This window comes from Streptomyces avidinii, from assembly GCF_014650695.1.
GTDB classification, from domain to species: Bacteria; Actinomycetota; Actinomycetes; order Streptomycetales; family Streptomycetaceae; genus Streptomyces; species Streptomyces avidinii.
Map to the genome: position 1 here is coordinate 57,672 of NZ_BMVL01000017.1, position 87,205 is coordinate 144,876.

Consider the following 87,205-nt stretch of genomic DNA (forward strand, 5'->3'; position numbering starts at 1 on the left):
CTGGACGGACCCCGAGGAGGCCGCCGCGGCCCGCGACGAGGCCCTCGGGTCGCGCCCGCGCCGGCGATTCACCCTGACGGTGAACTACCGCAACCCGGCCGAGGTCGCCGAGGTCGCCTCCCGGGTGCTGCGCCTGGCGATGCCCGGTATGGAGCCGCCGTCCGCGGTGCGCTCCACGGGGCTGGAGCCGCGCTTCACGGCCGCCCGGGGCGATCTGGGCACCGCGGTGCGGGAGGAGACCCGGCGGCTGCTGGAGCAGGTGGACGGCACGGTCGGTGTGGTCGTGGCCATGGACCGGCGTGCGGAGGCCGCGGGCTGGCTCGCGGACCTCGGCGAACGGGCGGTGGCGTTGGGCAGCCTGGAGGCCAAGGGCCTGGAGTACGACGCCACGGTGGTCGTCTCCCCGGCGGAGATCGCGGACGAGTCCCCGGCGGGCCTGCGGGTGCTGTACGTGGCGCTGACGCGCGCGACGCAGCAGCTCACGGTGGTCTCGGCCGACCGGGACAAGCCCGGCGCGGACGGGGTGCCGGAGCTGCTGCTGCCGTAGGCGGGCGTGGCCCGCGGCCCGGCGGTGGGGGTTCACCGCCGGGGTCCCGGCCCGCTCGGGGCCCTGTACGGCCGGATGGTCCGCGGCCAGGAGCGTGGTGCTCGGATACGGGCACGAGCAGGGGGATCACTTTCGGCGATCCTTTGTTAGCCTGGGTACGGCACCGACTCGATCCAAGCCCCCGGGCCCAACCTTCGTCGCTCAGAGCGACCACTTGCCGCGAGGCGAGCATGGCGGGTCGGTGTCATAGACATACGAATCACCAGGTCCGCGTCCCCCACCTGTGGGGGGCGCGGACCTGTTTTGTATGACCCCACCATTCCGAACCCCCCTGGAATCTCGTATGGTGGAAGAGTCTTTCCGAATTTTGTAGCTGGTTACCTTGTACTGGCTGGTAGGTGGGACGATCGGACAACAGGTCCTGCCGCACCGGCTGTGCAGCGGGGCTCTGTGTGTTACAGCGAACCAGGGACAGAAGAGGAACACGGCCATGGCAACGGCGCCCAGCGTCTCGTATTCGATGACGGTCCGTCTGGAAGTGCCCGCGAGCGGAACCGCGGTCTCCCAGCTCACCACGGCCGTGGAGTCCTCCGGCGGATCGGTCACCGGCCTCGACGTGACCGCATCCGGCCACGAGAAGCTCCGGATCGACGTCACCATCGCCGCGACCTCCACCGCGCACGCTGACGAGATCGTCGAGAAGCTGCGCGGCATCGAGGGCGTCAGCCTCGGCAAGGTCTCCGACCGCACCTTTCTGATGCACCTCGGCGGCAAGATCGAGATGTCGTCCAAGCACCCCATCCGCAACCGTGACGACCTCTCGATGATCTACACCCCGGGCGTCGCCCGCGTGTGCATGGCGATCGCCGAGAACCCCGAGGACGCGCGCCGCCTCACCATCAAGCGCAACTCCGTCGCAGTCGTGACCGACGGCTCCGCCGTGCTGGGTCTCGGCAACATCGGCCCGATGGCCGCGCTGCCCGTCATGGAGGGCAAGGCGGCCCTCTTCAAGCGCTTCGCCGGCATCGACGCCTGGCCGATCTGCCTCGACACCCAGGACGCCGACGAGATCGTCGCGATCGTCAAGGCCATCGCCCCGGGCTTCGCCGGCATCAACCTGGAGGACATCTCCGCGCCGCGCTGCTTCGAGATCGAGGCCCGGCTGCGCGAGGCCCTCGACATCCCCGTCTTCCACGACGACCAGCACGGCACCGCGATCGTCGTGCTCGCGGCCCTCACCAACGCACTGCGCGTGGTGGGCAAGGCAGTTGGCGACGTCAAGGTCGTCATGTCGGGCGCCGGTGCGGCCGGTACCGCCATCCTCAAGCTGCTCCTCGCGGCGGGCGTCAAGAACGCGGTGAGCGCCGACATCCACGGTGTCGTGCACGCGGACCGCCCCGACCTCGTCGACGCCGCGGCGGACTCCCCGCTGCGCTGGATCGCCGACAACACCAACCCCGAGGGCTACACGGGCACGCTGAAGGAAGCCGTGGTCGGCGCCGACGTGTTCATCGGCGTCTCGGCCCCGAACGTACTGTCCGGCGAGGACGTCGCCGCGATGGCGGAGGGTGCGATCGTGTTCGCGCTCGCGAACCCGGACCCCGAGGTGGACCCGGCCGTCGCCCGTCAGACCGCCGCAGTCGTCGCCACCGGCCGCTCCGACTTCCCGAACCAGATCAACAACGTGCTGGTCTTCCCGGGTGTCTTCCGCGGTCTGCTGGACGCTCAGTCCCGCACCGTGAACACGGAGATGATGCTGGCTGCCGCGAGCGCGCTGGCGGACGTCGTCGGCGAGGACGAGCTGAACGCGAACTACATCATCCCGTCGGTGTTCAACGACAAGGTGGCCGGTGCGGTCGCGGGCGCCGTCCGCAAGGCCGCCTCGGGGGCGTGAGCCCCGCTGTGACGGCCCTCACGGCGCTCTGATCCCGGCGCGTCGCGAGATGCAGGCCCGACGGGCCGCCTCTAGGGTTGCGGGGATGCCCGCGAGGTCCGCGGTCCGCAGCGGCGTGTGAGCGAGGGCGTGGACGGAGCGTCACCGCGGCGTGACTGTGGCGCTTTTCGCGTGACCCCGACGGGTGCCGGATTGGCTTTCCCGCCGCTGGTGGGGGCAGGATGCGTAACCGGGCGAGAGGGTCTGACGTTCAGACCCGGGTCCGGGGACTGTCCTAGGGCCCTGGCAGCATCGGCTTCGATCTCACGCCTCTAAGGCAAGTTGAACACGGGAGTACAACATGAACCGCAGTGAGCTGGTGGCCGCTCTGTCCGAGCGCGCCGAGGTGACCCGCAAGGACGCCGACGCCGTTCTGGCCGCGCTCGCCGAGACCGTCGGCGAGATTGTCGCCAAGGGCGACGAGAAGGTCACCATCCCCGGCTTCCTGACCTTCGAGCGCACCCACCGTGCCGCTCGCACCGCGCGCAACCCGCAGACCGGCGACCCCATCCAGATCCCGGCCGGCTACAGCGTGAAGGTCTCCGCGGGCTCCAAGCTCAAGGAAGCCGCCAAGGGCAAGTAAGTCCTGCCCCGGCGCCGAGGGCCGCACAGGCCTTTGGAACGGCAGTAGTACGCAGAACGACGATGGGCGGTCACCCCCGGGCGGGGTGGCCGCCCTTCGGCCTGTCCGGGGCCGGGCGGACCGCAGGACGGACCGGACTGACGGGCCGGCCGGACGGGGACGGAACCGGACGGACGCGGACGCGGACGCGGGCGCGGGCGCGGACGCGGGCGGGGACGGAACCGGACGGACGCGGGCGGACGGGACGCGGGCCGGGGGAGCCGCGCCGGCCGGGGTCCGGCCCAGGTGCCCGGGCCCGCCCGGCAGGCCCTGTGAGGCCCCGTCAGGGCCCTTGGTGGGGCCCCGGTATGCCGGTGGAATGCCCCACCCGGCCGCCGGAGGCCACGAGAAAGCCCCCCGGGCCCTGTGCGGGGCCCGGGGGGCTGCTGCGTACGCGACCCGCGCGGTGCGGCTCGTACGTCGTCTCGGTACGGCTCAGACGAGGTTGCCGCCCGGGAGCTCGACCTTCGCGCCGAGTTCCACGAGCTTCTCCATGAAGTTCTCGTAGCCGCGGTTGATCAGGTCGATGCCGTGGACGCGCGAGGTGCCCTCGGCGGCCAGCGCCGCGATCAGGTACGAGAACCCGCCGCGCAGGTCGGGGATGACCAGGTCGGCGCCCTGCAGCTTGGTGGGGCCGGAGACGACCGCCGAGTGCAGGAAGTTGCGCTGGCCGAAGCGGCAGGCCGAGCCGCCCAGGCACTCGCGGTACAGCTGGATGTGAGCACCCATCTGGTTGAGCGCCGAGGTGAAGCCGAGCCGGGACTCGTAGACCGTCTCGTGGACGATCGACAGGCCGGAGGCCTGCGTCAGGGCCACGACCAGCGGCTGCTGCCAGTCGGTCTGGAAGCCGGGGTGGACGTCCGTCTCCAGCGCGATGGCCTTGAGCGGGCCGCCCGGGTGCCAGAAGCGGATGCCGTCGTCGTCGATCTCGAACGCCCCGCCGACGCGGCGGAAGGTGTTCAGGAAGGTCATCATTGAGCGCTGCTGGGCGCCGCGCACGTAGATGTTGCCGCCGGTGGCGAGGGCCGCGGACGCCCAGGAGGCGGCCTCCAGGCGGTCCGGGAGGGCCTTGTGGTTGTAGCCGCCGAGGCGGTCGACACCGGTGATCCGGATGGTCCGGTCGGTGTCGACGGAGATGATCGCGCCCATCTTCTGCAGGACGCAGATGAGGTCCTCGATCTCCGGCTCCACCGCGGCGTTGCTGAGCTCGGTGACGCCCTCGGCCAGGACGGCCGTCAGCAGCACCTGCTCGGTCGAGCCGACCGACGGGTAGGGGAGGCGGATCTTGCAGCCGCGCAGGCGCTGCGGGGCTTCCAGGTACTGGCCGCCCTCGCGCTTCTCGATGGTCGCGCCGAACTGGCGGAGCACGTCGAAGTGGAAGTCGATCGGCCGGCCGCCGATGTCGCAGCCGCCCAGACCCGGGATGAAGGCGTGGCCGAGCCGGTGCAGCAGGGGCCCGCAGAAAAGGATCGGGATCCGCGAGGAGCCCGCGTGGGCGTCGATGTCGGCGACGTTCGCGCTCTCGACGTGGGTGGGGTCGAGGACGAGTTCGCCCGGCTCCTCGCCGGGACGGACCGTCACCCCGTGCAGCTGGAGCAGCCCGCGGACGACGCGCACGTCACGGATGTCGGGAACGTTGCGCAGCCGGCTGGGTCCACTGCCGAGCAGAGCGGCGACCATGGCCTTGGGCACGAGGTTCTTCGCACCACGGACACGGATCTCGCCCTCGAGCGGGGTACCGCCGTGGACAAGCAGTACATCGTCACTGATGCCGGTCATGAATCTCGCGTTCCGGAGAGGGGTGGGCAGGGGGCCAGGGAAAAGGGTAAGGGTCACCACCCCCTTGTTCGTAAGGCCGACGTGGCCGTAGGACTGTCATGAATTCGGCACAACACCCTCCGTATCCACCGCATGGCGGAGTGTTGCGTTCCGCCTACTCCGTCCGTGCGCGCTCCTCGCTGCTGCCGTGCGCCCTGAGCTGCGGGCGATCCGATCTCCGCGCCCGCTCCCCGTAATCGGCCGATGTGCGGGATCATGGCGGCATGACCGAGGTGTCCTCCCTCACAGGGCGGTTGCTCGTGGCCACCCCAGCCCTCGCGGACCCGAATTTCGACCGCGCGGTGGTGCTGCTGCTCGACCACGACGAGCAGGGCTCCCTCGGCGTGGTCCTCAACCGGCCGACGCCCGTGGGCGTCGGCGACGTCCTGTTGCCCTGGGCGCCCCTGGCGGGTGACCCCGGTGTGGTCTTCCAGGGCGGGCCCGTGGCGCTGGACTCGGCCCTGGGCCTGGCGGTCATCCCCGGCGAGGAGGGTCCGCTGGGCTGGCGCCGGGTGTACGGGGCGATCGGCCTGGTCGACCTGGAGGCGCCGCCGGAGCTGCTGGCCGCGGCACTGGGGGCCTTGCGGATCTTCGCGGGCTACTCCGGCTGGGGCCCGGGACAGCTGGAGGCGGAGGTCGGCGAGGGCGCCTGGTACGTGGTCGAGTCGGAGCCCGGGGACGTGTCCTTCCCCGACCCGGAGCGGCTCTGGCGGGCGGTGCTGCGCCGCCAGCGCAGCGACCTCGCGATGGTCGCCACCTATCCGGACGACCCGTCGCTCAACTGACGGGCGCGGGGTTAAGTACCCTGGGTTCCATGAGCACTCTTGAGCCCGAGCGCGGGACTGGCACGGGGACCCTCGTAGAGCCGACGCCGCAGGTGTCGCACGGTGACGGCGACCACGAGCGCTTCGCCCACTACGTCCAGAAGGACAAGATCATGGCGAGCGCCCTCGACGGGACCCCCGTCGTCGCGCTCTGCGGCAAGGTCTGGGTACCGGGCCGGGACCCCAAGAAGTACCCGGTCTGCCCCATGTGCAAGGAGATCTACGAGTCCATGGGCCCCGGTGGGGACAAGGACAAGGGCGGCAAGGACAAGTAGTCCGACCCCCGGCCTCCCTGTTCCGCAGGTTTCCGCAGGACCGAGACCCCCGCACGCGCCACAGCGCGTCCGGGGGTCTTTGCCGTGCCCGCACGCCGCGTTAGGGTCGGCGCCACGAGCGCCCTGCGGAACGAGCGTTGCGCAGGACGCAACACGTGGTCGTGAAGGGCTGACGCATGGATCTGATCCCCGCACCCCGGGCCGTACTCCTCGACGAGGACGGGCGCCGCTTCGTGTTCGGGCCCGAGCCGGTCCTCGATGCCGGGCCGGGCACCGGTTCCGTCGCCCGCTGGCTGCGGCGGGAGCTGGGGGCGGCCACCGGCTGGGAACTGCCCGGGGTCGGTGCAGGTACCGGTGCCGGGGCCGGCGCGGTCGCGCAGCTGCGGCTGCGCGTCGACCCGGACCTCGCGGACGGCCGGGGGCCGGAGTCGTACCGCATCGACATCGGCCCGGACGGGGCGGAGCTGGCGGGCGCGACGGCCGCCGGGCTGTTCTGGGGCGCCCAGACGCTGCGTCAGCTGCTGGGGCCCGACGCGTACCGCAGGGCGCCGCTGCCCGGCCGCACGTGGAGCCTGCCGTACGCCTCCGTCGTGGACGGCCCGCGGTTCGGCTGGCGCGGGATGATGCTGGACGTGGCCCGGCACTTCATGCCCAAGGACGGGGTGCTGCGCTACATCGACCTGCTCGCCGCCCACAAGCTGAACGTCCTGCACCTGCACCTGACCGACGACCAGGGCTGGCGGATCGAGATCGAGCGGTACCCGCGGCTGACCGAGGTCGGCGGCTGGCGGCCGCGCAGCCGCTGGGGCCACCGGGCCTCGCCGCTGTGGAACGAGACCCCGCACGGCGGCTTCTACACCCAGGACGACATCCGCGAGATCGTGGCGTACGCCGCCGAGCGGCACGTCCGGGTGGTCCCGGAGATCGACGTACCGGGGCATTCGCAGGCCGCGATCGCCGCGTACCCGGAGCTGGGGAACACCGACGTGGTCGACACCGCCGCGCTGGGGGTGTGGGACGACTGGGGGATCACCGAGAACGTGCTCGCGCCGACCGAGGCCGTGCTGCGGTTCTACGAAGGCGTCTTCGAGGAGGTGCTGGAGCTCTTCCCCGTCGAGGTCTCGCCCTTCGTCCACGTGGGTGGGGACGAATGCCCCAAAGTGCAGTGGAAGGCCTCCGCGGTCGCCCAGGAACGGATCCGCGAACTGGGCGTGGACGGGGAGGAGGGCCTGCAGGCCTGGTTCGTCCGGCACTTCGACGGCTGGCTCGCCGCACGCGGGCGGCGGCTGATCGGGTGGGACGAGATCCTGGAGGGCGGGCTCGCGGACGGCGCCGCGGTCTCCTCGTGGCGCGGCTGCGCGGGCGGGATCGCCGCCGCCGAGGCCGGGCACGACGTGGTCATGTGTCCCGAGCAGCAGGTGTACCTGGATCACCGGCAGGCGGACGGCGTGGACGAGCCGATGCCCATCGGGTACGTGCGCACGCTGGAGGACGTCTACCGCTTCGAGCCGGTGCCGCCGAAGCTGTCCACGGAGGCCGCCGCCCACGTGCTGGGTGCGCAGGCCAACGTCTGGACCGAGGTGATGGAGAACCGGGACCGCGTCGACTACCAGGTGTTTCCGCGGCTGGTGGCCTTCGCCGAGGTGGTGTGGTCGTGGCAGCCAGCGCCCGAGGAGCGCGACTTCGCGTGGTTCGAGGGGCGGATGGCCGCGCACTACGCGCGGTTGGCCGCTCAGGGGGTCGATTATCGGCCGCCTGGCGGGCCGTTGCCGCGGCAGCGGCGGCCCGGAGTGGCGGGGCGCCCGATCGAGGGCACGCCCCCGAACGTGTGACAAGGGGGTGACGGCGCGCACCGGAACCGAAAGGGAACGGGAGCGGAACTCTGCCCCAATTTCCGGCTATACAGGGAAAATCGGGCAATCGGGGAGGAGGGCTGTCGAAGGCCGTGCGACGGGGCCCTGCACCCCGTACGGGGCACCGCGCCCGGCGGCGGGTGCGGTGGGCGGACCCTCGCGCCGGGCGGCCCGGAACATGTGCCAGAGTTGCCACGTCCCGGCGGTGAGCACGTACCGTACGGCGGACAGGCGTGAGCGCCGGGACCGGGACATCGGGAAGGGGCAGCTGGGTTGACCACGCACGCACCGCACGCACTGGATTCACCTCAGGGGCCGCAGGGCCCGCAGGCGGGGCAGTCCGTGACGCTGCCGGCCTCGCTCGACGAGGCCGTGGCGGCGCTCACCGCCATGCCCGCCGCCGTGCCGGTCGCGGGCGGCACCGACCTGATGGCCGCCGTCAACGCAGGGCTGCTGCGGCCCGCCGCCCTGGTGGGCCTGGGCCGGATCAACGAGATCCGCGGCTGGCAGTACCAGGACGGCCACGCGCTGCTCGGCGCGGGACTCACGCACGCGCGGATGGGGCGGCCGGATTTCGCCGCTCTGATCCCCGCGCTCGCGGCCGCGGCCCGCGCCGCCGGCCCCCCGCAGATCCGCAACGCCGGCACCCTCGGCGGCAACATCGCCACCGCCGCGCCCACGGGTGACGCACTGCCCGTGCTGGCCGCGCTGGAGGCCGTACTCGTCATCGTCGGCCCGGGCGGGCAGCGGGAGATCCCGGTGTCGTACCTGCTGGCCGGGCGGGAGATGCTGCGGCCCGGTGAGCTGATCGGCTTCGTGCGGGTGCCGCTGCTGCACGCGCCGCAGGTGTTCCTGAAGGCCACGGGCCGTACCGGGCCGGGGCGTGCGGTGGCTTCCGTGGGGCTCGTCCTGGACCCCGCGCGCCGGGGCGTGCGCTGCGCGATCGGCGCCGTCGCCCCGATGCCGCTGCGGCCGCTGGAGGCCGAGCAGTGGGTGGCCTCACTGATCGACTGGGACGGCGGGCGGAGCCTGGCCCCCGAGGCGCTGGAGGCCTTCGGCGAGTACGTCGCGGCCGCCTGCGTGCCCGACCAGGGCGAACCGGTGGCTCCCGGAGTACTGCATCTGCGGCGGACGGTGGCCGTGCTGGCACGCAGGGCCCTCGGGAGGGCGCTGACCTCATGAGCGAGAACGAGAACGAGAACGTGACCCAGGGGAACGGCACGACGGGCTGGGGCTGGGAACCGGTCCCGCAGGGCGGCGAGTACGACTCGGACGCCACGGCCTTCGTGAAACTGCCGCAGGACATGCTGGACGCGCTCGGCACCGGGGAGCCGCTCGCGGCGCCCGGGCACGGCTACGTGCCGCCGCCGATGATCGTGCCGCTCGGCTCGGGCAGTACGGATCCGGCGGCCACGGGCACGTGGACGATTCCGGTGCAGTGGCCGGAGGCGGGCGGCTCGGGGCAGGCGGATGCGGGGCGCGCGTCCGGTCCGGGCCAGGATCCCGGTGCGGGCCACGGTTCCGGTGCGGGCCACGGCCAGGGGACGGGGTCCGGGTCGGTGGGCGGGCCGATCCCGGCGTCGGTCCCGATCCCGGCGTCGGTCGCGGCGGCCTTCGCCGAGGCGGAGCCGGAGCAGCCGGTGTCCGATCCCAGTGCGACGGCCGAGTGGCGGTTCCCGGAGGCGGCGCACGACCCCGAGGCGGCCGCTTCGACGACCGGCCAATGGGCCGTGCCCGAGTACAACGAATATCCCGAACCGCAGAACGACTTCCGGCCGGGCGCGCTGGACGCCGACTGGAGCCAGGCCCCGGCGACGCTGCCGGGCGGCGCCCCGGCGCCGTGGGCCTACCTGACGCAGCAGCCCGCCGGGGACCCGCACGCGGGCGCCGGTGCGGGCACGGCGGCCGGTGCGGGCGCCGGTGTGCTGCCCGGCACGGACGAGGCCGCCGCCGCTTCGGCCGCCGCAGCCGCGACCGCGCACGCCGCCGGGCGGCTGCTCGGCGGGCCCGGAGTGGGCGCCGCCGGGCGCGGGCCGCGGGTGCTGGGCGGACCGGGGGTGGGTACCCCGCTGCCCGAGGGCGAGCCGGTGCACCAGGCCCCGCACGACATCGAGGCCGCGCACGGCCCGGCGGGGGAGCCGGCCGAGGACGCCAGGGCCGCCGACCACGCGGAGCACGCGGACCACGCGGGGCACGTGGACCACGCAGACCACGCGGGGCAGGGCGAGTACGCCGGCTACACGGAGGCGGCCGGTTACGCCGAGCAGGCCGCCGCGGCCGTCGCGGCCGTCGCCGCCACCGAGCAGAAGCCGGTGGCCTCAGGCGGCCTGGACATCTTCGGCGGAGTGCGCGCGCAGGAGCAGGCGCCGGCTGCCGAGTCCGCGCAGCCCGACGGCACCGGGAGCACCGACGGCACCGGGAGCACCGACGGGCGCGGCTTCAGCGCCTTCGGCCACGTGCCGGAGCCCGGGCCCACGGAGGCGCACCGGGTCGCCCACGAGGTCGCGCACGAGGCTGCCTACGCGGGGGAGTCCGCCGCTGCGGAGTCCGACCCCGACCCCGGGACCGGGGACGGGGCGGCCGAGCAGGAGCCCCCGGCCGACCGCATGCCGAGCGCGGGCACCGCCGACAGCGAGGACGGACTCCCGGACGAGGGCACCGCCGAAGGTGTCCCGGCCGAGGTGGCGACGTACGAAGAAGAAGCGACCGCCGGGGCCGTCGCCCATCACGAGCACCCGTCGGCCTCCTACGTCCTGCGCGTCAACGGCGCCGACCGGCCCGTCACCGGCGCCTGGATCGGCGAGTCCCTGCTGTACGTGCTGCGCGAGCGCCTCGGCCTCGCCGGCGCCAAGGACGGCTGCTCGCAGGGCGAGTGCGGCGCCTGCGCCGTGCAGGTCGACGGCCGGCTCGTCGCCTCCTGCCTGGTGCCCGCGGCGACGGCCGCCGGCAGTGAGGTCCGTACCGTCGAAGGTCTCGCCACGAACGGGGAACTCTCGGACGTCCAGCAGGCGTTGTGCAGGTCGGGCGCGGTGCAGTGCGGGTTCTGCGTGCCCGGCATGGCCATGACGATCCACGACCTGCTGGAGGGCAACCACGCCCCCAGCGAGCTGGAGACCCGGCAGGCCCTGTGCGGCAACCTCTGCCGCTGCTCCGGCTACGCGGGGGTCGTCGACGCCGTGCGCGAGGTCGTGGCCGAGCGCGAGGCGGCGGCCGCGGAGCCCGGGGCCCCGGCTTCGGGCGCGGGCCCGGGCGCCGGCCCGGGTGCACCGGAGCCGCGCATCCCGCACCAGGCAGCGCCCGGCGAGGGCGGCATCCACCACGGAGGCACGGCGTGAGCGGGCAGGACGCGGCGACCGCGACGACGGCGCTGAACACGACGGTGACGGCAATGGCCGCCACCGATCCCGAGGCCTCCGAGCAGCAGGAGCCTCGCGGAATCGGCGCCTCGGTCCCGGCCGCGGACACCCGCGCCAAGACCGAGGGCACCTTCCCCTACGCCGCCGACCTGTGGGCCGAGGGCCTCCTGTGGGCCGCCGTGCTGCGCTCCCCGCACGCCCACGCCCGGATCCTGTCCATCGACACCACGGCCGCCGCCGCGATGCCCGGCGTCCGCGCCGTCGTCACCCACGCCGACGTGCCCGGCGCCACCACGCACGGGCGCCGCATCGCAGACCGGCCGGTGTTCGCGCACGACGTCGTACGCCACCACGGCGAGCCCATCGCCGCCGTCGCCGCCGACCACCCGGACACGGCGAGGCTCGCCGCGGCCGCGATCGCCGTCGAGTACGAACTCCTCGACCCGGTCACCGACCCCGAGCAGTCCTTCGGCGCCCCCGCCCTGCACCCCGACGGCAACCTGATCCGGCACATCCCGCTCCGCTACGGCGACCCGGAGGTCACCGGCGAGGTGGTCGTCGAGGGCCTGTACCGGATCGGCCGCCAGGACCCCGCCCCCATCGGCGCCGAGGCCGGACTGGCCGTGCCGCGCCCCGACGGCGGCGTGGAGCTCTACACCGCCTCCACCGACCCGCACAGCGACCGCGACCTGGCCGCCGCCTGCTTCGGACTGGATCCGGACCGCGTGCGCGTCGTCGTCACCGGCGTGCCGGGTGCAACGGCGGACCGCGAGGACGCCGCCTTCCAGCTCCCGCTCGGCCTGCTCGCCCTGCGCACCGGCTGCCCGGTCAAGCTGGTCGCCACCCGCGAGGAGTCCTTCCTCGGCCACACCCACCGGCACCCGACCCTGCTGCGCTACCGCCACCACGCGGACGCCGAGGGCCGACTGGTCAAGGTCGAGGCGCAGATCCTGATGGACGCGGGCGCGTACGCCGACGCCTCCGCGGAATCCCTGGCCGCGGCGGTGGCCTTCGCCTGCGGCCCGTACGTCGTCCCGCACGCCTTCGTGGAAGGCTGGGTGGTCCGCACCAACAACCCGCCGTCGGGCCACGTCCGCGGTGAGGGCGCCATGCAGGTGTGCGCCGCGTACGAGGGCCAGATGGACAAGCTCGCGGCCGCCCTCGGCCTCGACGGCGCGGAACTGCGCCTGCGCAACGTCCTGGCCACGGGCGATCTCCTGCCGACCGGCCAGACGGTGACCTGCCCGGCTCCGGTGGCGGAACTGCTGCGCGCCGTCCGGGACTTCGAACTGCCCGCCCTGCCGAAGGACGCCCCCGAGGACGAGTGGCTGCTGCCGGGCGGCCCGGAGGGCGCGGGCGAGCCCGGCGCGGTGCGCCGCGGGGTCGGCTACGGCGTCGGCATGGTCCACATGCTCGGCGCGGAGGGCACGGACGAGGTCTCCACGGCCACGGTGAAGGTGGTCAACGGCTCGGCCACGGTCATCTGCGCGGCCGTCGACACCGGCCAGGGCTTCGCCACGCTGGCCCGCCAGATCGTCCAGGAGGTCCTGGGCGTCGACGAGGTCATCACGGCCCCGGTCGACACCGACCAGCCGCCGGCCGGTCCGTCGGCGCACGGCCGCCACACCTGGGTGTCCGGGGGTGCGGTGGAGCGCGCGGCCAAGATGGTCCGCACCCAGCTCCTCCAGCCGATGGCCCACAAGCTGGGCATGTCCACGGAACTCCTGCAGATCCAGGACGGCCGGATCACCTCGTACGACGGAGCCTTCTCCACCACGGTCGCCGAGGCCATGGCGGGCAAGGAGCTCTGGGCGACGGCCCAGTGCCGCCCCCACCCGACGGAACCCCTGGACGCGGACGGCCAGGGCGACGCCTTCGTGGGCCTCGCCTTCTGCGCGATCCGCGCGGTGGTGGACGTGGACGTCGAGCTGGGCTCGGTACGGGTCGTGGAACTCGCCGTCGCCCAGGACGTGGGCCGCGTCCTGAACCCCCGTCAGCTGGAGGCCCGGATCGAGGCGGGCGTCACCCAGGGCGTGGGAGCGGCCCTGACGGAGAACCTCCGCACGGTCGCCGGCCTGGTCCGCCACCCGGACCTGACGGGCTACGCCCTGCCGACGGCGCTGGACGCCCCGGCGGTCCGCATCGTCAAACTGGTCGAGGAGCGCGACGTGGTGGCTCCCTTCGGCGCGAAGGCGGCGAGCGCGGTCCCCGTGGTGACAACCCCGGCTGCGGTGGCCTCCGCGGTCCGCGCGGCCACGGGTCGCCCGGTGAACCGCCTGCCGATCAGGCCCTCCGCGGCGGTGGGTGCGCCCAACTCGTGACCGTGTGACCCACATTGCACGTGCAACCCCGGACTTGGGGCTGTCCGTGCCGGTCGCTAGAGTGATCGGTACGGGTGCGCGTGTACGTGTGCACGCGGGTGCGAACGGGGACGGGGAGCGGCGCGAGCGCTGCGACCCCGGGGATGACGGGGAGGCCAACGTGGCAGAGGACGACGGGGCAGGCCTGGCGGGAGCGAGCCTCGCGCTGGGGCTGGCGGGTCCGATGGGCGCGCTCGCGGGCGCGGCCGTAAGCGCGGCTGCGGCGGCGCTGCGGATCCAGTACGACGATCTGAAGGACTACAAGAACCTGGTGGACGGCCTCCTGACGAAGCTTCAGGAATCCCCGGCGCACCACGGGAAGCTGGCCGACGGCACGATACCGGCGGGAGTCCTGGGCACGGGCTTCCCCGCGGCCGACAAACTCAACTCGGCGTACAACACGGTCCACTCGGAGCTGCAGAAGCTGTCGAAGGGCCTGGCGGTGCAGATCGAGGCTCTGGGCATCGCCGTCCAGTCCGCGGGCAAGGGCTACAGCGGGGTGGACGAGGAGACGAAGCGGCGCATGGCCGCTCTGGCCAAGCAGGCTCACGATCAGTACGTGGAGAAGCGTGACCCGTACGCGGTGAAGGCGGCTGGGGGCTCACAGCCCGAGCCTCAGGGGAAGAAGGGGGCCTCCTACGGATGAGTGATTTCGAGAGCTACACGCATGCACAGCTCTACGCGATGATTGCCGCGCTCGACGACGAGGTGGTCAGCGCCCGGGGCACGCAGCTCACCGAGGCTGCCAAGGTGATCGAGGAGATCGGCAACAAGCTCAAGGACCACAAGGTCAAGGGCTGGGAGGGCGAGGCGGCGACGGCCTTCCAGAACTGGGTGAACCAGGCGGGAAGCGCCACGCTGGTCCTGGCCGAGTACAGCGCCGCGGGCGGCAAGTACATGACGCAGACGGCCCAGGTCATGCGCGAGGTCAAGCCGAAGAGCGGTACGGGCGACATGCCCAAGTACAGCGCGTCGGCGGAGGCGACCCTCAAGGAGAACCTCGCGACGTCCCGCGAGTACCACAACGACCCGGATGCGGTGCAGCTCGGGCAGGAGGCGTGGTCGAAGCTGAGCGGCGACCACGCGCGGGCCGTGGACGCGATGAACAAGCTGTCCGGGTCGTACGAGCAGTCGTCCGCGGAAATGGGCAAGGCGACGATCCCGACGTTCCCGCCGCCGCCGGCAGTGTTCGTGCCGCTTGACCACGGTGGCAGTGAAGACATGGCCCGCCCCAGTGGAAGCTCTGCGCAGGAGAGCTACTCGGGGGGCTCTGCGTACGGATCGTCCGGCTCACTGGGTGGCAACGGATCGTCGAACGAGACGGGTTCGGTGATCGGGCCCCAGACGAAGCCGGACAGTACGCTGCCGCCGACGTCCATGCCGGTGGTCCCGGACCGCGAGGTGAATGTGGACCTGGACAGCGTCGCGACGCTTCCGGACCGCACCGCGCCCCCGGTGACGACCACGCCCGGTGGTCAGCTCCCCACGGGTCCCGTTGGGCCCACCCCTGGACCCATTGCTCCGCCGGTGGCTTTCCCGCCGGTTGGCGGATTGAAGGGGCCCGGCCTTGTCGGTACCGGTTCCGGTATCGGCCCGTACCCGGGTCTGACCGGTCCTGGTGTTGCCCCAGGTGGCAAGGTAGGCGGTACGCCCGGCCTGCTTCCGCGTGACAGCGGAATCACGGGCGGCCGTCCCGTGACCTCCACCGGACCCAGCTCGGGCATCCCGCGCGGCACCGTCATCGGCGAGGGCGCTCAGACCGGCCGTCCCATGGGCGGCGGCGGGATGGGACACGGTGCCGGCGGCGGTCACGGCAGCAGCCAGGGAGGCTTCCAGGCTGGCCGGCGACTGGCGACAGAGCCGGGTGGCGTGCTCGGAGGGCGTCAGACCGGTGCGGTCGGTCGCCCGATCGCCGGCGGTCAGCCGTTCACCCAGGGCGGCTCGGGCCTCGTGCGGAACGGCGCGGGCCCCATGGGCCACGCCGGCGCAGGCACGCAGACTCCAGGCAAGCGGCGGAACGACCAGGGTGGCGAACGCCCCGACTACCTGACCGAGGACGAAGAGACCTGGCAGGGCAACCGTCGTGTTGCCCCGCCTGTGATCGACTGAGCAGAACGGACATTGCACGGGATGCGCATGCGTAAGGCGACCTCGGCCCTGGTGGGCCTCCTGCTGGCCGGGGTTGCCGCGACCCCGGCCCACGCAGAGACCATCCGAGCGCAGCAATGGCATCTCGACGCCATGAAGGCCGACGAGATTTGGAAGATCGCCAACGGCAAGGGGATCACCGTCGCGGTGATCGATACGGGTGTCAACCAGATCCCGGAGCTTGAAAGTCAAGTCCTTCCCGGCAAGGCCTTCCCAGTTGCTGACGCGGAGGTTGGACGAGACAACGACTACCTGGGCCACGGCACCAGCATGGCCGCAATGATCGGCGCTACTGGAAAGCACCCAAGCGGTGACGGTTCGTACGGTCTTGCTCCCGGCGTCAAGATCCTCCCGATCAGAGTGCCCGACCAGTTCGAGGACGCGTCGACCCCTAATCTGGTCGCGGCGATCAGGTTCGCTGCAGACTCTGAAGCCAAGGTCATCAATATTTCCCAAGGAATCGCTGCGAAGCCGGAGGAGGATCGAGCGCGCGCCGAGGCGGTGAAGTACGCCATTTCAAAGGGCAAGCTGATCTTTGCAGCTGCTGGCAACACTGGGGATTCGACCAACCTCATTGAATACCCGGCCGCGACGCCCGGAGTAGTCGGTGTAGCCGCAGTCGATGCCCAAGGCGAGCCGACCAAGGAGTCGCAGCACGGACCACAGATCGATCTGGCGGCACCGGGCATCGACATCGTTTCGGCCTGCAAGGGCAAGTCGGGGCTGTGCAAGACCCACGGCACCAGTGATGCGACTGCCCTCACCTCCGCCTCCGCCGCCCTCCTCTGGTCTGCCCACCCCGACTGGACCAACAACCAGGTCCTCCGGGTCCTTCTGAACACCGCCGGCAAGCCCGCCGACGGCTCCGGGCGCAACGACTACGTCGGCCACGGAATTGTCCGGCCCCGCGCTGCGCTGCAGACGCCCGGGGACCCCGGGCCGGCCGATGTCTACCCGCTGCCCGACCTCGCGGCCGCAGCCGGCGGCAAGACTCCCTCCGGCTCTCCGGACGGCAAGGCGCCCGACTCTGCGGCGTCCAAGCCGGCCGCCCAGGCCGAGGAGAAGAAGAGCGGCAGCTCGCTTCCCTGGATCGCGCTCGGGCTCGGGGCCTGCGTGCTGATCGGTGGAGCCGTGACCGTGGTCGTCGTACGCCGCAATCGTTGACCCACTGAAAATCCGGGGGTTCACGCGATGTCGTTCGACGAGGAACGGTCGGCGGCTCGCGCCCCGGCCGCCGCCAGCGTCACCGTGCGGCTCGATCAGGCCCCCGCCGACCCCGGAGCGGACTGCTCGCCACGGCGACAGGCCAGCCGGTCGGGCGGGGATTCCACCGGCCGGCGTTGGACAAGGTGAGTACCGAGCCCATTGATGCCGTGAAGAACGGCAAGGTGGGGAACAAGGGTGCCGCCGCCGGGCCGACCTGTGAGAGGACCTCAGGCTCCTTCGAGCTGGACCCGGAAAAGGCGAAGGCCGCTCAGGGGTGCGCCTTCCCCTGAGCGGCCCGCCGCGAAGCCGTGACCGGAATCGAACCGGCGTAACTCGCTTTGCAGGCGAGTCCCTCAACCACTCGGGCACACGGCTGTGAGGTGGTGATGTGCACGACCGTACGGGGGGCCGTGGGGGCGGGAAAGGGTTTGCCGGGGCGTGCAATGCGACTGCCATGCCGCGTTCACAGTCGGGCGGACCTAGGTCTCGCGGCCGAGGGCGGGATCCGTCGAATTGACAGGGTCACTCTGGGGCTACGCACCTTACTCTGGGGCGATGAGCGCCCTTGAACCCCGTGTGCCCCAGCGAACCGCACCGCCCCCGCCCCTGCCCGGGGGCGGGGTTCTGGGGCCCGCGTACCGGACGCTCAGCATCGGGATCATCTCCGTCGTCTTCCTCATCGCCTTCGAGGCCACCGCGGTCGGTACGGCCATGCCCGTCGCCGCCCGCGAGCTGGACGGGGTCGGGCTCTACGCCTTCGCCTTCTCCGCCTACTTCACCACCAGCCTCTTCGGCATGGTCCTGGCCGGCCAGTGGGCCGACCGGCAGGGGCCGCTGCGGCCCCTGACCGTCGGGATCGCCGCCTTCGCCTCCGGGCTCGTGGTCTCCGGGACCGCCGGCGTCATGTGGGTGTTCGTGCTCGGCCGGGCCGTGCAGGGCTTCGGGGGCGGGCTGGTCATCGTCGCGCTGTACGTCGTCGTCAGCCGGGCCTACGAGGAGCGGCTGCGGCCCGCGATCATGGCCGCTTTCGCCGCGAGCTGGGTGGTCCCCTCCATCGTCGGGCCGCTGGCTTCGGGGACGGTCACCGAGCACCTCGGGTGGCGGTGGGTGTTCCTCGGGATACCGGCGCTGGTCGTGGTCCCGCTCGTGGTGGCGCTGCCCGCGATACGGCGGACCGCGTCCGGGCCCGTCGACCCCGACGCCCCGCCCGTGGCCTTCGACCGGCGGCGGATCCGGCTGGCCCTCGGCATCTCGGTGGGGGCGGGGCTGCTCCAGTACGCCGCCCAGGACCTGCGGTGGCTCTCGCTCGTGCCGGGCATCGCCGGCGCGGCCCTGCTGGTGCCCGCCGTGCTGGGGCTGCTGCCGCGCGGGACCTACCGGGCGCGGCGCGGGCTGCCGTCCGTGGTGCTGCTGCGCGGGGTGGCCGCCGGGTCGTTCATCGCGGCGGAGAGCTTCGTGCCGCTGATGCTGGTCACCCAGCGGGGGCTGAGCCCGACACTGGCCGGGTTCTCGCTCGCGCTGGGCGGGCTCACCTGGGCGGGCGGCTCGTGGGTGCAGTCCAAGGGGCGGATGGCGCCGTACCGGGAACGGCTGATGGTGGGCGGGATGGTGATGGTGGCGCTGGCCATCGCCGCGGCGCCCGCCGTGCTGATCGAGTCGGTGCCGGTGTGGACGCTGGCGGTGGCCTGGGCGGTGGGCTGCCTGGGCATGGGCCTGGTGATCGGTTCCACGAGCGTGCTGCTGCTCCAGCTGTCGGCGCCGGAGGAGGCGGGGTCCAACTCGGCCGCGCTGCAGATCTCCGACGCGCTGGCGAACGTGGTGCTGCTGGCCGGCGGGGGCGCCGCCTTCGCCGCGCTGGGCGGCGGCGCCGTCGGGGCCTCCCACGCCCTGACGGACGGGGCGTCGGCCTCGCACCCGGCCGCGTTCGCCGTGGTGTTCCTGCCGATGGCCTGCGTGGCGCTGGTGGGCGCCTGGGTCGCGACCCGGCTGGAGCCCGCCGACGCGTGAGTGCCGGCGTGTGAGCGGCGGGGCGGACGCGGGAGCGCCGGGGCGTTCGGCCGCCGCGGAAAAGGGCTGCGTCACCGCCGACCGCGTCGCTACCGTTCCCGTCATGAACGAGCTGATCATCCGGCTGTCCGACGCCGAGCGCGCGGAATGCGCCGACCTGGCCGACGCCACCGGCCGAACGCCCGAGGAGCTGGCGCTGGACGCCGTACGGGCGCGGCTGCGGGCCGAGCGGGACCGGGTCGGGGCCGAGGCGCTGCGGCTCGCGCTGCGGCACGCGCCCCTGCTGAAGCGGCTCGGCGAATGAGCGCCGCCGCCCCGGTGCGGCACCTCACGCTCGCCGAGGTCCTCGACCTGGCCCGGCACGCCTGCCTGGCCCAGGACCAGCCCGTCGAACTGCGCGCCCCCGGGCTGCTGGAGTCGGCGGTGCACCGGCCCCGCGCCCGCATGTTCGGGACTCCGGCCTACGAGGACCCGTACGAGCAGGCCGCCGCGTTGCTGCACGGCATCGCGACGAACCACCCGCTGGTCGACGGGAACAAGCGCACCGCCTGGCTCGCCGCGGCGACTTTCCTCGCCGTGAACGGGACCGACCTGGGCGACGCGGACCAGGAGGCCGCGTACGCGCTGGTCATCGATGTGGCCGCCGGGCACGAGCCGGACGTCGCGCGGATCGCCCGCCGACTGCGGGCGTTGTTCGAAGCGGTGTGACGCTCGCCGCACCCGCCGAGGTCACGGGCCTGTCCCTCCGCGAGGGGCGGGCCCGGGCCGGTAGGGTGGCCCGGTTGTCCTACGTACGACTGCCTGCCACCCGTACCAGATACGCCGAGAGCACGAACCGGAGACCGTGACTACTACCGCCTCCCACCATCTCTCACCCGCCTTCCCCGGCCGTGCCCCCTGGGGTACCGCCAACAAGCTGCGTGCCTGGCAGCAGGGGGCGCTCGACCGCTACATCCAGAACCAGCCGCGGGACTTCCTCGCGGTCGCCACGCCCGGCGCCGGCAAGACCACCTTCGCGCTCACCCTCGCCTCCTGGCTGCTGCACCACCACATCGTGCAGCAGGTGACCGTCGTCGCGCCGACCGAGCACCTGAAGAAGCAGTGGGCCGAAGCCGCGGCGCGGATAGGTATCCGGCTCGACCCGGAGTACTCCGCCGGACCGCTCAGCAAGGACTACCACGGGGTCGCCGTCACCTACGCCGGTGTCGGCGTACGGCCGATGCTGCACCGCAACCGCTGCGAGCAGCGCAAGACCCTCGTGATCCTCGACGAGATCCACCACGCCGGTGACTCGAAGTCCTGGGGCGAGGCCTGCCTGGAAGCCTTCGACCCGGCCACCCGGCGCCTGGCCCTGACCGGTACGCCCTTCCGGTCCGACACCAATCCCATTCCCTTCGTGACCTATGAAGAGGGCAACGACGGGATCCGGCGGTCTTCCGCCGACTACACCTACGGCTACGGGAACGCGCTCGGCGACGGCGTCGTCCGGCCGGTCATCTTCCTCTCCTACAGCGGCAACATGCGCTGGCGGACCAAGGCCGGCGACGAGATCGCCGCCCGGCTCGGCGAGCCGATGACCAAGGACGCCATCTCCCAGGCCTGGCGCACCGCGCTGGACCCGCGCGGCGACTGGATGCCGAACGTGCTGCGCGCCGCCGACCAGCGGCTGACGGAGGTCCGCAAGGGCATCCCGGACGCCGGTGGCCTCGTCATCGCCTCCGACCAGGACTCGGCGCGCGCCTACGCCAAGCTGCTCCGGGAGATCACGGGCAGCAAGGCGACCGTGGTGCTGTCCGACGACACCGGTGCGTCGAAGCGGATCGACGAGTTCAGCGAGGACGGCAGCCGCTGGATGGTCGCGGTCCGCATGGTGTCCGAGGGCGTCGACGTACCGCGCCTCGCGGTGGGCGTCTACGCCACCACCATCTCGACGCCCCTGTTCTTCGCGCAGGCCGTCGGGCGTTTCGTGCGCTCGCGCAGGCGCGGCGAGACCGCGTCCGTGTTCCTTCCGACCATTCCCTACCTCCTCGGCTTCGCGAACGAGATGGAGGTCGAGCGCGACCACGTCCTCGACAAGCCGAAGAAGCAGGGCGAGGAGGACCCGTACGCCGAGTCCGAGAAGGAGATGGACGAGGCGAACAAGCAGGAGGACGCGGACACGGGCGAGGACGAGCAGATGTCCTTCGAGGCGCTGGAGTCCGACGCGGTCTTCGACCGGGTCCTCTACGACGGTGCCGAGTTCGGCATGCAGGCGCACCCGGGCAGCGAGGAGGAGCAGGACTACCTCGGCATCCCCGGGCTGCTGGAGCCGGACCAGGTGCAGATGCTGCTGCAGAAGCGGCAGTCCCGCCAGATCGCGCACAGCCGGCGCAAGCCGGACGCGGAGGCGGACCTGCTGGAGCTGCCGGCGGACCGGCGGCCCGTGGTCTCGCACAAGGAGCTGCTGGAACTGCGGAAGTCGCTGAACACGATGGTGGGCGCGTACGTCCACCAGAGCGGCAAGCCGCACGGGGTGATCCACACGGAGCTGCGCCGGGTGTGCGGCGGTCCGCCGAGCGCCGAGGCGACGGCGGGGCAGCTGCGCGAGCGGATCAAGAAGGTGCAGGAGTGGGCCACCCGTATGCGGTGAGTCCGTCCGGCGGAACGGAAGAAGGGGACGGGGTCCGTGCGGAGGTTCGCACGGACCCCGTCCTTCGTCCGAAGTTCGAGGTCCGGGACTTCGTCCTTTTCGACATCGACGTCGACACCGGCGGGGCCGAAGGAAGCACACCTCCTCGGGAGGCGGACCGGGCGGGGCGCCCACCCGGGGGCAATGAGGCGGTGAAGGACTCCTGTGGCAATCGAGGTCACGAAACGACACCGAGGTCGATCAGGAAACGGCATAAACAGGTAGCACGCGCCCGGATTCTGGACGAGCCCTTCCGCTGAGCGAACCTGCTCGCTACTGTCCCCGCATCAAACGCACCGTGGCAGCGCCGCCGCGGGAGCGCAGCCGGTGCATTGGCCGCTACCGGCGGCCTCTCCGTGCGTCGCCGCGGGACCGGCGACGTGCCGCCCCGAGAGTCACCGCCGCTCACCGAAAGAGGGAGAGGCGTCGTGACCGCGGAAACCTCCCAGACTCTCGACAGAGGGCTCAGAGTCCTCAAACTGCTCGCCGACACCGACCACGGTCTGACCGTCACCGAGCTCTCCAACCGCCTCGGTGTGAACCGCACCGTGGTCTACCGGCTCCTCGCGACCCTCGAACAGCACGCCCTGGTCCGCCGTGACCTCGGCGGCCGGGCCCGCGTCGGCCTCGGCGTGCTGCGGCTGGGCCGGCAGGTCCATCCGCTCGTACGCGAGGCCGCCCTGCCCGCGCTGCGGTCCCTCGCCGAGGACATAGGTGCCACCGCGCACCTGACCCTCGTCGACGGCACCGAGGCGCTCGCCGTCGCCGTCGTGGAGCCGACCTGGACGGACTACCACGTGGCCTACCGGGCAGGCTTCCGCCACCCGCTGGACCGCGGGGCCGCCGGGCGGGCCATCCTGGCAGCCCGTCAGGGCTCCCTCATCGAGCCGGGGTACACGCTGACCCACGGGGAGCTGGAAGCGGGCGCCAGTGGCGCTGCCGCGCCGCTCGTGGGCGTCACCGGGCTGGAGGGCAGCGTCGGCGTCGTCATGCTGGCGGATGCGGTGCCGGAGCGGGTGGGGCCGCGGGTGGTCGATGCGGCGCGCGAGGTCGCCGACGCCCTTCGCTAGGCCGCGGGCCGTGCGCCGAGCCGCGGGCCCGACGGTCGGTCCGATGCCGGGTGCGGCGCCGTTGCCGGGGGCGCTGCCCCCGGACCCCCGCGCCTCAAACGCCGGCGGGGCTGGGTGGGTGCGCCTCAAACGCCGGCGGGGCTGGGTGGGTGCGCCTCAAACGCCGGCGGGGCTGGGTGGGTGCGCCTCAAACGCCGGCGGGGCTGGGTGGGTGCGCCTCTAACGCCGGCGGGGCTGGATCGGCCCGCGGGGCTGGAGGGGTCGGCGGGGTTGGCCGAGGTGGGCGGATAGATTGGGCCAGTGCTCTCACGCCTCACACGTCTGCCGCGTCCCGTCGCCCTGGCCGTCTGCGCCGTGCCCGTGCTCGGGCTGTTCGTCGCCGCGGCCTTCGCGCCGCTGCCCTTCGTGGTCGCCATTCCCGGGCTGACGGCCGATGTTCTGGGCTCCGACCAGGGCAAGCCCGTCATCAGCGTCACCGGGGCCCCGGTCCGGGACACCAAGGGCGAACTGCGGATGACCACCATCCGGGCCACCGGTCCGTCCTCGTCCATGAAGCTGCACGAGCTCGTCGGGCACTGGTTCAAGACGGATCAGGCGGTCATGCCCAGGGAGGCCGTCTACTCCTCGGGCGGAAGCGACGAGGAGATCGAGAAGCACAACCTGGAGGAAATGGCCAAGTCGCAGTCGGCCGCCGCCGACGCGGCCCTCGGCTTTCTCCACAAGGACCCCAAGGACGTGAAGGTCGATCTCAACCTCGCCGACGTCGGCGGCCCGAGTGCCGGGCTGCTCTTCTCCCTCGGCATCGTCGACAAGCTCGACGGCGACGGCAGCGGCGGCGATCTCACCGGCGGTCGCAGCATCGCCGGTACGGGCACCATCACCGCCGACGGCCAGGTCGGCGCGGTCGGCGGGGTGGCCCTGAAGACCCAGGCCGCGCGGCGCGACGGGGCGAGCGTGTTCCTCGTACCGAAGGCCGAGTGCGCGGACGCGCAGTCGGAGCTTCCGGAGGGGCTGCGGCTCGTCCCCGTCACTTCGTTGACGGATGCGGTGAACTCCCTTCGCGCACTGAACCGGGAAGAGCCTGTCCCGAGCTGCTGACGGCCGGCTCCGGATCCGGGGCCGCGTCCAGTCCGCGCCAGGCGGGGAAGACCATCGGGGCGAGCGTGGTCAGCAGGTACGTGCCGCCGAACAGCAGCAGCGCCGTGGCGACCCCGAACCCGTCGACCAGCAGACCCGCCGCGAGCCCGCCCAACGGCATGGTCAGCTCGCAGCCCGCCGTGGCCACCCCCGAGACGCGACTGCGCAGCGCCTCCGGCACCTGCTCGTACATGACCGTGGTCAGGATCGGGTTGAGCATGCCCGCGCCCAGGCCGGCCATCGCCATCGTGACCGCGAGCGGCAGCGTCGTGTCGGTGACGGCGGCCACCACGTACCGGGTCGCGCCGGAGAGCAGGAAGGCCGCCGTGAAGACCGCCCGGCGCGGGAAGCGTTCGCCCCACATGCCGTAGAGCAGGGCGCCGAGCAGTGCGAAGCCGCCGAAGAGGGAGATCATCAGGCCGATCGCGGTGGCGCCGCCGAGGGTCTCCCGGCCGTGCACCGGCAGGAGGACCGAGGACCAGCCCTGGTCCAGGCCGTTGGTCATCATCACCATCACCGTGACGCCCAGCAGCAGCCGGGTGCGGACCATGAAGGCCCAGCCCTCGGCGAGTTCGGCGCGGTACGCCCTGACGGACACCTTCCCGGCGGTGCGCTGCGGTTCGGCGGCCGGGACCCCGCGCAGGAACGCGGTGACCAGCAGCGCCGACGCCCCGAAGGTCGCGGCGTCCAGCAACAGGACGGTCTCGGCGCCGAACACGGCGATGAGCAGGCCGGCCACCGCGGCCCCGGTCATCCGGGCGCCGCGCGAGACCGCGTCGTAGAGGCCGGCGGCCCGGGTGATGGTGGTGCCGGCGTGCTCGGCGAGATTCGGCAGGAGCACGGCCCGGGCGGTCAGGCCCGGGGTGTGCACGAGGCCGCCGAGGGCCATCAGCGCGCACAGCATCCAGAACTCCAGCACGCCCGCGTAGTGCAGCAGCGGGATCGCGCCGACCGACACTCCACTGATCAGGTCGGAGGCGACGGAGACCCGGCGGCGGCCTATCCGGTCGATGACCGGTCCGCCGACCAGGGCGGCCACGATGACGGGCAGGGTGGCGCAGAAGGCGACCACCCCGGCCCGGCCGGCGCTGCCCGTGGTCTGGAGCACGAACCACGGGACGCCGATGAGGGTGAGTGAACTCCCGGCGATGGAGACGGTGTTGGCGGCCAGTACGCCGACCAGTGGGCGCTTGTCCGTACGGCGCTCCGCGCGCGGCGGCCCATCCGGTGTTAAGGCGTGCACAGCAGGACTCCTCGGATCGATGGGGGAGGGGCAGGCGGGTGCGGCGGGGCCGCTACTCGGCCGACTCGCGCGGGAAGGCGTGGGTGTGGAGGCGGACCGCCCGCGTGCCCTCCGAGGCCGGCAGGTCGCGATAGCTGTTGATCAGGTCGTGCATCTTGCGGATCAGTTCGAGGCTCTGCTCGGCGGTCAGGCGCAGGGTGAAGTCGCTCATGTCCGCGCCGCGCCGCCACTCCCGGGGCCAGTTGTGGGCGTTGCCGAGCCAGGTGCTCAGCTCCTGCGTGTGGATCGTCGCGATCTCGTGCAGGAAGAGGTCCGCCGCACCGCGCACGGCCGGGTCCTCGTCGAGCGTCAGCGTCTCGTCGAACGCCGTGCCGTCGTACACGGCCCGCCACCAGCGCTCGCGGCCCTTGCCGTGCTCCGGGGCGTCCTCGACGAACCCGTGCGCCGCGAGCTGGCGCAGGTGGTAGCTGGTGGCGCCGCTCGATTCCCCGAGCCGATCGGCCAGCCGAGAGGCGGTCGCGGGGCCGTCGTGGCGCAGGGCGGCCAGCAGGCGGATGCGCAGGGGGTGGGCGAGGCCGCGCAGGGAACGCGCGTCGAGCGTGCGGACGTTGGGCTCTGCGGGCTCTGCGGGCTCTGCGGGCTCTGCGGGCTCTGCGGGCTCTGCGGGCTTCTCGGGCATGGCTCGACGATAGAGTTGCAAAGATTTCTATGCAAGGGTTTCTTTGCAACGTCTTCTTTGGATGTCAGGCCCGACTGTCGTCCTCCGCCGCCTGCTCCACCAGCGGGATGATCCGCAGTGGTACCGGGTTCTCCATGACGATGGCGGTGGACGCCCGCACGATCCCCTCGAAGCCGACGACGCGGTCGATCACCCGCTGGAGGTCGGCGTTGGACCGGGCCACCAGTCGGCACAGCATGTCCCCGTGCCCGGTCGTGGTGTGCAGCTCCAGCACCTCCGGCACCCCGTTCAGGTGCGCCCGTACGTCCGCCCCCTGTCCCTGCTTGATCTCCAGCGTCGCGAAGGCGGTCACCGGATAGCCGAGGGCCGTCGGGTCGACCTGCGGGCCGAACCCGCGGATCACCCCGCTCGACTGCAGCCGGTCCAGGCGTGCCTGCACCGTCCCGCGGGCCACGCCGAGCCTGCGCGAGGCCTCCAGGACCCCGATCCGCGGCTCGCGGGCGAGCAGGACGATGAGTCGGCCGTCGAGTTCGTCGATGCCCATGGACGCCTCCGAGTGCCCACGCGTGCTCGTGGGTGGTCATAGTGCACAGATGTTTCAGCCAGCCTGCGGTCATCCTGGGCAGTTTGTACAGCCAAACAGGAAACTATTGCGCAGCTTGTGGATCGGCGGGACTCTGCGCTCATGACTGAGTCTCTGGCGAACCTCGAAACCACCCCGCTCACCGCGCGTGAGGCAGACCCCTTTCCGGTGAAGGGCATGGACGCGGTCGTCTTCGCCGTCGGCAACGCCAAGCAGTCCGCGCACTACTACTCGACCGCCTTCGGCATGAAGCTCGTGGCCTACTCCGGACCGGAGACCGGCTCGCGCGAGACGGCCAGCTACGTCCTGACCAACGGCTCCGCGCGCTTCGTGCTGACCTCGGTCATCAAGGCGACGACCGACCACGGCCGCTTCCTCGACGAGCACGTGGCCGAGCACGGCGACGGCGTGATCGACCTCGCCATCGAGGTCCCGGACGTCCGCGCGGCGTACGCGTACGCCGTCGAGCAGGGCGCCCGCGGCCTGGACGAGCCGTACGAGGTCAAGGACGAGCACGGCACGGTCGTACTGGCCGCCATCGCGACCTACGGCCAGACCCGCCACACCCTGGTCGAGCGCGGCGACTACACCGGCCCGTACCTGCCGGGTTACGTGGCCGTCGACCCGATCGTCGAGCCCCCGGCGAAGCGCACCTTCCAGGCCATCGACCACTGCGTCGGCAACGTCGAGCTCGGCCGGATGAACGAGTGGGTCGCGTTCTACAACAAGGTCATGGGCTTCACGAACATGAAGGAGTTCGTGGGCGACGACATCGCGACCGAGTACTCGGCGCTGATGTCCAAGGTGGTCGCGGACGGCACCAAGAAGGTCAAGTTCCCGATCAACGAGCCGGCGATCGCGAAGAAGAAGTCGCAGATCGACGAGTACCTGGAGTTCTACAACGGCCCCGGTGTCCAGCACATCGCGCTGGCCTCGAACGACATCGTCTCGACGGTCCGCACGATGCGTGCGGCGGGCGTCCAGTTCCTGTCCGTCCCGGACACGTACTACGACACCCTCGGCGAGTGGGTCGGCGACACCCGCGTGCCGATCGACGAGCTCCGCGAGCTGAAGATCCTCGCGGACCGCGACGAGGACGGGTACCTGCTGCAGATCTTCACCAAGCCGGTGCAGGACCGCCCGACGGTCTTCTTCGAGATCATCGAGCGGCACGGCTCGATGGGCTTCGGCAAGGGCAACTTCAAGGCCCTGTTCGAGGCGATCGAGCGCGAGCAGGACAAGCGCGGCAACCTCTAGCCTCCGGCTCGGCCCGCAGAACGCGACGCGCTGCACGCACCGCTCCGGTGCACCGCGCAGCGGGTCTTCACGGTACGGCCCGAGGGGGGCCCGGCGCCGCACCCGTTCCAGGGTGCGGCGCCGCCGTGCTTTCGGGGGCTCCGCCCCCGGACCTCCGCGCCTCGAACGCCGGCAAGGCTGAAATCTCAGCCCCTCAGCCCCTCAGCGCCCCGACGGAGTGGGTTTCGGCTTCGCCGCCTTCGGGAGCTCCGGTTCCACCCACGGGGCCGTCGGCCGGATGTTCTCCGGGCCCCCCGGCGGCGGCGCGGCGATCGCCGCCAGTGCCTCCTTCGCCAGCGGCCCGCGCAGCGGCGAGAAGTACGGGTTCGTCCGCATGGCCTCCTCCAGGTGGCGGCGAGCCGCCGCCTCGTCGCCGAGACCGCGCTCGATCATCGCCCGGTGGAAGGCGAACTCCGCACTCCGCAGGCCCGGTTCCGTGGCCTTCTTCGCGTACTCCAAGGCCGCCTCGTCCTCGCCGGCCTGGTGCAGCGCCCACCCCAGCGCGTCCGCGACCTGCACGCTCTTGTGCCGTGACCACTCCTGCGACAGCCGCCGGACCGCCGCCGTCGCATCGCCGTGGTCCGCCTCGTACAGGCCGAGGACCACGTCGTCGTCCACCCCGTTGCGGTCGTCCCGGGCCGCCATCGTGGCCAGCGTCCCGTACTGCGCGCGCGCCTCCTGCCCGCGGCCCAGCGAGTCCAGCAGCTCGCCCAGCTCCCGCGCCAGCTGCGGCACCGGAGTGCGTCCCAGCGCCATCCGGTAGTCCCGTACCGCCTCCCCGCCGCGCCCCAGCGCCGCCAGCGCGCGGGCCCGCCCGCCGAGGGCCTCCGCCTGCGCCGGATCCGTGCGCAGCGCGCCCTCGTACTGCCGCAGGGCCTCCGCCGGGTCGCCCCGCTCCCACGACAGCTCCCCGAGCCGGAACAGCGCGTACGCCTTCTCCGCCGGGGCCTTCGCCGCCCCCGCCGCGTGCTCCATCGCCATCACCGCGTCCTCGCGCCAGCCGCGGTCCCGGTAGACCTGCGAGGCCCTGACGTACGCGACCAGGCCCGGCCGCATCTCCAGCAGCAGCTCCATCGCCTTCTGCGCGCCCTTGTAGTCGCCGAGCCCGGTGTACGCGTCCACCAGCACCGGGTACGCCGTCCACCGCTTGGGTGCCTGCGCCCGTACGAGCTCGCCCCACTTGCGGGCCGTCCCGAAGTCCCGCCGGGCGTTGGCCAGCGCGCCCATGGCCGTCATCGCGTCGAGGTTGCCCTTCTCGGCCGGGCGGGCCTCCAGCGACCGTTTCAGGGCCTTCTCCGCCCTCGGGAACCAGCCCGAATCGGCCGTGCGCCGCGCCTGTTCGAGGTAGGCGGAGCCGAGGACGGCCCACGAGGCCTCGTCGTCCGGATGCCCCGCCAGCCACTTCTCCCGGTCCGTGACCAGCGCCTTCAGGTCCACCACCGCCGCGGGCGCGCCCATCCCCACGGCGGAGGCGGCGCGCTCGCTCGGCCGGGGCGGGCGGGCGTCGTCATCGGTCCTGGCGGGCCGGATCAGCAGGGCCCCGGCGATCAGGACCACGGCGACCGCGGCCGCCACGAGCGTCTTGCGGCCGGTGAAGGTCACGGGCGGCGCCGGGGTCTGCGATTCCTCGTCGATACGGTCCATGGGGTCACTGTGCGTCAATATGAAGAGTTCGCCGAGGTGTCCGAAGTGGGGCGCGGGCGTGTTCACACCGATGGCCCCGGGTGCCACGCTGGTCCCATGGATGACGCTCTCTTCGCACGTCTGCGGGCCGGCCTGCTCGAAGGGCTCCCCGCCGAGGCCCTGCTCACCGATCCCCAGGTGACCACCTCCTACGCCACCGACATGGCCAGCTTCTGCGCCGCCGGCACCCCGGCGGCCGTCGTCCTGCCCCGGACCGTGGAACAGGTCCAGCACGTCCTGCGCACCGCCACCGCCCTACGGGTCCCCGTGGTCCCGCAGGGTGCCCGGACGGGCCTGTCGGGCGGCGCCAACGCCTCCGACGGCTGCATCGTGCTCTCGCTCGTCAAGATGGACCGGATCCTGGAGATCAGCGCCGTCGACCGGATCGCGGTGGTCGAGCCGGGCGTGGTGAACGCCGTGCTCTCGCGCGAGGTCGCCCGCCAGGGCCTGTACTACCCGCCCGACCCCTCCAGCTGGGAGCAGTGCACCATCGGCGGCAACATCGGCACCGCCTCGGGCGGCCTGTGCTGCGTCAAGTACGGGGTCACCGCCGAGTACGTGCTCGGCCTCGACGTGGTCCTGGCCGACGGGCGGCTGCTGCGCACGGGCCGGCGCACCGCCAAGGGCGTGGCCGGCTACGACCTGACCCGCCTGTTCGTGGGCTCGGAGGGCAGCCTGGGCGTCGTGGTCCGGGCCGTCCTCGCCCTGCGTCCGGCGCCGCCCCGGCAGCTGGCGCTGGCCGCCGAGTTCCCCTCCGTCGCAGCCGCCTGCGAGGCCGTGTGCGCCGTCATGGAGGCGGGCCTGACCCCCTCGCTGCTGGAGCTGATGGACCGTACGACCGTCCACGCCGTCAACCGGCTCGGCAAGATGGGGCTCCCGGAGTCCACGGAGGCCCTGCTGCTGGCCGCCTTCGACACCCCGCACGCCCCCGAGGACCTCGCGGCCGTCGGGGAGCTGTGCACGGCCGCCGGGGCCACCGCCGTCGTGCCCGCCGAGGACGAGGCGGAGTCCGAACTGCTGCTCCAGGCGCGGCGGATGTCCTTCCCCGCGCTGGAGGCGCTGCGGCCCGCGACGATGATCGACGACGTGTGCGTACCGCGCTCGCGGCTCGGTGAGATGCTCGACGGGACGGCCGCCATCGCCCGCGCCCAGAACCTGCTCATCGGCGTCTGCGCGCACGCCGGGGACGGCAACACCCACCCGATCGTCTGCTTCGACCCCGCGGACGAGGACGAGACGCGGCGGGCCCGCGAGTCCTTCGGCGAGATCATGGCGCTCGGCCTCTCCCTGGGCGGGACCATCACCGGCGAGCACGGGGTCGGCGTGCTGAAGAAGGAGTGGCTGGCCCGCGAACTCGGTCCGGTGGGAATGGAGATGCAGCGGGCCGTCAAGCAGGCCTTCGACCCCCTGGGACTGCTCAACCCGGGCAAGCTCTTCTGACGCGTCCCGCGCAGGGCGGCGGCGGCCGGGCGTGCGGTCGCCCGGGATCACAGCTCGCCGTCCGCCGACTCGTCCGACGGCCACGGGTCGCGCAGCCACAGGTCGTCGGCCGGGGTCGGGGTGAGGAGCTCGGCCAGCGCGGCGTCCAGGCCGAGCCGTTCGGCCTCGGTGCCGGGCGGGACGACGCGCAGGGTGCGCTCCAGCCAGGCCGACACGGAGGTCGCGGGTGCCTCCAGGAGGGCGTCGCCGTCGGGGGAGGTGAGCGCCATGCAGAGCACGGCCTTGTTGTCGACCTTGGTGGGCCAGATCCGGACGTCGCCGTGACCGCAGGGGCGGAACACGCCCTCGACGAGCAGCTCGCGGGCGAAGGTCCAGTTGACGGGGGTGTGGGAGCCCGTGTGGAAGGTGATGTGCACGGCGTACGGGTCGTCCGTGAGGTAGAGGAGCCGCGCGGGGACGGGGATGCTGCGCTCGGGGGACAGGACCAGCTTCAGTTCCAGCTCGCGCTCGATGACGGGGTGGTGCATGACGGCCTCACTTCGGTTCGGTGTGCGGGGCCGGACGGCGCCCCACACCCGGAGAGAGCACCGGTGTGCCCGGGTATGACGCGACTTTCGGAAGCGAACCGGAGATTGGCCGATTTCGTTCGGTTGACCGAAAACCGTCGTGCAGGGTGTCGTTCGCTCGTTTGCTTGGATTCTCCCGTTACCGGACCTGTCGGGGGGCGGTTCTTGGCTATGGTCCTCCCTTGCACAAGCCTCAAGCCACGATCGGAGTTGGGGACATGACGGCCTCCCCTGGTGACGGCGAGCACGCGGCCCGCGAGGGCTACTACCCGGATCCGTCCATCCCGGGGTACATCCGCTACTGGAACGGCGCGGCCTGGGTTCCGGGTACGAGCCGCCCTGCCCCGCAACCGGCACCCGCCGCGCCCGCTCCCGTCGCCGCCCCGGCGACTTCGGCCGCCCCGGCCACCCCGGCGGCCCGTGGCGGGCACGCGCCGCGCGCGGACGAGACCGGGCCGGTGTTCCTGGACGAGACCTCCATGACCGAGGCGCTCCCGGAGCCCGTGCCCGTGCCGGTGCCTGCACCGGCACCCGCCCATGTCCCCGCTCCCGCCCCCGCCCCCGCGCCCGTTGCCGAGGCGGCCGCGGAGCCCGTGGTGTGGCAGGCCGACCCCGTGCACCAGGCCGGCTTCGGCGGGCCCCGGGACCACCGGGTGTCGTGGGGCAGCGCGCCGGATCCGGAACCCGAAGCGGAAGCCGATCCGGAACCTGTTGCCGCACCGGTTGCGGAAGCCGCCCCGCGGTCCGCGGGCATCTCCCTGGCCCGGACGGCGGCCGCCGCGGCCGCCCCCGCCGCGGCCGCTGCGAGACGCCCCGAGCAGGCCTCCGCCGGGATCCTGTCCGTGCGCTCCCCGGCCGCCCAGAACCCGGCCCCGGCCCCGGCCCCGGCACCGGAGTGGCCCGACGCCCCCGGAGCCGGTGGGTCCGGACTCACCTCCTCGTGGCCCGAGGCGGTCGCCGCCGCCCCTGCCCCCGCCCCTGCCCCCGCACCGGCGCCCGCGCCGTCCCGGACCCGCCCGGCAGCTCCCGCTCCCGCTCCCGCTCCCGCTCCCGCGCCGGCTCCCGCCCCCGAAGCCCCGGCCGCCGACCGGCCCGAGGTGTGGGCCCCGCGCCCGGCCGGAGTGCGCCCGAGGATCGCCGCGGAGCCGCGGCCGCGGACGCCCGAGCCGCGCCGGCCCGAGGAGGCAGCCCCGGGCGACTCCGGCTCCCGGCCCGCCGGGGCCCGTACGCCCCGGGAGGTGTTCGAGCGCATGGCCGAACGGGCCGTGCGCCCCGCCGGGCTGGTGCGCCGCGCCGTGGCCCGCGCCCTGGACTCCCTCGTCCTCGCCGCCGTCGCGGCCGCCGTCGCCCGGCCCCTGCTGCCCCGGGCCGCCGCCCACGTGGAGGCCAAGGTGGACGCCGCCCGGGTGAGCGGCCGCACCACCACCGTGTGGCTCCTCGACGCGACCATCGCCGGCCAGCTGGGGCTGGTCCTCGGCGCGGTCCTCCTCTTCGGGGTCCTGTACGAGGCACTGCCCACCGCCCGTTGGGGCCGCACCCCGGGCAAGAAGCTGCTGGGCGTCCGGGTCCTGGCCACCGCCACCCTGCGCCCGCCCACCTTCGGCGCGGCCCTGCGCCGCTGGCTGGTGTACGCACTCCTCGGCCTTCCGGGCAGCCTCTGGTGCCTCGTGGACCGCCCGCGCCGGCAGGCCTGGCACGACAAGGCGGCCGGGACCTACGTGGCCCGCTGAGGGCGTCCCGCAGTCCCCGGGGCGGGCCCTCCCCCCAAATGGACGCGGTCCCGTTGCGGGGCTGCCGGAGCCGGGTTCGACTCGGGCCATGAGTACCGACCAGCCGCCGCCGGGCCAGCCGCCCGAGGACGACCCGTTCCTCAAGAAGCCCCAGGAACCGACGCCTCCGTCGGGCGGTTCGCCGTACGGCTCGCCGCCCCCAGGAAGCGGCGGTGCGCCGCCGCCCCCGCCCGGAGGCCCGGGTGGCGGCGGGGGATATCCGCCACCGCCGCCCCCGTACGGCGGCGGGGACCCGTACGGCGGGAGCGGCGGCTACGGCATGCCCGACCCGCTCGCCGGGATGCCCCCGCTCGCCGACTTCGGCAAGAGGCTCCTCGCCCGCATCATCGACGTCGTGATCATCGCGATCCCGCTGGCGCTCATCCAGCTGGCCTTCGGGACGAACCGCTACCGGTTCGACACCGACCAGGGCGAGGACGTCAGCGAGGTGGTCACCCGGTCCTACAGCGGCAGCGGCCTGGTGATGACCCTGATCTCGATCCTCGCGTACGTCGGCTACGACTGGTGGTTCACCAAGAAGAACGGCCAGACGGTCGGCAAGAAGGCCATGGGCCTGCGCGTCGCGATGCTCAACGACGGCAGCGTGCCGAACTCCAGCGCCTCCCTCACCCGGGCGGCGGTCCTCTGGCTGCCGACGCTGCTGTGCTGCGCCTGCCTGTGGCCGATCGCGCTGATCGTCTCGATCCTGGTCGACAAGCCGTACAAGCAGGGCCTGCACGACAAGGTGGCCAAGACGGTCGTGGTCCGGGCCACCACCTAGGCCGAGGGCGCGGGCAGCGCGCAGCGCAACGCGGGCGGTCTCCCTCCGGGGAGGCCGCCCGCGCCGCGTCGGGCGTGGTCCGTCAGTGGTGGACGGGGTGTTCGGCCGTGGCCGTCCGGGGCTCGGGCACCCGGGCGGTCCCGGTCGCGCCCTCCCGGGCCGCGGGGGTTCCGGCGGCCGCGGGGGCGCCCGTACGGGCCGCATGGCGGCCGCGGCGCCGCGGGAGCGGCACGGTGAGGGCGACGAGCAGACCCAGGGCGAGCGCCGCGGCCGAGATGACCGCGACGCCGAGGCCGGTGGTCGTCTGCGAGAGCAGCAGCATGGCGATCGTCGACACGACGACCGTGGCGGACCCGTACGCGAGCTGTGCGGCAGTCGGTCGCGGCATGGCGATATCCGTCCTCAGGAGGGGAGGGGGAGTCGGCTCAACCAGTTCGCGTGTCAAGTGACTCTACGACGGGATGCCCGAGTCGGACCGCCGGTATGCGTGACCTAACACACGGTGCCGGAGCACAGGGGGCGCACGGCATCATTTTCCGGGCGATGCCGGGGGGAGAAAGGGGGACGGGACGGACCGTCAGCGGGGTCGGGAAGCGCCGTTCGCCCCGTATGGCTGTGGAACGTCCGGATAGCGGAACTCCCTGACCGCATAGTGCAGTTGTAAGGGTCAAGTCAAGGTCTGTCTTTTCTGGCTTCCCTCCGGTCAAATGTCGTCACTTGAGACGCGCGCCGCGCGGAACCCCCCGCTCCTATGGAGAAGTTCCGACCAACGTTGCGGCCGCGGGAGGGGAACGACATCAAGTGACCAGCAACTCCGCCAGACGGCGTGCGATACGCGCTGCCGCCGTCACCGTGACCATGGCTGCTTGTGCGACAAGCGCCACCTTCTTCACCGTCAGCGCGGCCCAGGCCGAGGGCAAGACCCAGGCCGCGCCCGTGTCTGACGGGCAGGACCCCACCGCTCCTGCCAAGGTCGTCGAGCACGACCTCAAGGGCCCGTTCAGCGAGCAGCAGGCCCAGCAGCGCAAGGCCGCTCTGGACCAGGTGCTCCAGGGCAAGAAGGGCGTCGAGCAGCGCGGCGCCTCCAAGGTCGTCAAGCTGGACGACAAGAAGTACGTCGAGCTCGGCCGCGAGAAGACCGACAAGATCTTCACGATCCTCGTCGAGTTCGGCGACCAGGTCGACAGCACGACCATGCACGACCCGGACGGCCCCGGCCCGAAGCCGGCCGTCCCGAAGTACGGCGGCACCCCCGGTCCGATGCACAACACGATCGCCCAGCCGGACCGCGCCAAGGACAACAGCACGGCCTGGCGCAAGGACTTCAGCCGTCAGTACTTCCAGGACCTGTACTTCGCCACGGGTCAGGGCAAGGACTCGCTGAAGACCTACTACGAGAAGACCTCCTCGGGCCGCTACTCGGTCGAGGGCGAGGTCGCCGACTGGGTCAAGGTCCCGTACAACGAGGCCCGTTACGGCTCCAACTTCTGCGGCCAGAGCAACTGCTCCAACGTGTGGGACACCGTCAAGGACGGCGTCACCGCTTGGTCCGACGCGCAGAAGAAGGCCGGCAAGACCGACGCGCAGATCAAGGCGCAGCTGTCCCAGTACGACCAGTGGGACCGCTACGACTTCGACGGCGACGGCAACTTCAACGAGCCCGACGGCTACATCGACCACTTCCAGATCGTCCACGCGGGCGAGGACGAGTCGGCCGGTGGCGGCGTGCAGGGCCCCGACGCGCTGTGGGCGCACCGCTGGTACGCCTACGGCACCGCGGCGGGCAAGACCGGCCCGGACAACAACAAGGCCGGCGGCACCCAGATCGGCAGCACCGGCATCTGGGTCGGCGACTACACGATGCAGCCCGAGAACGGCGGCCTCGGCGTCTTCGCGCACGAGTACGGCCACGACCTCGGCCTGCCCGACCTGTACGACACCTCCGGTGGCGGCGACAACAGCGTCGGCTTCTGGTCCCTGATGTCGGCCGGTTCCTGGCTCGGCAAGGGCAAGGACTCCATCGGCGACCTCCCGGGCGACATGACCGCCTGGGACAAGCTGCAGCTGGGCTGGCTGAACTACGACACGGCCAAGGCCGCGACGAAGTCCACCCACAAGCTGGGTGTGTCGGCGTTCAACACCAAGGACAAGCAGGCGCTGGTCGTCGAGCTGCCCAAGAAGAAGGTCCAGACGGACATCGTCGCTCCCGCCGAGGGCTCCGCCCAGTGGTGGAGCAACATGGGTGACGACCTCAAGAACACCCTCACCCGCTCCGTCGACCTGACGGGCAAGAAGTCCGCCGCCCTGTCCCTCAAGGGCTGGTGGGACATCGAGGCCGACTACGACTACCTCTACACCGAGGTGTCCACGGACGGCGGCGCCACCTGGACCGCCCTCGCCGGCACCGCCGACGGCACGGCCATCCCGGCCGACGCCTCCGGCAGCCCGTCGCTCACCGGTGTCTCGGGTGCCTGGAAGAACCTGAACTTCCCGCTCGACGCCTACGCGGGCAAGAAGGTCGACCTCCGCTTCCGCTACCAGACGGACGGCGGCGCGGGCGGCAAGGGCTTCGCGGCCGACGCCGTGACCCTCACCGCGGACGGCTCCGCGCTGTTCACCGACGGCGCCGAGAACGGCGACAACGGCTGGACCGGCAAGGGCTTCTCGCGCATCGGCAGCGGCTTCACCAAGGAGTACGCGCAGTACTACCTGGCCGAGAACCGCCGCTACGTGTCGTACGACTCCACCCTCAAGGTGGGTCCGTACAACTTCGGCTTCGGCAACACCAAGCCGGACTGGGTCGAGCACTACCCGTACCAGGACGGCATGCTCATCTGGCAGTGGGACACCAGCCAGAAGGACAACAACACCAGCGTCCACCCGGGCCAGGGTCTGATCCTCCCGATCGACGCCAACGCCAAGCCCATGAAGTGGGCGGACGGCACCCTGCTGCGCAACAAGATCCAGCCGTACGACGCCACCTTCAGCGCGTACTCCACGGATGCCTTCACGCTGCACAAGAACGGCGAGGAGCTGTTCCTGAAGCCGAAGCCCGCCAACCTGGTCTTCGACGACCACAAGGGCAAGTACTACTACGACGAGAACCCGACCGGATCGGTGAAGGTCACTGACACCAACACCAAGATCAAGATCCTGAAGGAGACCTACGACGGTGAGGTCATGACCATCGAGGTCGGCCCCTCCTCGAAGTAACTCGGTAAAACCGCAGGTCAAAGCATGATCGGCCGTCGCCCTCTAGCGGGCGGCGGCCGTTCGCGTTTAGATGCCCGGTACGAGTTTCTTATTGACGGGGGAGATGACAGCCATGCCAGGCGGAGGTTTTGTCAGATTGCCGGGCGGCAGTGTGGTGGTTGCACTCATGCTGCCGAGGCCGTCCGGAGAAGGTGGAAATGTCCGCGTGCTGGTGCACGCCGCGAACCGGGCCCGCGCCCTGACCAGGCTGCGGAACCTCGGGATGCGGGCGGTGTACCTGCGTGGCAACGCGCACCCGCCGACGCCGGACGAGGTCACGGCCGTCCTGCACCACCCGGACGGGCTGCTCTGGCGCGGCGCACCCGACCGGGCGCAGGAGCTCTGGCACCCCATCCGGGCCCTGCTGGGTACCTAGGAGGTCGTCCGGGGGCCCTGGTCGCCGACGAGGGTCACCCCGGCCGCACGGAGCTCGTCCAGGGCCCGTGCGGTCGTGTGCGGGGCCACGGCGGCGGTCAGGTCCAGCAGGACGCGCGTGCCGAAGCCGGCGCGGGCGGCGTCGAGGGCGGTGGCCCGCACGCAGTGGTCGGTGGCGATGCCGACCACGTCCACCTCGGTGACCTGCCGGTCCCGCAGCCACTGGCCGAGCCCCGTCCCGTTCTCGTCGGCGCCCTCGAAGCCGCTGTACGCGGCCTCGTACGCGCCCTTGTCGAAGACGGCGGAGACGGCTCCCGAGGCGACGGCGGGGGCGAAGTTCGGGTGGAAGCCCACGCCCTCGGTCCCGGCGACGCAGTGCACGGGCCAGGACGTCTCGTAGTCCGGCTCGGCCGGGGGGCGGGCGAAGTGCGACCCGGGGTCGACGTGGTGGTCGCGGGTGGCGACCACGTGCCGGTACGCGGGCGTGGCCTGGCCGATGTACTCGGTGACGGCGGCGGCGACGTCGGCTCCGCCGGTGACCGCGAGGCTGCCGCCCTCGCAGAAGTCGTTCTGTACGTCGACGACGATCAGTGCGCGGTGCATTTCGCGTGCCCTTCGGCTTGATGGTGTGCTGCGGCGGGCCTTGCGGGGGGCTCTTCCCCCACCCCGCCCCTTCCCGAAACTGGGGCCCTGCCCCAGACCCGCCACGGGCGCTCCGCGCCCGCGCCTCGAACGCCGGCGGGGCTCGAAACAGCCCCTCCGGCGTTCGAGGCGCGGGGTTCGGGGCGGAGCTCCCGCAGCGGCCCGCAGGGTCAGACGTACTCCGTGGGGAGCACCGCCTCGCCGCGGGAGAGCTGCGTCGCCGACAGGGGCAGCGCGGCCCGCACCGCGCGGTGGCGGTCCCGGGCCGCCTCCAGCGGCTCGCGGGCGATCACCTCGCCCGCCTTGACCAGCTGGGTCAGGAGCTGGTGATCGGCCAGGGCCGCCGGCACCGGCCCCACACCGATCACCTCCGCCTCCGCCACCCCCTCCGCGTCCCGTCGCCGCGCCGCCCACTTGCGGCCGCCGATCGAGGTCTTCCCGCCCGTGGACTTCTTCGCCACCGGCGCCAGCGCCGCCTTGGGGTCTGCCGAGGTGGCCCGGGCCACCAGCTTGTAGACCATCGAGCACGTCGGGTGCCCGCTGCCGGTCACCAGCTGGGTGCCCACGCCGTACGCGTCCACGGGGGCCGCCGCCAGCGAGGCGATGGCGTACTCGTCGAGGTCCGAGGTGACCACGATCTTCGTCGAGGTCGCGCCGAGCTCGTCGAGCTGCTGCCGCACCCGGTGGGCGACCAGCAGCAGGTCGCCGGAGTCGATCCGGACCGCGCCCAGCTCCGGTCCGGCGATCTCCACCGCCGTGCGGACCGCCTCCGCCACGTCGTACGTGTCCACCAGCAGGGTGGTGCCGCGGCCCAGCGAGGCCACCTGCGCGGTGAAGGCGTCCCGCTCGCTGTCGTGGACCAGGGTGAAGGCGTGGGCGCTGGTGCCGACGGTCGGGATCCCGTACCGGAAGCCGGCCGCCAGGTCCGAGGTGGAGGTGAAGCCGCCCACGTACGCGGCCCGCGACGCGGCGACGGCCGCCAGCTCGTGGGTGCGCCGGGCGCCCATCTCGATCAGCGGGCGTCCGCCCGCCGCCGAGGACATCCGGGAGGCGGCCGCGGCGATCGCCGAGTCGTGGTTCAGGATCGACAGGATCACGGTCTCCAGCAGCACGCACTCGGCGAAGCTGCCCTCCACCCGCAGGACGGGGGAGCCGGGGAAGTAGACCTCCCCCTCCGGGTAGCCCCAGATGTCGCCGGAGAAGCGGTACGAGGCCAGCCAGTCCAGGGTCCGCATGTCGACGACGGCCCGCTCGCGCAGGAACTCCAGCACCGCGCCGTCGAAGCGGAAGTTCTCCACCGCGTCGAGCACCCGCCCGGTTCCGGCGACCACCCCGTAGCGGCGTCCTTCGGGCAGCCGCCGGGTGAACACCTCGAAGACCGAGCGTCGGTCGGCGGTGCCGTTGGCCAGGGCGGCCTGCAACATCGTGAGCTCGTAATGGTCCGTGAAGAGCGCTGTCGACGGCACGTCCACCGGCAGGCCCAGGTCCGCAGGGTTCATGGCTGGGATGCTAGCGCACATTTCGTCAAAGTGACGAGATGTAGGTGTCGATTGTGAGACCGGCCCGTCACGGGGCAGAAGAGCGGTCGGTGACGGGGGCCGTCCGGCCCCTGTTTGGGCGGCGGCGCAGTCGAGGTGGCAGCATGGGACGAGTGAGTGTTGCTCCTGTTGAGATCGAACGCACCGAATCCGCCGAAGAGACCTTCGCGGTCCCCGAACCCGACGTCCCCTGGGTGACCCTGGTGCACAACGACCCGGTCAACCTCATGAGCTACGTGGCGTACGTGTTCCAGGCGTACTTCGGCTATTCGAAGGACGTGGCGCACAAGCTGATGCTCGACGTCCATCACAAGGGGCGGGCCGTCGTTTCCAGCGGCACCCGCGAGGAAATGGAGCGCGACGTGCAGGCCATGCACGGCTACGGCCTGTGGGCGACCCTCTCGCAGGACCGCAACTGATGGGCGGCACCTTCGAGTCCATGAAGGGCGGCGGCGCCGCCATCGCGCTCGACGAGATCGAGATCTCCATCCTGCGCTCCCTGGCAGTCCAGTTGCTGGAGTTGATCGGCCCCGGTGCGCCGGAGCCCGCCGAGGACGCCGACCCGCTCGCCGCGCTGTTCGCCGAGGGCCCCTCCGAGCCCCCGTCCGACCCGGCGCTGGCCCGGCTCTTCCCCGACGCTTACGGCGCCCCGGACGGGACCGGCGACAAGGGGGTGGACCCGCAGGAGCTGGAGGCCCGCTCCGCGGAGTTCCGTCGCTTCACCGAGAACGACCTGCGCGCCCGCAAGCGCGAGGACGCGCTCGCGGTCGTACGCAGCCTGGACGGGCTCACCCCGGCCGGCGACGGGGCGGCGGTGCTGGAGCTGTCCGGCGAGCTGCCGCTGCGCTGGCTCGGCGCGCTCAACGACCTGCGGCTGACCATCGCGGCCCGCCTGGACATCACCGAGGACGACGAGAGCGCGACGCTGTTCCGGCTGCCGGACGAGGACCCGCGCAAGCCGATGGTGATGGCGTACCTCTGGCTCGGCGGCCTCCAGGAAACCTTGATCGAAACCCTCTGAGAATCCTCAAGCGGGAACACCGTTCGCTCAGCGGACGCTCAAATCCGGATAACGATCAGATCACCGCCGTGCGGTGATCTGATCCATTTCCACGTCTTTGGGGTGAATTTTTGATGCCCTGCGCCACATTTCTCCCCCTCCGGCAGCCGTAAGCACGTGATAAATCTTCACGATCGCCGACGGGACGCCACCCATGTCCCCCGGCCCGCTTGGACCGGCTGACCGCCGGCGTGCAACTCCATCCGTATCCGGGGGGATCGAGGACCCGATCCGCAGCCAATGAAGGCGCGGGTCGGCGTGGAGAAAGGCGCACCAGACATGACCTCTGTGCAGGTCGAGCAGCACGACAAGAAGCCCGGCGAGGGCACGCAGGGCGACGGCGGCGAGGGCTACCACCGCACGCTCGGCGCCCGCCAGATCCAGATGATCGCGATCGGCGGCGCCATCGGCACCGGCCTGTTCCTGGGCGCGGGCAAGGCGATCTCCAAGGCGGGCCCGAGCCTGATCCTGGCGTACGCCATCGCGGGCCTGGTCATCTTCTTCATCATGCGGGCCCTGGGCGAGCTGCTCATGTACCGGCCCGTCTCCGGCTCGTTCTCGGACTACGCCCGCGAGTTCCTGGGCCCGTTCTGGGGATACGTCACCGGCTGGACGTACTGGCTGTTCTGGGTGGTCACCGGCATCACCGAGGTCACCGCGGCCGCGCAGTACATGTCGTACTGGACCCACGACAGCTTCCCGCAATGGGCCTACGCGCTGATCTTCACGGTCATCCTCTACGCCGCCAACCTGATCTCCGTGAAGCTCTTCGGTGAGCTGGAGTTCTGGTTCTCCATGGTCAAGGTCACCGCCATCGTCGGCATGATCCTGATCTGCGCCGGCATCCTCACCATCGGCTTCTCCGACGCGGCCGACACCGCCACCGTCTCCAACCTGTGGAACGACGGCGGCTTCTTCCCCAAGGGCATCGGCGGCACGCTGATGACCCTGCAGATCGTGATGTTCGCCTTCCTCGCCGTCGAGCTGGTCGGCGTCACCGCCGGCGAGTCCAAGGACCCCGAGAAGACCCTCCCCAAGGCCATCAACACCGTGCCGTGGCGCATCGCCGTCTTCTACGTCGGCGCGCTGATCATGATCCTGTCGGTCGTCCCGTGGACGCACTTCCAGCCGGGCGTCTCGCCCTTCGTCGCCGCCTTCGAGCGCATGGGCCTCGGCATCGGCGCCGCGATCGTCAACTTCGTCGTGCTGACCGCCGCGCTGTCCTCCTGCAACTCGGGCATGTACTCCACCGGCCGCATGCTGCGCGACCTCGCGCTCAACGGCCAGGGCCCGAAGTTCTTCACCAAGCTCACCAGGAGCGGCACCCCGCTCATCGGCACCACCTTCTCCGCCGCGCTGATGCTGGTGGGCGTCTGGATCAACTACGTCGCCCCGGGCAAGGCCTTCGACTACGTCGTCTCCTTCGCCACCATCTCCGGCATGTGGGCCTGGATCATGATCCTGGTCTGCCAGATCCGCTACCGGGCCAAGGCCGACCGCGGCGAGCTGCCGCAGTCCGCGTTCCGCGCCCCCGGCGCCCCGTACACGAGCTGGTTCGCACTGCTCTTCATCGGCATGGTCATCGTGATGATGGGCGCCGACAAGGACTCCCGCGTCTCGCTGTACTGCGCCCCGCTGTGGGGCCTGATCCTGGGCGTCTCGTACCTGGTCATGAAGTCCCGCGACCCGCGCGGCGCGGCCTTCAGCAAGGCCTCGTAGGACACCGGAGCCCGACCGCAGTACCGGGTCCCCGGCCGCCTGCCGCGGCCGGGAACCGTGCTCCCACGGACCTTGTGTCCATCATGCGGGCCCTTCCGTACCACTCCTCGGTACGGAAGGGCCCGTCTGCTTATCCTGTCGCCCATGCTGACCCTCACCCAGGACCTGTACGACCGGATCGTCGAGCACGCCCGCCAGGACCACCCCGACGAGGCGTGCGGTGTCGTGGCCGGCCCGGCGGGCACCGACCGTCCCGAGCGGTTCGTCCCGATGCTCAACGCCGCCCGCTCGCCCACGTTCTACGAGTTCGACTCGAAGGATCTGCTGAAGCTCTACCGCGATCTGGACGACCGCGACGAGGAGCCGGTGATCGTCTACCACTCGCACACCGCGACCGAGGCCTACCCCTCGCGCACGGACGTCACCTACGCGAACGAGCCCGGCGCGCACTACGTACTCGTCTCGACGGCGGACAAGGACGGCCTCGGAGAGTTCCAGTTCCGCTCCTACCGCATCGTCGACGGAGCGATCACCGAGGAAGAAGTGCAGGTCGTCGAGGCCTACTGACCACGATGTGAGCCATAGGCGTCCACGATGCGGGATCACACTCCAAACGGGGCACCGGGAATCGTTAACATGACCGCATGGTTTCCCACGACGTGAGCATCGAGACGCCCGGCAGGCTGCTGCTCGTGGCGCGGCTGCACGTCGACCTGTGCCGCCTCGCAAGCGCCATCTGTCCTGCTGTCTGAAGCACCAGAGCCCTTCCGCGCGGAGGGTCGACGAACCGCGCGCCGCACCCTTCTCACGCACTCCCGACGACTGGAGACAGCCATGGCCATCGAGGTCCGCATCCCCACCATCCTCCGCACCTACACCGAAGGCGAGAAGGCCGTCTCCGGTGAGGGCGCGACCCTCGCCGACCTCTTCGCGGACCTGGAGACCCGTCACAAGGGCATTCGAGAGCGACTTATCGACCAGGCGGCCGGCGGCCAGCTGCGCCGCTTCGTCAACGTCTACCTCAACGACGAGGACGTCCGCTTCCTCGACGGCATCTCCACCGCCCTCAAGGACGGCGACAGCGTCACCATCCTCCCGGCCGTGGCCGGCGGATCGAAGTAATGCGCTACGACTCCCCGCTGGCCGCGGTCGGCAACACGCCGCTGGTCCGGCTGCCCCGGCTGTCGCCCTCGGACGACGTCCGCCTCTGGGCGAAGCTGGAGGACCGCAACCCGACCGGCTCGATCAAGGACCGCCCCGCGCTCCACATGGTCGAGCAGGCCGAGAAGGACGGCCGGCTCCACCCCGGCTGCACCATCCTGGAGCCCACCTCGGGCAACACCGGCATCTCGCTGGCGATGGCGGCCAAGCTCAAGGGCTACCGCATCGTGTGCGTGATGCCGGAGAACACCAGCCAGGAACGGCGCGACCTGCTGGCCATGTGGGGAGCCGAGATCATCTCGTCGCCGGCCGCCGGCGGCTCGAACACCGCGGTCCGGGTGGCCAAGGAACTGGCCGCGGAGCACCCGGACTGGGTGATGCTCTACCAGTACGGCAACCCGGACAACGCGGGCGCGCACTACGCCACCACGGGCCCGGAGATCCTCGCCGACCTGCCCTCGATCACCCACTTCGTGGCGGGCCTGGGCACCACCGGCACCCTCATGGGCGTCGGCCGCTACCTGCGCGAGCACGTGGCCGGCATCAAGATCGTCGCCGCCGAGCCGCGCTACGACGACCTCGTGTACGGGCTGCGTAACCTGGACGAGGGCTTCGTCCCGGAGCTCTACGACGCCTCCGTGCTCACCACCCGCTTCTCGGTGGGCTCGGCGGACGCGGTGACCCGCACGCGGGACCTCCTCCAGCAGGAGGGGATCTTCGCGGGCGTCTCCACCGGAGCCGCCCTGCACGCGGCGATCGGCGTCGGCCGCAAGGCGGTGGCCGCGGGCGAATCGGCGGACATCGTCTTCGTCGTGGCCGACGGCGGCTGGAAGTACCTGTCGACGGGCGTCTACACGGCCGCGACGACGGAGGAGGCCATCGAGGTCCTCCAGGGCCAACTCTGGGCGTAGCCCCTGCCGTGTCCCCTGCGGGGTCGCCCACGGGTGCCGGGCGCCGCGAAGTTTCCCGGGCTCTGCCCGGACCCGGTCCTCAAACGCCGGACGGGCTGAAAGCCAGCCTCGCCGGCGTTTGAGGACCGGGGTCCGGGGCGGAGCCCCGTGCAGCGGCGCCGCACGGTCAGTCCGACAGGAGTTCCGCGAGGATCGCCGCGTGACTGGCCGCCGGGTCCTTGACCGAGGTCAGGAGCGTGATCGGCCCGCCGCGGCAAGATCGCGCAGGCGGCCGAGCTCCGCCACCGCCCCCGGCTCCGCCAGCTCCGCCTCGTACCGCCGCCGGAACTCCTCCGCCGAACCGCCCTCGTGGAACCACTTCCGCAGCTCCGACGAAGGCGTCACCGCCTTCGGCCACTCTCCCCCAGCTACCGCCGGGAGGTGCCCCCGGACCCCGGCCACCGCCTTCGCGAGGCCGCGGGGCCAGAGCCGGTCCACCAGGACCCTCCCCCAGACTTCGTCCGGGGGGACCCCCGGCCCGTCCGCGGCCGGATCCGGCGGGTCGTACACCCGCCGCAGGCGGATCACCGGCCCCTGCGTCACCGTGCGCCTCCCAGTCCCTTGATCTCGTCCCACACCGCAGGGTCCAGCATCCCCAGCCTGGTCCGGAATTCCCACAGCGACACCTCCGCGGGCCGGTCCGCCTCCAGGAAGCCCGCCCGGCCCTGCGCCCCCACCGTCCCCGGGGGCAGCGGGATCACCCCGGCCCGCCGGTCGTCGTACTTTCCGGTGATCCACGCGACCCGCGCGCGGTGGCCCCGTACCGACCTCACCGCGAGGACCAGGCACGTACGGCCGTCCACCAGGCACCACAGCTCGCCCGCCCTCGGCTGCGGCGGCGGACCGGCCCCGTGCGCCGGCGGGGGCCGCCGGGGCAGCCCGGCCCGACCCCCGGCGAACAGCACCAGCAGCGCCACGGCCACCACCGCGGCCACCGCGGGCCACCAGGACGTGTCCATGTTTCGACCGTAGCCGCGCGGGAACGCCCCGGCATGGCAACGCCCGTACCCACCGTCGCTCCCCCGGGTGACAGCGCAGGTGATTCCCCCCACAACGGCCTGCCGCGGAGGAGCGACCGGACGTTTCGCGCCTTACGCTCGACCCACGCACGGCCCGCATTCCGTCCACGGACCGTCCTCGGAGGTTCACGCTCCATGAAGCTCACCGTCGTCGGCTGTTCGGGGTCGTTCCCCTCCGCGGAATCGGCCTGTTCGAGCTACCTCGTCGAGGCCGACGGTTTCCGGCTGCTCCTCGACATGGGCAACGGCGCCCTCGGCGAGCTCCAGCGCCACATCGGGCTCTACGACCTCGACGCGATCTTCCTGAGCCACCTGCACGCCGACCACTGCATCGACATGTGCGCCTACTTCGTGGCCCGCTACTACCGGCACGAGGGCGGCCGCTGCGGCACCATCCCCGTCTACGGGCCCGAGGGCACCGAGCGCCGCCTGACCACCGCCTACGACGACGTCCCCGACGAGCGCTCGATGAGCGAGGTCTTCGACTTCCGCACGCTGAAGTCGGGGACCTTCGAGATCGGCCCGTTCCAGGTCCGTACCGAGCGGGTCTCCCACCCGGTCGAGGCGTACGGCATCCGCATCGAGCACGGCGGCCGCTCGCTCACCTACTCCGGGGACACCGGCACCTGCCCCGAGCTGGGCCTGCTCGCCGACGGCACCGACCTCTTCCTGTGCGAGTCCTCCTTCACGCACGGCAAGGAGGACATCCCGGGCCTGCACCTGAACGGCCGGGAGGCGGGCGAGTACGCGGCGGGCGGCGGCGTCGGCCGGCTCGTCCTCACGCACATCCCGCCGTGGACCGACCCGGAGCAGAACATCGCCGACGCCCGCGCGGTCTACGGCGGCCGGGTCGACCTGGCGCACGCGGGCGCGGTCTACGAGGTCTGAGTCCGAGCAGTCGGAACGCGGAAGCCCCCGCCCTCCGGGAAGGGAGAGCGGGGGCTTCTTCGGTGGCACGGGGCCTACTTGGCCTCGGCCTTCTCCATCTCGGCCAGCTCCTCGTCGGACTCGCGGCCCGGCGTGGGAAGGTTGAACTTGGTGATCGCGAAACGGAACCCGAAGTAGTAGACGGCTCCGAAGACCAGACCGATCGGGATGATCATCCATGGGTTGGTCGCCTTGCTCCAGCCGAGGCCGAGGTCGATCAGACCCGCGGAGAAGGTGAAGCCCGCGTGGACCCCGAGCGCCCAGGTGATCGCCATGGAGAGGGCGGTCAGGACCGCGTGGATCGCGTAGAGCACCGGCGCGATGAACATGAACGAGAACTCGATGGGCTCGGTGACACCCGTGACGAACGAGGTGAGCGCGAGCGAGACCATCATGCCGGTGACGGCCTTGCGGCGCTCCGGGCGGGCGGTGTGCGCGATGGCCAGGGCGGCGGCCGGGAGGCCGAACATCATGATCGGGAAGAAGCCCGTCATGAACAGACCGGCGTCCGGATCACCGGCGAAGAAGCGGTTCAGGTCACCGTGAACGACCTCGCCGGCGGCGTTGGTGAAGTCACCGATCTGGAACCAGGCGACGGTGTTGACGAACTGGTGCATGCCGATCGGGATCAGCGCGCGGTTGATGGCGCCGAAGACGCCGGCGCCCGCGGCGCCCAGACCGGTCATCCACTCACCGAAGTTGGAGATGACCTCGCCGATCGGCTCCCAGACCACACCGAAGAACACACCGGCGATGACGCCGACGAACGCCATGATGATCGGAACGAGTCGGCGGCCGTTGAAGAAGCCGAGCCAGTCCACCAGCTTGGTGCGGTGGTAGCGCTGCCACAGGACCGCGGCGAGCAGACCCATGATGATGCCGCCGAGAACGCCCGGGTTGTTGTACGTCGCGGCGACGTCGACACCCTTGTTCTCGGTGGTGTTGATGACGGCCTCGGTCACCGGGAAGGCGGTGAGGACGTTCTTGTAGACCAGGAAGCCGACCAGTGCGGCAAGCGCCGTGGAACCGTCCGCCTTCTTGGCGAAGCCGATCGCCACGCCGATGCAGAACAGCAGCGGCAGGTTCGCGAAGACGGCGTCACCGGCGGTGGCGAACACCGTGGCGACCTTGCCCCAGCCGAGGCCGTCCTTGCCGAAGACGTCGGGCTGGCCGAGGCGCATCAGGATGCCGGCGGCGGGCAGAACGGCGATGGGCAGCTGGAGGCTGCGACCGACCTTCTGCAGGCCCTGGATCAGGCCGGCTCCCCGCTTCTTGGCGGGCGGCGCAGCGGCGTCTGTAGCCGTACTCATAACTTCCTCCGGGGAGCAAGGCGCCGCCAAGGGGGTGAAACCAAGGGGGACGGCGACGTCTCAGAAAGGGGGCACACGCCGCCGGGGGAAGCGGTCGTGGTCTACACCAATTCATGGTGTAGACCAGTTGTAACACGGTGAGGGATAGATAAGGAACCTTCGATTTCCTGTGGCCTGGGTCACATGCCCCGGGGTACATCGAAGGGCCCCCGGATCGTGATCCGAGGGCCCTTGACGGGCCGGTCCGGGCCCTGTTCGGAAGTGGGCTCAGGCCTTGGTGTTCTCCGCCTCCATCGCCGCGATCTCCTCGTCCGACTCGCGCCCCGGGGTGGGGATGTCGAACTTCGTGATCGCGAAGCGGAAGATCACGTAGTAGACGACCGCGAAGGCGAGGCCGATCGGAATGATCATCCAGGGCTTCGTCGCCAGGCTCCAGTTGATGACGTAGTCGATCAGTCCGGCCGAGAAGCTGAAGCCGTCATGGACGCCCAGCCCCCACGTCACCGCCATCGAGACGCCGGTCAGCAGTGCATGGATCGCGTACAGCGCGGGCGCCACGAAGAGGAAGGAGTACTCCAGCGGTTCGGTGATGCCCGTGACGAACGAGGTCAGGGCCACCGACAGCATCAGACCGCCCACCTCCTTGCGCCGCTGCGGCTTCGCGCAGTGCGTGATCGCCAGGGCCGCCGCAGGCAGGGCGAACATCATGATCGGGAAGAAGCCGGAGAGGAACTGCCCGGCGTTCGGATCGCCCGCCAGGAACATCGGGATGTCACCGTGCACGACCTGCCCGTCCGGTTTGGTGAAGCTGCCGAACTGGAACCACACCGGCACGTTCAGGAACTGGTGCAGGCCGATCACCAGCAACGCCCGGTTCGCGACGCCGAAGACGCCTGAACCCCAGGAGCCCAGGCCGACCAGCCAGTCGGAGAAGCTCTCCAGCCCGTCGCCGATCGGCGGCCAGATCCACAGGCAGAGCACGGCGAAGGCGATCGCGACGAAGGTCATGATGATCGGGACCAGTCGGCGGCCGTTGAAGAAGCCGAGCCAGTCCACCAGCTTGACCCGGTGGTAGCGCTGCCAGAACCAGGCGGCCAGCAGGCCCATGACGATGCCGCCGAACACCCCCGGATTCTGGAAGGTGTACTCGGCGAAGGTGTCGTCCGGCCCCAGGCAGCCGCCCCCGATGTCCTTCGTCCCCGTGGGGCAGGGGGTGGGGAAGATCCGCAGCACGCTCCGGTAGACGAGGAAGCCGACCACCGCGGCCAGGGCCGTCGACCCGTCCGCCTTCTTGGCCATGCCGATCGCGACGCCCACGCAGAACAGGAGCGGCAGGCCGAGGTCCGCGTTGAGCAGCGCGCCACCGGCGGCGGCCATGACCTTGGCGACGTCCGTCCAGCCCAGGCCTTCCGCGCCGAACATGTCGGGCTGGCCGAAGCGGTTGAGGATGCCGGCCGCGGGGAGGACGGCGATCGGTAGCTGAAGGCTCCGGCCCATCTTCTGCAACGACTGGAACAGGCTGTTCCGCCAATTCGGTTGCGGCACTGCGGCGGCGCTGGTCGCGCTCATCGGTGTCCTCCTGACCGGCCCGTTTTTGGCTGCCGCAACACTTACGGCACACTGGTGTAGACCAGTTGTGGGTAGGTTGCTGCTGATCGTCATCATTCGGCAGGGACCGGACACGCGCCCGCGTAGATGGGCCAACCGTGCGTTACCGTGACAATGCGGACCGCGCAGGTGGGTATCCATGTTCCGGCCGCTGAGACTCGTTCTTCGCATCACTCAGGGAGAAACACATGGCCACCAAGGCTGAGAAGATCGTCGCCGGGCTCGGCGGCATCGACAACATCGAAGAGGTCGAAGGCTGCATCACCCGCCTGCGCACCGAGGTCAAGGACCCCGGCCTCGTCGACGAAGTCGCACTCAAGGCCGCCGGCGCCCACGGCGTCGTCAAGATGGGCACCGCGATCCAGGTCGTCATCGGCACCGACGCCGACCCGATCGCCGCCGACATCGAAGACATGATGTGATCCGGACTCCCTAGTCCGGGCCTCGCGCCCCACACCACAGCGGACCCCGTCCCGGAAGCACCCGGACGGGGTCTTCGCGTTCCACCGCACCGACTAGGCTCGGAGCCATGTCTCGCATCGACGGCCGTACGCCCGAACAGCTCCGCCCGGTCACCATCGAACGCGGATGGAGCAAGCACGCCGAGGGCTCCGTCCTCATCTCCTTCGGAGACACCAAGGTCTTCTGCACCGCCTCCTTCACCGAAGGCGTCCCGCGCTGGCGCAAGGGCAGCGGCGAAGGCTGGGTCACCTCCGAGTACTCGATGCTGCCGCGCTCCACCAACACCCGCGGCGACCGCGAATCCGTCCGCGGCAAGATCGGCGGCCGCACCCACGAGATCTCCCGGCTGATCGGCCGCTCCCTGCGCGCCGTCATCGACTACAAGGCCCTCGGCGAGAACACCATCGTCCTGGACTGCGACGTCCTCCAGGCCGACGGCGGCACCCGCACCGCCGCCATCACCGGCGCCTACGTCGCCCTCGCCGACGCCGTCGCCTGGGGCCAGAAGAAGAAGCTGATCAAGGCCGGCCGCAAGCCGCTCACCGGCACCGTCGCCGCCGTCAGCGTCGGCATCGTCGACGGCGTCCCGCTCCTCGACCTCTGCTACGAGGAGGACGTGCGCGCCGAGACCGACATGAACGTGGTCTGCACCGGCGACGGCCGCTTCGTCGAGGTCCAGGGCACCGCCGAGGGCGAGCCCTTCGACCGCAAGGAGCTGAACGCCCTCCTCGACCTCGCGGCCGGCGGCTGCGCGGACCTGGAAGCCATCCAGCTGGGCGCGCTCGAACTGTAGGGCAACCGCCGGGCCCGGCCCGGCGTCCAGGAAGATACGGGCGCACGGTTTCAGAGCCGTGCGCCCGTCCTCGTAGCGTCCAAGCCCTCAGGGGGAGAACCGCATGAAGCTCCGCATAGCGGCCGTAGCCGTGGCCGTCGTACTCACCGTCCCGGCCCTGTCCGCGTGCGACGCGATCTCCACGGCGATGGACTGCGCGAACACGGCCGTGGCCATCACGGACGGCGCAAACGACCTCCAGCAGGCCGTCTCCCAGGCGGGCAACAGCCCCCAGGACGCCAAGAACGCGCTCGACCGGATCGAGGCGAACCTCAAGAAGATCGGCGACCAGACGGACAACGCCGACCTCGGCAAGGCCATCGACTCGATGAACACGGCCGTGAAGAACGTCCGCACCTCCATCGAGAGCGGCAACACCGTTCCGGACATCCAGCCGGTCGCGGACGCGGCCAGCGAGATCTCCAAGGTCTGCACCCCGGGATAATGGGGGCATGACCTCGACGCCCAGCCGCCTCATCCTGGCCACCCGCAACGCGGGCAAAGTCTCCGAACTCCGCGCGATCCTGTCCGACGCCGGCCTGCCGCACGAGCTGGTCGGCGCGGACGCGTACCCGGAGATCCCGGACGTCAAGGAGACCGGCGTCACCTTCGCCGAGAACGCCCTCCTCAAGGCCCACGCCCTCGCGCAGGCCACCGGGCTCCCGGCGGTCGCCGACGACTCCGGCCTCTGCGTGGACGTCCTGCACGGCGCCCCCGGCATCTTCTCGGCGCGCTGGGTCGGCACCCACGGCGACGACAAGGCCAACCTGGACCTGCTGCTGGCCCAGCTCGGGGACATCGCCGACGAGAACCGCGGGGCCCACTTCGCGTGCGCGGCGGCCCTGGCCCTGCCGGACGGCACCGAACGCGTCGTCGAGGGCCGCCTCCTGGGCACCCTCCGCCACACCCCGTCCGGCACAGGCGGCTTCGGCTACGACCCGATCCTCCAGCCGCAGGGCGACACCCGCACGTGCGCGGAGCTGACGGCGGCGGAGAAGAACGCCATCTCCCACCGCGGCCAGGCCTTCCGCGCCCTGGTCCCCTTCGTCCGCGCCCTCCTGGGCTGACGCAACAGGGCCTGGCCTCCCGAGTCTCGGGAGGCCAGGCCCTGTTGTACTGGGTACGCCCGGTCGGATTCGAACCGACATACATGGCCACCTAAAGACCACCGCTCAGCCGTTGGCGTACGGGCGCGCGCCAGAGACACTGTACTGCGCGTCGCGCCATGCACGGGAGCGGATTCAGTGGCTGCGGAGGCCTCCCCGACACCAGGTGTTGGTGATCGCGTGGCAGTTGGGGCACAGCAGCCGCAGGTTCTCCCGGCGGTCATCGCTCCAGTCTCCATTCACATGGTCGATCTCCAAGGTCATGGGTTGCCCGCCCCACTCGGGCGGCGTTCCGCACATGTCGCAGAGCTCCGGAACCCCGACCTGGCGCAGCGCCCGCCGCAGCAGGTGCGTACGTGTTCGCCGCTTGCCGTCATGTTTGATCAGGATTTCCGACGCGGGCCTCATCGGCACGGTCCCCGGCTTGCCGCGCCGATGAGCTTGCCCGAGGAAGTGCGAAGTGGAGAGGCCCTCCTCGGCGATCCGCTGTTTCAGCGCCTTGTGTTGGGTCCCGGACAGGGAGAGGTCCAGGCGCCGGAGGACCTCCGCCAGCGAGTGCGAGGATGCGACCGCCTCACGCAGCGCCTCCCGGCCCGGCCTGGCCGGGCGCCTGTAGGCCCGGCGTTCGCGCGTACGGCGTTCTTCGGTGCTCATCGACGGCGCCGCCCCTTCGCGCGGCCGCGGTATGTGTCGGTGGCCGAGTGGCAGTTGGGGCAGAGCAGGCGCAGATTCTCGGGCAGGTTGTTCCGCCAGTCGCCGTCCACGTGGTCCACCTCCAGCGGCAGCGGGCGGCCCCGCCAGGTCGGAGGTGTGCCGCACATCCGGCACACCTCGGGCACTCCCAGCGCGGCCAGTGCCCGCTTCAGCTGCTCGCTCTGTGCGCGCCGGGCATGGGGGCCGTGCTGCTTGACCAGCAGGCTCTCCGGGCTGCGCCGGGTCTTGGGGCGTCCTGCGGACGAGGGCAGCTCGAAATGGGAGGTGTCTATGTCGAATGCCTTGACCCGCCTGCTGATGTGCGTGTGGTGGCCACCCACGACCTCGAGGCCGAGGTGCCGCAGAACCTGGCACATGTTCGTCGAATCGGCGACTGCCGCCGTCAGGATCTCCTTCGTCCACTTGACGGCATCCGGCCGCTCGAAGTGTGACGTGTCCACGCCCAGCTTCCGCATGCGGTCGTGGAGATAGCGCCGCGATCGGCCCTTCGGGTCGACCCCCAGCTTCTCCAGTGCCTCCGACAGCGAGCGCGACGTGCGCGCCGCCTCCGTGAGGCGTTCCTTCGTGTACGGGCTGATCGGCACCCCGGCCCCCTCCGTTCCGACCACGCGTTCGTGGCCTCGCACGGATCAACGAACCGATATACGGGTAGTTACGTCCGATAAGCGGAACGGCCCGCACCGGGTGGGTGCGGGCCGTTGCTTCCGGTGGCGGGGTGGGGTCAGAGGCCCAGGTCTTTGATGATCTTCGCTACGTGGCCCGTCGCCTTGACGTTGTAGAAGGCGTGCTCGACCTTGCCGTCCTCGCCGACGACCACCGTGGAGCGGATGACCCCGGTGACCGTCTTCCCGTACAGCTTCTTCTCGCCGTACGCGCCGTAGGCCGTCAGCGTCTCCTTCTCCGGGTCGCTGACCAGGGTGACCTTCAGGTCCTCCTTCTCGCGGAACTTCGCCAGCTTCTCCGGCTTGTCCGGGGACACGCCGATGACGTCGTAGCCGTGTCCCGTCAGGAAGGACAGGTTGTCCGTGAAGTCGCAGGCCTGCTTCGTGCAGCCCGGCGTCAGTGCGGACGGGTAGAAGTAGACGATCACCTTGCGGCCCTTGTGGTCGGCGAGCGAGACCTCGTTGCCGTCCGCGTCGGGCAGGGTGAAGGCGGGGGCGGTGTCGCCCGGCTGGAGCCGCTCGCTCATCGTTGACACTCTCCTCGGGAGGGGATCGGTATGCCATGAGACTAAGCTGACAGACTGTTCATGGCGGACTACGCCCCACAGGACCACGACGACGGAGGCAGCGCGGTGTCGGAAGCCAGGACCCCCGCACAGATCGAGGCGGATATCGTCCGCCGCCGCGAGCAGCTCGCCGAGACGCTCGACGAGATCGGTGTGCGCATGCACCCGAAGACGATCATCGGGGATGCGAAGGCACGGGTCGCCTCGACCGTCGACCACACCGCCGGGCGGGCCTTCGCCACGGTGAACCGAATCGTGACCGATCTGAAGGACGGCCTGCGGCACGACGACGGGGCTCCGCGCGTCGACCGGATCGTGCCCGTCGCCCTGGTCGCGGTGGGCCTGGTCGGGCTGCTCGTGGTGTCGGCGCGCCGCAGGCGCGGATGACCCTGAGCGGTACGGGGCGGGTACGGACAGGTAGGTTCGGGGCGTGAGCGAGAACACCACCCACGACAAGCTGCCCATCCGCATGCTGCACGACCGCGTGCTCGTGAAGTCCGACCTGCCGGAGGGCGAGCGCCGTTCGGGCGGCGGCATCCTGATTCCGGCGACGGCCGCGGTGGGCAAGCGGCTCGCCTGGGCCGAGGTGGTCGCGGTCGGCCAGAACGTACGGACGGTCGAGCCCGGCGACCGGGTGCTGTACGACCCCGAGGAGCGTGCCGAGGTCGAGGTGCGGGGAGCGACGTACGTGCTGATGCGCGAGCGGGACCTGCACGCCGTGGCCGCGGAGCGGCTGGAGGGGTCGGAGGACTCGACGGGGCTGTACCTGTAGGTCTGCCGGGTCTGCGGTTCTCAAGAGGCGGCGAAGGGGCTGGTGGCGCAGGTCACCGGCCCTTTCGGCCGCCTTTTGCTACGGTGGAGGAGAACCCGACGAGACGCGCCGTACCGGGTACGACAAGACGACGCACCCCGTATCGCTCGATGTCTCGGAGGTGCCGTCATGGCATGGGTTCTTCTTCTCGTCGCCGGTCTGATCGAGGTCGCCTGGTCGATCGGCATGAAGTTCACCGAAGGTTTCACCCGGCTGTGGCCCAGTGTGTTCACGGGTGCCGGGATCGTCGCGAGCATGGTGCTGCTGTCCTACGCCGCGAAGACCCTGCCCATCGGCACGGCGTACGGGGTGTGGGTGGGCATCGGTGCCGCCGGTGCGGCGGTGCTCGGTATGGCGGTGCTGGGGGAGCCCGTCACCGCCGCCCGGATCTTCTTCATCTGTCTGCTGCTGGTCGCCGTCGTGGGGCTGAAGGTGACCTCCGGTCACTGACCTGCGCCGGCCGGTTCATTCGAGGAACGCCGACGGCGGTCGCAGGCCATCTGCCGGGTCGCTGTCGGCTCCTTGTGTGCTGCCCTGGGCGCTGCCCTGCGTGCCCTGGGTGGTGCCGGCCTGGTCGCCGCCCTGGGTGGTGCCGCCGCCGTCCTGGCCGCCGTTGCCCTGACCGCCGTTGTCCTGGCCCCCGTTGGTCCGGCCGCCGTTGTCCTGGCCGCCCTGGTTCTGGCCGCCGTTGTTCTGTCCGCCCTGGTTGCGGCCGCCGGTCCCGTTCGAGGGGGTGGGCCGGGTCGGGCGTTCCGGGGTGCTGGACGTGGGTTCGCCGGGGGTTTCCCGGGGCGGCTCGGATTCCGGGCTGGGCGGTGGCGGGGGTTGCGCGGCGCCGGGTTGGAGTTCCAGGTCGAAGTCGACGGGGTCGGTGCCCTCCAGGGCGGTCTTCGTGTACGCGGCCCAGATCCGGGCCGGGTATCCGCCGCCGCCGATGCGGGGCTCGCCGAGGGCGCCGTAGAGGGATTGCAGGGTTCCGGTGTCCGGGTCCTGGCCCATCATCGCGATGACGGTGACCAGGTCGGGGGTGTAGGCCGCGAACCAGGCGGAGCGGTCCAGTTCGCCGGTGCCGGTCTTGCCGGCGGCCGGGTGGCCGGCGGCGAGGGCGGCCGTACCGGTGCCGTTGTCCACGACGCTGGCCAGCATGGCCGTGGTGGTGTCGGCGGCCTCGCGGCTGATGGCCTGGGTGGGGGTGCGCGGGGGGAGGCTGATGGTGTCGCCGCCCTTGGTGATCTTCTCGACGAAGGTGTAGGGGGTGCGTCGGCCGTGGTCGGCGAGGGTGGCGTAGGCCTGGGCCATGTCCACGACGCCGGCCTGGAGGGTGCCGAGTGCCATGGCCGGGCCGGTGACGAAGTTCGGGGTGTTCTCGGGGATGCCGAGGTCGATGGCGGTCTGTTTGACCCGGCCGGTGCCGACGTCGACCGCCATCTGCGCGTACACGGCGTTGACGGAGAGGTCGGTGGCGGTGTTGACGGTGATGTTGCCGTAGGAGACCTGGCCCTCGTTCTCGGGGGCGAAGCGGATCCGGCCGCCGACGACGGGGCGTTTGTTGTCGCCGTTGTAGATCGTGTTCGGGGTGATCCGGCGGCCGTCCTGGGTGCGGGAGCCGTTCTCGGCCGCGGCGGCGAAGACGAACGGCTTGAAGGTGGAGGCGACCTGGTAGTCGTGCCGGGTCGCGTTGTTGACGTACTGCTTGGTGTAGTCGATGCCGCCGTACATGGCGACGACCTTGCCGGTGGCCGGGTCGATGGAGACCCCGCCGGCCCGGACCAGGCGGTCGGCCTTGCGCGTGTCGGGTTCGAGCTTGCTGACCAGCTCTTGGTCGACGGCGTCGACGAGGGCGGTCTGGCGGCGCTTGTCGACGGTGGAGGAGATGTGGTAGCCGCCCTCGGCGAGGGTCTTGTCGCCGAGGATCTTGTTGTCGACGATGTAGTCCTTGATGGCTTCGACGAGGTAGCCGCGCTGGCCGGACAGTCCGGCGGCCGCGCGGACCTTGCCCGGTTCCGGGAACGCGGTTGCCGCGCGGTCGGCGGCGTGCAGCCACCGCTTCTTGACCATGCCGTCGAGCACGTAGTTCCAGCGGGCGAGGGCGCGCGGGCGGCTCTGGGGGTGGGAGACGACGTCGAAGGCGCTGGGGGAGTTGAGGAGGGTGGCGAGGTAGGCGCCCTCGGCGGTGGTGAGTTTGTTGACGTCCTTGCCGTAGTAGGCCTGGGCGGCGGCCTGGAGGCCGTAGGCGTTGCGGCCGAAGTAACTGGTGTTCAGGTAGCCCTCGAGGATGTAGTCCTTCGACTTCTCGCGACCGAGTTTGATCGCGATGAAGAACTCCTTGACCTTGCGTTTGATCGTCTGTTCCTGGCCCAAGTAGTAGTTCTTGACGTACTGCTGGGTGATCGTCGAGCCGGACTGGGTGCCCTTGCCGGTCGCGGTGTTCCAGGCGGCGCGGACCATGGCCTTGGGGTCGACCGCCCGTTCGGAGTAGAAGTCCCGGTCCTCGGCGGCCAGTACGGCCTCCTGCACGGTCCGGGGGACCTGCGAGAGGGGTACGTTGACGCGGTTGACCTCGCCGTCGCGCGCGATCAGGGAGCCGTCGGAGTAGAGGTAGACGTTGGACTGCGCGGTGGCGGCGGCGTTGGCCGGCGGGATGTCGACCAGCAGGTAGCCGGCCACGAGGGCGCCGCCGATCAGCAGGGCGAGGAGCAGGAGGCCGCCCAGGACCATGCGCCAGGTGGGGACGGCGCGGCGCCAGCCGGTCCTCGGGCGCCGGGGCTTCCTGCCCCGGCCGGGCGGGTGCGGCGGCCGCCGCCGGTCCGGGTCGTGCGCCCGAGGCGGCGGGACGTCGTGGGGTGCGCCGGGCGGGGTGTCGGGGTCGCGAGGGGTCCAGCCCGGGGGTGGTGACTGGTCGCTCATCTCCAGGACTCCTCGACGCCGTTCGAAATATCCACTTCTGTACCTCATGGTGTCTACCCGATGGCCGCTGATTCCGCTCCGGACGGGCATAAATCGGTCGCGTGGCTCGCCCCTCCGCACTAAGCTCGCGCGCTTTGGCCGACGTAGGAACGACGTGGGAAACGGAGGGATACGGTGCGCCGGAGAGTGCGTCTCTACCTGGCGGTCGCGGCAGGCGGATTCAGGCGGTACGCCACCTACGGGACGGCGACAGCGGCCGGGGTGTTCACCAACACCGTGTTCGGGTTCATCGTCGCGTACACGTACATCGCGCTGTGGGACGAGCGTCCCGGACTCGGCGGCTACGACCAGGCGCAGGCGCTGACCTTCGTCTGGGTGAGCCAATCGCTGCTGGCCGCCGGTGCGCTGATCGGCGGCGGGTTCCAGGAGGAGCTCCAGGAGCGGATCCGGACGGGCGACATCGCGGTCGACCTGTACCGGCCCGCGGACCTCCAGATGTGGTGGCTCGCGGCCGATCTGGGCCGGGCGGGCTTCCAGTTGCTGGGCCGCGGGGTGGTGCCGCTCGTGGCGGGGGCGCTCGCGTTCCCGCTGGCGCTGCCCGTCGACCCGCTGCGCTGGCTGCTGTTCCTGGTGTCCGTCCTGCTCGCCCTGGTGGTGAGCTTCGCGCTGCGCTACATGGTGGGGCTGGTGGCCTTCTGGCTGATGGACGGCGCGGGGGTCAACATCATGGCCACCGTCACCTCGATCTTCTTCTCCGGGATGCTGCTGCCGCTGACCGTCTTCCCGGGCGGCTTCGGCGAGTTCGTCCGGGCCCTGCCGTGGTCGGCGATGCTCCAGGTTCCGCTGGACGTCCTGCTGGGCCGGCACGCGGGGGCCGGGGGAGCGGCGGAGGCGCTCGGTTTCCAGGCCGGATGGGCGCTCGTACTGCTGGGAGCGGGGCGGCTGTTGCAGTCGGCCGCGACGCGGAAGGTGGTGGTCCAGGGTGGCTGAGGCGGAGGTGGAGATGGAGGCGGTACCGGCGAGACCGCGGGGGCTCGCCGTGGACGTCGGCCGTGCGCCGGCGGAGGGGCGGATTCGGCGCGGCGGCCCGGTCCGGGAAGGGCTGCGCGGCTACCGGCTGATCGTGGGCATGTGGATCCGCTCCACGATGACGTACCGGACGTCCTTCGTCCTGACGACCGTCGGGCACGCGGCGATCACCCTGCTGGACTTCGTCGCGATCTACATCATGTTCTCCCACGTGGACGCCCTCGGCGGTTTCACGCTGCCCGAGATCGCCCTGCTGTACGGCTCCTGCTCGGCCTCCCTGGGGCTGGCGGACATGCTGCTCGGGAACACCGACCGGATCGGCGCCCGGATCAGGGACGGCTCGCTCGACACGATGCTGGTGCGTCCCGTCCCGGTCCTCGCGCAGGTCGCGGCGGACCGGTTCGCGCTGCGCCGGCTGGGCCGCATCGGGCAGGGGCTCGGCGTGATGGGCTGGGCGCTCTGGACCCTGGACGTGGACTGGACGGCCGGGAAGGTGCTGCTGGTGCCCGGGATGGTGCTGGCCGGTGCGGCGATCTTCGCGGCGGTGATGGTCACGGGTGCGGCCTTCCAGTTCGTGACCGGCGACGCGGCGGAGGTGCAGAACTCCTTCACCTACGGCGGCTGCACGATGCTCCAGTACCCGCCGACGGTCTTCGCGAAGGACCTGCTGCGCGGGGTGACCTTCGTCGTCCCGCTGGCCTTCGTCAACTGGCTGCCCGCACTGCACGTGTTGGGACGGCCCGATCCGCTGGGGCTGCCCGGGTGGGTCGCGTACCTGAGCCCACTGGTGGCCTTCGTGGTGTTCCTGCCCGCGTCGCTGGCGTGGCGCGCGGGAGTCCGTTCGTACCGAAGCACGGGGAGCTAGAGCTGTGGCGGATGCGCTGATCTCGTTGGACGGGGTCGAGAAGGTCTTTGACGTACGGCGCCGGGTGAGCCTGATGCGCCGGGAGAAGCACCGGGTCAGGGCGGTGGACGGGATCAGCTTCGAGGTCGCCCGCGGTGAGATGGTCGGCTACATCGGGCCGAACGGCGCCGGCAAGTCGACCACGATCAAGATGCTGACCGGCATCCTGACGCCGAGCGGCGGCCGGCTGCGGGTCGCGGGCATCGACCCGGCGCGGGAGCGGATGCGGCTCGCGCACCGGATCGGGGTGGTGTTCGGGCAGCGCACCACGCTGTGGTGGGACCTGCCGCTGAAGGACTCGTACGGGCTGATGCGCCGGCTGTACCGGGTGCCGCGGGCCCGGTTCGAGGAGAACCTGGAGCGCTGCGTCGACCGTCTGGACCTGGCCGAGCTGCTGGACGTACCGGTACGGCAGTTGTCGCTCGGGCAGCGGATGCGCGGGGACATCGCGGCCGCGCTGCTGCACGATCCGGAGGTGCTGTACCTGGACGAGCCGACGATCGGGCTGGACGTGGTGAGCAAGGCGAAGGTACGGGGCTTCCTGCGGCAGCTGAACGAGGAACTCGGCACGACGGTGCTGCTCACGACGCACGACCTCCAGGACATCGAGCAGTTGTGCGAGCGGGTGATGGTGATCGACCACGGGCGGCTGATGTACGACGGGCCGCTGGGCGGGCTGCACACGGCGGGGGCGGTGGGGGAGAGCGAGCGCACCCTGGTGGTCGACCTGGAACGGGAGCTCGCGCCGATCAGCGTGGCGGGTGCGCGGGTGGTGAAGGTGGAGGGGCCGCGGCAGTGGCTGGCGTTCCCGGCGGGGGCGTCGGCGGCGCCGCTGGTGGCCGCGGTGGCGGCGGACTACCCGCTGGTGGACCTGTCGGTGCGGGAGCCGGACATCGAGGATGTGATCGCGCGGATGTACGCGGGCCGGGGGTGATCTCGGGGAAAAGGTGGGGTCGATCTCGGGACGATCTCAGGGGATTGGTCATACAACTCCCCGACAACCGTGCATAGTCTGGTCCGCATGAGTGACGAGCGGCCGGAGAAGCCGTTGCCGGAGCTGAGGGCGTCGGATGCCGACCGGGACCGGGTGGCGGAGCGTCTGCGGGACGCCGTCGCCGAGGGCCGGCTCGACATGGAGGAATTCGAGGAGCGGCTGGAGGCGGCGTACACGTCCCGGACGTACGCGGAGCTGGAGCCGCTGACGCGGGACCTGCCGGCCCCGGCGGGCGCTCCGGTGGACCACCCGAGCGCGGCGGTCGCGGAGCCCTGGAGGGGCCGGATCGGCGGGGCGGGCACCTCGGCGTCGTCGTCGGCCGTGGCGGTCATGTCGGGCTTCCAGCGCAAGGGCCGGTGGACGGTGCCGGCGCGGTTCGACGCGGTGGCGTTCTGGGGCGGCGGCCAGCTGGACCTGCGCGAGGCGGACTTCGCGCAGCGCGAGGTGGTGATCAACTGCGTCGCGATCATGGGCGGCATCGAGATCACGGTCCCGCCGGGGGTGGAGCTGGACGTCCGCGGCTTCGGCTTCATGGGCGCCTTCGACCAGCGCGACAACCCGGGCCCGTTCGAGCAGGGCGCTCCGCGGGTGGTCGTGACGGGTTTCGCCTTCTGGGGCGGCGTGGAGATCAAGGTCAAGCAACGCAAACGCCCCCCGGGCGGCCCCTCCCTCCGCAAGGAGCTGTAGCCCTGCGGTGCCCCTGCGGGGTTGCTCGGCGGTGTACGGGCCGGCGCGGGGTGCCCTGCGGGCGGCCCGGGGTGTGGGTCGGCGCCCCGCACGAGGGTCTCCTCGGCCCGTCCCCTGCGGGGTGCTTGGCCGTGCCCCTGCGGGGTGCTTGGCGGTGTCCTGGTGTGGGTCGGGGCCCCGCACGAGGGTCTCCTCGGCCCGTCCCCTGCGGGGTGCTCGGCGGTGTACGGGTGTGGGTCGGCGCCCCGCACGAGGGTCTCCTCGGCTCGGCGCGCGCGGGCACAGTCCAGCCGTGCGGGGTGGTCGCGCCTCGTCCTGCGGGGACCCTCCTGCGTGTCCCCGCCCCACGGCAGGGCTGCGGCAGTACGCGGGACCCAGGGCGGACACCGCGGCGGAGGGGAGTGGGGACGTGCCGGGGTGTCCCCGCAGGACGAGGCGCGACCACCCCGTCATGCCGGGACATGCCCGCGCGCGCCGAGCCGAGGAGACACCCCGGCACGGCCCCACGCACCGACCCGAGCCGACCCCGCCGCACCACTCGTTCGGCGCCGCCGACGCTTGGGCGCGGGCCCGCACATCCAGCCTCGCCGGCGATTGAGGCGCGGGTCCGGGCAGAGCCCGGCACACCGGCGCGAGCCGCACCACCGAGCCGCCGAGCCGCCCGCAGGGCAACCCGCGCGGGTCCGGGCAGCGCCCGGCACACGGCCCGCAGGAGCGCCCGGGCTGCTTCCTCCGCGGGAGCGGACGGGCGTGGCGGGAACTCCTCGGGCCTCCCGGGAGTCGGATGCTATGCAGACAAAACCGGCGCCCCCGGGGGAAGGCAGGAGCACGTGGAGAACCGCATCACCACCGGAGGTACCGGTACCACCGGAACCGCCTCGCCGTCACCGCCGCCACCCACCCGCGGCGCGTTCGTCTTCAGCGCCGCCGACGAAGAGCGCCGCCGTGGGGTCCGGCGGATGAAGGCCACCGCGACCGGTCTGCTGATCCTGGTCGCGCTGGTCTACGTACTGGCCAAGTACGCCCAGCACGCCTGGGGCGCCGGGGGCTGGGCCGGGTACGTCGCCGCCGCGGCCGAGGCCGGTATGGTCGGCGCGCTCGCGGACTGGTTCGCCGTCACCGCCCTCTTCCGGCGCCCGCTCGGCCTGCCCATCCCGCACACCGCGATCATCCCGACCAAGAAGGACCAGCTCGGTGTGTCCCTGGGCGAGTTCGTCGGGGAGAACTTCCTCTCCTCCGACGTGGTCCGGGCCCGCCTCCACGCCCTCGGCATCGGCGGCCGCCTCGGCTCCTGGCTGGCCGAGCCCGAGCACGCCGACCGGGTCACCGCCGAGCTGGCCGCCGCGCTCCGCGGCGCCCTGACCGTGCTGCGCGACTCCGACGTGCAGGCCGTCGTCGGTGAGGCCATCACCCGGCGCGCCGAGACCGCCGAGATCGCGCCGGGCATCGGCAAGACGCTGGAGCGGATCGTCGAGGACGGCGGCCACCGCCGCGCCGTCGACCTCATCTGTGCCAAGGCCCACGACTGGCTGGTCACGCACGGGGCCTCGATCACGGACGCGGTTCAGGGCGGTGCTCCCGGCTGGACCCCGCGGTTCGTGGACCGCAAGGTGGGCGAGCGCGTCTACAAGGAGCTGCTCCGCTTCGTCACGGAGATGCGGGACATGCCGGAGCATCCGGCGCGCGGGGCGGTGGACCGGTTCCTGACGGACTTCGCGTCCGACCTCCAGTCGGACACGGAGACCCGCGCGAGGGTGGAGCGGCTCAAGTCCGAGATCCTGGCCCGCGACGAGGTCCAGGACGTCATCGCCTCCGCCTGGTCGGCGATCCGCTCAATGATCATCTCGGCGGCGGAGGACGAGCAGAGCGAGTTGCGCCTGCGGGTCCGCGCCTCGCTGATCTCCCTCGGTGCGCGACTGGCCACCGACGGCCGCCTGCAGGCGAAGGTGGAGGGCTGGATCGAGGGCGCGGTCGTCTACGTCGTCACCACCTACCGGACCGAGATCACCTCGCTGATCACGGACACGGTGGCGGGCTGGGACGCCGAGCACACCTCCCGCAAGATCGAGGCCCACATCGGCCGTGACCTGCAGTTCATCCGTATCAACGGCACGGTGGTCGGCGCCCTGGCCGGCCTGATGATCTATACGGTGTCCCGCGCCTTCGGGGCGTAGGCCGGCGGGAGCGGCAGTTCCAGCTGGGTGTGTCCGCGGGCCGTGACCGCCGGGGGCGCGGGGCGGGCGGCGCCCAGGGCGAGGAGGGCGCGCAGCGCGGCGATCACGTCCGCCGGTCTGTCGCGGAGGATCCCCGGTGTCGTACTGACCACGAGGATTCCGCGGGACTCCAGGCGCAGCCGTCGGTGCAGGGTGGCCTGCCAGGCGTCGCGCGTGTAGTGGTACTCGACGGAGTCGATCTCCAGTGCCACGCCCTCCTCGGGCCAGTACGCGTCCGGGCTGGCGAGGAAGGCACCGTCCGGGCCGTGGAGGCGGGGGTTCCAGAGCGGGGCGGGAAGGTCGGTGGCCGCGAGGGTGTCGCGGGCGCGGCCCTCGGCGATCGAACGGACCCCGGCGACCAGTTCCGCGGCCGCCACCCGCACGGCGGGGCGGCCGCGAAGGCGGCCCGCGCGGAGTTCGGCGTGCAGGTCGTGCGGGTGGCACCAGCCGCCCTGGACGACGTTGGCCAGTACGGAACGCACCAGGTCGGGGTCGTCCGTGCGGGCTGCGAAGTCCGCGGCGGCCCGGATCGGGCGGGTGCTGGGGACGCCGGCGATGTGGATGGTGGCGGGCCAGCGCGAGGTCGGGCAGGGCCGGACCCGGCCCGCGGCGGCCGGCGAACGCGGGGCGCGGACGAGGACGTCCAGCGGTTCGGGCGGGGCGTTGCGGATGCCCAGGAGCGCGAGGGCGGCGCCGCCCGTGAGCGCGGCGGTGGACCCGGAGAGCGGGTCGGCCGCGGGGTGGGCGGCGTACAGGACGGCGGACAGCGCCTGCTGCCGGTGGTGCGGCGGGCCGGTCTGCAGGAGGTACACCCGTGGCAGGATCCGCTGCCAGGGTCCTCCGCGGCGGCTGCGGCCGCTGATGGTGCCGGCCGGGATCCCGGCCTGCTTGAGCTGGTGGTGGGTGGCCATGTTCAGCTGGCGCCGGGCGACACGGGCGAGGGAGGCGTTACGGGCGACGATCATGCCCGGGGTATGCCCGGTGGGGTGCGCGCAATGCTCAGGCCGAGGGGTGGTTCGGGGCCAGGAAGACGACGACGCCGTTCTGCGTCCCGGGCAGCGGGGTGATCTCGTGCCAGCCCAGGCGCCGGTAGGTGGCGACGGTGTCGGTGGCGACCCGGGCGGTCAGCAGCCAGGCCCGGTCGTCCGGGGCGTCGGCGGTGATCTCGGCGAGCAGGGCGCGCCCGGTGCCGTGTCCGCGCGCGTGCGGGCGTACGGCGAGCTCGTCGATCTCCAGTGCGCCGATGAGCAGTTCCCGTACGCGCGGCCGGCCGAGCTGTGCGGCGACCTGCCCGTACGCACGGTCCCTGGGGAAGGTCCTGGGGGTCAGCCAGGCGGTGGCGAAGCCGTCGATGCCGGCGGGTGACTGGGCGAAGGCGGTACGGAATCCGGTGCGGCGGCTGTCCGCCTGGAGCCGGAGGGAGAACTGGCGAATGGTTTCTTCGTCCTCGTTCCACGGTGGCGCGGAGAAGACCTCGCTGTAGGCGTCGGCCAGTTCGTCCGACAGGTCCAGCACGGCCGGTCCGTAACAGATCACGTTTGCAGCTCCTTGGGCCGGCTTGGGCGTCTTCGGCGGTATCGCCCGTGTAGGAGAGTGAATCTACGCCGGGGAGGTTCCACGGAGGGCACGTGCGCGGATCCGGAGGGTGTGCGACAAATCCGACTTCCGTCCACCGGGCGCGGACCCCCCGTATCGCCGCCCCCCGGCGCGGCGTTGAATGCGTGTGCGTACTTCTCTTCTGGGCCGGGCCCTGGTCGGGCTCACCGCGTGCGCGGTGGCGTTCTTCATCATCCTGGGTGTCATGGCGGTGCTGCCCCGCGCCGTCCAGGACACGCTGCCGCCCGGCGTCCTCGGCGGCGCGGTCGTGGTCCTCGGGGTGATGGCCGCCCGCCGCTTCACGCGGCGCGCGCGTTAGCCTCGTACGGTCACGTCAGAAACGACCGGAGGCCTCCACGATGGCGCAGATCCCCACCTCGGCAATAGCGGCGGCCGGCCTGGTCGGCGGCTACGCCACGGCCCGCTGGACCGGCCGGCGCCCGCTCGGCGGCGTGGTCCTCGCGGCCGCCGGCACCCTCGCGGGACGCGAATGGCACCGCCGCACGTCCCCGACGACGACGGCCCTCCTCGGCACGGCCTACGTCGCCGCGTTCGCGGGATCGCACCCCCTGGCGAAGAAGATCGGCGCCTGGCCGGCGGTCTTCACGGCGGCCGCCGCGATGGCCGCGGCCTCGTACGCGGCGGCGGACCGCCAGAGCTAGACCGTCTGCGGCTCCGCCCCGGACCGTCGCTTCAGGCGCTGCGGTCGGGGCGCGGCGGCGGGGGAGTGCGGTGCGTCGGTGAGGCGTCGCGCGTCAGTGTGATCGAGCGGGCCACCTCCTTGGGCGTTTGGTGCTCCCAGAACCGCAGCACTGTCCAGCCCGTCGCCTCCAGGTGAGCGGTCGTCTCGCGGTCGCGGGACATGTTCTTCTCCAGCTTGGCCCGCCACCATTCGGCATTCGCCTTCGGCTGCGTCGCGTGCTCGGGGCAGCCGTGCCAGAAACAGCCGTCGAGGAAGACGGCGATCTTCGCGCGGGTGAAGGCGATGTCGATGGTGCGGCGGCGTATGCCGGGAACGGGGAAGTTCACGCGGTAGCGGAGGCCGGACGCGTGGAGGAGGCGGCGGACGGCCAGCTCCTGTGTCGTGTCGCGTGAGGCCTGTCGACTCATACGCGCCGAGACACCGGGGGAGGAGGGGACGGCACCAGGCATGGACGCATGATGTCAGTCCCCCTCGTCCACCCTCGACCCGGACTCAGGTGGTGCTGTGGCACTCCGAGTACGGCTTGCCCGAGGTGCACCAGCAGGGGGCCGTGGGGGTCGGGGGCCAGGGGGTGGCCTTGCCGCGGGCGGCCAGGGTCGTGGCGTACTCGGCCAGGAGGGACGGGGAGGCCGGGGAGGTCTTCTCCGACGCTGCGAAGGCCTCGTAGGACGGGACGCTCGCCGTGACGATGCCGAGGTTCGTGGTGCCCGAGGCGGCCAGGGCGCGCAGGGAGGTCTCGATGTCCCTCAGGTGGGCCTCGTGCGAGGGGTACTCGGAGGCGAGGGTCGGGTAGCTGGTCAGCAGCTCGGACAGTTCGCGCTGCGGCCAGTGCAGGATCGCCACCGGGAAGGGGCGCGAGAGGGCCGCGCGGCGGTCGCCCAGTTCGGCGCGCAGGCGGGCGATCTCGGCGCGCAGCTCGGTGGGGTCGTCGGAGCCCAGGGCCCAGATGCGCTTCGGGTCGTGGAGCTCGTCGAGGGGGATCGGGCCGATGTGGCGGGTGTCCGCGACCATGTCCCAGTCGTCGTGCGGGCGTCCGAGGAGGCGGCGTACGCGGTGGCGGCCGGTGAGGAGGGCGGTGGTGGCCGGCGTCAGCGGGTCGTCCTCCGCGATGAGGAGGGTGGCCGCCTCGGTGAAGCAGTCGTGCGAGGCCTCCAACTCGTCGTGGGCCTCCAGGGCTTCCGCGATGACCTCCCACGGCGCCGGGTCCTTGGGCGAGGCGGCACGGATGCCCGAGATGAGGGCGCGGGCCTCCGCCTCGTGGCCGTACTCCCAGAGGTTCGCCGCCTGCAGGGCCTTGATCAGGTGGGGGTCGGACGGGGAGGAGGAGAGGAGTTGGTCGTACAGGGCACTCGCCCGGTCGCGTGCGTCGGCCAGTTCGAGGTGGGCCGCGGCCTGGAGGAGCAAGGGCTCCTGGTCCTCGGGGTAGCGGGTCGCCGTGCGGATGAGGCGCTCGGCTTCGGCGATGTGCTCGGCAGGCGTGTCGGGGCGCATGGTTCACACCGTACTGCCCTGGTCAGTTGGCGGGGGAGGACTTAGGGTGCCGCCCGTGCGAGATCGCGTACCCGTGGTGGTGCAGGGGGGCGGCCGGCGGGGGCGCCGGGCCGGGCCCGCCGGTGTGCTGTGGGCGTCCGCCGAGCTGATCGTCACCGTGGGCGTGGTGGTCCTGTTACTGGTGGTGCACCAGGTGTGGTGGACCAACCGGCAGGCGGTGGCCGCCGCGCACGAGCAGGTGCAGGCACTGGAGCGGGCCTGGGGCGGCGTCGACCCCGCCGCCGGATCTCCTTCGGACGCTCCGGCCGGTGTCGATCCCCGGCTCGGGTCCGGGTCCGGGGGCGAGGAGGTGCCGGTGGCCGGGCGCGTTCCGGAGCCCGCCGCGACCCGGGCGGCCGGGGCAGCCGAGCGGGAGGGCCGGGAGGACCGGGCGAGCGGGGCGTACGCCGTCCTGCGCATCCCGCGCCTCGGCCTCGTCGTCCCCGTCGCGCAGGGGGTCGACAAGCGGACCGTCCTGGACAAGGGCTACGCCGGGCAGTACCCGGGGACCGCCGGGCCCGGGGCGCAGGGGAACTTCGCGCTGGCCGGGCACCGCAACACCCACGGCGAGCCCTTCCGGTACATCAACCGGCTGCGGGCGGGAGACGAGCTGATCGTCGACCTGCGGGGGCGGCGGTTCACGTACGTGGTCGGGAAGATCCTGAGCCAGACCACCGAGCGGGACACCGGGGTGATCGCGCCCGTGCCGCGGAGCGTGGTGAGGCCGGACCAGGGGTACGGCGACCCGGGCGCCTACATCACGCTCACCACCTGCACACCCGAGTACAGCTCGAAGTACCGGCTCGTGGTCTGGGGGACCCTCAAGGCCTCCTAGGAGTTCCAGGCGCCCGAGGCGGCCTGGGGGTCCCGGGCGTCCTGGCCGAGGGCGTTGTCGGCGGGTCCGGTTACCATCGGTCTCGTACGGGAGTTCGTGCGCGGGAGTGGAGAGGAGGAGGTCCGTATGGCTCGGCAGCAACGACAGCATCGAGGCGGCGGCCGCCTGCTTCCCTTCGCGCTGTTCGCCCGGACCTCGCGGGTCCTTTCCGTGCTGCTCCCCATCGTGCTGCTCGGGGGTCTCCTCGGGCTGTTCGCCGGCGAGGGCGGGCTGGGCGCCGTGGTGGTCGCCTTCGCGGCCATCGTCGCCGTGGGTACGGCGGCCCTGGCCGCCGCCGCGCGGCTCGTGCGGCCCGTGCCGCCGCACCGAATACGCACCGCGATCCGTGATCGCGAGCAGCGCACGGCGTTCCTGCCGCAGCGCGATCCCGATGCCTCGGGCCGGTCGCGGCCCAGGGCGCCCGGCCGTCTCGTCCCGACGGCCGCGTAGGGGCGCGCAGTACATCCCGCCTTCTGCTGACTGATCACTGCTGTCGCCCCTCGCGGGTCGTCACGCCGAAATGCATCTCTTTCGACGTTCGACGAGACCCTTCGGAGGGCCCGCGTGTCCGTTTTCACCCACCTTGTTGCTGAGCTGGGCCGGCTTCTCGAGCCGGTGCTGGCGCAGTCCGCGACCGCTGCCGCGATCGTGCTGTTCACCGTGCTCGTACGGCTCGCCCTGCATCCGCTGAGCCGGGCCGCGTTGCGGGGGGCGACCCCTGCGGCGGGGTGCCTGCCGGTGCTGCTGCAGCTGCCGGTGTTCTTCGTGATGTACCACGCGTTCTCCTCCGCCGAGGTGGGCGGGAAGGCCAACGAACTGCTCGGTCACCGGCTCTTCGCCGCGCCGCTGGGGTCCCGGTGGACCGGTGCGCTCGGCGAGGGCGGCCTGTTCGGGGCGCAGGGGCTGGTGTTCCTCGGCCTGTTCGCGGCGATCGCGGTGGTGGCCGCGTGGAGCGCGGTGCGGGGGCGCCGGACGGCCACAGCGGCTGCGGCTGCCGCCGCAGCCGCTGCCCCGGCGAAGGCGAAGGCGAAGGCCGCAGTCCCGAAGAAGTCCGGGGCGCGCGCCGGCGCCGGGGCGGGGGTCACGGCCGAGGTGAGCGCCGAGCAGCAGGAGGTCATGCGCAAGCTGGGCGGCGTACTGCCCCTGCTCTCTTTCGGGACGCTGATCACCGCCGCCGTGGTGCCGCTGGCCGCCGGCCTCTACCTGGTGACCACCACCGCGTGGTCGGTGGCGGAGCGGGCCTGGCTCCAGCACCGCGAGGAGCGGGCGGAGCGGCAGGCGGAACAGGGCGCGGAGCAGCCGGCGGACGGAGCTGTGCGTTCCAGTCTGTGAACAGGGTCTTGCGGATGGGGTGGCCATCTTGGAGGATCGACCAAATCCTCCGATGGCCGCAACCCATCGGCCGGCCCCGGGCACGCCCGTGGGCCGACCACCCACGACCACGGGAGAATGCCCATGAAGCTGCTGCGTGTCGGACCCGTAGGGTCGGAACGCCCCGCGCTGCTCGACCGGGACGGCACCCTGCGTGACCTGTCCGGCCTGATCACGGATGTGGACGGCGCCCTGCTCGCCGACGACACCGTGCTGACCCGGGTGCGGGACGCGGCCGACTCCGGCGAGCTTCCGGTGCTGGGCGCCGAGGGCCTGCGGATCGGTGCGCCGGTCGGCCGTATCGGCAAGGTCGTGGGCATCGGCCTGAACTACTTCGGGCACGCGGCCGAGATCGGCGCGGAGCCGCCGGCCGAGCCGATCCTGTTCCTGAAGGCCGCGGACACGGTGGTCGGCCCCGACGACACCGTGCTGATCCCGCGCGGCAGCGTGAAGACCGACTGGGAGGCGGAGCTCGGCGTCGTCATCGGCAGCACCGCGCGCTACCTGGACTCCGCGGAGCAGGGGCTCGCGCACGTCGGCGGCTACGTGCTGGTCAACGACGTCTCGGAGCGCGAGTTCCAGATCGAGCGCGGCGGCACCTGGGACAAGGGCAAGAACTGCGAGACCTTCACCCCGCTCGGCCCGTGGCTGGTCACGGCCGACGAGGTGCCGGACCCGCAGGCCCTGGACGTGAAGCTGTGGGTCAACGGCGAGCTCAAGCAGGACGGCAACACCGCGGACCAGATCTTCCCGGTCGGCGAGGTCGTCCGGTACCTGAGTCACTTCATGACCCTGTACCCGGGCGATGTCATCGTCACCGGTACGCCGGCGGGCGTGGCCATGGGCCAGCCGGAGCCGAAGCCGTACCTGCGCGCCGGTGACGTCGTGGAGGTGGAGATCGAGGGTCTCGGCCGTCAGCGCCAGGAGTTCAAGGGCGCGTAGCGGCGGAACGGGGAGGGGCGGGGCCGCCATCGGCGGCCCCGCCCCTCCCCCGTGTGCGGACCTCACTCCGCGGCGGGAATCTCCACCACCACGCCCTCCCGGGACGACCGGCGGGCCGCCTCCAGCACGTCGAGGCACTGCGCGGCGTCGTGTGCGGTCACCGGCGCGGGCCCGCCCGTGCGCAGTGCGGCCTCCACCGCCGCGTAGTACGCCGGGTAGTCGCCCTGCTCCGTCGGCACCGGGATCCCGCCGCCGGTCAGCGGCGACTCTCCGGAGCCCAGCCGACCCCACAGGTGCGGGGGTTCCTCGCCCCAGGGCAGGTCCCCGTTCGGCCGCAGCCCGTCGCGCAGGGCGCCCTCCTGCGGGTCGAGGCCGTACTTCACGTACCCGGCCCGGGAGCCCAGGACGCGCAGCCGCGGCCCGAGCTGGGCGGTGGTCGCGCTGACATAGAGGTGGGAGCGGACCCCGTTCGCGTGCGTGAGCGCGATGAAGGTGTCGTCGTCGGTCTCGGCGCCCGGGCGGCGCACGTCGGTCTCCGCGTAGACCCGTACCGCCGGGCCGAAGAGCACGAGCGCCTGGTCGACGACGTGGCTGCCGAGGTCGTACAGCAGGCCGCCGATCTCCTCCGGGGCGCCCGACTCGCGCCAGCCGCCCTTCAGCTGCGGGCGCCAGCGCTCGAAACGGGACTCGAAGCGCTGGACCTCGCCCAGTTCGTCGTCGGCGAGCAGGCGGCGCAGGGTCAGGAAGTCGTTGTCCCAGCGCCGGTTCTGGAAGACGGAGAGGAAGGTTCCGCTGCGCTCCGCGAGGGCGGCGAGCGCGCGGGCCTCGGCGGCCGTGGCGGCGAGCGGCTTGTCCACGACCACCGGGACACCGGCTTCGAGGGCGGTGGTGGCGAGCGGGACGTGCGTCCGGTTGGGGGAGGCGATCACGACGAGGTCGAGGTCCCGGTCCCACAGCTCGGCGGCGGTGGTGGCGATGCGGACGTCGGGGAACTCTGCGCGGGCCTGGGCCTGCCGGTCCGGATCGGAGGTGACGACGGTGTCGAGGGTGAGTCCGTCCGTGGCGGCCACGAGGGGGGCGTGGAAGACGGAGCCGGCGAGTCCGTAGCCGATGAGGCCGACACGGAGGGGTGCGGGGGAGGATGGGGAGGCGGGGTTGCTCATGGAACCACTTTGGCAACAGTGTTGCCGAAGTGCAAGGAAGGTGGACAATGGACTCGTGAACAGGGGTAGCGGGGACGGGCGCGGCGGGGTGAACCTGCCGGCGCTGCGCGGGTACAACGAGGCGCTGATGCTGGATCTGCTGCGCGGCGCGGGTCCGGCGGGCCTGGGCCGCGCCGAGCTCGCGGCCCGTACGGGACTCACCCCGCAGGCCGTCAGTAAGATCACGGCCCGCCTCGGCGCGGACGGGCTGGTCGCCGAGGCAGGGCGAGCGGCGTCCACCGGCGGAAAGCCGCGCACCCTGCTCCGGCTGGTGCCGGACGTGCATCACGCCGTCGGAGTGCACCTGGACCGCGACGAGCTCCGGGCGGTACGGGTGGACCTGGCGGGCCGCGTCGTCGCCGAGGGCAGTGGCCCGCTGGACTTCGGGGCCGGCCCGGAGTCGGTGGTGGAGGCGGTCGTACGGGCGGTCGCGCGGGTCGGAGACCCGGCAGGGCTGCCGCCCCTGGGCGTCGGGGTGGCCGCACCGGGGCCGCTCGACCACCGGGCCGGGACGATGGGGCGGGTGACGGGGTTCCCGAGCTGGAAGGGCTTTCCGCTGCGGGGGGTACTGCAGGGGCGGCTGGGCCTGCCGGTGCTGCTGGACAAGGACACGAACGCCGGTGCGGCCGCGGCGGCCGGGGCGTGGCTCCGGGCCGCCTGGCCGGATGCGGATGCGGATGCGGATATGGATGCCGGGCGGGATTCGGCTGCCGGGCGTGACGCCGATGCCGCGCCGGATGGGTACGCGTATCCGTTTGCCGGTGGAGGGCCCCGCACCTGCGTGTACCTGCACGTCGGGACCGGGCTCGGCGCCGGGTTGTGGCTGGGCGGCGAGGTCTACCGCGGTGAGCGCTCGGCGGCGGGGGAGTTCGGGCACCAGGTGCTCCTGCTGGACGGCCCGCCGTGCCGGTGCGGGGCGCGCGGCTGCGTGGAGGCGCTGTGCCTGGGGGCGGTGGCCCGGGGTGATCTTCCCGAGGCGGCGCGGATCCTGGGAGAGGCCGCGGCCAATCTGGTGGCGCTGCTGGATGTGGACCGTGTGCTGCTCGGCGGGCGCGTGGTGGCGACGGCGCCGGACGTCTTCGTCGCCGGGGTCGGTGCCGTTCTCGCCGTCCGGGCGCTGGATCCGGCCCGGCCGGTGGTCGCCCTGGCGGGGGCGGGGGTGGCGGAGGGGGCGGCGGAGCTGGCGCTCGGGCCGGTGTTCGGGCGGGCCGGGTGACGTGGTGCCGGTGCCGTGCCGGTGCCGTGCCGGGTGCGGCGCCGTTGCCGGGGGCGCTGCCCCCGGACCCCCGCGCCTCAAACGCCGGCGGGGCTGAAGGATCGCCTCAAACGCCGGCGGGGCTGAGGGTGTGCCGGCGGGGCTCAAGGGGGGTGTCGGCGGGGTTCAAGGGGGGTGCCGGCGGGGCCGAGGGTATGCCGGGTTGACCCGTGCGGCATTCGGGCGTAAACCGGAACGACTCAGGCGTGGCTCCCGGAGAGGGGTTGCGCGGGGGTGGCAGGGTGCGGGCAGGGCCGGGGCGATTGTCACCTGGTCCGATCATCGTCCCGTCCGGCGAGCAGCGAAGGTCTTCCATGCGACTGCGCAAAGCCCTTGCCCTCACCGCCGTTCTCTCCGCCGCCCTGGTCGCCGCCACCGCGCCCACCGCCGGGGCCGACATCGGTGCGGGCGGTGGCCGCCCCGCGCCCGCGCTGCCCTCCCGTACGCAGGCCACCTGCGGCGACGGGAAGAGCACCGCCTTCCCCATCGGGGCGCGCATCCGCGGCGGTCCGGCCGTGTACCGCACCGGTGCCGGGCAGCAGACCTGGTACCTGGACCTGACCAACACCACGAACTCCGAGTGCACGGCCATCCACCCGATCGTCGTCTTCACCGACAAGGCCCGCACCCTGCGCCCCGCCCACCTGCGCATGGACTTCGCCGCCCCGGGCGGCACCTTCCCCGTCAGTCTGGAGCGGAGCGACCGCGACGAGATCATTGCCGTCTTCGACGGCGGTGACGCCTTCCCCGGGTTCACCGTCGGTCCCGGCGGGTCCCTGACCGTCAAGGTGGGCCTCGCCTTCGCCCCCGACGCCCCCGTCGGCGAGGTCGTCGCCGATGCCGCCCTCGTCCAGCGCAAGGGTGACGACGGCGACTGGATCGGTGAGGCCGGCGGCTACCGGTTCTCCGTCGAGGGCCCGGCCGATCCCGTCGAGGCGGGCTCCCTCGCCCACACCGGCCCGCGCGAGTGGGCGTACGGCGCCGGGGCCGTGGCCGCGCTCGCCACCGGCGGCGGGCTGCTGCTGGGGGCCCGGCGGCTGCGCCGGACCATGAGCTGAACGCGGCCGGCGGCAGGCGGCCGCTCCGCGCCCCCGTCACCACGCCGCCCCGACCGCCCCGCATAGAGTCCGATCGTGGAAGAACAGACCCAGCGTCACCGCCCCGGCTCGCCCGTCCGTTCCGGCATTCCCGAGCACGGCCGCATCCCCAAGTACTACGCCGTCAAGGCCCGGATCGCCGAGCTCCTCGACGAGCTCGGCGAGGGCGGCACGCTGCCCACCGAGCGTGATCTCGCCGAGCGGTACGAGGTGTCCCGCGAGACCGTCCGCCAAGCCCTGCGCGAGCTGCTGTTGGAGGGCCGGCTGCGCCGCTCCGGCCGTGGGACCGTCGTCGCCGGGCCCAAGCTGGAGCAGCCCCTCTCCCTCGCCAGCTACACCGAGGGCGTGCGCCGCCAGGGCCGCCGTCCGGGCCGTCACCTCATCGGCCTGGAGCAGTTCCCCTGCCCGCCCGACGTCGCTCCGGGCATCGGCGCCGAGCCCGGCGAGCCCGTCTGGCACCTGGAGCGGGTGCTGCTCGCCGACGACGAGCGCGTCGGCCTGGAGAGCACGTACATCCGGGTGGCCCGGGCCCCGCGCCTGGACATCGATTTCCAGCCCGACTCCTCCTTCTACGGGTACCTCCGCGACAGCCTCGGCATCTCCTTCGGCGAGGCCGACGAGAAGCTGGAGACGGTCCTCGCGACCCCCCGCGAAGCCCTGCTGATCGGCACCCCTCCCGCCCTTCCCATGCTGCTCATCCACCGCTTCTCGCGGGACCAGGACGGCCGGCCGCTGGAGCGGGTCCGTTCGCTCTACCGTGGTGATCGGTTCAGCTTCACGACCCGCCTGCACGCCGAATAGCCCAGGACGTATCTCGCGGTATCGGGCATAGTGGGGTGCCATGCGATCACAGAAAGATAACGGGTCTAGTCCAAGTGTCGAAGTCTGTTCACCGGCTCGTTGCCGGACCGCTCCTCCCGGGTCACGGGCCGCACCCACCGTTGCCGACGTGAGAGTCATAGTCGTCGGAGGCGGCGTGGTCGGCACCATGCACGCCTGGCAAGCAGTCGAACGCGGCCACGAGGTCGTCCAGATCGAGCGAGAAGCGGAGGCCCGCGGCGCGTCACTGCGCAATTTCGGCCAGATCTGGGTCAGCGGACGGGCCGGGGGCGAGGAGCTCGAAACCGCCCTGCGGGCCCGCGAGCTCTGGGAACGCATCGGCGCGGAGGTGCCCGGCCTGGGCTTCCGTGCCAACGGCTCCCTCACCCCCGTCCGCACCCCCCGCGAACTCGCGGTCGCCGAGGCGGCCCTGGCCCGCCCGGACGCCGCCGCCCGCGGCTACGAGCTGGTCACCGCGGCCGAGGCCCGGGAGATCAACCCGGCGCTGCGCGGCGCCTTCGAGGCCGCCCTGTGGTGCGAGCGGGACGCGGCCGTCGAGCCGCGCACCGCACAGCTCCACCTGCGCGAGGCCCTGCGCGCCTCCGGCCGCTACACCTTCCTCGCCGGCCGCGAGGTCCGCGAGGTGGTCGGCCGCGCCGCCGTCCGCGACGACCACGGCGACGTGCACCGCGCCGACGCGGTGGTCCTGGCCACCGGCGCCTGGCTGTCCGGCCTGGTCCGCGAACTCGTCCCCGACCTGCCCGTGCGCCGCGTCCGCCTCCAGATGATGCAGACCGACCCGCTCGGCGAGCGGCTGACGACCTCCGTCGCGGACGCCGACAGCTTCCGCTACTACCCGGCCTACAGGTCCCCCGCGCTCGACGACCTCAACGCCGGGCAGGTGCAGGCGCCGATCGCCGCCGCGCACAGGATGCAGCTGCTGATGGTCCAGCGCCGGGACGGCGGACTGACCATCGGCGACACCCACGAGTACGAGCACCCCTTCGCCTTCGACACCCTCGAAGACCCCTACGAGCACGTCGCCGCCGTGGCCGAGTCCTTCCTGGGCCGCCCTCTGCCGAGGATCCGCCACCGCTGGGCGGGCGTGTACGCGCAGTGCACCGACACCACCCGCGTCGTCCACCGCCAGCAGGTGGCCGACGGCGTCTGGCTGGTGACCGGGCCCGGCGGACGCGGCATGACCTGCTCGCCCGCCATAGCCGAGACCACCGCGAACGAACTGGGCTGGTAAGTCTGATGAGCGACATCACGAACGACACCCCTGACACGGCCGAAGCCTCCGGCGTCGTCACCCGCCGCAAGCTGGTCGTCCTCGACATGGCCGGCACCACCGTCGCCGACGGCGGCCTCGTCGAGCGCGCCTTCGAGCAGGCAGCCGAGCGCCTCGGGGTCGAGCCAGGCACCCCCGACCACGCCGCGAAGCTCCAGTACGTCCTCGACACCATGGGCGAGTCCAAGATCTCCGTCTTCCGTCACCTCTTCGGTACGGAGGAACTCGCCCGCCGCGCCAACTCCGCCTTCGAGGAGGCCTACGGGGAACTCGTCGACGGCGGTCTCGTCACCCCGCTCCCCGGCGCCCGCGCCGCGATCGAGAAGCTCCGCGCCGACGGCCGCACCGTCGCCCTGACCACCGGCTTCGCCCGGGTCACCCAGGACGCCATCCTCGACGCCCTGGGCTGGCAGGACCTCGCCGACCTCACCCTCTGCCCCGCGGACGCGGGCGGCCGCGGACGCCCCTTCCCGGACATGGTGCTGACCGCGTTCCTGCGCACCGGCGCCGTGGACGACGTGACCGACATCGTGGTCGCGGGCGACACCGCGTACGACATGCTCAGCGGCCGCCGCGCCGGCGCCGGGATCGTGGCGGGCGTCCTCACCGGCGCCCACGACCGCGCGGCGCTCACCGGGCACGGCGCGACGCACGTCCTCGCCTCCGTCGCCGAACTCCCATCCCTCCTCGTGGAGTCGGCGTGAGCGGTATCCGTTTCGACGGCGTCAGCGTCGCCTACGGCGGCAACACCGTCCTGGACTCCCTCGACCTGACCGTCGAACCGGGCGAGGTGATGGCCCTGCTCGGCCCATCCGGTTCGGGCAAGACCACCGCCCTGCGCGCCGTCGCCGGCTTCGTACGGCCGGTCGGCGGCCGGGTGCTGATCGGCGACCGGGACGTCACCGCGCTCCCGCCGCACAAGCGCGGCATCGGCATGGTCGTCCAGCAGTACGCGCTCTTCCCGCACATGCGGGTCGAGGACAACGTCGCCTTCGGCCTCAAGGCGCAGAAAGCGCCCAGGGCCGAGATACCGGGGCGGGTCGCCGAAGCGCTGGAGATGACCGGGATGGCGGCGTACGCCGGGCGCTACCCGCGAGAGCTGTCCGGCGGTCAGCAGCAGCGCGTGGCCATCGCCCGCGCCCTCGCGATCCGCCCCGGGGTGCTGCTGCTCGACGAGCCGCTGTCCGCCCTCGACGCGCAGCTGCGCTCCGGAATGCTCGCCGAACTGGCCCGGCTGCACCGCGAACTGCCCGACGTATCGATTCTCTACGTCACCCACGACCAGGTGGAGGCGCTCACCCTGGCCGACCGGATCGCCGTCATGGACCGGGCCGGGCTGCAGGACTGCGGGACCCCGCAGGAGCTGTACCGGGCCCCGCGAACCGAGTTCACCGCCTCCTTCGTCGGCAACGCGAACCTGCTGCCGGTGACGGTCGCCGAGGACGGCGCGGTCTTCGAGGGCCGGGCGCTGACCCTCGACCGCGGCCGCGCGGCGCCGGGTTCCACGGCCACTCTGTGCGTACGGCCGCACCTGCTCGGGCTCGGGGCCGGCCCCAATGCACTGAGCGGCACCATCGCCGAGGTCCAGTGGCGGGGCTCCACGCACCGGCTGTACGTGGACGTCGGAGGCCACCGCGTGAAGGCGGACCTCCCCGAGCTGCGGGAGACGCCCGCGCTGGGGGACCGGGTCACGCTGCACTTCGAGCCGCGGGACGCGGTGCTGTTGGGCGCGGGGGTGTCGGATGGCTGAGGCCACGCGGCGCGCCGCGCTCCCGGCGGCCGTCGGCCCGCCCCGGGCCGAACACCCACGGGGCTCCGCCCCGGACCCCGCGCCTCAAACGCCGGCGGGGCTGGAAGATCGGGGCTCCGCCCCCGGCCCCGCGTCTCAAACGCCGGCGGGGCTGGATGGGTCGGGCGGAGGCCGGTCAGGGCCACGGATGCCGCGCGGCGTATGGGCGCTGCCGCCCGTGGTCGTGCTTGCGCTGGTGTTCCTGTATCCGCTCGCGCTGGTCGTCCAGCAGTCGTTCAGCCCCGAGAGCGGCGGCGGCGCCTTCGACGCGTACGCCTCCGTCTTCGCCTCGCAGAGCTTCCGCGAGGCTCTCGGGACCACCGTCTGGCTGGCCGTCGGCGCCACCGTCGGCTGCCTCGTACTCGGCTTCGCGCTCGCGCTGGTCATCGCCTTCGTGCCCTTCCCCGGGGCCCGCGCGGTCGCCAAGTTCATCGACGTCTTCCTCTCCTTCCCCTCCTTCCTCATCACCCTCGCCCTCCTCTTCGTCTACGGCACGGTCGGCATGGCCAACGGCCTCGTCACCGACCTCACCGGCGCAGCCGAAGGACCCTTCCACTTCCTGACCACCCCCTGGGGCGTCCTGCTCGCGGAGATCACGTACTTCACGCCCTTCGTGATGCGCCCGCTGCTCGCCGCCTTCTCCCAGCTGGACACCGCCCAGCTGGAGGTCGCCGCCGGCCTCGGCGCGCGGCCCGCCCGGATCGTCCGGCAGGTGATCCTGCCCGAGGCCCTCCCGGCCCTCGCCGCCGGCGGCAGCCTCGTCCTGGTCATGTGCCTCAACGAGTTCGGGATCGTCCTGTTCACCGGCGCCAAGGACGTCACGACCCTCCCGATGCTCATCTACGGCAAGGCCATCCTCGAATCCGACTACTCGGCCGCCTGCGGGGTCGCCGTCGTCAACATCGCGATATCCGTCGGCCTGTTCGGCCTCTACCGGGTGGTGGGCAAGCGTGCTGGTGCATAGCAAGAGCGGCCGCTGGGCCGCATGGGGCCTCTTCGGCCTCCTCTTCCTGCCGCTGTTCGCCCTGCCCCTGCTCGTCGTGGTGGCCGCGTCCTTCTCGACGCACTGGTCCGGGGCCTTCCCCTCGGGTCCGACCACCGAGAACTACGCCGCCGCCGTGCGCGGCGAATCCCTCCAGGCACTGACCACCAGCCTGGTCACCGCCGTCGCCGCCAGCCTGCTCGCGCTCGCCGTCGGGACCTGGGCCGCGCTGGCCGCCGCCACGTTGAAGAAGCGCGGGAAGCGGCTCATGGACGCGCTGTTCATGCTGCCCGTCGCCGTGCCGTCCGTGGTCGTCGGCCTCGCGGTGCTGGTCGCCTTCAGCCGGCCGCCGGTCCTGCTCAACGGCACCGGGTCGATCGTCGTCCTGGCGCACACGGTCCTTGTCACGGCGTTCGCCCACCAGTCGGTCTCGGCGGCGATCGTACGGCTCGACCCCGCCTACGAGCAGGCGGCGGCCTCCCTGGGCGCCCGTCCCGCGTACGTGCTGTGGCGGGTCGAACTCCCCCTCCTGCTGCCGTCCCTCACGGCCGCCGCCGGGCTCTGCTTCGCCCTGTCCATGGGCGAGCTGAGTGCCACGATGATGCTCTACCCGCCGGACTGGATGCCCCTCCCGGTCCGCATCTTCACCGCCACCGACCGCGGTTCGCTCTTCACCGGTTCCGCCGTCGCCGTGGTCCTGATGGCCGCCACCCTCCTGGTCCTCCTGGCGGTCTCCCGCGTCCGGACCAGGGCCTCCTACCGCTGAACCGTCCTCCCCGCAGCCATCATCCTCCGCTGACTCCCTTTCCCCGTAAGGAAGTTCCATGAACGGCAAGAGACTCCTCCGCACCGCCACCGTCGCAACCGGCAGCCTCGTCCTCGCCTCCTCCCTCACCGCCTGCGGCTCCTCCACCGCAGACTCCGAGGGCGGCGAGAAGGTCGTCACCGTCTACAGCGCCGACGGCCTCAAGAGCGAGAAGGGCGACGGCTGGTACGACAAGGTCTTCGCCGACTTCACCAAGAAGACCGGCATCGAGGTCAAGTACGTCGAGGGCGGCTCGGGCGAGATGGTGCAGCGCGCCGTCCGCGAGAAGACCAACACCCAGGCCGACGTACTGATCACCCTGCCGCCCTTCATCCAGCAGGCCGACGGCAAGGGCCTGCTGCAGGCCTACAGGCCGCAGGGCTCCGACAAGGTCAACGGCGGGGACAAGTCCGCCGACGGCAAGTGGACCTCGGTCGTCAACAACTACTTCGGCTTCGTCCACAACAAGAAGGAGCTCGCCGAGGCCCCCAAGACCTGGGAGGAGCTGCTGGACGCCAAGTACAAGGGCAAGCTCCAGTACTCCACCCCGGGCGTCGCGGGCGACGGGACCGCCGTACTGATCAAGGCGATGCACGACTTCGGCGGCAAGGAGCCGGCGATGGAGTACCTGAAGAAGCTCCAGGCCAACAACGTCGGCCCGTCCTCCTCCACCAGCAAGCTGGCTCCCAAGACCGACAAGGGCGAGCTGCTCGTGGCCAACGGCGACGTCCAGATGAACTTCGCGCAGTCCAAGTCCATGCCGAACCTCGGCATCTGGTTCCCCGCCAAGGACGGCGGCAGGCCCACCACCTTCGCCCTGCCGTACGCGGCCGGCCTGGTCGACAAGGCCCCGCACACCGAGAACGGCAAGAAGCTCCTCGACCACCTCCTCAGCGTGGACGCCCAACAGCTGGTCAGCGGGATCGGCGGCGGCTTCCCGGCGCGCACCGACGTCAAGCCGACCGACGCCAACGCCGTCGAACTGACCAGGCTCATGTCGGGTGTCGAGATCTTCGAGCCGGACTGGGCGGACATCGACAAGAACCTCACCGGCTACGTCGACGCGTGGAAGTCGGCAACCGGAAGCTGACCGGTTACTTCCTGGCAATCCAGGACCGGCAGAGTGACGCTCGGATAACGGGTCTGGACCCAAGACCGCACCTTCGGCCGGACCCGGCACGTGCACCACGCCCCACGCCCCACGCCCCACGCCCCGCTCATTCGCCGCTCACTTGCTCCCAGGAGGAGTACGTGTCCCCTGCCCAGCCCGGACGTCGTGCCATCGCCGCGACTGCCGTCACCTCCGCCCTGATCGCCGCCACGGTCGCGGCCACCCCCGCCGGCGCCGCCGACGCGGCAGCCAACACCGACAAGGTCCTCGTCATCGGCATCGACGGCGCGGTCCTGGACCGCGTCAAGGTCGCGAACGCGCCGCACCTGAACGGCCTGATGGCCCAAGGGCTGACCGCCCGCAGCACCCTCTACGCGAGCCCCATGGCCGCCACCTCCTCGGGCCCCGGCTGGTCCACCATCGCCACCGGAGCCTGGCCCGACAAGCACGGCGTGAAGGACAACTCCTTCACCGGCAAGAACTACACGGCCTACCCGGACTTCCTGACCCGCATCGAGAACGCCAGGCCGGCGCTCAACACGTACGCGGCCGCCGACTGGGAGCCCATCACCTCCACCGACCAGAACGGCCCGATCTTCTCCCCGAAGGTGGACAAGCGGCTCTCCCTCAAGGGCGACCGCGACGGTTACCGCAACGAGGACCCGAAGATCGCCGCAGCGGCCGCCGCCGAACTGCGCGACCATAATCCGGACGCCGCGTTCGTCTACCTCGGAGAGATCGACGCGGCCGGCCACTCCTACGGCGCGGCCAGCCAGCAGTACCTCGACACCATCGCCCGCGTCGACACCCTGGTCGGCCAGCTCCTCACCGCCGTCCAGAACCGCCCGACGTACGCCCAGGAGAACTGGAAGGTCCTGGTCACCACCGACCACGGCCACACCAACTCCGGTGGCCACGGCGGCTCCACCATCCAGGAGCGCGGCACCTTCGTCATCGCCCGGGGCGCGGGCATCCCGGCCGGTTCGGTGCGCGACGACGTGAAGCTGGTCGACGTCGCCGCGACGGCCCTCGCCCAGGTCGGCGTCAGCGCCCCCGGCATCGACGGCACCCCGCTGAACGCCCCCGACTCCGACCCCTTCGACACCCTGCGCCCGAACCTTCGGGCCCGGGTGGACGAGACGGGCATCCCGGCCGGAGTGAAGGGCTTCACGCACACCCCGCCCGCCGGCTGGTCCGTCGACAACTCCGGGATGGGCACCGGCGGCGTCACCGAGTGGGCCGGCTGGGCCTTCGCGACCGACGAGTTCTGGAGCCAGTCGCAGCGCGACCAGTGGCGGGAGCTGAACGTCCGCTCCCGTGACGTCTTCGCCGTCGCCGACTCGGACGAGTGGGACGACAAGAGCCACACCGGAGCCTTCGACTCCACCCTGATCACCCCCAAGTGGGCGGTCACCGGCGGCAGCACCCGGAATCTGACCTTCCAGACGCACTACCGCCAGGAAGCCGGCCAGACCGCGCAGGTCCTGGTCTCCTACAACGGCGCCGCCCCGACCGTGGTGAAGTCCTACACGGCCGACGCCGTCGCCCGGTCCGAGTCCATCGCCCTGCAGGTCCCGGCCGGCGCCACCGACGTCCAGGTCCGCTTCCGCTACAGCGGCAACAACAACTGGTACTGGACCGTCGACGACGTCCGTCTGGGCTGATCACCCGGTCCGGTTCCCGGGGCCGGTACCCCCTCAGGGTCCGGGCTGTGGACGTCCCTGCCGTCCACGGCCCGGCCCCGATAGGGTGGTACAGACCAGATGTCGCAGGTCACCGAGAGCGGAGAACAGTCCAGTGGCAGAGCGCAAGCCGATCGAATCCTGGCTCACCGACATGGACGGGGTCCTCATCCACGAGGGCACCCCGATCCCCGGCGCCGATGCCTTCATCAAGCGGCTGCGCGAGTCCGGCAAGCCCTTCCTGGTGCTGACCAACAACTCCATCTACACCCCGCGCGACCTCCAGGCCCGGCTGCACCGGATGGGCCTCGACGTTCCCGTCGAGAACATCTGGACCTCGGCGCTGGCCACCGCCAAGTTCCTCGACGACCAGCGCCCCGGCGGCACGGCGTACGTCATCGGCGAGGCCGGTCTGACCACCGCTCTGCACGACATCGGCTACATCCTGACCGACCACGAGCCCGACTACGTGGTCCTGGGCGAGACCCGGACGTACAGCTTCGAGGCGATGACCAAGGCGGTCCGCCTGATCAACGCGGGCGCGCGCTTCATCTGCACCAACCCCGACGAGACCGGCCCGTCCACCGAGGGCCCGCTCCCGGCCACCGGCGCGGTCGCCGCGCTGATCACCAAGGCGACCGGCAAGAAGCCGTACTTCGCCGGCAAGCCGAACCCGCTGATGATGCGTACCGGCCTGAACGCCATCGGCGCGCACTCGGAGACCAGCGCCATGATCGGCGACCGGATGGACACCGACGTGCTGGCCGGTCTGGAGGCGGGCATGCAGACCTTCCTCGTCCTCACCGGGCTGACCACCGAGCGGGACACCGAGAAGTTCCCGTTCCGTCCGACCAAGACGGTCGCCTCGATCGCGGACCTGGTCGACCTGGTCTGACGCCGGGGTGCGGGCCGTAGGGGCGCCGGGTCGCGGATCTCGGGCCGCTTGGGGCCGAACGGGCGTACCGCGTTTGGGGCGTACGGCTGACACGTACGGCGCCGCTCCGGATGCGCGGCGCCGCGCCGCGCGTGAATCTCCTTGTCGAGGAGGTTCACCATGCGCAGTGTTCCGATCGCTGTCCGCGCCACCGCGATGGCCGTCACCCTGGCGGCGTTCTCGGTGGTGACCGCACCGATCGCCCTGGCCGGCGAGGAGGATCGCGGCGACCGCGGCGACCGCGGCAGCATCGCCGTCGACCCGAATCCGGCCCACCCCGGGGCGCAGGTCAAGCTGCGCGTCCAGGGCTGCGACGGCACCCGCGGATCGGCCAAGTCCGCCGCCTTCGTGTCGGACATCGACCTGTACGGACGGGACGGCGGCCGCCGCAGCCCCCTCTACGGCGAGGGGATGATCAGCGCGCACGTCTCGCCCGGATGGCACTCCGTCCGGGTGATGTGCGACGGCCACGAGAAGATCAGCGGCTCGGTCCAGATCTCCCAGTACCGCCCCTCCCACCACCCCAGTCCCGTCTGGCCGGTCCACGCGGGAGGCGGCGGCATGGCGGCCGAGCTCGCGGCCGAGACGGCCAAGAAGAGCCACAGCACCGACGGTCCCGGGCTGCCTCACACGGTGATCGGCGCCATCCTCGCCGCCGTGGCCACGCTTGCCGTCGCGGGCCGGGCGCTGGCGCTGCGCCGCCGCCGCAGCGGTGAGTGAGGACGGTGAGCGAGGACAAGGCCTCTGCGGGCGGTCGGCTGCTGACCTTCGCCGCCTGGGCGGTGCTGGTCCTCGGCCTGTGGCTGTGGGGCCGCCAGCTCACCGTGGCGCCGGCCCCGCCCGCGGGTCAGGCGGGCGGGACGGTGGGTCCGGGGCTGCCGGCCGCACACGCCCCGCTCGCCGCGGCCCTGCCGCAGCGGGTCGACCTGCCCTCCATAGGCATCCAGGCCCCGGTGATCCCCCGGGACCTGGACAAGGACGGCGCGATCGAGCCGCCCCCGTACGACCGGCCGGGCACGGTGGGCTGGTGGGGCCGGGGCACCCAGCCGGGGGCGGCCGGGACGGCGCTCATGGTGGGGCACGTGGACACCCGCTCGAAGCCGGCGGTGTTCTACGGGCTGAGCTCGGCGCAGCCGGGCGACAAGGTGCGGGTGGTGCGGACGGACGGTTCGGTCGCCGAGTTCACGGTCGAGGACGTACGGGTCTACGAGCGCGCCGCCTTCGACCCGCACAAGGCCTACGGCCAGCGGGTGCGCGGCCGTGCGGAGCTGCGGCTGGTGACCTGCGGGGGCTCGTACGACAAGGCGGCCAAGGAGTACACGGCGAACGTGGTGGTCTCCGCCTATCTGACGGGCGTGGGAGCCCGCCCGGGCACAGCGGGTACCGCGGCCTGACCGCGGAACGAAACGGCGGATCGAAACGGCGGAACGAGCAGGCGAACGAAGTAGGACGCGAAGAAGCCCCCCGCAGCTTTCGCTGCGAGGGGCTTCCTCCATCTGTGCGCCGCCAGGGACTCGAACCCCGGACCCGCTGATTAAGAGTCAGCTGCTCTAACCAACTGAGCTAGCGGCGCCTGCTGACAGAGAAAACTCTACCCCACCTCCGGGGGTGTCCGTGACCAGCCACGCCCGCCTTGTCCGATTAACCCATGTTTGACGGGTTTATCGTGCACGATATGTCTGCGCGTGCCGCATCTGATGCTTTATCGGGTGTGGCCTCCGCCGACCAGTGGACGAGTGCACGAGTGGACGAGCAGGGGAGTGGACGGAACCGCATGACGATGCAGCCTCCGACGCATGTGCAGATGCCGATGCCCGGTTTCGAGGAGTACGAGCCCGCGGGCGACTGTGCGTGCCGGGGCTGCGCGCAGCGTCGCCGCACCCTCGCCCGCGCGCGGGCCATACCGCTCCGGGACGGGGGGCACCCGGCCGCACGCGGAGCCCGCCGGGCGCTGGTGCTGGCCACCGCCGCGGGAGTGGTCCTCGGCGGCACGAGCGCGACCGCGGTGGCGGTGACCACCCCGGCCCCCGGGCCGGTGGCCCTCGACGACCCCGGTTCCCCGCAGGGCGGGCGGACCCCGCTGCACGGCCCGAAGGGCGGCCCTGTCGGGAAGCCCGGCGCTCCGGCCAAGCCCGGCGCCGTGCGGCGGATCGACCGCGCGACGATCATCAACCGGGCGAAGCTGTGGCTGGACGCCAAGGTCCCGTACAGCATGTCCGAGTACTGGGCGGACGGATACCGGCAGGACTGCTCGGGCTACGTCTCCATGGTCTGGAACCTCGGTACGAACGAGTGGACCGGCAGCCTCGACAAATTCGCCACCAAGATCACCAAGGATGAGCTGCTGCCGGGGGACATGCTGCTCTTCCACAACCCGGCGGACCCCAACAACGGCTCGCACGTGGTCATCTTCGGCGGCTGGGTCGACGAGACGCGCACGCACTACGTCGCCTACGAGCAGACGCGCCCGAACGCGCGGAAGCTGGCCACGCCCTACGGGTACTGGAGCAATGCGACGAAGTACGTCCCGTACCGGTTCAACGGGGTGCCGGGCGGGATCCTTCCGGAAACGCCCGGCACCGAGCCGCCCGCGGGCCCCAAACCGGGCGACGCGAAGGCCTTCCCGGGCACGGCCAAGTTCGGCCCCGGTGCCACGAACGACTACGTGGCCCAGCTGGGCCGGATGCTGATCGAGCGCGGCGCCTACCGCTTCTACCCCAAGGGGGTGGCCGACCGGACGTGGAGCGACCACGACAAGCTCGCCACCGCCGCCTTCCAGCGCGCGCAGGGCTGGACGGGCGCGGAGGCCGACGGCATTCCGGGCGCGCACACCTGGCGGCTGCTGGTCGAGAAGCAGGGCAAGAACATCCCGCCGACGGTGGCGGGCGCCCCGGGTCCGGGCGGTGTACGGGCCTACCCGGGCGCCTCGGTGTTCCGCCCGGGCCAGTCGAACGAGGCCATCAGGGCCCTGGGCCTCCAGCTGGTGAAGAAGGGCTTCGGCAAGTACTACACATCCGGTCCGGGTCCGCGCTGGAGCGAGGCCGACCGCCGCAACGTCGAGGCCTTCCAGCGCGCGCAGGGCTGGACCGGCGCCTCGGCCAACGGCTATCCGGGCCCGGAAACCTGGCGCCGGCTGTTCGCATGACGGAGGTAACGATGTTCCCCACGCGCACCACCTCGACCACGGGCACCCTCCGAGTCCCGCCGACGGCCGCCCCGGTGGTGGTCCGGGCGACGGATCCCGCAGCCGCGCCGGCTCCCGCCCCCGAGCCCGTCGCGCCGACGGCCCCCCCGGTGTACGCCGCCGCGCCGACGTCCGCACCCGCTGTCCACCCGGTGTACGCCGCCGCGCCCGCGTCGGCCGTAGCGCCCTTGCCCTTGCCCTTGCCCTTGCCGGAGCCCGAGCCCGCGGCCCTGCCGCTGTACGGGCCCGTGCCGACGCGGGAACACGCGGCCGCGGCGGTGGCCGTCGCCGCGCCGCGCGAGGCGGTCGAGGCGAGCCCGCCGGCCCTGGTGGGCGGCCCCGCCGCGGCGGAGCACGCGGGCGCCGCCGAGACCTCGTTCGGCTGGGCCGCGGCGGAGGCCGCCCGCCCGGCGCCCGAGCTGCCGCAGGGGTGGGAAGTGCCGGCGGCCCGGGCCCACCCGTACGACGAGGGGGACCGGGGCGCCGACCTGCCCGCCGCAGCGGGACTGGACATCCCGCACCCGCAGGACGAGGAGGCCCACGCCGGGGTCGCCACCCTGCGCCTGCGGGCCGCCGAGCCGGAGTCGGAGCCCGCGCCCGAAGCGGAGGTCGTAGCCGAGGTCGCCGTCGAGGTCGCCGTCGAGGTCGAGACCGAGGCCGCACCCGTGCCCGCGCCCGAACCGGCGGCCGCCGCACCCGCGGCCGCACCCGCACCCGCACCCGTGC

The 87,205-nt window shown here is 72.0% G+C and carries 85 protein-coding genes, 3 tRNA genes, 2 pseudogenes and 1 riboswitch (1 of these 91 running past the window's edge); of the genes and pseudogenes, 65 read left to right on the forward strand and 25 right to left on the reverse strand.

Annotated elements, in window-relative coordinates:
• From IE257_RS32255 to IE257_RS32265, 3 genes are all read left to right on the forward strand, one after another.
• Positions 1–547: the 3' portion of a HelD family protein gene (locus tag IE257_RS32255; protein ID WP_189973389.1), read on the forward strand. It extends 1,760 nt beyond the left edge of the window; only the last 547 of its 2,307 coding nucleotides appear in the window; its start codon lies beyond the left edge, outside the window; the stop codon is at positions 545–547.
• Positions 548–1,037: 490 nt separating this feature from the next.
• Positions 1,038–2,441 (forward strand): NAD-dependent malic enzyme, encoded by a 1,404-nt coding sequence (locus IE257_RS32260; protein WP_189973390.1) that lies wholly within the window; start codon positions 1,038–1,040, stop codon positions 2,439–2,441.
• A gap of 340 nt (positions 2,442–2,781) precedes the next feature.
• Entirely contained in the window at positions 2,782–3,063 is a 282-nt protein-coding gene (locus IE257_RS32265) for an HU family DNA-binding protein (protein WP_007264399.1), read from the forward strand.
• 474 nt (positions 3,064–3,537) lie between these two features.
• On the opposite strand, the gene murA is transcribed toward IE257_RS32265, so the two are convergent.
• Positions 3,538–4,881 carry a UDP-N-acetylglucosamine 1-carboxyvinyltransferase gene (gene murA, locus IE257_RS32270; RefSeq protein WP_189973391.1) on the reverse strand — a complete coding sequence of 448 codons (1,344 nt, stop codon included), beginning with the start codon at positions 4,879–4,881 and terminating at the stop codon, positions 3,538–3,540.
• 263 nt (positions 4,882–5,144) lie between these two features.
• Here murA and IE257_RS32275 point away from each other — a divergent pair, with 263 nt between their 5' ends.
• From IE257_RS32275 to mycP, 9 genes are all read left to right on the forward strand, one after another.
• Positions 5,145–5,705 (forward strand): YqgE/AlgH family protein, encoded by a 561-nt coding sequence (locus IE257_RS32275; protein WP_189973392.1) that lies wholly within the window; start codon positions 5,145–5,147, stop codon positions 5,703–5,705.
• 29 nt (positions 5,706–5,734) lie between these two features.
• Entirely contained in the window at positions 5,735–6,019 is a 285-nt protein-coding gene (locus IE257_RS32280; protein ID WP_030010729.1) for a DUF3039 domain-containing protein, read from the forward strand.
• A gap of 176 nt (positions 6,020–6,195) precedes the next feature.
• Complete coding sequence (locus IE257_RS32285; RefSeq protein ID WP_189973393.1) at positions 6,196–7,851, forward strand: beta-N-acetylhexosaminidase; 1,656 nt, start codon at positions 6,196–6,198, stop codon at positions 7,849–7,851.
• 294 nt (positions 7,852–8,145) lie between these two features.
• Positions 8,146–9,054, forward strand: coding sequence for an FAD binding domain-containing protein (locus IE257_RS32290; RefSeq protein ID WP_372453108.1), 909 nt, complete (start codon positions 8,146–8,148; stop codon positions 9,052–9,054).
• On the forward strand, positions 9,051–11,207 hold the full coding sequence (locus IE257_RS39030) for a (2Fe-2S)-binding protein (protein ID WP_268251448.1): 2,157 nt from the start codon (positions 9,051–9,053) through the stop codon (positions 11,205–11,207). The genes IE257_RS32290 and IE257_RS39030 overlap by 4 nt, the downstream gene beginning before the upstream one ends.
• A 53-nt stretch (positions 11,208–11,260) precedes the next feature.
• Entirely contained in the window at positions 11,261–13,549 is a 2,289-nt protein-coding gene (locus IE257_RS32300) for a xanthine dehydrogenase family protein molybdopterin-binding subunit (RefSeq protein WP_189973482.1), read from the forward strand.
• Between the two features lie 160 nt (positions 13,550–13,709).
• On the forward strand, positions 13,710–14,234 hold the full coding sequence (locus IE257_RS32305) for a DUF2563 family protein (RefSeq protein WP_189973394.1): 525 nt from the start codon (positions 13,710–13,712) through the stop codon (positions 14,232–14,234).
• On the forward strand, positions 14,231–15,697 hold the full coding sequence (locus IE257_RS32310) for a WXG100 family type VII secretion target (RefSeq protein ID WP_229920779.1): 1,467 nt from the start codon (positions 14,231–14,233) through the stop codon (positions 15,695–15,697). Before IE257_RS32305 ends, IE257_RS32310 begins: the two co-directional genes overlap by 4 nt.
• Positions 15,698–15,718: 21 nt before the next feature.
• A complete protein-coding gene (gene mycP, locus IE257_RS32315; RefSeq protein ID WP_229920780.1) occupies positions 15,719–16,900 on the forward strand; it encodes a type VII secretion-associated serine protease mycosin in 1,182 nt (393 codons plus the stop codon).
• 345 nt (positions 16,901–17,245) lie between these two features.
• On the opposite strand, the gene IE257_RS32320 is transcribed toward mycP, so the two are convergent.
• Positions 17,246–17,317 (reverse strand) — tRNA-Cys (locus IE257_RS32320).
• 180 nt (positions 17,318–17,497) lie between these two features.
• Between IE257_RS32320 and IE257_RS32325 the strand changes: the two genes are divergently transcribed.
• From IE257_RS32325 to IE257_RS32350, 6 genes are all read left to right on the forward strand, one after another.
• Positions 17,498–18,949 (forward strand): MFS transporter, encoded by a 1,452-nt coding sequence (locus IE257_RS32325; RefSeq protein ID WP_189973397.1) that lies wholly within the window; start codon positions 17,498–17,500, stop codon positions 18,947–18,949.
• A gap of 103 nt (positions 18,950–19,052) precedes the next feature.
• On the forward strand, positions 19,053–19,253 hold the full coding sequence (locus IE257_RS32330; RefSeq protein ID WP_189973398.1) for a hypothetical protein: 201 nt from the start codon (positions 19,053–19,055) through the stop codon (positions 19,251–19,253).
• Positions 19,250–19,657, forward strand: a complete 408-nt coding sequence (locus IE257_RS32335) for a type II toxin-antitoxin system death-on-curing family toxin (protein WP_189973399.1) — start codon at positions 19,250–19,252, stop codon at positions 19,655–19,657. The genes IE257_RS32330 and IE257_RS32335 overlap by 4 nt, the downstream gene beginning before the upstream one ends.
• Before the next feature lie 136 nt (positions 19,658–19,793).
• Positions 19,794–21,578, forward strand: coding sequence for a DEAD/DEAH box helicase (locus IE257_RS32340; protein WP_189973400.1), 1,785 nt, complete (start codon positions 19,794–19,796; stop codon positions 21,576–21,578).
• Positions 21,579–22,045: 467 nt separating this feature from the next.
• Positions 22,046–22,687, forward strand: coding sequence for an IclR family transcriptional regulator (locus tag IE257_RS32345; protein WP_030388679.1), 642 nt, complete (start codon positions 22,046–22,048; stop codon positions 22,685–22,687).
• A 300-nt stretch (positions 22,688–22,987) separates the two neighbouring features.
• Complete coding sequence (locus tag IE257_RS32350; protein ID WP_189973401.1) at positions 22,988–23,785, forward strand: S16 family serine protease; 798 nt, start codon at positions 22,988–22,990, stop codon at positions 23,783–23,785.
• Here the strand turns inward: IE257_RS32350 and IE257_RS32355 are convergent.
• From IE257_RS32355 to IE257_RS32365, 3 genes are all read right to left on the reverse strand, one after another.
• On the reverse strand, positions 23,715–25,067 hold the full coding sequence (locus IE257_RS32355) for an MFS transporter (RefSeq protein ID WP_372453109.1): 1,353 nt from the start codon (positions 25,065–25,067) through the stop codon (positions 23,715–23,717). The genes IE257_RS32350 and IE257_RS32355 overlap by 71 nt on opposite strands.
• A gap of 52 nt (positions 25,068–25,119) precedes the next feature.
• The gene (locus IE257_RS32360) at positions 25,120–25,746 is read right to left on the reverse strand and encodes an ArsR/SmtB family transcription factor (RefSeq protein ID WP_189973402.1); all 627 of its coding nucleotides are present in this window, start codon (positions 25,744–25,746) and stop codon (positions 25,120–25,122) included.
• A gap of 64 nt (positions 25,747–25,810) precedes the next feature.
• Positions 25,811–26,290: an Lrp/AsnC family transcriptional regulator gene (locus tag IE257_RS32365; RefSeq protein WP_189973403.1), complete on the reverse strand. Its 480-nt coding sequence runs from the start codon at positions 26,288–26,290 to the stop codon at positions 25,811–25,813.
• A 141-nt stretch (positions 26,291–26,431) separates the two neighbouring features.
• Here IE257_RS32365 and hppD point away from each other — a divergent pair, with 141 nt between their 5' ends.
• Positions 26,432–27,586: a 4-hydroxyphenylpyruvate dioxygenase gene (gene hppD / locus IE257_RS32370; protein ID WP_189973404.1), complete on the forward strand. Its 1,155-nt coding sequence runs from the start codon at positions 26,432–26,434 to the stop codon at positions 27,584–27,586.
• 201 nt (positions 27,587–27,787) lie between these two features.
• Here hppD and IE257_RS32375 read toward each other — a convergent pair whose 3' ends face one another.
• Positions 27,788–29,269, reverse strand: a complete 1,482-nt coding sequence (locus IE257_RS32375; protein WP_229920781.1) for a tetratricopeptide repeat protein — start codon at positions 29,267–29,269, stop codon at positions 27,788–27,790.
• A 96-nt stretch (positions 29,270–29,365) separates the two neighbouring features.
• On the opposite strand from IE257_RS32375, the gene IE257_RS32380 reads away from it, so the two are divergent.
• Entirely contained in the window at positions 29,366–30,748 is a 1,383-nt protein-coding gene (locus IE257_RS32380) for an FAD-binding oxidoreductase (protein WP_189973405.1), read from the forward strand.
• A 47-nt stretch (positions 30,749–30,795) separates the two neighbouring features.
• Here the strand turns inward: IE257_RS32380 and IE257_RS32385 are convergent, their stop codons facing one another.
• Entirely contained in the window at positions 30,796–31,275 is a 480-nt protein-coding gene (locus IE257_RS32385; protein ID WP_189973406.1) for an SsgA family sporulation/cell division regulator, read from the reverse strand.
• 257 nt (positions 31,276–31,532) lie between these two features.
• Between IE257_RS32385 and IE257_RS32390 the strand changes: the two genes are divergently transcribed.
• Both IE257_RS32390 and IE257_RS32395 read left to right on the forward strand, forming a co-directional pair.
• Entirely contained in the window at positions 31,533–33,044 is a 1,512-nt protein-coding gene (locus tag IE257_RS32390) for an RDD family protein (RefSeq protein ID WP_189973407.1), read from the forward strand.
• An 88-nt stretch (positions 33,045–33,132) separates the two neighbouring features.
• Positions 33,133–33,864, forward strand: coding sequence for an RDD family protein (locus tag IE257_RS32395; protein ID WP_189973408.1), 732 nt, complete (start codon positions 33,133–33,135; stop codon positions 33,862–33,864).
• An 82-nt stretch (positions 33,865–33,946) separates the two neighbouring features.
• Here IE257_RS32395 and IE257_RS32400 read toward each other — a convergent pair whose 3' ends face one another.
• Entirely contained in the window at positions 33,947–34,252 is a 306-nt protein-coding gene (locus IE257_RS32400) for a hypothetical protein (protein WP_189973409.1), read from the reverse strand.
• A gap of 470 nt (positions 34,253–34,722) precedes the next feature.
• On the opposite strand from IE257_RS32400, the gene IE257_RS32405 reads away from it, so the two are divergent.
• Together IE257_RS32405 and IE257_RS32410 are read left to right on the forward strand one after the other, a co-directional pair.
• A complete protein-coding gene (locus IE257_RS32405) occupies positions 34,723–37,077 on the forward strand; it encodes an immune inhibitor A domain-containing protein (protein ID WP_189973485.1) in 2,355 nt (784 codons plus the stop codon).
• Between the two features lie 112 nt (positions 37,078–37,189).
• On the forward strand, positions 37,190–37,492 hold the full coding sequence (locus tag IE257_RS32410) for a hypothetical protein (protein WP_030011756.1): 303 nt from the start codon (positions 37,190–37,192) through the stop codon (positions 37,490–37,492).
• Here IE257_RS32410 and IE257_RS32415 read toward each other — a convergent pair.
• The gene (locus tag IE257_RS32415; protein ID WP_189973410.1) at positions 37,489–38,094 is read right to left on the reverse strand and encodes a nicotinamidase; all 606 of its coding nucleotides are present in this window, start codon (positions 38,092–38,094) and stop codon (positions 37,489–37,491) included. The two genes, IE257_RS32410 and IE257_RS32415, sit on opposite strands and share 4 nt — an antisense overlap.
• A gap of 209 nt (positions 38,095–38,303) precedes the next feature.
• Positions 38,304–39,632 carry a nicotinate phosphoribosyltransferase gene (locus tag IE257_RS32420; RefSeq protein ID WP_189973411.1) on the reverse strand — a complete coding sequence of 443 codons (1,329 nt, stop codon included), beginning with the start codon at positions 39,630–39,632 and terminating at the stop codon, positions 38,304–38,306.
• 143 nt (positions 39,633–39,775) lie between these two features.
• On the opposite strand from IE257_RS32420, the gene clpS reads away from it, so the two are divergent.
• The 7 genes from clpS (at position 39,776) to IE257_RS32450 (ending at position 44,522) form a co-directional block, all read left to right on the forward strand.
• A complete protein-coding gene (clpS, locus tag IE257_RS32425) occupies positions 39,776–40,090 on the forward strand; it encodes an ATP-dependent Clp protease adapter ClpS (RefSeq protein ID WP_030010601.1) in 315 nt (104 codons plus the stop codon).
• A complete protein-coding gene (locus IE257_RS32430; protein ID WP_189973412.1) occupies positions 40,090–40,692 on the forward strand; it encodes a DUF2017 domain-containing protein in 603 nt (200 codons plus the stop codon). The genes clpS and IE257_RS32430 overlap by 1 nt, the downstream gene beginning before the upstream one ends.
• A 318-nt stretch (positions 40,693–41,010) precedes the next feature.
• The gene (locus IE257_RS32435; protein ID WP_189973413.1) at positions 41,011–42,450 is read left to right on the forward strand and encodes an amino acid permease; all 1,440 of its coding nucleotides are present in this window, start codon (positions 41,011–41,013) and stop codon (positions 42,448–42,450) included.
• A 144-nt stretch (positions 42,451–42,594) separates the two neighbouring features.
• Positions 42,595–43,017, forward strand: a complete 423-nt coding sequence (locus IE257_RS32440) for a M67 family metallopeptidase (RefSeq protein WP_189973414.1) — start codon at positions 42,595–42,597, stop codon at positions 43,015–43,017.
• Between the two features lie 77 nt (positions 43,018–43,094).
• Positions 43,095–43,202, forward strand: coding sequence for a putative leader peptide (locus tag IE257_RS39550; RefSeq protein WP_312847437.1), 108 nt, complete (start codon positions 43,095–43,097; stop codon positions 43,200–43,202).
• Between the two features lie 82 nt (positions 43,203–43,284).
• Positions 43,285–43,572 (forward strand): MoaD/ThiS family protein, encoded by a 288-nt coding sequence (locus tag IE257_RS32445; RefSeq protein ID WP_189973415.1) that lies wholly within the window; start codon positions 43,285–43,287, stop codon positions 43,570–43,572.
• Positions 43,572–44,522 carry a PLP-dependent cysteine synthase family protein gene (locus tag IE257_RS32450; protein WP_189973416.1) on the forward strand — a complete coding sequence of 317 codons (951 nt, stop codon included), beginning with the start codon at positions 43,572–43,574 and terminating at the stop codon, positions 44,520–44,522. Before IE257_RS32445 ends, IE257_RS32450 begins: the two co-directional genes overlap by 1 nt.
• A gap of 166 nt (positions 44,523–44,688) precedes the next feature.
• Here the strand turns inward: IE257_RS32450 and IE257_RS32455 are convergent.
• Both IE257_RS32455 and IE257_RS32460 read right to left on the reverse strand, forming a co-directional pair.
• Positions 44,689–45,089 (reverse strand): annotated as a pseudogene (locus IE257_RS32455) (DUF488 domain-containing protein).
• Between the two features lie 11 nt (positions 45,090–45,100).
• Positions 45,101–45,520 (reverse strand): hypothetical protein, encoded by a 420-nt coding sequence (locus IE257_RS32460; protein WP_189973417.1) that lies wholly within the window; start codon positions 45,518–45,520, stop codon positions 45,101–45,103.
• A gap of 195 nt (positions 45,521–45,715) precedes the next feature.
• Between IE257_RS32460 and IE257_RS32465 the strand changes: the two genes are divergently transcribed.
• Complete coding sequence (locus tag IE257_RS32465) at positions 45,716–46,468, forward strand: MBL fold metallo-hydrolase (RefSeq protein ID WP_189973418.1); 753 nt, start codon at positions 45,716–45,718, stop codon at positions 46,466–46,468.
• Between the two features lie 74 nt (positions 46,469–46,542).
• On the opposite strand, the gene IE257_RS32470 is transcribed toward IE257_RS32465, so the two are convergent.
• Entirely contained in the window at positions 46,543–47,817 is a 1,275-nt protein-coding gene (locus tag IE257_RS32470) for a PTS transporter subunit EIIC (RefSeq protein ID WP_189973419.1), read from the reverse strand.
• Positions 47,818–48,084: 267 nt separating this feature from the next.
• On the reverse strand, positions 48,085–49,386 hold the full coding sequence (locus IE257_RS32475) for a PTS transporter subunit EIIC (protein WP_189973420.1): 1,302 nt from the start codon (positions 49,384–49,386) through the stop codon (positions 48,085–48,087).
• A gap of 227 nt (positions 49,387–49,613) precedes the next feature.
• On the opposite strand from IE257_RS32475, the gene IE257_RS32480 reads away from it, so the two are divergent.
• The 4 genes from IE257_RS32480 (at position 49,614) to rdgB (ending at position 51,786) form a co-directional block, all read left to right on the forward strand.
• The gene (locus IE257_RS32480; protein ID WP_053683090.1) at positions 49,614–49,847 is read left to right on the forward strand and encodes a PTS sugar transporter subunit IIB; all 234 of its coding nucleotides are present in this window, start codon (positions 49,614–49,616) and stop codon (positions 49,845–49,847) included.
• Between the two features lie 107 nt (positions 49,848–49,954).
• On the forward strand, positions 49,955–50,680 hold the full coding sequence (gene rph / locus IE257_RS32485; protein ID WP_030390452.1) for a ribonuclease PH: 726 nt from the start codon (positions 49,955–49,957) through the stop codon (positions 50,678–50,680).
• A gap of 103 nt (positions 50,681–50,783) precedes the next feature.
• Positions 50,784–51,164, forward strand: coding sequence for a hypothetical protein (locus tag IE257_RS32490; RefSeq protein WP_189973421.1), 381 nt, complete (start codon positions 50,784–50,786; stop codon positions 51,162–51,164).
• A 7-nt stretch (positions 51,165–51,171) separates the two neighbouring features.
• Positions 51,172–51,786 (forward strand): RdgB/HAM1 family non-canonical purine NTP pyrophosphatase, encoded by a 615-nt coding sequence (gene rdgB, locus IE257_RS32495; protein ID WP_189973422.1) that lies wholly within the window; start codon positions 51,172–51,174, stop codon positions 51,784–51,786.
• Positions 51,787–51,840: 54 nt separating this feature from the next.
• Here rdgB and IE257_RS32500 read toward each other — a convergent pair.
• The 4 genes from IE257_RS32500 to bcp form a co-directional block, all read right to left on the reverse strand.
• Positions 51,841–51,913 (reverse strand) — tRNA-Leu (locus tag IE257_RS32500).
• A 47-nt stretch (positions 51,914–51,960) separates the two neighbouring features.
• Positions 51,961–52,479: an HNH endonuclease signature motif containing protein gene (locus IE257_RS32505; RefSeq protein WP_189973423.1), complete on the reverse strand. Its 519-nt coding sequence runs from the start codon at positions 52,477–52,479 to the stop codon at positions 51,961–51,963.
• Entirely contained in the window at positions 52,476–53,123 is a 648-nt protein-coding gene (locus tag IE257_RS32510) for an HNH endonuclease signature motif containing protein (RefSeq protein WP_189973424.1), read from the reverse strand. Before IE257_RS32510 ends, IE257_RS32505 begins: the two co-directional genes overlap by 4 nt.
• 137 nt (positions 53,124–53,260) lie before the next feature.
• Positions 53,261–53,728 (reverse strand): thioredoxin-dependent thiol peroxidase, encoded by a 468-nt coding sequence (bcp, locus tag IE257_RS32515; protein ID WP_189973425.1) that lies wholly within the window; start codon positions 53,726–53,728, stop codon positions 53,261–53,263.
• Positions 53,729–53,833: 105 nt separating this feature from the next.
• Between bcp and IE257_RS32520 the strand changes: the two genes are divergently transcribed.
• The 3 genes from IE257_RS32520 (at position 53,834) to IE257_RS32530 (ending at position 55,028) form a co-directional block, all read left to right on the forward strand.
• Positions 53,834–54,154, forward strand: a complete 321-nt coding sequence (locus tag IE257_RS32520) for a DUF3618 domain-containing protein (RefSeq protein WP_189973486.1) — start codon at positions 53,834–53,836, stop codon at positions 54,152–54,154.
• A gap of 43 nt (positions 54,155–54,197) precedes the next feature.
• On the forward strand, positions 54,198–54,539 hold the full coding sequence (locus IE257_RS32525) for a GroES family chaperonin (protein ID WP_189973426.1): 342 nt from the start codon (positions 54,198–54,200) through the stop codon (positions 54,537–54,539).
• A 67-nt stretch (positions 54,540–54,606) separates the two neighbouring features.
• A riboswitch (guanidine-III (ykkC-III) riboswitch) is annotated at positions 54,607–54,676 on the forward strand.
• A 31-nt stretch (positions 54,677–54,707) separates the two neighbouring features.
• Positions 54,708–55,028: a DMT family transporter gene (locus IE257_RS32530; protein WP_189973427.1), complete on the forward strand. Its 321-nt coding sequence runs from the start codon at positions 54,708–54,710 to the stop codon at positions 55,026–55,028.
• A gap of 15 nt (positions 55,029–55,043) precedes the next feature.
• Here the strand turns inward: IE257_RS32530 and IE257_RS32535 are convergent, their stop codons facing one another.
• Positions 55,044–57,485, reverse strand: a complete 2,442-nt coding sequence (locus tag IE257_RS32535; protein ID WP_189973428.1) for a transglycosylase domain-containing protein — start codon at positions 57,483–57,485, stop codon at positions 55,044–55,046.
• 186 nt (positions 57,486–57,671) lie between these two features.
• Here IE257_RS32535 and IE257_RS32540 point away from each other — a divergent pair, with 186 nt between their 5' ends.
• From IE257_RS32540 to IE257_RS32560, 5 genes are all read left to right on the forward strand, one after another.
• Positions 57,672–58,475, forward strand: coding sequence for an ABC transporter permease (locus IE257_RS32540; protein WP_189973429.1), 804 nt, complete (start codon positions 57,672–57,674; stop codon positions 58,473–58,475).
• Between the two features lie 13 nt (positions 58,476–58,488).
• Positions 58,489–59,379, forward strand: a complete 891-nt coding sequence (locus tag IE257_RS32545) for an ABC transporter permease (RefSeq protein WP_189973487.1) — start codon at positions 58,489–58,491, stop codon at positions 59,377–59,379.
• A 4-nt stretch (positions 59,380–59,383) separates the two neighbouring features.
• Complete coding sequence (locus IE257_RS32550; protein WP_189973430.1) at positions 59,384–60,352, forward strand: ABC transporter ATP-binding protein; 969 nt, start codon at positions 59,384–59,386, stop codon at positions 60,350–60,352.
• Between the two features lie 87 nt (positions 60,353–60,439).
• Entirely contained in the window at positions 60,440–61,099 is a 660-nt protein-coding gene (locus IE257_RS32555) for a DUF1707 SHOCT-like domain-containing protein (protein ID WP_189973431.1), read from the forward strand.
• Between the two features lie 830 nt (positions 61,100–61,929).
• Positions 61,930–63,273 carry a DUF445 domain-containing protein gene (locus IE257_RS32560; protein ID WP_189973432.1) on the forward strand — a complete coding sequence of 448 codons (1,344 nt, stop codon included), beginning with the start codon at positions 61,930–61,932 and terminating at the stop codon, positions 63,271–63,273.
• Here IE257_RS32560 and IE257_RS32565 read toward each other — a convergent pair.
• Together IE257_RS32565 and IE257_RS32570 are read right to left on the reverse strand one after the other, a co-directional pair.
• On the reverse strand, positions 63,243–64,277 hold the full coding sequence (locus tag IE257_RS32565; protein WP_189973433.1) for a hypothetical protein: 1,035 nt from the start codon (positions 64,275–64,277) through the stop codon (positions 63,243–63,245). The two genes, IE257_RS32560 and IE257_RS32565, sit on opposite strands and share 31 nt — an antisense overlap.
• Before the next feature lie 34 nt (positions 64,278–64,311).
• The gene (locus IE257_RS32570) at positions 64,312–64,848 is read right to left on the reverse strand and encodes a GNAT family N-acetyltransferase (RefSeq protein ID WP_209468425.1); all 537 of its coding nucleotides are present in this window, start codon (positions 64,846–64,848) and stop codon (positions 64,312–64,314) included.
• 187 nt (positions 64,849–65,035) lie between these two features.
• On the opposite strand from IE257_RS32570, the gene IE257_RS32575 reads away from it, so the two are divergent.
• The gene (locus tag IE257_RS32575; protein WP_030388617.1) at positions 65,036–65,227 is read left to right on the forward strand and encodes a hypothetical protein; all 192 of its coding nucleotides are present in this window, start codon (positions 65,036–65,038) and stop codon (positions 65,225–65,227) included.
• 40 nt (positions 65,228–65,267) lie between these two features.
• Entirely contained in the window at positions 65,268–65,570 is a 303-nt protein-coding gene (locus IE257_RS32580; RefSeq protein WP_189973434.1) for a hypothetical protein, read from the forward strand.
• Positions 65,571–65,601: 31 nt separating this feature from the next.
• Here the strand turns inward: IE257_RS32580 and IE257_RS32585 are convergent, their stop codons facing one another.
• Positions 65,602–66,060 (reverse strand): very short patch repair endonuclease, encoded by a 459-nt coding sequence (locus IE257_RS32585; protein WP_189973435.1) that lies wholly within the window; start codon positions 66,058–66,060, stop codon positions 65,602–65,604.
• Between the two features lie 43 nt (positions 66,061–66,103).
• On the reverse strand, positions 66,104–67,102 hold the full coding sequence (locus IE257_RS32590; RefSeq protein WP_189973436.1) for a tetratricopeptide repeat protein: 999 nt from the start codon (positions 67,100–67,102) through the stop codon (positions 66,104–66,106).
• 55 nt (positions 67,103–67,157) lie between these two features.
• Between IE257_RS32590 and IE257_RS32595 the strand changes: the two genes are divergently transcribed.
• The 4 genes from IE257_RS32595 to IE257_RS32610 all read left to right on the forward strand — a co-directional run bounded on the left by IE257_RS32595 (position 67,158) and on the right by IE257_RS32610 (position 70,328).
• Positions 67,158–67,976, forward strand: coding sequence for a class E sortase (locus IE257_RS32595; protein WP_229920783.1), 819 nt, complete (start codon positions 67,158–67,160; stop codon positions 67,974–67,976).
• 126 nt (positions 67,977–68,102) lie between these two features.
• Positions 68,103–68,465: a DUF6412 domain-containing protein gene (locus IE257_RS32600; protein WP_229920784.1), complete on the forward strand. Its 363-nt coding sequence runs from the start codon at positions 68,103–68,105 to the stop codon at positions 68,463–68,465.
• Between the two features lie 114 nt (positions 68,466–68,579).
• Positions 68,580–69,347: a YidC/Oxa1 family membrane protein insertase gene (locus IE257_RS32605; protein ID WP_189973438.1), complete on the forward strand. Its 768-nt coding sequence runs from the start codon at positions 68,580–68,582 to the stop codon at positions 69,345–69,347.
• A gap of 123 nt (positions 69,348–69,470) precedes the next feature.
• The gene (locus tag IE257_RS32610) at positions 69,471–70,328 is read left to right on the forward strand and encodes a fumarylacetoacetate hydrolase family protein (RefSeq protein ID WP_189973439.1); all 858 of its coding nucleotides are present in this window, start codon (positions 69,471–69,473) and stop codon (positions 70,326–70,328) included.
• A 62-nt stretch (positions 70,329–70,390) separates the two neighbouring features.
• On the opposite strand, the gene IE257_RS32615 is transcribed toward IE257_RS32610, so the two are convergent.
• On the reverse strand, positions 70,391–71,491 hold the full coding sequence (locus tag IE257_RS32615; RefSeq protein WP_189973440.1) for a Gfo/Idh/MocA family protein: 1,101 nt from the start codon (positions 71,489–71,491) through the stop codon (positions 70,391–70,393).
• Positions 71,492–71,546: 55 nt separating this feature from the next.
• Between IE257_RS32615 and IE257_RS32620 the strand changes: the two genes are divergently transcribed.
• The 13 genes from IE257_RS32620 to IE257_RS32680 all read left to right on the forward strand — a co-directional run bounded on the left by IE257_RS32620 (position 71,547) and on the right by IE257_RS32680 (position 84,689).
• Positions 71,547–72,746 carry an ROK family transcriptional regulator gene (locus IE257_RS32620; RefSeq protein ID WP_372453111.1) on the forward strand — a complete coding sequence of 400 codons (1,200 nt, stop codon included), beginning with the start codon at positions 71,547–71,549 and terminating at the stop codon, positions 72,744–72,746.
• A gap of 353 nt (positions 72,747–73,099) precedes the next feature.
• Positions 73,100–73,843, forward strand: coding sequence for a hypothetical protein (locus IE257_RS32625; protein WP_189973442.1), 744 nt, complete (start codon positions 73,100–73,102; stop codon positions 73,841–73,843).
• A gap of 75 nt (positions 73,844–73,918) precedes the next feature.
• Positions 73,919–74,683 (forward strand): GntR family transcriptional regulator, encoded by a 765-nt coding sequence (locus tag IE257_RS32630; protein WP_189973443.1) that lies wholly within the window; start codon positions 73,919–73,921, stop codon positions 74,681–74,683.
• Positions 74,684–74,831: 148 nt separating this feature from the next.
• Positions 74,832–75,953 (forward strand): TIGR03364 family FAD-dependent oxidoreductase, encoded by a 1,122-nt coding sequence (locus tag IE257_RS32635; RefSeq protein ID WP_189973444.1) that lies wholly within the window; start codon positions 74,832–74,834, stop codon positions 75,951–75,953.
• A 2-nt stretch (positions 75,954–75,955) separates the two neighbouring features.
• Entirely contained in the window at positions 75,956–76,696 is a 741-nt protein-coding gene (locus tag IE257_RS32640) for a phosphonatase-like hydrolase (RefSeq protein ID WP_372453114.1), read from the forward strand.
• On the forward strand, positions 76,693–77,742 hold the full coding sequence (locus tag IE257_RS32645; protein ID WP_229920785.1) for an ABC transporter ATP-binding protein: 1,050 nt from the start codon (positions 76,693–76,695) through the stop codon (positions 77,740–77,742). Before IE257_RS32640 ends, IE257_RS32645 begins: the two co-directional genes overlap by 4 nt.
• A 187-nt stretch (positions 77,743–77,929) precedes the next feature.
• Complete coding sequence (locus tag IE257_RS32650; RefSeq protein WP_189973446.1) at positions 77,930–78,745, forward strand: 2-aminoethylphosphonate ABC transporter permease subunit; 816 nt, start codon at positions 77,930–77,932, stop codon at positions 78,743–78,745.
• Positions 78,732–79,529 (forward strand): ABC transporter permease, encoded by a 798-nt coding sequence (locus IE257_RS32655; RefSeq protein ID WP_189973447.1) that lies wholly within the window; start codon positions 78,732–78,734, stop codon positions 79,527–79,529. The genes IE257_RS32650 and IE257_RS32655 overlap by 14 nt, the downstream gene beginning before the upstream one ends.
• 58 nt (positions 79,530–79,587) lie before the next feature.
• Entirely contained in the window at positions 79,588–80,658 is a 1,071-nt protein-coding gene (locus IE257_RS32660; RefSeq protein ID WP_189973448.1) for a 2-aminoethylphosphonate ABC transporter substrate-binding protein, read from the forward strand.
• A gap of 161 nt (positions 80,659–80,819) precedes the next feature.
• Complete coding sequence (locus IE257_RS32665) at positions 80,820–82,343, forward strand: alkaline phosphatase family protein (RefSeq protein WP_189973449.1); 1,524 nt, start codon at positions 80,820–80,822, stop codon at positions 82,341–82,343.
• A 133-nt stretch (positions 82,344–82,476) separates the two neighbouring features.
• Positions 82,477–83,256 carry an HAD-IIA family hydrolase gene (locus tag IE257_RS32670; RefSeq protein WP_030388598.1) on the forward strand — a complete coding sequence of 260 codons (780 nt, stop codon included), beginning with the start codon at positions 82,477–82,479 and terminating at the stop codon, positions 83,254–83,256.
• Positions 83,257–83,415: 159 nt separating this feature from the next.
• Positions 83,416–84,015, forward strand: a complete 600-nt coding sequence (locus tag IE257_RS32675; protein WP_229920786.1) for a hypothetical protein — start codon at positions 83,416–83,418, stop codon at positions 84,013–84,015.
• 5 nt (positions 84,016–84,020) lie between these two features.
• A complete protein-coding gene (locus IE257_RS32680) occupies positions 84,021–84,689 on the forward strand; it encodes a class F sortase (protein ID WP_189973450.1) in 669 nt (222 codons plus the stop codon).
• Positions 84,690–84,794: 105 nt separating this feature from the next.
• Here IE257_RS32680 and IE257_RS32685 read toward each other — a convergent pair.
• Positions 84,795–84,868, reverse strand: a tRNA-Lys gene (locus IE257_RS32685).
• A 231-nt stretch (positions 84,869–85,099) separates the two neighbouring features.
• On the opposite strand from IE257_RS32685, the gene IE257_RS32690 reads away from it, so the two are divergent.
• The gene (locus tag IE257_RS32690; protein WP_189973492.1) at positions 85,100–86,440 is read left to right on the forward strand and encodes a peptidoglycan-binding protein; all 1,341 of its coding nucleotides are present in this window, start codon (positions 85,100–85,102) and stop codon (positions 86,438–86,440) included.
• An 11-nt stretch (positions 86,441–86,451) separates the two neighbouring features.
• Positions 86,452–87,205 (forward strand): annotated as a pseudogene (locus IE257_RS32695) (hypothetical protein); the annotation flags it as partial.

Excerpts from the sequence above, each read along its gene's own strand:
- IE257_RS32260 (WP_189973390.1), top strand. The coding sequence starts at position 1,038 with ATGGCAACGGCGCCCAGCGTCTCGTATTCGATGACGGTCCGTCTGGAA.
- IE257_RS32265 (WP_007264399.1), top strand. The coding sequence starts at position 2,782 with ATGAACCGCAGTGAGCTGGTGGCCGCTCTGTCCGAGCGCGCCGAGGTG.
- murA (WP_189973391.1), bottom strand. The coding sequence starts at position 4,881 with ATGACCGGCATCAGTGACGATGTACTGCTTGTCCACGGCGGTACCCCG.
- IE257_RS32275 (WP_189973392.1), top strand. The coding sequence starts at position 5,145 with ATGACCGAGGTGTCCTCCCTCACAGGGCGGTTGCTCGTGGCCACCCCA.
- IE257_RS32280 (WP_030010729.1), top strand. The coding sequence starts at position 5,735 with ATGAGCACTCTTGAGCCCGAGCGCGGGACTGGCACGGGGACCCTCGTA.
- IE257_RS32285 (WP_189973393.1), top strand. The coding sequence starts at position 6,196 with ATGGATCTGATCCCCGCACCCCGGGCCGTACTCCTCGACGAGGACGGG.
- IE257_RS39030 (WP_268251448.1), top strand. The coding sequence starts at position 9,051 with ATGAGCGAGAACGAGAACGAGAACGTGACCCAGGGGAACGGCACGACG.
- IE257_RS32300 (WP_189973482.1), top strand. The coding sequence starts at position 11,261 with ATGGCCGCCACCGATCCCGAGGCCTCCGAGCAGCAGGAGCCTCGCGGA.
- IE257_RS32310 (WP_229920779.1), top strand. The coding sequence starts at position 14,231 with ATGAGTGATTTCGAGAGCTACACGCATGCACAGCTCTACGCGATGATT.
- mycP (WP_229920780.1), top strand. The coding sequence starts at position 15,719 with ATGCGCATGCGTAAGGCGACCTCGGCCCTGGTGGGCCTCCTGCTGGCC.
- IE257_RS32325 (WP_189973397.1), top strand. The coding sequence starts at position 17,498 with ATGAGCGCCCTTGAACCCCGTGTGCCCCAGCGAACCGCACCGCCCCCG.
- IE257_RS32330 (WP_189973398.1), top strand. The coding sequence starts at position 19,053 with ATGAACGAGCTGATCATCCGGCTGTCCGACGCCGAGCGCGCGGAATGC.
- IE257_RS32335 (WP_189973399.1), top strand. The coding sequence starts at position 19,250 with ATGAGCGCCGCCGCCCCGGTGCGGCACCTCACGCTCGCCGAGGTCCTC.
- IE257_RS32360 (WP_189973402.1), bottom strand. The coding sequence starts at position 25,746 with ATGCCCGAGAAGCCCGCAGAGCCCGCAGAGCCCGCAGAGCCCGCAGAG.
- IE257_RS32365 (WP_189973403.1), bottom strand. The coding sequence starts at position 26,290 with ATGGGCATCGACGAACTCGACGGCCGACTCATCGTCCTGCTCGCCCGC.
- hppD (WP_189973404.1), top strand. The coding sequence starts at position 26,432 with ATGACTGAGTCTCTGGCGAACCTCGAAACCACCCCGCTCACCGCGCGT.
- IE257_RS32375 (WP_229920781.1), bottom strand. The coding sequence starts at position 29,269 with ATGGACCGTATCGACGAGGAATCGCAGACCCCGGCGCCGCCCGTGACC.
- IE257_RS32380 (WP_189973405.1), top strand. The coding sequence starts at position 29,366 with ATGGATGACGCTCTCTTCGCACGTCTGCGGGCCGGCCTGCTCGAAGGG.
- IE257_RS32385 (WP_189973406.1), bottom strand. The coding sequence starts at position 31,275 with ATGCACCACCCCGTCATCGAGCGCGAGCTGGAACTGAAGCTGGTCCTG.
- IE257_RS32390 (WP_189973407.1), top strand. The coding sequence starts at position 31,533 with ATGACGGCCTCCCCTGGTGACGGCGAGCACGCGGCCCGCGAGGGCTAC.
- IE257_RS32395 (WP_189973408.1), top strand. The coding sequence starts at position 33,133 with ATGAGTACCGACCAGCCGCCGCCGGGCCAGCCGCCCGAGGACGACCCG.
- IE257_RS32400 (WP_189973409.1), bottom strand. The coding sequence starts at position 34,252 with ATGCCGCGACCGACTGCCGCACAGCTCGCGTACGGGTCCGCCACGGTC.
- IE257_RS32405 (WP_189973485.1), top strand. The coding sequence starts at position 34,723 with ATGGCTGCTTGTGCGACAAGCGCCACCTTCTTCACCGTCAGCGCGGCC.
- IE257_RS32410 (WP_030011756.1), top strand. The coding sequence starts at position 37,190 with ATGCCAGGCGGAGGTTTTGTCAGATTGCCGGGCGGCAGTGTGGTGGTT.
- IE257_RS32415 (WP_189973410.1), bottom strand. The coding sequence starts at position 38,094 with ATGCACCGCGCACTGATCGTCGTCGACGTACAGAACGACTTCTGCGAG.
- IE257_RS32420 (WP_189973411.1), bottom strand. The coding sequence starts at position 39,632 with ATGAACCCTGCGGACCTGGGCCTGCCGGTGGACGTGCCGTCGACAGCG.
- clpS (WP_030010601.1), top strand. The coding sequence starts at position 39,776 with ATGGGACGAGTGAGTGTTGCTCCTGTTGAGATCGAACGCACCGAATCC.
- IE257_RS32430 (WP_189973412.1), top strand. The coding sequence starts at position 40,090 with ATGGGCGGCACCTTCGAGTCCATGAAGGGCGGCGGCGCCGCCATCGCG.
- IE257_RS32435 (WP_189973413.1), top strand. The coding sequence starts at position 41,011 with ATGACCTCTGTGCAGGTCGAGCAGCACGACAAGAAGCCCGGCGAGGGC.
- IE257_RS32440 (WP_189973414.1), top strand. The coding sequence starts at position 42,595 with ATGCTGACCCTCACCCAGGACCTGTACGACCGGATCGTCGAGCACGCC.
- IE257_RS39550 (WP_312847437.1), top strand. The coding sequence starts at position 43,095 with ATGGTTTCCCACGACGTGAGCATCGAGACGCCCGGCAGGCTGCTGCTC.
- IE257_RS32445 (WP_189973415.1), top strand. The coding sequence starts at position 43,285 with ATGGCCATCGAGGTCCGCATCCCCACCATCCTCCGCACCTACACCGAA.
- IE257_RS32450 (WP_189973416.1), top strand. The coding sequence starts at position 43,572 with ATGCGCTACGACTCCCCGCTGGCCGCGGTCGGCAACACGCCGCTGGTC.
- IE257_RS32460 (WP_189973417.1), bottom strand. The coding sequence starts at position 45,520 with ATGGACACGTCCTGGTGGCCCGCGGTGGCCGCGGTGGTGGCCGTGGCG.
- IE257_RS32465 (WP_189973418.1), top strand. The coding sequence starts at position 45,716 with ATGAAGCTCACCGTCGTCGGCTGTTCGGGGTCGTTCCCCTCCGCGGAA.
- IE257_RS32470 (WP_189973419.1), bottom strand. The coding sequence starts at position 47,817 with ATGAGTACGGCTACAGACGCCGCTGCGCCGCCCGCCAAGAAGCGGGGA.
- IE257_RS32475 (WP_189973420.1), bottom strand. The coding sequence starts at position 49,386 with ATGAGCGCGACCAGCGCCGCCGCAGTGCCGCAACCGAATTGGCGGAAC.
- IE257_RS32480 (WP_053683090.1), top strand. The coding sequence starts at position 49,614 with ATGGCCACCAAGGCTGAGAAGATCGTCGCCGGGCTCGGCGGCATCGAC.
- rph (WP_030390452.1), top strand. The coding sequence starts at position 49,955 with ATGTCTCGCATCGACGGCCGTACGCCCGAACAGCTCCGCCCGGTCACC.
- IE257_RS32490 (WP_189973421.1), top strand. The coding sequence starts at position 50,784 with ATGAAGCTCCGCATAGCGGCCGTAGCCGTGGCCGTCGTACTCACCGTC.
- rdgB (WP_189973422.1), top strand. The coding sequence starts at position 51,172 with ATGACCTCGACGCCCAGCCGCCTCATCCTGGCCACCCGCAACGCGGGC.
- IE257_RS32505 (WP_189973423.1), bottom strand. The coding sequence starts at position 52,479 with ATGAGCACCGAAGAACGCCGTACGCGCGAACGCCGGGCCTACAGGCGC.
- bcp (WP_189973425.1), bottom strand. The coding sequence starts at position 53,728 with ATGAGCGAGCGGCTCCAGCCGGGCGACACCGCCCCCGCCTTCACCCTG.
- IE257_RS32530 (WP_189973427.1), top strand. The coding sequence starts at position 54,708 with ATGGCATGGGTTCTTCTTCTCGTCGCCGGTCTGATCGAGGTCGCCTGG.
- IE257_RS32535 (WP_189973428.1), bottom strand. The coding sequence starts at position 57,485 with ATGAGCGACCAGTCACCACCCCCGGGCTGGACCCCTCGCGACCCCGAC.
- IE257_RS32545 (WP_189973487.1), top strand. The coding sequence starts at position 58,489 with ATGGAGGCGGTACCGGCGAGACCGCGGGGGCTCGCCGTGGACGTCGGC.
- IE257_RS32555 (WP_189973431.1), top strand. The coding sequence starts at position 60,440 with ATGAGTGACGAGCGGCCGGAGAAGCCGTTGCCGGAGCTGAGGGCGTCG.
- IE257_RS32565 (WP_189973433.1), bottom strand. The coding sequence starts at position 64,277 with ATGATCGTCGCCCGTAACGCCTCCCTCGCCCGTGTCGCCCGGCGCCAG.
- IE257_RS32580 (WP_189973434.1), top strand. The coding sequence starts at position 65,268 with ATGGCGCAGATCCCCACCTCGGCAATAGCGGCGGCCGGCCTGGTCGGC.
- IE257_RS32585 (WP_189973435.1), bottom strand. The coding sequence starts at position 66,060 with ATGCCTGGTGCCGTCCCCTCCTCCCCCGGTGTCTCGGCGCGTATGAGT.
- IE257_RS32590 (WP_189973436.1), bottom strand. The coding sequence starts at position 67,102 with ATGCGCCCCGACACGCCTGCCGAGCACATCGCCGAAGCCGAGCGCCTC.
- IE257_RS32600 (WP_229920784.1), top strand. The coding sequence starts at position 68,103 with ATGGCTCGGCAGCAACGACAGCATCGAGGCGGCGGCCGCCTGCTTCCC.
- IE257_RS32610 (WP_189973439.1), top strand. The coding sequence starts at position 69,471 with ATGAAGCTGCTGCGTGTCGGACCCGTAGGGTCGGAACGCCCCGCGCTG.
- IE257_RS32615 (WP_189973440.1), bottom strand. The coding sequence starts at position 71,491 with ATGAGCAACCCCGCCTCCCCATCCTCCCCCGCACCCCTCCGTGTCGGC.
- IE257_RS32625 (WP_189973442.1), top strand. The coding sequence starts at position 73,100 with ATGCGACTGCGCAAAGCCCTTGCCCTCACCGCCGTTCTCTCCGCCGCC.
- IE257_RS32650 (WP_189973446.1), top strand. The coding sequence starts at position 77,930 with ATGCCGCGCGGCGTATGGGCGCTGCCGCCCGTGGTCGTGCTTGCGCTG.
- IE257_RS32660 (WP_189973448.1), top strand. The coding sequence starts at position 79,588 with ATGAACGGCAAGAGACTCCTCCGCACCGCCACCGTCGCAACCGGCAGC.
- IE257_RS32675 (WP_229920786.1), top strand. The coding sequence starts at position 83,416 with ATGCGCAGTGTTCCGATCGCTGTCCGCGCCACCGCGATGGCCGTCACC.
- IE257_RS32690 (WP_189973492.1), top strand. The coding sequence starts at position 85,100 with ATGCCGATGCCCGGTTTCGAGGAGTACGAGCCCGCGGGCGACTGTGCG.